This window comes from Ketogulonicigenium robustum (assembly GCF_002117445.1).
In the GTDB taxonomy this organism is placed as follows: Bacteria; Pseudomonadota; Alphaproteobacteria; order Rhodobacterales; family Rhodobacteraceae; genus Ketogulonicigenium; species Ketogulonicigenium robustum.
Window position 1 is genome coordinate 335620 of sequence record NZ_CP019937.1, and the last position, 111073, is coordinate 446692.

The 111073-nt window shown below is 63.4% G+C and carries 111 protein-coding genes, 1 tRNA gene, 1 other RNA gene and 2 pseudogenes (2 of these 115 running past the window's edge); 58 read left to right on the plus strand and 57 right to left on the minus strand.

Annotated elements, in window-relative coordinates; translation table 11 throughout:
- The 4 genes in view from BVG79_RS01740 to BVG79_RS01755 are tightly spaced (at most 40 nt apart) and all read left to right on the plus strand, a layout consistent with a single transcriptional unit that may run on beyond the window.
- On the plus strand, nt 1-3041 hold the 3' portion of the coding sequence (locus BVG79_RS01740) for a transglutaminase family protein (protein ID WP_085785374.1). 259 nt of this gene lie to the left of the window's left edge; 3041 of the gene's 3300 nt are visible here — the last part of the coding sequence; the start codon falls outside the window, past its left edge; it ends in the stop codon at nt 3039-3041.
- Between the two features lie 3 nt (nt 3042-3044).
- Nucleotides 3045-5438: a circularly permuted type 2 ATP-grasp protein gene (locus tag BVG79_RS01745; RefSeq protein ID WP_236951390.1), complete on the plus strand. Its 2394-nt coding sequence runs from the start codon at nt 3045-3047 to the stop codon at nt 5436-5438.
- Nucleotides 5439-5446: 8 nt separating this feature from the next.
- Nucleotides 5447-6325 (plus strand): transglutaminase family protein, encoded by an 879-nt coding sequence (locus tag BVG79_RS01750; protein WP_085785375.1) that lies wholly within the window; start codon nt 5447-5449, stop codon nt 6323-6325.
- Between the two features lie 40 nt (nt 6326-6365).
- On the plus strand, nt 6366-7382 hold the full coding sequence (locus BVG79_RS01755; protein WP_085785376.1) for a zinc-binding metallopeptidase family protein: 1017 nt from the start codon (nt 6366-6368) through the stop codon (nt 7380-7382).
- On the opposite strand, the gene BVG79_RS01760 is transcribed toward BVG79_RS01755, so the two are convergent.
- The 3 genes from BVG79_RS01760 to BVG79_RS01770 are packed head-to-tail and all read right to left on the minus strand — an operon-like array spanning nt 7379 to nt 12638.
- Nucleotides 7379-10441, minus strand: a complete 3063-nt coding sequence (locus BVG79_RS01760; protein ID WP_085785377.1) for an efflux RND transporter permease subunit — start codon at nt 10439-10441, stop codon at nt 7379-7381. The two genes, BVG79_RS01755 and BVG79_RS01760, sit on opposite strands and share 4 nt — an antisense overlap.
- On the minus strand, nt 10438-11538 hold the full coding sequence (locus BVG79_RS01765; protein WP_085785378.1) for an efflux RND transporter periplasmic adaptor subunit: 1101 nt from the start codon (nt 11536-11538) through the stop codon (nt 10438-10440). The genes BVG79_RS01760 and BVG79_RS01765 overlap by 4 nt, the downstream gene beginning before the upstream one ends.
- On the minus strand, nt 11535-12638 hold the full coding sequence (locus BVG79_RS01770) for an efflux RND transporter periplasmic adaptor subunit (protein WP_198167869.1): 1104 nt from the start codon (nt 12636-12638) through the stop codon (nt 11535-11537). Before BVG79_RS01770 ends, BVG79_RS01765 begins: the two co-directional genes overlap by 4 nt.
- Nucleotides 12639-12810: 172 nt before the next feature.
- On the opposite strand from BVG79_RS01770, the gene BVG79_RS01775 reads away from it, so the two are divergent.
- From BVG79_RS01775 to BVG79_RS01795, 5 genes are all read left to right on the plus strand, one after another.
- Nucleotides 12811-13782 (plus strand): aldo/keto reductase, encoded by a 972-nt coding sequence (locus tag BVG79_RS01775; RefSeq protein WP_085787185.1) that lies wholly within the window; start codon nt 12811-12813, stop codon nt 13780-13782.
- 108 nt (nt 13783-13890) lie between these two features.
- Entirely contained in the window at nt 13891-15180 is a 1290-nt protein-coding gene (locus tag BVG79_RS01780) for a PQQ-dependent sugar dehydrogenase (RefSeq protein ID WP_085785380.1), read from the plus strand.
- Nucleotides 15181-15337: 157 nt separating this feature from the next.
- Nucleotides 15338-16357, plus strand: coding sequence for an ABC transporter substrate-binding protein (locus BVG79_RS01785; protein WP_085785381.1), 1020 nt, complete (start codon nt 15338-15340; stop codon nt 16355-16357).
- A 43-nt stretch (nt 16358-16400) separates the two neighbouring features.
- The gene (locus BVG79_RS01790) at nt 16401-17189 is read left to right on the plus strand and encodes an ABC transporter ATP-binding protein (RefSeq protein WP_085787186.1); all 789 of its coding nucleotides are present in this window, start codon (nt 16401-16403) and stop codon (nt 17187-17189) included.
- Entirely contained in the window at nt 17189-17953 is a 765-nt protein-coding gene (locus BVG79_RS01795; RefSeq protein ID WP_085785382.1) for an ABC transporter permease, read from the plus strand. The genes BVG79_RS01790 and BVG79_RS01795 overlap by 1 nt, the downstream gene beginning before the upstream one ends.
- Here the strand turns inward: BVG79_RS01795 and BVG79_RS01800 are convergent.
- Both BVG79_RS01800 and hemG read right to left on the minus strand, forming a co-directional pair.
- Complete coding sequence (locus BVG79_RS01800) at nt 17950-18804, minus strand: methylenetetrahydrofolate reductase (RefSeq protein WP_085785383.1); 855 nt, start codon at nt 18802-18804, stop codon at nt 17950-17952. The two genes, BVG79_RS01795 and BVG79_RS01800, sit on opposite strands and share 4 nt — an antisense overlap.
- 11 nt (nt 18805-18815) lie before the next feature.
- Entirely contained in the window at nt 18816-20195 is a 1380-nt protein-coding gene (hemG, locus tag BVG79_RS01805) for a protoporphyrinogen oxidase (protein ID WP_085785384.1), read from the minus strand.
- 124 nt (nt 20196-20319) lie between these two features.
- Between hemG and ssrS the strand changes: the two genes are divergently transcribed.
- A non-coding RNA gene (gene ssrS / locus BVG79_RS13930) (6S RNA) lies at nt 20320-20475 on the plus strand.
- An 8-nt stretch (nt 20476-20483) separates the two neighbouring features.
- Here ssrS and BVG79_RS01810 read toward each other — a convergent pair.
- Nucleotides 20484-21461 (minus strand): bile acid:sodium symporter family protein, encoded by a 978-nt coding sequence (locus tag BVG79_RS01810; protein ID WP_085785385.1) that lies wholly within the window; start codon nt 21459-21461, stop codon nt 20484-20486.
- Between the two features lie 263 nt (nt 21462-21724).
- Between BVG79_RS01810 and BVG79_RS01815 the strand changes: the two genes are divergently transcribed.
- Nucleotides 21725-22537: an asparaginase domain-containing protein gene (locus BVG79_RS01815; RefSeq protein ID WP_085785386.1), complete on the plus strand. Its 813-nt coding sequence runs from the start codon at nt 21725-21727 to the stop codon at nt 22535-22537.
- Between the two features lie 45 nt (nt 22538-22582).
- Nucleotides 22583-23857: a 3-phosphoshikimate 1-carboxyvinyltransferase gene (locus BVG79_RS01820; RefSeq protein ID WP_085785387.1), complete on the plus strand. Its 1275-nt coding sequence runs from the start codon at nt 22583-22585 to the stop codon at nt 23855-23857.
- Here BVG79_RS01820 and BVG79_RS01825 read toward each other — a convergent pair whose 3' ends face one another.
- From BVG79_RS01825 to BVG79_RS01840, 4 genes are read right to left on the minus strand one after another with little or no spacing between them, the layout of a single operon-like run.
- A complete protein-coding gene (locus BVG79_RS01825; RefSeq protein ID WP_085785388.1) occupies nt 23858-24574 on the minus strand; it encodes a sulfate/molybdate ABC transporter ATP-binding protein in 717 nt (238 codons plus the stop codon).
- A gap of 13 nt (nt 24575-24587) precedes the next feature.
- Nucleotides 24588-25436: a sulfate ABC transporter permease subunit CysW gene (cysW, locus tag BVG79_RS01830; RefSeq protein WP_085785389.1), complete on the minus strand. Its 849-nt coding sequence runs from the start codon at nt 25434-25436 to the stop codon at nt 24588-24590.
- Nucleotides 25429-26268, minus strand: coding sequence for a sulfate ABC transporter permease subunit CysT (cysT, locus tag BVG79_RS01835; RefSeq protein ID WP_085785390.1), 840 nt, complete (start codon nt 26266-26268; stop codon nt 25429-25431). The genes cysW and cysT overlap by 8 nt, the downstream gene beginning before the upstream one ends.
- A 1-nt stretch (nt 26269) precedes the next feature.
- Complete coding sequence (locus BVG79_RS01840; RefSeq protein WP_085785391.1) at nt 26270-27457, minus strand: sulfate ABC transporter substrate-binding protein; 1188 nt, start codon at nt 27455-27457, stop codon at nt 26270-26272.
- Nucleotides 27458-27646: 189 nt separating this feature from the next.
- Here BVG79_RS01840 and BVG79_RS01845 point away from each other — a divergent pair, with 189 nt between their 5' ends.
- Complete coding sequence (locus tag BVG79_RS01845; protein ID WP_085785392.1) at nt 27647-29068, plus strand: 1-acyl-sn-glycerol-3-phosphate acyltransferase; 1422 nt, start codon at nt 27647-27649, stop codon at nt 29066-29068.
- Here BVG79_RS01845 and BVG79_RS01850 read toward each other — a convergent pair.
- A complete protein-coding gene (locus BVG79_RS01850; RefSeq protein WP_085785393.1) occupies nt 29061-30587 on the minus strand; it encodes an ATP-dependent DNA helicase in 1527 nt (508 codons plus the stop codon). The two genes, BVG79_RS01845 and BVG79_RS01850, sit on opposite strands and share 8 nt — an antisense overlap.
- An 85-nt stretch (nt 30588-30672) precedes the next feature.
- Between BVG79_RS01850 and aroQ the strand changes: the two genes are divergently transcribed.
- From aroQ to yddG, 11 genes are all read left to right on the plus strand, one after another.
- Nucleotides 30673-31107, plus strand: a complete 435-nt coding sequence (gene aroQ, locus BVG79_RS01855) for a type II 3-dehydroquinate dehydratase (RefSeq protein WP_085785394.1) — start codon at nt 30673-30675, stop codon at nt 31105-31107.
- Between the two features lie 16 nt (nt 31108-31123).
- Complete coding sequence (locus BVG79_RS01860; RefSeq protein ID WP_085785395.1) at nt 31124-32065, plus strand: ABC transporter ATP-binding protein; 942 nt, start codon at nt 31124-31126, stop codon at nt 32063-32065.
- A complete protein-coding gene (locus BVG79_RS01865) occupies nt 32062-32823 on the plus strand; it encodes an ABC transporter permease (RefSeq protein WP_085785396.1) in 762 nt (253 codons plus the stop codon). The genes BVG79_RS01860 and BVG79_RS01865 overlap by 4 nt, the downstream gene beginning before the upstream one ends.
- Nucleotides 32824-32833: 10 nt before the next feature.
- Nucleotides 32834-33001 (plus strand): hypothetical protein, encoded by a 168-nt coding sequence (locus BVG79_RS13610; RefSeq protein ID WP_198167871.1) that lies wholly within the window; start codon nt 32834-32836, stop codon nt 32999-33001.
- A complete protein-coding gene (locus tag BVG79_RS01870) occupies nt 33001-33777 on the plus strand; it encodes an SDR family oxidoreductase (RefSeq protein ID WP_085785397.1) in 777 nt (258 codons plus the stop codon). Before BVG79_RS13610 ends, BVG79_RS01870 begins: the two co-directional genes overlap by 1 nt.
- Before the next feature lie 120 nt (nt 33778-33897).
- Complete coding sequence (uvrC, locus tag BVG79_RS01875; protein WP_085785398.1) at nt 33898-35754, plus strand: excinuclease ABC subunit UvrC; 1857 nt, start codon at nt 33898-33900, stop codon at nt 35752-35754.
- A 54-nt stretch (nt 35755-35808) separates the two neighbouring features.
- Nucleotides 35809-36369, plus strand: a complete 561-nt coding sequence (gene pgsA / locus BVG79_RS01880; RefSeq protein ID WP_085785399.1) for a CDP-diacylglycerol--glycerol-3-phosphate 3-phosphatidyltransferase — start codon at nt 35809-35811, stop codon at nt 36367-36369.
- Entirely contained in the window at nt 36366-36611 is a 246-nt protein-coding gene (moaD, locus tag BVG79_RS01885) for a molybdopterin converting factor subunit 1 (RefSeq protein ID WP_085785400.1), read from the plus strand. The genes pgsA and moaD overlap by 4 nt, the downstream gene beginning before the upstream one ends.
- Before the next feature lie 10 nt (nt 36612-36621).
- Nucleotides 36622-37071: a molybdenum cofactor biosynthesis protein MoaE gene (locus BVG79_RS01890; RefSeq protein ID WP_085787187.1), complete on the plus strand. Its 450-nt coding sequence runs from the start codon at nt 36622-36624 to the stop codon at nt 37069-37071.
- An 84-nt stretch (nt 37072-37155) separates the two neighbouring features.
- A complete protein-coding gene (locus BVG79_RS01895; protein ID WP_085785401.1) occupies nt 37156-37977 on the plus strand; it encodes an EAL domain-containing protein in 822 nt (273 codons plus the stop codon).
- Nucleotides 37978-38023: 46 nt separating this feature from the next.
- Entirely contained in the window at nt 38024-38890 is an 867-nt protein-coding gene (gene yddG, locus BVG79_RS01900; protein ID WP_085785402.1) for an aromatic amino acid exporter YddG, read from the plus strand.
- Nucleotide 38891: 1 nt separating this feature from the next.
- Here yddG and BVG79_RS01905 read toward each other — a convergent pair whose 3' ends face one another.
- Complete coding sequence (locus BVG79_RS01905) at nt 38892-39059, minus strand: YdcH family protein (RefSeq protein WP_085785403.1); 168 nt, start codon at nt 39057-39059, stop codon at nt 38892-38894.
- Nucleotides 39060-39170: 111 nt separating this feature from the next.
- Nucleotides 39171-39956, minus strand: coding sequence for a tRNA1(Val) (adenine(37)-N6)-methyltransferase (locus BVG79_RS01910; RefSeq protein WP_085785404.1), 786 nt, complete (start codon nt 39954-39956; stop codon nt 39171-39173).
- Nucleotides 39957-39991: 35 nt separating this feature from the next.
- On the opposite strand from BVG79_RS01910, the gene BVG79_RS01915 reads away from it, so the two are divergent.
- Nucleotides 39992-40987 (plus strand): polyprenyl synthetase family protein, encoded by a 996-nt coding sequence (locus BVG79_RS01915; RefSeq protein ID WP_198167872.1) that lies wholly within the window; start codon nt 39992-39994, stop codon nt 40985-40987.
- Here the strand turns inward: BVG79_RS01915 and BVG79_RS01920 are convergent.
- The 3 genes from BVG79_RS01920 to BVG79_RS01930 form a co-directional block, all read right to left on the minus strand.
- Nucleotides 40980-41933: a 4-(cytidine 5'-diphospho)-2-C-methyl-D-erythritol kinase gene (locus tag BVG79_RS01920; protein ID WP_085785405.1), complete on the minus strand. Its 954-nt coding sequence runs from the start codon at nt 41931-41933 to the stop codon at nt 40980-40982. The genes BVG79_RS01915 and BVG79_RS01920 overlap by 8 nt on opposite strands.
- A 4-nt stretch (nt 41934-41937) precedes the next feature.
- Nucleotides 41938-43632, minus strand: a complete 1695-nt coding sequence (locus BVG79_RS01925) for a tetratricopeptide repeat protein (RefSeq protein WP_085785406.1) — start codon at nt 43630-43632, stop codon at nt 41938-41940.
- Between the two features lie 138 nt (nt 43633-43770).
- Nucleotides 43771-45444 (minus strand): electron transfer flavoprotein-ubiquinone oxidoreductase, encoded by a 1674-nt coding sequence (locus BVG79_RS01930; RefSeq protein WP_085785407.1) that lies wholly within the window; start codon nt 45442-45444, stop codon nt 43771-43773.
- Nucleotides 45445-45653: 209 nt separating this feature from the next.
- Here BVG79_RS01930 and greA point away from each other — a divergent pair, with 209 nt between their 5' ends.
- Both greA and BVG79_RS01940 read left to right on the plus strand, forming a co-directional pair.
- Complete coding sequence (greA, locus tag BVG79_RS01935; protein ID WP_085785408.1) at nt 45654-46124, plus strand: transcription elongation factor GreA; 471 nt, start codon at nt 45654-45656, stop codon at nt 46122-46124.
- A 79-nt stretch (nt 46125-46203) separates the two neighbouring features.
- Nucleotides 46204-47175, plus strand: coding sequence for a hypothetical protein (locus BVG79_RS01940; RefSeq protein ID WP_085785409.1), 972 nt, complete (start codon nt 46204-46206; stop codon nt 47173-47175).
- Here BVG79_RS01940 and BVG79_RS01945 read toward each other — a convergent pair.
- The 3 genes from BVG79_RS01945 to BVG79_RS01955 are packed head-to-tail and all read right to left on the minus strand — an operon-like array spanning nt 47172 to nt 48530.
- The gene (locus BVG79_RS01945) at nt 47172-47711 is read right to left on the minus strand and encodes a GNAT family N-acetyltransferase (protein WP_236951391.1); all 540 of its coding nucleotides are present in this window, start codon (nt 47709-47711) and stop codon (nt 47172-47174) included. The two genes, BVG79_RS01940 and BVG79_RS01945, sit on opposite strands and share 4 nt — an antisense overlap.
- A 59-nt stretch (nt 47712-47770) precedes the next feature.
- Nucleotides 47771-48382 carry a hypothetical protein gene (locus BVG79_RS01950; RefSeq protein ID WP_085785411.1) on the minus strand — a complete coding sequence of 204 codons (612 nt, stop codon included), beginning with the start codon at nt 48380-48382 and terminating at the stop codon, nt 47771-47773.
- A 16-nt stretch (nt 48383-48398) separates the two neighbouring features.
- Nucleotides 48399-48530 carry an aa3-type cytochrome c oxidase subunit IV gene (locus tag BVG79_RS01955; protein WP_085785412.1) on the minus strand — a complete coding sequence of 44 codons (132 nt, stop codon included), beginning with the start codon at nt 48528-48530 and terminating at the stop codon, nt 48399-48401.
- A 162-nt stretch (nt 48531-48692) separates the two neighbouring features.
- Here BVG79_RS01955 and BVG79_RS01960 point away from each other — a divergent pair, with 162 nt between their 5' ends.
- Complete coding sequence (locus BVG79_RS01960; RefSeq protein WP_085785413.1) at nt 48693-49661, plus strand: L-threonylcarbamoyladenylate synthase; 969 nt, start codon at nt 48693-48695, stop codon at nt 49659-49661.
- A gap of 3 nt (nt 49662-49664) precedes the next feature.
- Here the strand turns inward: BVG79_RS01960 and BVG79_RS01965 are convergent, their stop codons facing one another.
- From BVG79_RS01965 to ubiA, 3 genes are read right to left on the minus strand one after another with little or no spacing between them, the layout of a single operon-like run.
- Entirely contained in the window at nt 49665-49988 is a 324-nt protein-coding gene (locus BVG79_RS01965; RefSeq protein ID WP_085785414.1) for a hypothetical protein, read from the minus strand.
- Nucleotides 49989-50018: 30 nt separating this feature from the next.
- Entirely contained in the window at nt 50019-52058 is a 2040-nt protein-coding gene (locus BVG79_RS01970) for an OmpA family protein (protein ID WP_085785415.1), read from the minus strand.
- Nucleotides 52059-52101: 43 nt separating this feature from the next.
- Entirely contained in the window at nt 52102-53085 is a 984-nt protein-coding gene (ubiA, locus tag BVG79_RS01975) for a 4-hydroxybenzoate octaprenyltransferase (RefSeq protein ID WP_085785416.1), read from the minus strand.
- A gap of 11 nt (nt 53086-53096) precedes the next feature.
- Between ubiA and BVG79_RS01980 the strand changes: the two genes are divergently transcribed.
- The 3 genes from BVG79_RS01980 (at nt 53097) to BVG79_RS01990 (ending at nt 55730) form a co-directional block, all read left to right on the plus strand.
- A complete protein-coding gene (locus BVG79_RS01980; RefSeq protein ID WP_085785417.1) occupies nt 53097-53831 on the plus strand; it encodes a 16S rRNA (uracil(1498)-N(3))-methyltransferase in 735 nt (244 codons plus the stop codon).
- On the plus strand, nt 53824-54306 hold the full coding sequence (locus BVG79_RS01985) for a hypothetical protein (protein ID WP_085785418.1): 483 nt from the start codon (nt 53824-53826) through the stop codon (nt 54304-54306). Before BVG79_RS01980 ends, BVG79_RS01985 begins: the two co-directional genes overlap by 8 nt.
- Before the next feature lie 86 nt (nt 54307-54392).
- Nucleotides 54393-55730 (plus strand): glutamate--cysteine ligase, encoded by a 1338-nt coding sequence (locus tag BVG79_RS01990; RefSeq protein WP_085785419.1) that lies wholly within the window; start codon nt 54393-54395, stop codon nt 55728-55730.
- Here the strand turns inward: BVG79_RS01990 and plsY are convergent, their stop codons facing one another.
- From plsY to BVG79_RS02010, 4 genes are all read right to left on the minus strand, one after another.
- Nucleotides 55731-56336, minus strand: a complete 606-nt coding sequence (gene plsY, locus BVG79_RS01995) for a glycerol-3-phosphate 1-O-acyltransferase PlsY (protein WP_085785420.1) — start codon at nt 56334-56336, stop codon at nt 55731-55733. It lies immediately after the preceding gene.
- The gene (gene pyrC / locus BVG79_RS02000; RefSeq protein ID WP_085785421.1) at nt 56329-57606 is read right to left on the minus strand and encodes a dihydroorotase; all 1278 of its coding nucleotides are present in this window, start codon (nt 57604-57606) and stop codon (nt 56329-56331) included. The genes plsY and pyrC overlap by 8 nt, the downstream gene beginning before the upstream one ends.
- Nucleotides 57607-57616: 10 nt before the next feature.
- Complete coding sequence (locus BVG79_RS02005; protein WP_085785422.1) at nt 57617-58582, minus strand: aspartate carbamoyltransferase catalytic subunit; 966 nt, start codon at nt 58580-58582, stop codon at nt 57617-57619.
- A gap of 65 nt (nt 58583-58647) precedes the next feature.
- The gene (locus BVG79_RS02010; protein WP_085787189.1) at nt 58648-59334 is read right to left on the minus strand and encodes a hypothetical protein; all 687 of its coding nucleotides are present in this window, start codon (nt 59332-59334) and stop codon (nt 58648-58650) included.
- 203 nt (nt 59335-59537) lie between these two features.
- Between BVG79_RS02010 and BVG79_RS02015 the strand changes: the two genes are divergently transcribed.
- From BVG79_RS02015 to BVG79_RS02020, 3 genes are all read left to right on the plus strand, one after another.
- Nucleotides 59538-60497, plus strand: a complete 960-nt coding sequence (locus tag BVG79_RS02015; RefSeq protein ID WP_085785423.1) for an acetyl-CoA carboxylase carboxyltransferase subunit alpha — start codon at nt 59538-59540, stop codon at nt 60495-60497.
- Nucleotides 60498-60612: 115 nt separating this feature from the next.
- Nucleotides 60613-61062, plus strand: coding sequence for a hypothetical protein (locus BVG79_RS13770; protein ID WP_198167873.1), 450 nt, complete (start codon nt 60613-60615; stop codon nt 61060-61062).
- Nucleotides 60989-61924, plus strand: a complete 936-nt coding sequence (locus BVG79_RS02020; protein WP_198167874.1) for a UDP-N-acetylglucosamine 1-carboxyvinyltransferase — start codon at nt 60989-60991, stop codon at nt 61922-61924. Before BVG79_RS13770 ends, BVG79_RS02020 begins: the two co-directional genes overlap by 74 nt.
- Here the strand turns inward: BVG79_RS02020 and BVG79_RS02025 are convergent.
- Genes BVG79_RS02025 through BVG79_RS02035 form a run of 3 tightly spaced genes read right to left on the minus strand, consistent with a single transcriptional unit; the run spans nt 61921 to nt 64222 of the window.
- A complete protein-coding gene (locus tag BVG79_RS02025) occupies nt 61921-62649 on the minus strand; it encodes a lysophospholipid acyltransferase family protein (RefSeq protein WP_085785424.1) in 729 nt (242 codons plus the stop codon). The genes BVG79_RS02020 and BVG79_RS02025 overlap by 4 nt on opposite strands.
- Nucleotides 62646-63551 carry a cell division protein FtsX gene (locus BVG79_RS02030; protein WP_085785425.1) on the minus strand — a complete coding sequence of 302 codons (906 nt, stop codon included), beginning with the start codon at nt 63549-63551 and terminating at the stop codon, nt 62646-62648. Before BVG79_RS02030 ends, BVG79_RS02025 begins: the two co-directional genes overlap by 4 nt.
- A complete protein-coding gene (locus BVG79_RS02035) occupies nt 63548-64222 on the minus strand; it encodes a cell division ATP-binding protein FtsE (RefSeq protein WP_085785426.1) in 675 nt (224 codons plus the stop codon). The genes BVG79_RS02030 and BVG79_RS02035 overlap by 4 nt, the downstream gene beginning before the upstream one ends.
- 158 nt (nt 64223-64380) lie before the next feature.
- Here BVG79_RS02035 and BVG79_RS02040 point away from each other — a divergent pair, with 158 nt between their 5' ends.
- On the plus strand, nt 64381-65136 hold the full coding sequence (locus tag BVG79_RS02040) for a zinc-ribbon domain-containing protein (protein WP_085787190.1): 756 nt from the start codon (nt 64381-64383) through the stop codon (nt 65134-65136).
- 28 nt (nt 65137-65164) lie between these two features.
- Here BVG79_RS02040 and BVG79_RS02045 read toward each other — a convergent pair whose 3' ends face one another.
- The 3 genes from BVG79_RS02045 to argH form a co-directional block, all read right to left on the minus strand.
- Complete coding sequence (locus tag BVG79_RS02045; protein WP_236951392.1) at nt 65165-67723, minus strand: DUF4175 domain-containing protein; 2559 nt, start codon at nt 67721-67723, stop codon at nt 65165-65167.
- 85 nt (nt 67724-67808) lie between these two features.
- Nucleotides 67809-69068, minus strand: coding sequence for a diaminopimelate decarboxylase (lysA, locus tag BVG79_RS02050; protein ID WP_085785427.1), 1260 nt, complete (start codon nt 69066-69068; stop codon nt 67809-67811).
- 119 nt (nt 69069-69187) lie between these two features.
- Entirely contained in the window at nt 69188-70573 is a 1386-nt protein-coding gene (argH, locus tag BVG79_RS02055) for an argininosuccinate lyase (protein ID WP_085785428.1), read from the minus strand.
- A gap of 22 nt (nt 70574-70595) precedes the next feature.
- Between argH and BVG79_RS02060 the strand changes: the two genes are divergently transcribed.
- Nucleotides 70596-71147, plus strand: a complete 552-nt coding sequence (locus tag BVG79_RS02060) for a TlpA disulfide reductase family protein (RefSeq protein ID WP_085787192.1) — start codon at nt 70596-70598, stop codon at nt 71145-71147.
- A 16-nt stretch (nt 71148-71163) separates the two neighbouring features.
- Here BVG79_RS02060 and BVG79_RS02065 read toward each other — a convergent pair whose 3' ends face one another.
- Nucleotides 71164-71994, minus strand: coding sequence for a protein-disulfide reductase DsbD domain-containing protein (locus BVG79_RS02065; RefSeq protein WP_085785429.1), 831 nt, complete (start codon nt 71992-71994; stop codon nt 71164-71166).
- Between the two features lie 105 nt (nt 71995-72099).
- Here BVG79_RS02065 and BVG79_RS02070 point away from each other — a divergent pair.
- Nucleotides 72100-72682 (plus strand): annotated as a pseudogene (locus tag BVG79_RS02070) (YqgE/AlgH family protein).
- On the opposite strand, the gene recO reads toward BVG79_RS02070, so the two are convergent.
- The gene (gene recO, locus BVG79_RS02075; RefSeq protein WP_198167909.1) at nt 72679-73407 is read right to left on the minus strand and encodes a DNA repair protein RecO; all 729 of its coding nucleotides are present in this window, start codon (nt 73405-73407) and stop codon (nt 72679-72681) included. The pseudogene BVG79_RS02070 and the gene recO overlap by 4 nt on opposite strands.
- Before the next feature lie 129 nt (nt 73408-73536).
- On the opposite strand from recO, the gene BVG79_RS02080 reads away from it, so the two are divergent.
- Nucleotides 73537-74628 (plus strand): M24 family metallopeptidase, encoded by a 1092-nt coding sequence (locus tag BVG79_RS02080; RefSeq protein WP_085785431.1) that lies wholly within the window; start codon nt 73537-73539, stop codon nt 74626-74628.
- A 13-nt stretch (nt 74629-74641) separates the two neighbouring features.
- Here BVG79_RS02080 and BVG79_RS02085 read toward each other — a convergent pair whose 3' ends face one another.
- From BVG79_RS02085 to rpoZ, 9 genes are all read right to left on the minus strand, one after another.
- On the minus strand, nt 74642-74980 hold the full coding sequence (locus BVG79_RS02085) for a DUF1491 family protein (protein WP_085785432.1): 339 nt from the start codon (nt 74978-74980) through the stop codon (nt 74642-74644).
- The gene (gene era / locus BVG79_RS02090; RefSeq protein WP_085785433.1) at nt 74973-75896 is read right to left on the minus strand and encodes a GTPase Era; all 924 of its coding nucleotides are present in this window, start codon (nt 75894-75896) and stop codon (nt 74973-74975) included. Before era ends, BVG79_RS02085 begins: the two co-directional genes overlap by 8 nt.
- The gene (rnc, locus tag BVG79_RS02095) at nt 75889-76554 is read right to left on the minus strand and encodes a ribonuclease III (RefSeq protein ID WP_157115599.1); all 666 of its coding nucleotides are present in this window, start codon (nt 76552-76554) and stop codon (nt 75889-75891) included. The genes era and rnc overlap by 8 nt, the downstream gene beginning before the upstream one ends.
- 22 nt (nt 76555-76576) lie before the next feature.
- Nucleotides 76577-77419, minus strand: a complete 843-nt coding sequence (lepB, locus tag BVG79_RS02100; protein ID WP_085785435.1) for a signal peptidase I — start codon at nt 77417-77419, stop codon at nt 76577-76579.
- Between the two features lie 87 nt (nt 77420-77506).
- The gene (acpS, locus tag BVG79_RS02105; RefSeq protein ID WP_085785436.1) at nt 77507-77917 is read right to left on the minus strand and encodes a holo-ACP synthase; all 411 of its coding nucleotides are present in this window, start codon (nt 77915-77917) and stop codon (nt 77507-77509) included.
- A complete protein-coding gene (locus BVG79_RS02110) occupies nt 77914-78657 on the minus strand; it encodes a pyridoxine 5'-phosphate synthase (protein ID WP_085785437.1) in 744 nt (247 codons plus the stop codon). Before BVG79_RS02110 ends, acpS begins: the two co-directional genes overlap by 4 nt.
- Nucleotides 78650-79297 carry a DUF2062 domain-containing protein gene (locus BVG79_RS02115; protein ID WP_085785438.1) on the minus strand — a complete coding sequence of 216 codons (648 nt, stop codon included), beginning with the start codon at nt 79295-79297 and terminating at the stop codon, nt 78650-78652. Before BVG79_RS02115 ends, BVG79_RS02110 begins: the two co-directional genes overlap by 8 nt.
- A gap of 1 nt (nt 79298) precedes the next feature.
- Complete coding sequence (locus BVG79_RS02120) at nt 79299-81575, minus strand: RelA/SpoT family protein (protein ID WP_085785439.1); 2277 nt, start codon at nt 81573-81575, stop codon at nt 79299-79301.
- Between the two features lie 7 nt (nt 81576-81582).
- Nucleotides 81583-81936 carry a DNA-directed RNA polymerase subunit omega gene (rpoZ, locus tag BVG79_RS02125; protein ID WP_085785440.1) on the minus strand — a complete coding sequence of 118 codons (354 nt, stop codon included), beginning with the start codon at nt 81934-81936 and terminating at the stop codon, nt 81583-81585.
- Nucleotides 81937-82350: 414 nt separating this feature from the next.
- On the opposite strand from rpoZ, the gene BVG79_RS02130 reads away from it, so the two are divergent.
- From BVG79_RS02130 to BVG79_RS02150, 5 genes are all read left to right on the plus strand, one after another.
- On the plus strand, nt 82351-82950 hold the full coding sequence (locus BVG79_RS02130) for a LabA-like NYN domain-containing protein (protein WP_085785441.1): 600 nt from the start codon (nt 82351-82353) through the stop codon (nt 82948-82950).
- A gap of 81 nt (nt 82951-83031) precedes the next feature.
- Entirely contained in the window at nt 83032-83982 is a 951-nt protein-coding gene (ispH, locus tag BVG79_RS02135; RefSeq protein ID WP_085785442.1) for a 4-hydroxy-3-methylbut-2-enyl diphosphate reductase, read from the plus strand.
- A gap of 1 nt (nt 83983) precedes the next feature.
- A complete protein-coding gene (gene rnhA / locus BVG79_RS02140; protein WP_085785443.1) occupies nt 83984-84460 on the plus strand; it encodes a ribonuclease HI in 477 nt (158 codons plus the stop codon).
- 60 nt (nt 84461-84520) lie between these two features.
- Entirely contained in the window at nt 84521-85405 is an 885-nt protein-coding gene (gene purU / locus BVG79_RS02145; protein WP_085785444.1) for a formyltetrahydrofolate deformylase, read from the plus strand.
- The gene (locus BVG79_RS02150; RefSeq protein WP_085785445.1) at nt 85402-85773 is read left to right on the plus strand and encodes a lysozyme inhibitor LprI family protein; all 372 of its coding nucleotides are present in this window, start codon (nt 85402-85404) and stop codon (nt 85771-85773) included. The genes purU and BVG79_RS02150 overlap by 4 nt, the downstream gene beginning before the upstream one ends.
- On the opposite strand, the gene fmt is transcribed toward BVG79_RS02150, so the two are convergent.
- Genes fmt through def (BVG79_RS02165) form a run of 3 tightly spaced genes read right to left on the minus strand, consistent with a single transcriptional unit; the run spans nt 85770 to nt 87678 of the window.
- Nucleotides 85770-86669 (minus strand): methionyl-tRNA formyltransferase, encoded by a 900-nt coding sequence (gene fmt / locus BVG79_RS02155; RefSeq protein WP_085785446.1) that lies wholly within the window; start codon nt 86667-86669, stop codon nt 85770-85772. The two genes, BVG79_RS02150 and fmt, sit on opposite strands and share 4 nt — an antisense overlap.
- Complete coding sequence (gene def / locus BVG79_RS02160; RefSeq protein ID WP_085787193.1) at nt 86669-87160, minus strand: peptide deformylase; 492 nt, start codon at nt 87158-87160, stop codon at nt 86669-86671. Before def (BVG79_RS02160) ends, fmt begins: the two co-directional genes overlap by 1 nt.
- Nucleotides 87160-87678, minus strand: coding sequence for a peptide deformylase (def, locus tag BVG79_RS02165; RefSeq protein WP_085785447.1), 519 nt, complete (start codon nt 87676-87678; stop codon nt 87160-87162). Before def (BVG79_RS02165) ends, def (BVG79_RS02160) begins: the two co-directional genes overlap by 1 nt.
- 113 nt (nt 87679-87791) lie before the next feature.
- Here def (BVG79_RS02165) and BVG79_RS02170 point away from each other — a divergent pair, with 113 nt between their 5' ends.
- On the plus strand, nt 87792-88961 hold the full coding sequence (locus BVG79_RS02170; protein ID WP_085785448.1) for a MalY/PatB family protein: 1170 nt from the start codon (nt 87792-87794) through the stop codon (nt 88959-88961).
- On the opposite strand, the gene BVG79_RS02175 is transcribed toward BVG79_RS02170, so the two are convergent.
- The gene (locus BVG79_RS02175; RefSeq protein ID WP_236951393.1) at nt 88962-89312 is read right to left on the minus strand and encodes a hypothetical protein; all 351 of its coding nucleotides are present in this window, start codon (nt 89310-89312) and stop codon (nt 88962-88964) included. It abuts the gene before it with no gap.
- A 215-nt stretch (nt 89313-89527) separates the two neighbouring features.
- Here BVG79_RS02175 and BVG79_RS02180 point away from each other — a divergent pair, with 215 nt between their 5' ends.
- Nucleotides 89528-90517 carry a glutathione S-transferase family protein gene (locus BVG79_RS02180; RefSeq protein ID WP_085785449.1) on the plus strand — a complete coding sequence of 330 codons (990 nt, stop codon included), beginning with the start codon at nt 89528-89530 and terminating at the stop codon, nt 90515-90517.
- Between the two features lie 59 nt (nt 90518-90576).
- Nucleotides 90577-91683 (plus strand): N-acetylglucosamine-6-phosphate deacetylase, encoded by a 1107-nt coding sequence (gene nagA / locus BVG79_RS02185; RefSeq protein WP_085787195.1) that lies wholly within the window; start codon nt 90577-90579, stop codon nt 91681-91683.
- Here nagA and smc read toward each other — a convergent pair.
- Nucleotides 91680-95132, minus strand: coding sequence for a chromosome segregation protein SMC (smc, locus tag BVG79_RS02190; protein ID WP_085785450.1), 3453 nt, complete (start codon nt 95130-95132; stop codon nt 91680-91682). The two genes, nagA and smc, sit on opposite strands and share 4 nt — an antisense overlap.
- Nucleotides 95133-95221: 89 nt before the next feature.
- Between smc and BVG79_RS02195 the strand changes: the two genes are divergently transcribed.
- Complete coding sequence (locus tag BVG79_RS02195) at nt 95222-95680, plus strand: GNAT family N-acetyltransferase (protein WP_085787196.1); 459 nt, start codon at nt 95222-95224, stop codon at nt 95678-95680.
- Here the strand turns inward: BVG79_RS02195 and BVG79_RS13400 are convergent.
- The 3 genes from BVG79_RS13400 to rsfS are packed head-to-tail and all read right to left on the minus strand — an operon-like array spanning nt 95677 to nt 96708.
- Nucleotides 95677-95847 carry a hypothetical protein gene (locus BVG79_RS13400; protein WP_157115601.1) on the minus strand — a complete coding sequence of 57 codons (171 nt, stop codon included), beginning with the start codon at nt 95845-95847 and terminating at the stop codon, nt 95677-95679. The two genes, BVG79_RS02195 and BVG79_RS13400, sit on opposite strands and share 4 nt — an antisense overlap.
- Before the next feature lie 2 nt (nt 95848-95849).
- Nucleotides 95850-96317: a 23S rRNA (pseudouridine(1915)-N(3))-methyltransferase RlmH gene (rlmH, locus tag BVG79_RS02200; protein ID WP_085785451.1), complete on the minus strand. Its 468-nt coding sequence runs from the start codon at nt 96315-96317 to the stop codon at nt 95850-95852.
- A gap of 1 nt (nt 96318) precedes the next feature.
- Nucleotides 96319-96708 carry a ribosome silencing factor gene (gene rsfS / locus BVG79_RS13620; protein WP_198167875.1) on the minus strand — a complete coding sequence of 130 codons (390 nt, stop codon included), beginning with the start codon at nt 96706-96708 and terminating at the stop codon, nt 96319-96321.
- Between the two features lie 443 nt (nt 96709-97151).
- Here rsfS and leuC point away from each other — a divergent pair, with 443 nt between their 5' ends.
- The 7 genes and pseudogenes from leuC to BVG79_RS13410 all read left to right on the plus strand — a co-directional run.
- Nucleotides 97152-98561 (plus strand): 3-isopropylmalate dehydratase large subunit, encoded by a 1410-nt coding sequence (gene leuC, locus BVG79_RS02215; protein ID WP_085785453.1) that lies wholly within the window; start codon nt 97152-97154, stop codon nt 98559-98561.
- An 11-nt stretch (nt 98562-98572) separates the two neighbouring features.
- Nucleotides 98573-99178 (plus strand): 3-isopropylmalate dehydratase small subunit, encoded by a 606-nt coding sequence (leuD, locus tag BVG79_RS02220; protein ID WP_085785454.1) that lies wholly within the window; start codon nt 98573-98575, stop codon nt 99176-99178.
- A gap of 4 nt (nt 99179-99182) precedes the next feature.
- Nucleotides 99183-100139, plus strand: a complete 957-nt coding sequence (locus tag BVG79_RS02225) for an endonuclease/exonuclease/phosphatase family protein (RefSeq protein ID WP_085785455.1) — start codon at nt 99183-99185, stop codon at nt 100137-100139.
- A gap of 22 nt (nt 100140-100161) precedes the next feature.
- Nucleotides 100162-101265, plus strand: a complete 1104-nt coding sequence (gene leuB / locus BVG79_RS02230; RefSeq protein WP_085785456.1) for a 3-isopropylmalate dehydrogenase — start codon at nt 100162-100164, stop codon at nt 101263-101265.
- Between the two features lie 95 nt (nt 101266-101360).
- Nucleotides 101361-102323 carry a DMT family transporter gene (locus tag BVG79_RS02235; RefSeq protein WP_085785457.1) on the plus strand — a complete coding sequence of 321 codons (963 nt, stop codon included), beginning with the start codon at nt 101361-101363 and terminating at the stop codon, nt 102321-102323.
- Nucleotides 102324-102368: 45 nt separating this feature from the next.
- Nucleotides 102369-102445 (plus strand) — tRNA-Pro (locus tag BVG79_RS02240).
- Between the two features lie 252 nt (nt 102446-102697).
- Nucleotides 102698-102868, plus strand: a pseudogene (locus BVG79_RS13410) (transposase); the annotation flags it as partial.
- 37 nt (nt 102869-102905) lie between these two features.
- Here the strand turns inward: BVG79_RS13410 and BVG79_RS02245 are convergent.
- Complete coding sequence (locus BVG79_RS02245; RefSeq protein WP_085787198.1) at nt 102906-103370, minus strand: Lrp/AsnC family transcriptional regulator; 465 nt, start codon at nt 103368-103370, stop codon at nt 102906-102908.
- 145 nt (nt 103371-103515) lie between these two features.
- On the opposite strand from BVG79_RS02245, the gene BVG79_RS02250 reads away from it, so the two are divergent.
- Nucleotides 103516-104424 carry an NAD(P)-dependent oxidoreductase gene (locus BVG79_RS02250; RefSeq protein ID WP_085785458.1) on the plus strand — a complete coding sequence of 303 codons (909 nt, stop codon included), beginning with the start codon at nt 103516-103518 and terminating at the stop codon, nt 104422-104424.
- Nucleotides 104421-104636, plus strand: coding sequence for a hypothetical protein (locus BVG79_RS13415; RefSeq protein ID WP_157115603.1), 216 nt, complete (start codon nt 104421-104423; stop codon nt 104634-104636). Before BVG79_RS02250 ends, BVG79_RS13415 begins: the two co-directional genes overlap by 4 nt.
- A 4-nt stretch (nt 104637-104640) precedes the next feature.
- On the opposite strand, the gene BVG79_RS13805 is transcribed toward BVG79_RS13415, so the two are convergent.
- Both BVG79_RS13805 and BVG79_RS13810 read right to left on the minus strand, forming a co-directional pair.
- Nucleotides 104641-104775, minus strand: coding sequence for a hypothetical protein (locus BVG79_RS13805; protein ID WP_257789407.1), 135 nt, complete (start codon nt 104773-104775; stop codon nt 104641-104643).
- Between the two features lie 82 nt (nt 104776-104857).
- The gene (locus tag BVG79_RS13810; protein ID WP_157115604.1) at nt 104858-105310 is read right to left on the minus strand and encodes an FAD-binding protein; all 453 of its coding nucleotides are present in this window, start codon (nt 105308-105310) and stop codon (nt 104858-104860) included.
- Between BVG79_RS13810 and BVG79_RS02255 the strand changes: the two genes are divergently transcribed.
- Both BVG79_RS02255 and BVG79_RS02260 read left to right on the plus strand, forming a co-directional pair.
- Nucleotides 105254-106380, plus strand: a protein-coding gene (locus tag BVG79_RS02255; RefSeq protein WP_418268927.1) for an IS3 family transposase whose coding sequence is annotated in 2 segments (ribosomal slippage) — nt 105254-105515 and nt 105515-106380 — 1128 coding nt in all. Because the reading frame shifts where the segments join, the coding sequence is not laid out codon by codon here. The two genes, BVG79_RS13810 and BVG79_RS02255, sit on opposite strands and share 57 nt — an antisense overlap.
- 630 nt (nt 106381-107010) lie before the next feature.
- Nucleotides 107011-107913 carry a LysR family transcriptional regulator gene (locus BVG79_RS02260; RefSeq protein ID WP_085785459.1) on the plus strand — a complete coding sequence of 301 codons (903 nt, stop codon included), beginning with the start codon at nt 107011-107013 and terminating at the stop codon, nt 107911-107913.
- On the opposite strand, the gene BVG79_RS02265 is transcribed toward BVG79_RS02260, so the two are convergent.
- The 3 genes in view from BVG79_RS02265 to BVG79_RS02275 are tightly spaced (at most 13 nt apart) and all read right to left on the minus strand, a layout consistent with a single transcriptional unit that may run on beyond the window.
- On the minus strand, nt 107914-109530 hold the full coding sequence (locus tag BVG79_RS02265) for a dipeptide ABC transporter ATP-binding protein (protein ID WP_085785460.1): 1617 nt from the start codon (nt 109528-109530) through the stop codon (nt 107914-107916).
- Complete coding sequence (locus tag BVG79_RS02270) at nt 109527-110333, minus strand: ABC transporter permease (RefSeq protein ID WP_085785461.1); 807 nt, start codon at nt 110331-110333, stop codon at nt 109527-109529. Before BVG79_RS02270 ends, BVG79_RS02265 begins: the two co-directional genes overlap by 4 nt.
- Nucleotides 110334-110346: 13 nt before the next feature.
- Nucleotides 110347-111073 carry the 3' portion of an ABC transporter permease gene (locus BVG79_RS02275; protein ID WP_335617555.1) on the minus strand. 215 nt of this gene lie beyond the right edge of the window, so only the last 727 of its 942 coding nucleotides appear in the window; its start codon lies beyond the right edge, outside the window; its stop codon occupies nt 110347-110349.

Below are 111073 nucleotides of genomic sequence, written 5' to 3' on the forward strand. Positions count from 1 at the left end.
TCTACAACCCGTTCGATTTCTTTGTCGAAGACACGGCCGAGGTGTGGCCGTTCGACTACCCAGCCGACATCAGGGACGACTTGAAAATCTACACCACCCCGGAACCTGCGGGCCCGCATTTGCAGGCGTTTCTGGATACGATCGACCGCACCCCAACCCGCACGACCGACTTTATTGTCGGGCTGAACCAGCGCGTCGCCAATGCGGTCGGCTACATCATCCGTATGGAGCCGGGCGTGCAAACGCCCGAGGAAACCTTCGCGCGCGCCACGGGATCGTGCCGCGATTCATCGTGGTTGCTGGTGCAGGTGCTGCGTCATTTGGGCATCGCCGCGCGGTTCGTGTCGGGCTATCTGATCCAACTAAAGCCCGATCTGGTGGCACTCGATGGTCCTGCGGGCACTGATCACGACTTTACCGATCTGCATGCTTGGGTCGAAGCCTATGTGCCCGGGGCAGGGTGGATCGGGTTTGACCCCACATCGGGCTTGCTGACGGGTGAAAGCCACATTCCGCTGGCGGCGACACCCCATTACCGCAATGCCGCGCCAATCTCGGGCGGGTATATGGCGGCGGGCGCGCCGCAGGTCGACTTTGCGTTCGATATGCAGGTGCGCCGCGTCGCCGAAACGCCGCGTATCACCAATCCGTTTTCAGATGAATCATGGCACGCGCTGGATGCGTTGGGCCGCAAGGTCGATGAATCGCTGGCGGCGGGCGACGTGCGCCTGACCATGGGCGGCGAGCCGACATTCGTCTCGGTAGACGATTTCGAGGCGCCCGAATGGAATACGGGCGCCGTCGGATCGACCAAGCGTGTGTTGGCCGACGAACTGATCCGCCGCCTGCAAACCCGCTTCGCGCCCGGTGGTTTCCTGCACTACGGGCAAGGCAAATGGTACCCCGGCGAGACGCTGCCGCGCTGGACGTTCTCGCTGTATTGGCGGCGCGATGGCCAGCCGATTTGGCAAGACCCAGCCCTTGTCGCGTCCGAGGGGGCGCCATCGGACAAAGCCACGCCTGACGCTGCAGCGGCGCTGCTGGGCGCGCTGGCGGAGGAGCTTTCCATCGACCGCGACTTCGTCATGCCCGCCTACGAAGACCCTGCCGAATGGTTGTTGCGCGAAGGGCGGCTGCCCGAAAACGTCACGCCCGAAAACTCCAAACTCGAGGACCCCGAGGAGCGCTTGCGCATGGCCAAGGTGTTCGAGCGCGGCCTGACGCAACCGGCGGGCTATGTGCTGCCGGTGCAAGCGTGGCAAAGCAAGGCGGGCGGGCGGCGCTGGCGGTCGGAACAGTGGTCGACGCGGCGGGGGCGCATGTTCTTGGTGCCGGGCGACAGCGCGATCGGGTACCGGCTGCCGTTGAACACCCTGCCTTACGTCCCGCCCGCGCAATACCCCTATGTGAACCCGCTGGACCCGACCGAGCCGCGCGGCGACCTGCCGCCGCCGCGCGTGGCGCAGTTTACCCCGTCCTCCCCCGCGCAACCGGTTGTCGCCCAGCGGCCCGATGTCGACGGGGCCGTCCGCACCGCCCTCTCGGTCGAGGCGCGCGAGGGGCGGCTGTGCGTCTTCATGCCGCCCGTCACCCAGTTGGAAGACTATCTTGATCTGGTCGGCGCGGCCGAGGTCGCCGCAGCCCGCATCGGCCTGCCCGTGCATATCGAAGGCTACGCGCCGCCCAACGACCCCCGCCTGAACGTGATCCGCGTGGCACCCGACCCGGGCGTGATCGAGGTGAACATTCACCCCGCCGCCAATTGGGCCGAATGCGTCGCCACCACCGAGGCCGTGTACGAGGAAGCCCGCCAGTCGCGGCTGGGTGCCGATAAATTCATGATCGACGGGCGCCATACCGGCACCGGCGGCGGCAACCACGTGGTGGTTGGCGGCGCGACGACGCTGGACAGTCCGTTTTTGCGCCGGCCCGACCTGCTGCGCAGCCTCATCCTGTATTGGCAGCGCCACCCCAGCCTGTCGTATCTGTTTTCGGGCCTGTTTATCGGGCCGACCAGCCAAGCGCCGCGTATTGACGAGGCGCGCCATGATGCCCTCTACGAATTGGAAATGGCCATGGCGCAGGTGCCCGACCCCGCGCAGGGCGAGCCGCCCCTGCCGTGGTTGACTGACCGCCTGTTCCGCAACCTCTTGGTGGATGTGACCGGCAACACGCACCGGTCCGAAATTTGCATCGACAAACTGTACTCGCCCGACGGCCCCACGGGGCGGCTTGGGCTGGTCGAATTTCGCGGCTTCGAAATGCCCCCTAATCCGCGCATGAGCCTTGCGCAGCAGCTGCTGATCCGCGCCATTATCGCGCGACTTTGGCATAAGCCGCTATCGGGCAGCCTGACCCGCTGGGGCACCAGCCTGCACGACCGTTTTATGCTGCCGCACTTCCTGTGGCAGGATTTTCAGGATGTGCTGGCTGATTTGACGTCTGCAGGCTTCCCCATGCAGCCCGAATGGTTCGAGGCGCAAGCCGAGTTCCGCTTCCCGTTCTACGGTGCCGTCGAATACGAAGGGGCACATCTGGAAATCCGCCAAGCGCTGGAGCCTTGGCACGTGCTGGGCGAGGTCGGGGCGATCGGCGGCACCGTGCGCTATACCGACAGCTCGGTCGAGCGGTTGCAGGCCAAGCTGACCACAGCCGACCCGGGCCGCTACATCGTCACCTGCAACCAGCGCAAGTTGCCCCTGCAGCGGGTGGCAAATGACGCGGCCGTGGCGGGGGTGCGGTTCAAGGCGTGGCAACCCGCCATGGCGCTGCACCCCGTTTTGCCGGTTGATGCGCCGCTGACATTCGACATCTTCGATACGTGGTCTGGCCGCGCGCTGGGCGGGTGCACCTATCACGTCGCCCACCCCGGCGGACGCAATTACGACACTTTCCCCGTGAATGGTTACGAGGCCGAAGCCCGCCGCCTCGCGCGTTTCGAACCCTCTGGTCATACCCCCGGTTCCTATTGGCCGGTGCCCGAGGTGCCGCACCCCGAATTTCCCATGACGCTGGACCTGCGGCGTCGGCCGGGGCTGTAAAGCGTGGCGGACTTCGACGGTCAAACAGCCGCAGGGCTGCTGCAGGGGTACCGCCCCCATGCCGGGGTGCCGGATGAACTGATGGATACGCAGGGCCGCATCAGGCCTGTATGGGACGGGTTCTTGCAGCATATGCAGGCGCTGGGGCCCGCAGCTATGACGCAGCGGTTCGCCCGCAGCGACGAATATTTGCGCGATGCTGGGGTGTTCTTTCGCCAATATGGCAAAGGCGGCAGCGCTGATCGGGATTGGCCGCTCAGCCATATTCCCGTGCTGGTATCCGCGCGCGAATGGGACGACATCACGGCGGGTTTGACCCAGCGCGCCGATCTGCTGGAACACGTGCTGGCCGACCTTTACGGCCCTGCGCAACTGGTTTCCGACGGGCATTTGCCAGCGAATTTGATCGCGCAAAGCCCCGAATTCCTGCGCCCGCTGGTGGGGGTTACCCCGCCGTCGGGGCATTATCTGAATGCTGTAGCCTTTGAAATCGGGCGCGGGCCGGATGGGCGCTGGTGGGTGCTGTCCGACCGCACGCAGGCGCCCTCGGGGGCGGGGTTCGCACTGGAAAACCGCGCTGCGACAACGCGGGTGTTTGCCGAATTCTTTGCGCAGCGCCGTGTGCGCTACCTGAACGCCTATTTTCTGGCGTTCCGCGACATGCTTGCAGATCTTGCCGGGGGGGACATCGGGCGCGCCGCGATTCTGACGCCGGGGCCGCTGAACGATACCTATTACGAACACGCCTATATCGCGCGGTTCTTGGGGCTGATGCTGCTGCAGGGCGAAGACCTGGTCGTGCAAGACGGCAAGCTGATGGTGCGCACCGTGGCGGGGCCGCAGCCCCTCAGCGTGCTGTGGCGGCGTGTCGATGCCGCGTGGATGGACCCGCTGGAATTGAACGACACCTCGCAGCTGGGGGTGGCCGGTTTGGTGGCGGCGCAGCGCCAAGGCACGGTTAGCGTGCTGAACGCGCTGGGGGCCGGTCTGGTCGAAATGCGTGCGCTGATGGCGTTCATGCCGCGGCTGTCACAGGTGCTGCTGGGCGCACCCTTGCAGATGCCGAATGTGGCCACATGGTGGTGCGGCGACCCCGATGCGCAGGCGCACGTGGCAGCTCAGGCTGGGCGATTGACGATCAGCCCCGCGCTTTATACCCGCGCCGCCTTTGATGATTACGCCCATGACGAGGATGTAGGCTGGCTGCGCGCGCCGCCCGATGCGCCCCTGCACACCCGCCTTACGATGGATGGCCCGCTGTTGGTCGGGCAAGAGGCCGTGACACTTTCGACAACGCCCGCCTTTGTCGATGGTCGCTTGAAACCCCGACCTGCGGCGCTGCGGGTGTTTTTGGCGCGGACAGGGCAGGGGTGGCAGGTCATGCCGGGTGGTTACGCGCGCATCGGCTTGGGGGGCGAGCGGTCGGCCCTTGCCATGCAGCGCGGCGGCGCGGTGGCGGATGTGTGGGTGGTCTCGGACGCGGCGGTGCCGCAGGTTCCGATGCCCCCCGTCGCCCGCGCCAGCAGCCTGCGCCCCGAGGAACGCGCCTTGCCCGCCCGCGCGGCGGATAATCTGTATTGGCTGGGCCGTTATATCGAACGGGCCGAGGGCACCATGCGGTTGCTACGCGCGTGGCACCTGCGCTTGGCCGATGACCCCGACAGGCAAAGCCCGCTGCTGGCGCAACTGACGCAGATGCTGCATGATCTGGGTGTTGAACCCGCCCAGCACGTTCCAGACGGCCTGCACCAGGTTTTGGAATCTGCAATCACCAGCGCCGGAAAGATCCGCGATCGTTTTGCCGTCGATGCGTGGATGGCCTTGAACGATATGGCCCGCACTGCGCGGCGTATGACGCAGACCGTCGTGCCGGGGCTGGACGCGGCGCAGGCGATGGGCGTGTTGCTGCGCAAGACCAGCGGCATTGCGGGGTTGGTACATGAAAACATGTACCGCTCGGACGGGTGGCGGTTTTTGACGATCGGGCGGTCACTGGAACGCGGCGCGGCGATGGCGGGGTTGTTGGCAGAACTGGCCGCCCCCGATGCGCCCGCAGGCGCGCTGGATTTGGTGGTCGAGGTCGGCGACAGCGTCATGACCCACCGCCGCCGCTTTGCGATCGAGACGACCCGCACGACGGTTGTCGATTTGCTGGCTCTCGATTCCCTGAACCCCCGCGCGATCTTGTATCAGGTAAACGCGCTGCATACCCATTTCGGCCAGCTGCCGGGGGTCGATGCGCGCAGCCAGCACGCGGCGCTATGGCGGGCGGTCACGCAGGCGCAGGGCAGCTTGTCAGTGCTGACGCCCGATGCGCTGGATCGCGCGACGCTGCTGGAATACCGTCGCCATATCTGGCACCTTTCCGATTTGCTGACACGGTCGTTTTTCCGGTAGGGTCGGGCATGATCTACGATGTCCGCCTGCGCATGCGCTATGATTATGGCAGCCCCGTATTTGGGGGGCGGCAGTTGCTGCGGTTGACGCCCATGCATGTGCCGGGGGTGCAGCATGTGCACGAGGCGCGCCTAGATTCTGCGCCGCCCGCGCAAGAACGGGCGGACAGGCGCGATTTCTTTCACAACACGACCACCGGCCTTGTTCTGGCGCAGCAGCACACGGCGGTCACCTTCACCATGACCGCCCGGGTCGAGCGGATGGAGCAAGAAGCGCGGCTGGATACCGCGCCCGCGCTGGCTGATCTGCCCGCCGAGATTGCGGCTTACCACGGGATTGGCGCAGGCGCGCCGCAGCACTACCTGTCGGCCTCGCCACGGGTGTATCGCGATGGGGCGGTGGGCGAATGGGCGCGCGACGTCACATCTGGCGCGCCCAGCGTGCTGGCGGCTGTCGCCCGCCTGAATACGGCGCTGCACCACGATATGCGCTACGACCCCGATGCGACGACCGTCGAGACGCCGCTGTCGGTCGCCTTTGCCGCGCGGCACGGGGTTTGTCAGGACTTTTCGCACATCATGATCGCCGCGCTGCGCGATTTGGGTATTCCGGCGGGCTATGTCAGCGGCCTGCTGCGCACCCAGCCCCCGCCCGGCCAACCCCGGCTAGAGGGGGCCGACGCCATGCACGCGTGGGTCGGCGTGTGGTGCGGGCAGGATATGGGCTGGATGGAATTCGACCCCACGAATGCCGTGCAGGTGGGGACGGATCACATCTCGGTCGCGTGGGGGCGCGATTATTCCGACGTGGCGCCGGTCAAAGGTGTGCTACGCTTGTCGGGCGCGCAATCGGCGGCGCAATCGGTTGATGTGGTGCCACTGGGCTAGCGGGCCGCGCCCCCGCTTGCTGGATATTTTGGGGGTGTGAATGCAGATTTTCAGCTGCAGCCAGTGCGGCAATCCGGTCTACTTCGAAAACGCGGTCTGCCTTGAATGCGGGTCAGGGCTGGGGTTTGACCCGAACGCGTTCCAAATGGTGGCGCTAGTCGATGGCGGCCCGCCCCTTTGCGCGAACGCGGGTTACGATGCATGCAACTGGCTGGCCGACGGGGATAGCCCCTTTTGCCGCGCCTGCCGCCACAACCGCACCGTCCCCGACCTGTCGCGCCCCGATGATCTGGCCAACTGGCAGCGGATCGAGGCAGCCAAGCGCCACTTATTCTACGCCCTGCTGCGGCTGAACCTGCCCACCCCCGACCGCACGTCCGAACCCGTGCACGGGCTGGCGTTCGACTTTCTGGCCGATACGCAGAACCCCGATGGCAGCGTGACGCCCGTGCTGACCGGCCACGCCAACGGGATCATCACCCTGAACATCGCCGAGGGTGACGACGCCGAGCGCGAGCGCCGCCGCACCGCGCTGGGCGAGCCCTACCGCACGCTATTGGGCCATTTCCGCCATGAAATCGGCCATTTTTACTGGGACCAACTGGTCGCCGGCCAACCGCCCGAGGCGCGGTTTCGCGCGGTCTTCGGGGACGAACGGGCTGATTATGCCGCCGCGTTGCAAGCGCACTATGCCAACGGCCCGCAACCGGGCTGGCAAAGCCAATTCATTAGCAGCTACGCCGCCGTCCACCCGTGGGAGGATTTTGCCGAGACTTGGGCGCATTTCCTGCACATCGTTGATACGCTGGAAACCGCCGCAGCCTTCGGCATGCGCGTGCGCCACCCCGACGGGATGGCCGCAGATCAGGTGTTCCAACCCTATGCGGTGCGCGATGTCGATGACATCCTGTCGGCCTTCGTGCCGCTGACGGTTGCGATCAATGCGGTCAATCGCTCGATGGGGCAGCCGGATCTTTACCCGTTCGTTCTGTCGGCGCCGGTGCAGGACAAGCTGCAGTTCGTCTGCGACCTGATAAGAGGGCGCGCCGCCGATTAGGCTTGCGGCGCGCCGACTTTTTCAGGCGGTTGCACGCGGAAGACGATGCAATACAGCGCGGGCACGAACAGCAGTGTGATCAGCGTGCCCGCGATAATGCCGCCCATCATCGCATAAGCCATCGGGCCCCAGAAAATCTCGCGCGAGATTGGGATTAGCGCAAGGCTGGCCGCTGCCGCCGTCAGCAAAATCGGGCGCGCGCGCGAATCGGCAGCTTTGAATACCGCGTCCCATCGGCTGAGGCCGCTGGCGCGGTCGGATTCGATTTCGTGCACCAGAATGATCGCGTTGCGCAGCAAAATCCCGATCAGTGCCAGAATGCCCAAAATGGCGACGAACCCCAGCGGCGAATGGCTGGGCAACATCATCGCCACCACGCCGATAATAGCCAGCGGGGCGGTTGCCATGACGATGAACATCAGCCGGAAGCTTTGCAGTTGCACCATAATCAGCAGCAGCATCGCCAGCAGCATGATGGGTACAACCGCGATGATAGGCGCTTGGCTGTCTGCGCTGGTTTCTACACTGCCGCCAACGGTCAGGGTGTAGCCGGCGGGCAGGTTGTCAATCACGCCCTGCATCTGCGGGGCCAGACTGTCGACCAGCGTGCTGGCCTGCGCCCCTTCGACCAACCCCGCTTTGACGGTGATGGTCGGCAACGTGTCGCGGCGCAAGATAACCGGTTCTTCCTGCGCCCATTCCAGCGTGGCGAAGGTGGCCAGCGGCACGGCGATGCCTGCGCTGGTGCCAAATTGCAGCGCTTGCAACCGCTCGATGCTGCCACGGTCGTCGTCGGCGCCGCGGGCGACAACGTCGATCAGGTAGATGTCGTCGCGCATCTGCGTCACGGTTTTGCCGGTAAAGATGGTTTGCAGAGAATCCGCGATGTCGGATTGGGTCATCCCGAACTGGCGCAGCTTTTCCTGATCCAGCAGTAAACGCACGCTGCGGGCAGGCTCGCCCCAATCCAACCCGATATGGGTGAGGCGCTGGTCTGCCGCCATGATACCCGAAATCTCGCGCGCGATTTCGCGCAGTTTGCCGGTGTCTGGCCCTTGCAGGCGATACTGCACGGGTTTGCCCACCGGCGGCCCCAGCGCGATCAGGCTTGAGAATACCTCGGCTTGTGGCAGGGCTTTGCGCGCGAAATCATCCAGCGCGGTGCGCAGTGTGTCGCGGGCGGTCAGGTCTTTGGTCTGGATGACGATTTGCGCCAGATAGGGGGCTTGGGTCGGCAGATCCAACGTCAGGACAAAGCGCGGCGCGGGGCCGCCGACGTAGCTTGACCAGAACTGCACCTCGTCGCGGTCGGCCAAAAATGCCTCGATCTCGTTGACGGCTGATTGTGTCGCGGCGATCGATGCGTTTTGCGGCAGCGTGACATCGACGATCAGCTCGGTCCGGTCCGAGGCGGGGAAGAACTGTTGCTCGATATGGCGCATCCCCCACGCCGAGACTGCGAACAGCGCGACCGTCATCGCGATGATCAACCAGCGCGCGCGCATCGCAAAGCGCAGCGCCACGTGGTAGGTGCGGCGGACGACACCAGCGGGCTTGTGCGCATTCTTCAGCTTTTTGGGCAGCAGGGCGACCCCCAGCAGCGGCGCAAATAGCACGGCGACCATCCACGACAGCGTCAGCGACACCGCGATCACCACAAATAGCGAGAACGTGTATTCCCCCGCCATTGACGTGTTCAGTCCGATCGGAACGAAGCCTGCAACGGTCACCAGCGTGCCGGTCAACATCGGGGCCGCGATGGATGTCCACGCGTAGGACGCGGCTTTGGTCAGCGTCTCGCCTTGCTCCAGCCGCGAAATCATCGTTTCAATCGCGATCATGGCATCATCGACCAGTAGCCCCAGCGCGATGATCAGCGCCCCCAACGACACGCGTTGCAAGGTGATGCCGAAATATTCCATCAGCACAAAAGTCAGCGCTAGCACCAGTGGTATCGACAGGCTGACCACCAACCCCGCGCGCACCCCGAGGCTGATGAAGCTGACCGCCAGCACGATGGCGACAGCCTCGGCCAAGGCGCGGACGAAGTGGTTGATCGCATCCTCGACCACGTGTGGTTGGTCGGCAATGCGGGTCATTTCGATCCCGACGGGCAGATCTGCCGCGACGCGGGCCATCAGGGTGTCCAGTTCGGCCCCGAAGGCCTGAATATTCGCCCCGTCGCGCATCCCAATCGCAAGCCCGACCGCGGGCGTGCCGTTCAGGCGGAATATGAACGAGGCCGGTGTTTCATACCCCGCGCGCACATCGGCGACATCCGATAGGCGGAAGTATTTGTCGTCGACCCGCAGGCTGACATTGGCCACATCGGCTGCGCTGGTGAACTGCCCGCCAAGGCGCAGAAACACCCGTTCATCCCCCGCCGTGATCGTGCCCGAGGGGGTGATCGCGTTTTGCTTGTTCAGGGTTTCTAGAACAGCGTTCTGATCCAGCCCCAGCGCGGCCAAGCGCTGGCTGGAAAATTCGATATAAACGCGTTCGTCTTGCGCACCGATTACATCGACCTTGCCGGTGTCGTCCAACGTCAGGACAGCGCTGCGGACGCGGTCGACGGTATCGTGCAATTCGCGTGGGGTGTAGCCATCGCCGGTGAAGGCATAGACACTGCCGAACACATCACCGAAATTGTCGTTGAATGAAAAGCCCTGAAATTCCCACGGCATTTCGGCTGTTAGGTCGCGCATCATATTGCGCATATCGCGCCATGCGTTGCGCACATCCTCGCCCCTGACCTCGGGGCGCAGTTCGACGAAGACCACCGACAGGCCGGGGTAGGTGGTGGATCTTGTGTAATCCAACCCATTCAGGTCTTGCAGTTTACGCTCGATCCTGTCGGTGACCTGATCGACGGTCTGTTCCATCGACGCGCCGGGCATGGCGGCGCTGATGACGGCTGTTTTTATGGTGAACGACGGGTCTTCCTCGCGCCCGAGGCTCAGGAACGACAGCACCCCCGCCAGCAAGCTGACCATCATCAAGAACCAGATTAGCGACCGGTGCGCCAGCGCCCATTCGGACAGATTGAAGCCGCGGTTCATGGCCGTTCTCCTGCGCTGCTGACGATTGTGGTGCTGGGCCCGACGGTCTGTCCATCGGTCAGGCTGTTCACGCCGCGGACGACGATTTCGTCCCCTGCGTTCAGCCCGCCTGCGATCACCACACGGTCTTCGGCGGCTGTCGATTGCAAGGTCTCGCCCAAGCTCACGTCTGTCCGCGTGACGGTGCGTGTCCCCGCGCCGTTGGTGCTGACGCGCCAGACGGCGGGCGTCGGGCCTGCAATCACGGCGCTGGTCGGCAGGGTCAGCAGGGCGCTGCCCGCGCCTTCCAGTGCGACATTGGCGATCATGCCGACGCGGTAGGCGGTAGGTGCGTCCTCTGGCAGGGCCAGATGGGCGCGGCGAAACCGCAAGCTGGCGTCGCTGACCGGTTCGATCAGGCGCAAACTGCCGGTGACGGGGGCCACGCCCTCGGTCCGGATCGAGATGCGGAACTGCTGTCCCGTCTGCAGCGCCGCCGCATAGCTTTCGGGCAGGTCGACCAGAACCTCGCGGCGGGTGGTGTCGACCATGCGCATGACGGGCGTGCCGGCGGATACCACATCGCCCGCCTCGGCCATGGTGGCGATGATGACACCATCGGACGGGGCTCGCAGAACCGAGAAGCTGAGTGCGTCGTTCGCCGCGGCCAGCGTGGCCTGCGCCTGCGCCACCGATGATGCAGCGCTGGCGCGGCTTTGCTCGGCCGCATCCAGCTGCGCCTGCGGCAGCGATCCGCGCTGTTGCAGGGCGCTGGCGCGGTCATAGGCTGTGTCGGCGGTGGATTTTTGCACTTGCGCGCTAGCTAGTGCGGCGGTTGCGGCATCGACATCCTGTTGCAGGCTGACCTGATCCAGTTGGGCCAATTCCTCGCCGGTGGTCACGCTGTCGCCGGTGCCGACCAGTCGCGTCCGCAGACGCCCAAGGGTTTGGAACGACAAGGCGGTTTCGACCTGCGATGCAATGGTGCCTGCAATCTCGCGGTCGGGGGCGCTGTCGCCCGCGACGATCTCGGTGACAACGGGGCGCGGGGGATCATCGGCAAGTGCCGCAAGGGGCAGGATTAGCACGGCAAGGGTGGCCCAGACAAACGGCTTCATGGCGCATCCCCCAAATCGTCAACCTGTTGGCCCGCATACAGAAACTGGATCCCCTCGGTCACAATACGGCTTGTCGCGGGCAGGGTGGGCTGCAGCAAAACCTGATCCGATGTGTAAGAGATGATCTCGACCGGTTGCAGCGTTACGCGGTTGTCTGCGGGGTCGATTGTCCACACGGCGGGGCCGTTCACATCTGCGGACAGGCTGCTCCAGGGGACGACGATGCCTTGGTGGGGGTAGATGTTCAGCGCGCCAGCATCGATGGTGCCGATGACCGCATCGCCGATGGGCAGTTGCTGGCCCGCCGGATTGACGAGCCGCGCCTTGACGCGGATGCTGCCGACCTGCGCATCGACATAGGGCGATATTTCGGTGATTTCAGCCTGATACCTGCTGTCCGGCACGCCGATGGGGGTGATCATAACACCCAAACCTTGCAGGCCTGTCAGGTCGATCACGTCTGGGGCATAGAAGATCGCCTCGCGCCCGCTGACATTGGCCAGCTCGAGCACGTTTTGCGCGGCGGCGACGACTTGGCCGACCTCGGCGTCGCGGGCGGTGACGATGGCGTCTTCGCTGGCCAGCAATGTGGTGTCGTTTAGGGCTTGCTGGGCCTTGGCCAGCTGCGCGCTGGCATTGTCGCGTGCCGATGTGGCCGAGACGAGCGATTGGTACGCTTCCTCGTAGGCGGCGCGGGTGGTGTTGCCATTTTCCAGCAGGGCTTGCTGGCGCTGGTAGCTGGCGGTAACGGTTTCCAGCGTCGCGTTGGCTGCGGCTAGGCTAGCCTCGGCAATGCGTAGCTGTTCGGTCTGCTGGGTCGGGTCCAGTTTGGCCAACACTTGGCCTGCCGCAACCACATCGCCAATGCCGACGTCGATCTGGATGATGCGGCCCCCTGTGCCAAAGGCGGCGGTCACCGCATTTGTCGCCCCGATGGTGCCTGTCATGCTTATCAGCGCGGGCAATGGGCGTGTCTGCGCCGATACCGAATAGACGCTGCGCAGGATGGCTTCGTCCATCGCGGCAAGGGGGGCTGGGGGCAAGCTTGCGCAAATAACGGTGAAAATCAGCGCACTGGCGGGCAAGTAGGCAGTATTCATCTGTCGTCCTTTTGGTCGCAGCTGGCCTTGTCTGTATATTGCCGACATTTGGGGCATAATCAATTTTGTTTTGGGTGGGTCTGGCAGTTAGTCTGGCCCCATCGCCCCTGTGGCGGATGAACAGCGCTGGCAGGCTGCCGCCTGCACTGGCGCGCGAACAAAGGATATGAAGATGCAACAGCGTAAACTGGGAAGCTCGGGGTTGACGACGGCGCCATTGGTGCTGGGGGGTAACGTCTTCGGTTGGACGATTGATGCGCCGACCAGCTTCGATGTGTTGGACGCCTTCGTCGATCATGGGTTCAATGCGATCGACACCGCCGACGTCTATTCCGCTTGGGTTCCCGGCAACAAGGGTGGCGAGTCCGAAACGATCATCGGTAAGTGGCTGAAAGCCCGCCCCGGCATGCGCGAAAAGGTGACGCTGTTCACCAAGGTCGGCTCGCAAATGGGGCCTGCCGATGCGGTGCCGCCGCACAAGGGCCTGTCGGCCCGCTGGATCACCACCGCTGTCGAGGATTCGCTGAAGCGTCTGGGGATCGAGACCATCGACCTTTACTTCTCGCACTGGCCCGACCCAGACACCCCGTATGAGGAAACCCTGCGCGCCTATGAAGGCCTGCTGCAGGCGGGCAAGGTGCGCGCGATCGGCGCGTCGAACCTCGACGCTGACCAACTGGGCGAATCGCTGCGCGTCGCCAAAGCGCACGGCCTGCCCAGCTACCAGGTGCTGCAACCGGGGTATAACCTGTACGACCGCACCCCGTTCGAAGGTGCGCTGGCCGACCTGTGCCAATCCGAGGGGATCGGCGTTGTGGTTTACTACGCGCTGGCATCGGGCTTCCTGTCGGGCAAGTACCGTTCGGAGGCTGATCTGGATAAATCCAAGCGCGGCGGCGGTGTGAAAAAATACCTGACCCCGCGCGGTTTGCGGATTCTGGATGCCTTGGACGCGGTCGCATCGGCGCATGGCGCGTCCAGCGCGGAAATCGCGCTCGCGTGGTTGATGGCCCAACCTGCCGTCACTGCGCCCATCGCCAGTGCAACCAGCACCGCGCAGATCGCCAGCTTTGCCCGCGCCGCAGCGCTGACGCTGACGGCCGACCAGCTGGCCGCCCTGGGCGATGCAAGCCGTCCCGAATAAATGCGTTTGCAGGGGGTGCTATTGCTGTACCCCCTGCACCGAAAAGGGTTTTCCGTCGCTGCGGCCTGTAATAGCAACAGCCAAGAATGACCCAAAGGGGGTGTAGATATGAGCATTTTGGCGAAAATCACGTCGATCGTCGGGGGCGCTATGGTGCTGATGCGCCGCGCCCAGACGCCTGCGCAACAGGCTTATGGCGCAACGCCCGCCATTCCCGCCGCGCGCCAGCAAGGCATTATGACGCTGAAGATGCCCTCGGCCCATGGGTGGGTGGGCGATCACGCCCCCACACCCGCTGCGGGTTTGAAGGTGCAGGCCTTTGCCACCGGCCTTGATCACCCGCGGTGGCTGCATGTGCTGGATAACGGCGATGTGCTGGTGGCCGAAGCCTCGCAGACGCCGCGCAAGCCGCGTGGGCTGATGGACCATGCGCAGGTCGCAACCATGCGCCGCGCCCATGCAATCGGCGAAAGCGCGAATCGCATTACCCGCCTGCGCGACACAACCGGCAGCGGCCAAGCCGACCTGCGCGAGGTTTTCCTGCAGGATCTGAACCAGCCCTTTGGTATGGCGCATGTGGGCAGCCAGTTCTACGTCGGCAACACCGACGGGATCGTGGCTTTTCCGTTCGACGCGGCCAGCCAACAAGTCACCGGCGGCGGCCAAAAATTGGTCGATTTCAAACCCGGTGGACACTGGACGCGCAGCCTGCTGGCCTCGCATGACGGGCGCAAGCTGTACGCGGGTGTCGGTTCGCTGACGAATATCGGCAACGAGGGGATGCAGGCCGAGGAAGGCCGCGCCGCCGTGTGGGAATTGGATATTGCCAGCGGCGCCGCGCGTATTTTTGCAGGCGGTTTGCGCAACCCCGTCGGCCTTGCGTGGGAACCCACGACAGGCGCGCTGTGGACAGTCGTGAACGAGCGCGACGGCTTGGGCGATGAAACCCCGCCCGACTACCTGACATCGGCGCAAGAAGGGGGCTTCTACGGCTGGCCCTATTCGTATTGGGATCGCATCGTCGATGACCGTGTGCCGCAAGATGCCGCGCTGGTGGCCCAATCGATCACGCCCGATTTCGCGCTGGGCGGGCACACCGCATCGCTGGGCCTGTGCTGGATGCCTGCGGGCACGTTGGCCCGTCTGCCCGAGGGGATGGTGATCGGCCAGCACGGGTCGTGGAATCGCGCCACGCTCAGCGGCTATCGCGTCGTGTTCGTGCCCTTTACAGCGGGGCGGCCATCGGGGCCCGCGCAGGTTCTGCTGTCGGGTTTCCTGTCGGACGACGAGAAACTGTCTTACGGTCGGCCCGTTGGCGTTTGTGTGGGCGGCGACGGAAAATCGTTGCTGGTCGCCGACGATGTTGGCAATGCGGTCTGGCGCATCACCGACGCTTGATCGGCGCGCTGACTAATTGATCAAAAAATAATCCTTGGGTGCGCAAAGCGCCCAAGGATTAATCATTTTATTTGCCGATGCTGCCGCTTTGCGCGGCAGACTAGACTCGAATGCACAAGTATCGATCCTTGCTAAAGAACCTAGCAGGGAGATACCTATGTTCCGACCCGGAAAAGCAAGCTGGACACTGGGCGTTGTTGGCGCTGCGCTGATCGGCTCGTCGGCAGCCGCTGATATTGCCATGCCGTTCACACTGGACTGGCGCTTTGAAGGGCCGGCCGCGCCCTATTTCGTCGCATTGGACAACGGCCATTTCGCCGCCGAAGGGCTCGATGTCGAGATCGCCGAAGGGGTCAGCTCGCTTGATGCGATCCCGAAAGTGGCGACTGGCGCGTTTCCGGTCGGCTTTGCCGATATCAATAGCTTGGTCAAATTCCTCGACCAGAACCCCGGCGCGCCTGTCACCGCCGTTATGATGATCTATGACAAGCCGTCGTTCGCGATGGTGGGCCGCAAGTCGCTGGGCATCGAGGCGCCGACCGATATCCAGAACCACACCCTTGGCGCGCCGCCCCCCGATGGTGGCTGGGCGCAATTCCCGATTTTTGCTGCTGCAAACGGGATCGACATGTCGACCGTCACCGTCGACCCCATCGGCTTTCCCGTGCGCGAGCCGATGTTGGCCGAGGGCAATGTGGATGCCGTCACCGGTTTCAGCTTCTCGGTCAAGCTGAACTTGATGCGTCTGGGCGTGCCCGAGGACGACATCTCGGTGCTGCTGATGGCGGATTATGGTGTTGATCTGTACGGTAACGTCATCATCGTTAACACCGATTTCGCGGCTGCGAACCCCGACGCCGTCACCGGCTTCCTGCGCGCTGTTGCGACGGGTTGGAAAGAAGCCAACGCCGATCCGGCTGCCGCCATCGATGCGCTGATCAAACGCAACCCCGCTGCCGATGCCGAGCTGGAAACCGCCCGTCTGGAAATGGCGCTGCGCGATAACGTGATGACGCCTTGGGTGATGGAACACGGCTTCGGCGGGATTGATACGGCCCGTCTGGATAGCGCGATCGAGCAGACTAAAGCTGTCTATGATTTTACCAACGCCCCCGACGCCGCCCTGTATTTCAATTCGTCCTACCTGCCGACCGATGGCAGCCTGACCATGCAATAAAGGGGGAAGGGCCCGGCCCATCATGGGCCGGGCCGCACGGCTGATGAAGGATCTTATAGAAATCAAAGGCGTCAGGCACGCCTACACGACCAAAGCCGGACCTTTGCCGGTGCTGGACGGATTGGATATCTCGGTGCCCGAAGGGGGCTTTGCGGCTGTCGTCGGCCCTTCGGGGTGCGGCAAGTCGACCCTGACGAAGCTGATTTCGGGCCTGATGAAGCCGCGCGAGGGCGAGGTTTGGCTGGGCGGCGAAAAAGTGACCGGCCCGCGCAAAACGGTGGGCATGGCCTTTCAGAACCCTGTCATGCTGGAATGGCGCACGATCATGCAGAACGTGATCCTGCCGCTGGAAATCGTCGCGCCCCGTATGCCTCAGGCCGAACGCGAGGCCCGCGCGATGGAATTGCTAGAGATGGTCGGCCTGAAAGGGTTCGAGGGTAAGCGCCCCAGCGAATTGTCGGGTGGTATGCGCCAACGCGCCAGCCTGTGCCGCGCGCTGGTACACAAACCGCAAGTGTTGATCATGGACGAGCCCTTCGGCGCGCTGGATGCCTTCACGCGCGAGGATTTGTGGCAGACCATGCGCGAGCTGCGCCGTCAAAAGCCCTTTACATGCGTATTGATCACGCATGATTTGCGCGAGAGCGTCTTCCTTGGCGATCAGGTGGTTGTCTTGTCAGGCCGTCCGGCGCGCACGCAGTTCGTGCTGGATGTCGACTTGCCCGAGGATCGCACTCTGGACGTTTTGTTCGAACCCAAGGCCCAAGACATGCTGCACACGTTGCGCAATCAGATCAGCATTGCGCAAGGGCGCGACGGGGCGGTGCATTGATGGACAACATTCAGAAAATCGCCATCCCGCTGCTGTCGATTATCGTCTTCCTGTGCCTGTGGGAATTGATCGTCTGGTGGAACCAGTGGCCGAATTACAAGATGGCCTCGCCGTCAGACTTGCCGCCAGCCTTCTGGAAGTTCCGGCACCTGTTCCTTGAAATGTCGTGGCAGACGCTGTGGCGCACGGTGGCCGGTTTGGTGCTGGCGGTGGTTGTGGGCACGTTGCTAGGCATGGTGATGGGGTTCTCGCGCATCGCGCGCGAGGCGCTTTACCCGCTGCTGGTCGGGTTCAACGCGATCCCCAAGGCGACACTGGTGCCGATCATCGCGCTGCTGTTCATCGGCAAGCACGATTTCAACACGATCCTGATGGCCTTCATGATTAGCTTCTTCCCGATCGCGGTGTCTGTCAGCATTGGCCTCTCGACGCTCGAGCCGGAGTATCGTGATATTCTGCGTTCGCTGGGGGCAAGCCGCCTGACGATTTTCTGGAAGATCGCGCTGCCCAAAACGCTGCCCGAGTTTTTCGGTGCGCTGAAGGTTGCTGTGACGCTGGCCTTTATCGGCACTAATCTGGTCGAGATCGTCAGCCCCCACAACCGCGGCCTTGGCGCGCTGTTCAAATCGGGCGAAACCAACGGGGACTACCCGTTGATGTTCGCGGTTCTGATCGCCTTGGCGGCGCTGGGGATCGTGCTGTACTACGCGGTCGTCATTTTGGAAAAAATCTTCGCCGGTTGGGCAGAACGCAGCCAGGGCTAACCCTGCGCAATATGACCCGCCGCCCATTTGGCGGCGGGTTTTATCCCGCCGAGCGGGAAAAGATGCAGCTGCGCAATTTGGCTGGCCGGATGCGCTGCCACGTGCCGCGCAAGGTCGGCGACGATCGCATCGGGTTTCATTGGCCAGATAAAGCGGCGGATATCGCGGGCGCGCTTACGCAGAACCTGCAGCGACGGGCCGATACCGCAGGCAAGGCCGTAGCGCAGCAATATGGCGGCATGCGCGGGGCCTGCAACGCCGACATGGATGGGCACATCAATACCCATCGCCGCAATGCGCTGCGACCAATTAATCACCGGCTGCGCGTCGAACACGAACTGCGTCACCAGCGCGACCCGCGCATCGGTGCGCTGGGCGAATGCGTGCTTTGTAAGCAGCGCGCTATCGGCGGTGGCCGTGCCGCCGTTCGGGTCCAGATCGGGGCTGCCTTCGGGGTGGCCGGCAAAATGCAGGTGGGTGAACCCGAGGCGGTCGAACACCCCGCCATCAAGAAGCTGGTTGGCACTATCGAAAGGCCCCGCGGGCGCTGCGGGCCCGCCGCCCAGCAGCAGTGCGCGGCGCACGCCAGCCTCGCCCGTATAGCGCTGCAGCAGCGTGTCGAACACTGCACGGCTGGGTATGACGCGGGCGGGCAGGTGCGGCTGCGGTTCAAACCCAAGGTCACGCAGCCTGCGGGCGGCGTGCACCATGTCATCAATCGGTGTGCCCGCGATATGGGCGATGTAGACCGTCGTGCCGCGTGGCAGCCATTTTGCAATATCGGGCGTCTCGCGTAGCGACCGCGGCGTCACCTCGATCGAGAAGTCGCGCAGAAGGGGCGCCGTTGTCATGCCTGTCGCCTTCACGCAGGGGTGTCGAGGATCGCTTGGGCGGCGGCTTGTCCGCTGGCCAGACAATCGCCGACGCTGATTCCGCCGCGCCAGCTGCCCGCCAGTGACAAGCGGGCAAGCCCCGCCATATGGCTGTCGATCCGCTGCAACAGGGCAAGATGCCCAACTTCGTACTGCGGGATGGCGTGCGGCATGCGCTGGATTTTCACCCATTGGGGTGCGCCGCGCAGGTCCAGCATGTCACGCAAGTCTTGCAGGGCTGTCGCAACCAGCGTGTCATCGTCCAGTGCCATGATCGCATCGTCCTGGCGGCCGCCGAGGAAGATGCTCAGCAGATGGTGGCCCTCGGGTGCGCGGCCGGGGAACTGGCTGGACGCGAACAGCACGCCCAGCGTCCTGCGCCCTTCGCTGCGGGGGATCAGCCCGCCGAACCCGTCCAGCGTATGCCCCACGTCCTTGGCGGCAAACCCCAGCGACAGGGCGACCATCGGCGCGCTGGGAATGGCGCGCAGGTCGTCGGCAAGCGCCAGCGAGTGTGGCTCGATCAGGTTCGCGGTGATATGTGCGGGGGTGGCCAGCAAAACGTGCTTGGCGCTGTGGTGTTGGCCGCTTTGGTCCACCACTTGCCACGTGCCGCCGTTATGGGTCAGGTGGGCCACCGCGCAGTTGGTCAGCATACGACCCCCTGCGGCCTGAAACTTCTCGGCCAAGCGGCGCGGCAGTTGCTGCATGCCTTGGGGAAAGCTGACAAGCGCCCGCTTCCATGTGTCCGGCATGGTGGCTGCGGGTGGGGCGCGCCGCGCGGCCATCATTCCGCGCACGACAGACCCGCTGCCAGCGGTTTCGGCGGCAACAAGGCGGGGCATGACAGCACGCACAGACAGGCGCGCCGGATCACCGCCCGATGTGCCCGATACGAACGGATCGACGAAATGCCGCAGCACATAGGCCCCGAAATGTCGGCAGGCAAAGCCGGCGATGCTCTCGTCCGCCTCGGTGCTGGGCTTTGCGCGCAGGTCGCGCAGCAATGCGGGCAGGGCGGGGCGCGCCAAAGGGCTGGCCAACGCGCCCAGCGGCCCGCGCGGAAGGGCATGCAGGCGCCCCCCCTTGGCTATATAGCGCTTGGCTTGCGCGCCATTGGCCAGAATGACGCTGTCCGACAGGCCCAGCTTTTGGAAGGTTTCATATAGGGCGGGGCGCGCCAACAGGGTGTTTGGCCCGATCTCGGCCTGCCAATCCCCCTCGCGCAGGGTCTGCATCATGCCGCCGATACGGTCCGATGCCTCGAGCAGCGTGACGGTTTTGCCTGCCTCGGCCAGTGTCCACGCGGCGGCAAGTCCGGTAATTCCGCCGCCAATGATCAGAACATCGGTTTCAGGTTGGTCTGACATACTGGCTCTCCTGCCCAAAAATATGGCCATGCGGGGCTTGTGATGATGGCTTACGCGTGACGCAGGGAAAGTTCCAGCACCTCCCTTGTCGCAGGGGGCTACGGGGACTATCTTGGTCGGTGGCGGGTTTCTGCTCTACGCGTGTAAGGACTCAATTCCAGTGGCCTTAAGCAATTCCGAGGGAGCTGGCTCTGTTCTGGTTCTGGCCTGATTATCTGGCGCCCACCTGTAAAAACAGGTCCTCGGGAATGAAGATCCCCACGGTTGCTGCGGTTCCCGCCACCGCATTCACACCCTGACGCGCTGCGACAGCACCGCGCAGACGACCAGCTGGGTCATGTGGAACAGCATCAGCGGCAAGATCAGCAGCGACACATCCTGACCTGCGAACAAAATGCCCGCCATGGGCAGGCCCGTGGCCAGGCTTTTGGTCGATCCCACATAAAACAGCGACAAAAGATCGGCCTTTGGCATGCCAGCCAAACGGCCCGCGCCGATCACCAGCCCCATTGCCACGGCAAGCAGCGCAATCAGCAGCAGTTCCAGCGCGACGAAGGCGGCAAAGGGCATTTTATGCCAGATGCCGTTCACTACACCCGCCGAAAACGCCGAATAGACGATGAGCAGGATCGACCCGCGGTCGACGATCATCGTCGGCAGCTTGTACTTATTCAGCGGCTTGGCCAGAAACGGGCGGCAAAGCTGGCCCAGAACAAAGGGCAGCAGGATTTGCTGGGCGATTTTCCAAAATGCCGACGGCTCGATCGTGATGACCGCCGCTGAGGGGATCAGCGCCATCAACAGCAGCGGCGAGAGGATCACCCCCAGCAGGTTCGATACCGACGCCGCCGTGACCGCCCCCGCCACATTGCCGTTCGATACCGACGTAAACGCGATCGAGCTTTGCACCGTGGACGGCATACACCCGATATAGATCAGCCCCACCGCCACTGCAGCCGGTAGAAACGCTGCCGCCAGCGGGGCCACAAGCAGCGACAGCAGCGGGAACAGAACGAATGTCGCAACCAGGCAGCCCAGTTGCAGCCGCCAGTTGGCAAAGCCCGCGATAATCGTTTGGGTGGCTAGCTTGGCCCCATACAGAAAAAACAGCAGCGAGACCGCCCAGTATGTTGCCCCGCGCACGATGTCGGCAAAGCCGCCACGGGCTGGGAACACGCTGGCCAACAGCACCGTCAGGGCCAAAAGCATCATGTAGCGGTCGATGCCGATGCGTTTCAGGGCTGTTTCGATCTGCGATAAGGACATTCATCACCTACGGGTTTGGTTGCCACTGGGTTAGCGTCGGCACGGGGGGCGTGCAAGGGCTGCGGGGAATTTCGCGGCTGCCACAGGGGCGCGCAAAGCGCTGGCCGCTTAGGCAAAGCCTGTCGCATCCGCGTGCTTGCGCGCGAGCGCCGTAACAGCGGGTTGCCCAAATATGGGAAACCCGTTAGCCCAAACACGACAAAGCTGCCATGCCTACCCTTCGGCTGCTTTCCATGTATGCGCCACGCGACGAGGGCTGAAAGATGTTGCTGATTCACACCGGTGGAACGATTGGTATGGTGCCCAGCCTAGAAGGGCTGATGCCCGGCGCTGGTATCGTCGAGGCTGCGGTGGGCAAGCGCGCGCGCGTTGTCAGCTTCGAACCGCTACTGGATAGCGCCGATGTCGGCCCCGTGCACTGGAACCAGTTGTTGGATTTGATCGAGGCCGAGAACGGCCCCGTCATCATCACCCACGGCACGGATACGATGGCCTTTACCGGCGCGGCGCTGGCGCAGGCGCTTGCGGGCTGGCCTCATGCTGTGGTGCTGACAGGCGCGATGCACCCGCTGGGGCTGCAACTGGATGCCGAAGTAAACCTTGAATTGGCGCTGGCGGCCGAGCCCGGCCCGGGGGTGTGGCTGGCCTTTGCCGGGCAGGTGATGCCTGCCGATCGGCTGATCAAAACCGACAGCCAAAGCGACGCCGCCTTCCGCGCCGGTGCGCCCAGCGATGACGTGGTGCCTGCGTGGGAAAAGCGCCGCTTTGCCGAAAAGCGGCTGGCGGTGTTGACGCTGTCGCCCGGTTTGCCACCCGATATGGTGGCGGCTGCGCTGGGGCAGCTGGATGCGGCGGTTCTGCGCGTTTTCGGGGCGGGGACGATTCCGACGAACCCCGCGCTCGAGGCCGTTCTGCAGGCGGCGGGGATTCCCATGCGGGCGGTGTCTAGCTGTGAAAACGGCGGCCTGACCAAAGGGGCCTATGCTGCTGGCGCGGCCCTGTGGCGCGTCGGCGTGCAAAATGGCGGGCAAGAGACTGTCGAGGCCGCGCTGGTGAACCTCTGGCTGCAATTGTGAATTCTCGCGCGCCCGCTATAAAGTGCGGCGCCGCAGGAGGATCAGATGCAAGACAACCAGCTTTCAGCCATGGATATCACCCCGCCGCCGCAGCCGCTGCGCGGCAAGGTCGTGCCCCCGGGGTCGAAGTCGATCACCAATCGCGCGCTGCTGGTCGCGGCGCTGTCCAAAGGCACAAGCCGTATGACAGGCGCGTTAACCAGTGACGACACGCGCCACATGGCCAACGCCCTGCGCGCGATGGGGGTGGATGTTGTCGCTGAAGGCACGACGCTAACGGTCACATCGAGCGGCGTTCTGCGCGCACCATCCGAGCCACTGTTTTTGGGCAATGCCGGCACCGCGATGCGGTTCCTGACGGCGGCTTGCGCGTTTGTGGATGGCACGGTGGTGTTGAACGGTGACGAACATATGCAGCGCCGCCCCATCGCACCGCTGGTCAAGGCGCTGACGGCGCTGGGCGTCGATGTCAGCGCGCCGACGGGGTGTCCGCCCGTGACGATTAACGGCGGCCTGTCTGCGCCCGCTGGCGGCGTGGCCGAGGTGAAAATCGACGGCTCGCTTTCCAGCCAATACGTGTCGGCGCTGCTGATGGCTGCGCCCGCGGCCCCGTGGCCCGTGCGCGTGCAGGTGGGCGGCGATGCCATCGGATCGCAGGGCTACGTCGATATCACACTGGCGGTTATGCGCGCCTTTGGTGCCGAGGTGCAGCAAGAGGAAGGGCTGAGCTGGCTGATCCAGCCGACCGGATACCGCGCGACGGATTACGCGATCGAGCCTGATGCCTCGGCCGCGACCTACCTGTGGGCAGCCGAAAAGATGACCGGCGGCGCGATTGATATTGGCGTCGCGCCCGCCGCAATGAACCAGCCTGACGCGCGCGCCTATGATATGATCGCGCAGTTCCCGCATTTTCCGGCTGAAATCGACGGCGCGCAGATGCAGGACGCGATTCCGACGCTGGCCGTGATGGCGATGTTCAACGCCGGGCCCGTGCGCTTCACGGGCCTTGCCAACCTGCGCGTCAAGGAAACCGACCGCGTTCGTGCGCTTTCGACCGAACTGAACCGGATATTGCCGGGGCTTGCGGTCGAGGAGAGGGATGATTTGATAGTGCACGGTGACCCAGCACTGGCCGGTCGCCATTTGCCCGCCGCAATTTTCACCTATTCCGACCACCGCATCGCCATGAGCTTTGCGCTGGCAGGGTTGAAGGTGACGGGCATCCGTATTCTGGACCCGGGCTGTGTGTCGAAAACCTATCCCGAATACTGGCGCGATATGGGGGCCTTGGGCCTGCCGCTTACCCCCATCACCTGATTACATGATGAAGCTGCGCACGAAGTCCGAGGCCGGTTTGGCGCGGATTTCTGCGGGCTTGCCAACTTGCTCGATGCGGCCCATCGACATGACGACGACAAAATCGGCCAGTTCCATGGCCTCCTCTTGGTCGTGCGTGACGAAGATGGTGGTTAGGCCGGTTTCGTCGTGAATGTCGCGCAAGCCCTGACGCAGTTCCTTGCGGACTTTCGCATCCAGTGCCCCGAAGGGCTCATCCAGCAGCAAAACGCGCGGTTCAATCGCCAGCGCGCGCGCCAGCGCCACACGTTGGCGTTGGCCGCCCGACAACTGGCTAGGGTAGCGCGTGCCGATATCGGGTAGCTGGATCAGATCCAGTAAGCGGTTCACGCGGCGCCCGATTTCGGCGTCGGTCGGGCGTTCGGCGCGCTTGCGTGCGCGCAGGCCGTAAGCGATGTTTTCAAACACCGTCATGTGCTTGAACAGCGCATATTGCTGGAACACGAACCCCGCGCGGCGGTCTTGCACCGACATATTCGTTGCATCCTGCCCGTCAAAGCGGACGCGCCCCGAACTAGGCATTTCCAGCCCGCCCAAGATGCGCAGCAGCGTCGTTTTGCCCGAACCTGACGGCCCCAGCAGCGCTATCAGCGCACCCGAGGGGGCCGCTAGAGACACTGGGTGAAGTGCCCGCGATGTGCCGAATTCTTTGGCCAGTTCTTCGATTTCGATATGCATGGCAGATCCTTTGTCAGTGCTGGCGCGTGGCTTTGAGGACGTCGGCGTAACGCCATTCCATCAGCGATTTCAGGGCAAGGGTGACCAGCGCAAGCAGCGCCAGAACCGCAGCCATCGAAAAGGCGGCGACGGACATGTATTCGTTATAAAGCATTTCGATCATGATCGGCATGGTCGTCGTCTCGCCGCGGATCTTGCCGGAAATTACCGCGACCGCGCCGAATTCGCCCATCGCGCGGGCGTTGCACAGCAATACGCCATACAGCAGCGCCCAACGGATGTTTGGCAGTGTCACGGTAAAGAACATCCGCCAGCCAGACGCGCCCAGCGTCAGCGCGGCTTCTTCCTCGGATCGGCCCTGTTCGATCATCACGGGGATCAATTCCCGCGCGACGAACGGGAAGGTGACGAACAGCGTCGCCAGCACGATGCCGGGGAAGGCGAAGACGATTTTCATGTCATTGGCGATGAACCATGCCCCCAGCGCCGAATTCGCGCCGAACAGCAGCACCAGCGCCAGCCCCGCGACAACAGGCGAGACTGAAAACGGTACGTCGATCAGGGTGATCAGCAGCGTTTTGCCGGGGAAATCGAATTTGGTTATCGCCCACGCGGCCGCGATGCCGAAAATGGCGTTCAACGGCACGGTGATCGCGGTGACGATCAGCGTCAGCTTGATCGCCGCACGCGCATCTTCCGACCCCAGCGAGGCGACGGCCGCGCCGACCCCGCGCGAGAGGGCCTCGATGAACACGGCGATCAGCGGGGCGAACAGCAAGATAGCCGTCAGCACCAGCACCACCGCCAGAATGGCCCAGCGGACGGCGCGCGGTTCGGTTGTCACATGAGATTGCTCAGACAAGACCGATCCTCCTTCTGCTCCAGATCTGGATGCCGTTGATCACCAGCAGCATGGCAAAGGAAATCACCAGCATGGCGATGCCGATGGCGGCCGCTGCATCGTAATTGAACTCCTCTAGCCGGATGACGATGAGGAGGGGGGCGATTTCGGTTTGGAAGGGCAGGTTACCCGCGATGAAGATGACCGATCCATATTCCCCGACCGAGCGCGCTAGCGCCAAGGCAAAGCCCGTCAGCAGGGCGGGCGCCAATGTGGGGAGGATGACGCGGCGCAGGGTGTAGAAGCGGCTGGCACCCAGCGTGGCGCTGACCTCCTCGACGTCGCGCTCCAGCTCCTCGATCACGGGTTGCACGGTGCGCACGACGAAAGGCAGCCCGATAAACACCAGTGCGATCCAGATGCCGATTTCAGTATAGGCGATGCGAATGCCGAACTGCCCCAGGAACTGCCCGAAAAAGCCGTTCGGTGCATAAAGCGCCGTTAGCGCGATACCGGCAACGGCGGTCGGCAGCGCGAAGGGCAGGTCGACTGCGGCGTCAATCAGCTTGCGACCGAAAAAGCGGTAGCGCACCAAAACCCATGCCAGCAGCAGGCCGAAAACCAGATTGATCAGGGCCGCAATAAAGGCCACACGAAATGAAAGTGTCAAAGCGGCCCAAATGCGCCGCGAATTTACCATGGTCCAAAGCTCACCCAAGCCTACAGTAAAGCCGCGCCCTAAAAGCGCGGCCAGAGGCAAGAGGACAACGATGGATAACATCGTCAGGGTCACACCGAATGTCAGGCCGAAGCCTGGCATCGGTGAGGGGGTGCGCCTGAGGCTTACCTTCATCTTATTCCTCGTAAATTTGGTCGAAAATTCCGCCGTTTCCAAAGAAGTCTGGTTGAACTTTGGCCCATCCGCCCAGTTCGTCAATAGTGACTAGATCAAGTGCGGGGAAGCGGGCCAGATCTTCGGCTGTCGCGGCCGAGGTATCCCATGCGCGATAGTAATGTTTCAGCGCCAGTGCCTGCGCTTCGGGCGAATAAAGATGCTCGAGGTAAGCGGTCGCCAGCGCGCGGTCGGCGTCGGTTTTCAGGTTGCCATCGACGATCGACACCGGCGGTTCCGCAAGGATCGAGACCGAGGGGACGATAATGTCGAACGCGCCTTCGCCTTGTTCGGCCAGCGCAAGGAACGCCTCGTTTTCCCAAGCCAGCAGCACATCGCCCAAGCCGCGTTGCACGAAGGTGTTGGTCGCGCCGCGTGCGCCGGTATCCAGCACCGGCACGTTGCGCAGCATCTGGCCCATGTAGTCGCGCACCTGCGTTTCGTCGCCGTCGAATTCTTTCAGCGCCCACGCCCAGCCAGCCATGAAGTTCCAGCGCGCCCCGCCCGATGTCTTGGGGTTGGGGGTGATCACTTCGACATCATCGCGCACCAGATCGTCCCAGTCGGTGATATCTTTGGGGTTACCCTCGCGGACAAGGAACACGATGGTCGAAGTGTAGGGCGACGAATTGTGCGGCAGGCGGGTCTGCCAGTCGGCGGGAATTTTTCCGGTCATGCTGCTGATCGTGTCGATGTCAGCCGCCAGTGCCAGTGTGACGACACCCGCTTCCAGCCCGTCGACAACTGCGCGGGCTTGGCCGCCCGATCCGCCATGCGATTGGCGCAGGGTCGGTGCAGGGTTGCCCTGCGCGGTCCACCATTCGGCGAACAACTCGTTGTATTCACGGTAAAGTTCGCGGGTGGGGTCATAGCTGACGTTCAGCAGTTCTTGCGCGTGCAGGGGGGCTGCGGGCGCAGTTGCGGCCATCGACAGGCCGACGGCAGCCGCCATCCATGCAAACCCGCGCGACAGGCTGAGCGAGGACAGCGCGCGCACGAAAGCCGAGGGTTGTTCAGCCTCGTTTGCGTCAAGGGCGGTGCCGATAATGCGGCGATTGCCTGCGTCAATCTCAATCCGGCCGTCGCGCAATGTGCGGACGAAGCGGCCCTGAGCGAGCGCGTGGGTTCCGGTGCGAACAGTGCGATACATCTTCAAACTCCACGTGAACCGAAGGCTGGCGTTGCTGCGTGCCTTGCTTGATACTTAAATTACGACATAGCCTGTCGTGTTTATCAAGAAAAATATAACGACCCTATCTTTCGCTGAGGCTTTGCCCGAGCGGCGCGCCTTGCGCTGTTACCGGTTTACCTTGTGCGGCGGGGGTGGCACGGTCCGGCCATGACCCAGACTGTTTCCGTTCCGCTTTGGCTGCTGATTCTGATTGTGCTATTTGCAGCGGTCACGTTTGCATCGCATTTTCTGTTTCCGTCCGTGCGCTGGTTTTTTCGTAAACGAATGGAACGGGTTGTCGCGCAGGTGAATGCGCGCCTGCCGCGCCCGATCGAGCCGTTCAAGCTGGCCGAGCGTCATGACATGATCCAGCGCCTGATCTACGACCCCGAGGTCGTCGCGCAGGTGGTTGAACATGCACGCACAAATAATATGCCCGAAGCCGTCGCGTTTGCGCGTGCACGTGATTATGCGCGCGAAATAGTGCCTGCTTTTTCAGCACGGGTCTATTTCTCGCTGGGGCTGCGAATCGCGCGCTGGCTGTCGCGCACGCTTTATCGGGTGCGGGTGGGGGGCGATGCGGCAGCGCAGTTCGAAAGCCTCGATCCTGATGCGACAGTCATCTACGTGGTCAATCACCGCTCGAACATGGACTATATTCTGGTGACGTGGCTGGTATCGGGGTCGACCACGGTATCCTATGCGGTGGGGGAATGGGCCCGCGTTTGGCCACTATCGTGGCTGATCCGCGCAATGGGGGCTTATTTCATCCGCCGCCGCGCGCGCGGGGCGCTTTATCGCCGCGTTTTGGAACGCTATGTCCAGATGGCGACGGCAGGCGGGGTTACACAGGCCTTCTTCCCCGAAGGCGGCCTGTCGTTGGACGGGCATCAGGCCAAAGCGAAGCTGGGTCTGTTTTCCTATCAGGTCGAGAGTTACTGCCCGGGGATGCGCAATGTCGTTTTCGTGCCGGTGGCGATCAACTACGATCGCATATTGGAAGATCGCTTTCTGATTGCGGCCGATCATTCGGGTATACGCAAATTCCGCCCGCCGATTTTGCGCGGCCTTTGGGCGATGGCCAGCCATCTGGCGCAGCGGATGACGCTGCGGTTTCGGGGCTTCGGCTCGGCCACAGTCGCCTTTGGCGCGCCGCTGTCGCTGGCGGCTGCCGCGCCGCAGGGCGGGGCCGGCATGACGCAGCACATTGCGGATATTCTGATGGCCCGCATTCGCGATGTGATGCCGGTGACGCCTGTGCCGCTGGTGGCGCGTGCCCTGCTGCGAATCGATGCACCGACGCGGGCAAAGCTGGTGGCTGCCGTCAGCGCCGATCTGGCCCGCCTGCAAGATACCGGTGCGTTCCTGATGCGGCGCGGCCCGACGGTGATCGTCGACGACGCGTTGGCCATTTTGTTCGAACGCCACATCATCCGCGAAAGCGGTGCCGATCTGGTGGTGCGCGGCGCCGACACCGATGTGCTGCGATTCTACGCCGCGTCGATCGAACACCACTTTGGCGAGGGGCCCGCTCAGCCGGTCGAGGGGGTGGTGCCCGAAAACGAACAGCAAAAGCTGTTGGTCAGTTAGATTCCTCGGCGGTCAGGGCGAAGGGGGCGGGCGCGATGTCCAGATCTGTGACCGATAGCGGGGCCGCGGGACGCGATAGGGCATAGCGGGTCACCCAGCGCAGCTCGCGCTCGGCCCGCGTGATGGCGACATAGGCCAAGCGCTTCCACAGGGGTTGGCCAGCCTCGTTCCGGCCCGCGCGGGCGGCGGCCAGAATGTCGGGGGCAAAGACCTGCACCGTATCCCATTGCGACCCTTGCGATTTATGGATCGTCACGGCTGCCCCGTGCAGAAAGGTCGCCCCCATTTTGGCGGCGTAGGGAATGAAAGGTTCTTCCTCGCCCACCTGTTCGATTTTCACGATGCTGGATGCGCCAAGGCGCGGGTCTTCGGCCCCCATCACATGCAGGCGCGAGAAGCCGGGGCGTTTGCCCGGCCCAAGGTAGATGACCTGCGCCCCCTTGATCAGCCCGCGCGCCTCCAGGTCGAGGCGCTTTTTGCGATGTTGTTGGGGCAGTTCGATCCCGTCGCAGATCAGCGGCTCGCCGGGCAGCAGGCTGTCGGCGGGGGCGTTATAGACGTTGCGAAAGGCGTGGATCAGCCGGATCCGCGTGGCGTTGCGCCAGACCAACACAGGGCTGCGGGCCATCAGTTCGGATTCGACGCGGCTGGCATAAACGACACGGCTGTCCTTGCGGGCGGCGTCTTCGATCATGCGGTCGAACGCGTCGAATTCCAGCGCGGGGTCGGCCAGCGCGTGGGCAAGGTCGAGGATGGGGTTGTCGGCCTCTTGCCGGTGGATGCGGTTCAGCACGAAGCGCCGCTGGGGCGGCAGCTTTTCAAAGGCCATGCCACCCACGCCCTGCACGGGGGGCAGTTGTGCGGGGTCGCCGAACAGGATGAGTGTCGGGAAAATCTCTTGCAGGTCTTTCAACTGCCGCTCGTCCAGCATCGAGCTTTCGTCGATGAAGCCGATATCCAGCGGGTCTTCGCGCCGCTTCCAGCCGCTGATGAAATCCGACCCGCGCAAGCCTGCGGCAGCCAGTGCGGCGGGGATACTGGCGTTCTGTCCATAACTGGCCTTGGCGCGATCCAGCTGGATGTCGGTGACGGCTTCGGTCTGTTCGGGGCGGTCGCCTTGGCCGATCAGCCATTCGGCGATCTTTTCGTATTCGGGATCGTAGACGGGGGTGTACAAAATACGGTGGATGGTGGTCGCAGGCACGCCGCGATTGCGCAGCACCGATGCTGCCTTGTTGGTCGGGGCCAGCACAGCCAGCGTTCGCCTGTCTTTGCGGGGCTTACCTTCCCAATCGGCGGAAATGATCTCGGCGCCAGCCTCTTTCAGGCCGCGGGTCAGTTGGGCCAGCAGCAGGGTTTTCCCCGATCCGGCCTTGCCGATCACGGCCAAGGTGCGCTGCACCTCGGACGGGGGGCCGATAATGTCGTGGCTGTCGATGTCGATGCCGGTATCGTGCAGGGCCGCTGCAACGGCATCCCACGCTTCGGCCTGATCTGGGGAAAGGGCGACGGAACTCATGCGCAGACCCTAACCGCCGCAGCCGCCTTGCACCAGTGGGCGCGATGCGTCATGCAAGGGGGGAACAAAACGGGGGGTGATCCACATGAAACACGTGCTGCTGCTGAACGGCCCGAACCTGAACATGCTGGGGCGCCGCCAGCCCGAGATTTACGGCGCCGAGACGCTGGACGACATCATCGCAGCCAGCACCGCCCATGCGCAGACGCTGGGTCTGCAGCTAGAGGCGCGCCAGTCGAATATCGAGGGGGAACTGGTGACCTGGATCCAGCAAGCGCGCGAGACCGCCGCCGCGATCATCATCAACCCCGGTGCCTACAGCCACACATCCGTTGCGATTCTGGATGCGCTGAACATGTTCGAGGGGCCGGTGATGGAGGTGCACATCACCAACATCCACAAGCGCGAGGCGTTCCGTCATCACTCGTTCGTGTCGGCGCGGGCGGATGGGGTTATTGCGGGTTGCGGCACGCAGGGGTATGAACTGGCCCTCTCGCGTTTGGCCCGCCTTTTGGGCTGACGCCGCAAGGACACACATGACACATTCCAAGACGCCCATCTTGCAGGTCGAAAACCTGCAAAAGCGCTATCCGTCGGGGTTTACGGCCCTCAATGGCGTGAACCTGACCGTCGGCGAAGGCGAAATTCTGGCCCTGCTCGGGCCGAACGGCGCAGGCAAGACCACGCTGATTTCATCGATTTGCGGGATCAGCCGCCCCACGGGCGGGCGCGTTCTGGTCGGCGGGCACGACATCCAGTCCGACTATCGGGCCGCGCGCAGCCTGATCGGCCTTGTGCCGCAGGAACTGACCATCGACGGGTGGGAACCCGTCATGCAGACCATCCGCTATTCGCGCGGCCTGTTCGGTCGCCCCGCGAACGAGGCGTATCTGCGCGGCCTGCTGGACCGGCTGTCGCTGGCCGACAAGGCGGATTCGCGCGTCAACCAGCTGTCGGGCGGGATGAAGCGGCGTGTGCTGATCGGCAAGGCGCTGGCGCACGAGCCGCGCATTCTGTTTCTGGACGAGCCGACAGCGGGCGTCGACGTGGAACTGCGCCGTGACATGTGGGATCTGGTCGCCGACCTGAAGGCGCAGGGCGTTACCATCATCCTTACCACCCACTATCTGGAAGAGGCCGAGGCGATCGCCGACCGCGTCGCCGTCATCGACAAGGGCCAGATTCTGCTGGTCGAGGATAAAGACGTGCTGATGCGTCAGATGGGCCGCAAGTTCCTGCGTGTGATGCTGGACGCGCCCCTCTCCACCATCCCCGAGGCGTTGGCCCGCGAGGGTCTGACGCTGGAGGATGGCGGCCGCACGCTGCTTTACACCTATGACACGCACGCCGAGCGCACTGGCATTCGCGCGCTGCTGAACGATTTGAATGCGGTTGGCCTGCGCATGGTCGATCTGAAAACGCATGAAAGCTCGCTCGAGGAGATTTTCATCAATCTGGTGAAAGGGGCAGAGCAATGAACTGGCGTGCTGTCTGGGCAATCTATCAAAGCGAGATGCAACGCTTTTTCCGCACGATGTACCAAAGCATCGTCTCGCCCGTTATCTCGACTGCGCTGTATTTCGTGGTGTTCGGCACCGCCATTGGCAGCCGTATCCAAACGGTCGAGGGGATCAGCTATGGCGCGTTCATCGTGCCGGGGCTGGTGATGCTGGCGCTGATCATGCAGGGCACATCGAACGCGTCTTTCGGGATTTACCGCCCGCGCTTTGTCGGCGCGATTTACGAAATCCTGTCCGCCCCGATCAGCTTTTTCGAGGTGGTGCTGGGCTTTGTCGGCGCGGCGGCTAGCAAGGCGATGTTCATCGGCGTAATCATCCTGCTGACCTCGACCTTCTTTGTCGATCTGCACTTTGCTCATCCGCTGGCGATGGTGCTGTTCTTTGTGCTGACGGCGGTCAGCTTTGCCCTGTTCGGCTTTGTTTTAGGGATTTGGGCCGATAGTTTCGAACAAGTGAGCCTGATTCCCAGCCTTGTGCTGACGCCATTGGTGTTTCTCGGGGGCACATTCTATTCGATCTCGATGTTGCCGCCCGCGTGGCAGGTGGTCAGCATGTTCAACCCGGTGGTTTACCTGATTTCAGGCTTCCGCTGGGCGTTCTTTGGCCATGCCGATGTGCCGATAGTGGCCAGCCTTGTGGCGATCAGCCTGTTTTTGGCGTTCTGCCTGTGTATTGTATGGCTGATCTTCCGCACCGGATGGCGGCTGCGCAAATAAGGACGGGCTGATGCTGTTGAAAATCATGATCGTGTTTCTGGCGGGGATGGTCTTGCTGGCCATGGTGACCGCTCAGGTCATGAAATGGATGGGCAAACAGCCGAAACTGACGAAAACCTGCACCGCCTGCGGCAAGCCGCTGCTGGCGCGCAGGTGTGATTGCAAGCGGGGGAACTGATGCGGGCTTTGGTCACCGGCGCTGGGGCGCGGTTGGGGCAGGCGATGGCCATTTATCTGGGTCAGCGCGGGTTTGATGTGGCGGTGCATTATGCATCCTCGCGCGCGGGGGCGGATGAAACCGTCGCCGCCATCACCGCGCTGGGCCGCAAGGCGGTGGCGCTGCAAGCCGACCTGCTGGTCGAGGCCGAGGTCGAGGCATTGGTCGCCCGCGCCGCCGAAGCGCTGGGCGGGCCGCTGACGTGCCTTGTGAACAACGCCTCGATCTTTGAATACGACAATATCACCACCGCCACGCGTAGCAGCTGGGATCGGCATATCGAATCCAACCTGCGCGCGCCGTTTGTGCTGACCCAGCACTTTGCCGCCCAGGCCCCCAAAGCCGTAGCCGACATGCGCGGCGAGCCTGTGGCGCAGGCCGTCGTCGTCAATATGATTGACCAGCGCGTTCACAAGTTGACGCCCGAATTCATGTCCTACACCATCGCCAAGATGGGCCTATGGGCGTTCACGCGTACCGCCGCGCAAGCACTGGCCCCCGATGTGCGTGTGAATGCCATCGGCCCCGGCCCGACGCTGCGCGGGGGGCGGCAATCCGAAGACCATTTTGCCCGCCAACGCGCCGCAACCGTGCTGCAGCGTGGCTCGAACCCCGAGGATATCTGTGCCGCGCTGGGCTATTTTCTGGATGCGCCGGGTGTGACCGGCCAGATGCTGGCGACCGACGGCGGGCAGCACTTGGCATGGCAAACCCCAGATATTCTGGGTGTCGAGTAGTTCCCTTTTCGTTCGGAATGACTAGATAGTGCAGCAGTCGACGTTCAGGCAGGCCATGCACAGCTTATCCCATAGTTATCCACAGGCTTTCGGGCCGCAGATCCACAGGGTTTTACAGTCATGAGTGACGAACCCCTGATCGGGCGTCTGTTGATTGCCGATTACGTCAAGCGGCTGGATGGCTCGCCCGGTGTCTATCGGATGCTGGATGGCGAATCGCGCGTGCTGTATGTGGGTAAGGCCAAGAACCTGAAGGCGCGCGTGTCGAACTATGCGCGCGAGGGCGGCCATTCCGCGCGCATTGACCGCATGATCCGCGAAACCCGCGCGATGATGTTCCTGACGACCAAGACCGAGGTCGAGGCCCTGCTGCTGGAACAGAATCTGATCAAGCAGCTCAAGCCGCATTACAACGTGCTGCTGCGCGACGACAAAAGCTTTCCCAATATCCGCATTAGCCGCGATCACCCCTTTGCGCAGATCGCCAAGCATCGCGGTGCCCGCAACGATAAGGCCGATTATTTCGGGCCCTTCGCCAGTGCCACTGCGGTGAACCGCACGTTGAACCAGTTGCAAAAGGCGTTCCAGCTGCGCGTGTGCGAAGATGCTACCTTCAACAACCGCACGCGGCCGTGCCTGCTGCACCAGATCAAGCGCTGCTCTGCCCCGTGTGTCGGTAAAATCAGCCAAGAGGATTACGCCGCCGAAGTTGCCGAGGCGAAGATGTTCCTGCAAGGGCGCAGCGCCGCCATTCAGGAACGGCTTGGCGCAGAAATGGCGGCCGCGTCCGAGGCGATGGAATTTGAACGCGCCGCTGCGCTGCGCGACCGTATCCGTGCGCTGACCGCCGTGCAGACATCGCAGGGCATCAACCCCCGCACCGTCCCCGAGGCTGACGTCATCGCCTTGCACATGGAGCACGGGCAGGCCTGCGTGCAGGTGTTTTTCATCCGCGCGAACCAGAACTGGGGCAACCACGATTTCTACCCCAAACTGAACGATGAAACCGATGCGGGCGAGGTGATGGAATCGTTCGTCGGCCAGTTCTACACCAACCGCGACCCCGCGCGGGTCGTGCTGCTGTCGCAGGGCTTGGATGACCCCGACCTGATGGCCGCCGCGCTATCGGAAAAGGTCGGGCGCAAGGTGGAGATCGCAGTCCCCCAGCGGGGCGAGCGTGCTGAATTGGTCGAAGGCGCGCTGCGCAACGCGCGCGAAAGCCTGGCGCGGCGCATGTCCGAAACCGCGACTCAGCGCCGTCTGCTGGAAGGGATCGCGACCGCATTCGATCTGGATGCGCCCCCGCGCCGGATTGAGCTTTACGACAACTCGCACATCCAAGGGGCGCATGCGATTGGCGCGATGGTCGTGGCCGGCCCCGATGGGTTTGAAAAGAACCAGTACCGCAAGTTCAATATCAAAGACCCGAACACGACGCCCGGCGACGACTTTGGCATGATGCGCGAAGTGCTGACCCGCCGCTTCCAGCGCCTGCTGCGCGAGGATCCCGACCGCGAAAGCCCCGAATGGCCCGACCTGCTGTTTATCGATGGCGGCGCGGGGCAGGTCTCGGCTGTGCACGAGGTGCTGAACGAATTGGGGGTCGAGGATATCGCCATGATCGGCATTGCCAAGGGCGAGGATCGCGATCTAGGGAAAGAGGAATTCTACCGCAAAGGTCGCCCCGTGATGGCGCTGCGCCACAACGATCCTGTGCTCTATTTCATCCAGCGTCTGCGCGACGAGGTGCACCGCTTTGCCATCGGCACCCACCGCGCCAAGCGGGCCAAAGCCTTCACCAGCAATGCGCTGGACGACATCGGCGGCGTCGGCCCCACGCGCAAACGCGCGCTGCTGCAGCATTTTGGCAGCGCCAAGGACGTTGCGAACGCCCACCTCGAAGATTTGAAGGCCGCCCCCGGAATCTCGGATGCGCTGGCCGAGAAGATCTATAACTATTTCCATGCCAAGGGCTGATCGCTTGACACGCCTGTGGCCGCGCCGCATGCAGGGGCAACTTTGGGGGACAAGATGACCTGGACCATTCCGAATATCCTGACCGTTCTGCGTATGCTGGCCGCGCCGCTGGTGCCGCTGGTCTATCTGGTCTGCGATGGCCGCCCGGCGGCGATTGTCGCCTTTTTGCTGTTCGTCGCGGCTGCCGTGACAGACTGGTTCGATGGCTATCTGGCGCGCAAGTGGAACCAGCAAAGCAAGTTCGGCACCATGTTGGACCCCATCGCCGACAAGGCTATGGTCGTTCTGGCGCTGCTGGTCATTGTGGGCGCATCGGGGATGAACGGCTGGCTGCTGTTCCCCGCGACGATTATCTTGTTCCGCGAGACGTTCGTGTCCGGCCTGCGTGAGTTTCTGGGGGCCGATGCCAAGCTGCTGCAGGTGACCCAATTGGCCAAGTGGAAAACCACCGCGCAGATGGTTTCGATCGCGCTGCTGCTGTTGGGGATGGCCGTTGGTGGCGGGTTCTTCTGGGGCCTTGGCGTGCTGCTGATATGGGTGGCGGCCGTGCTGACGCTGCTGACCGGCGCCGATTACCTGCAAAAGGCGATGCCGTTCCTGCGGGGGCCGAAATGAACATCCTCTATTTTGCGTGGCTGCGCGAGCGGATCGGCCTGCGACAAGAGGAACTGGCCCCGCAAGCGACCACAGTGGGCGCGCTGATGGACGAGCTGGCCGCGCGCAGCGCAGGCCACGCCAGCGCTTTTGCCGATCGCAGCGCTATTCGCGCCGCCGCCGACCAGGAACTGGTCGAGCTTGATGCGCCTATCGCGGGCGCGCGCGAAATTGCGTTTTTTCCGCCAATGACGGGCGGCTAAGGGGGCTATGATGGACATCCGCGTGCAAGAAGCGCCCTTCGATGCGGGGGCCGAGCTGAACGCTTTTACCGCTGCTGCGGGTGGCGCGGGGGCCGTCGTCAGCTTTAGCGGCCTTGTGCGCGACGTGGCGGGCGGGCTGCAGATGCTGGAAGTCGAGCATTACCCCGGCATGACCGAACTGGCCCTGCGCGAGGCTGCTGAAAAAGCAGCGGAACGTTGGAACTTGGTTAACGTGCTGGTGATCCACCGCTATGGCGTCTTGCAGGCTGGCGCGCAGATTATGATGGTTGCGACCGCCTCCCGCCACCGTGCCGCTGCCTTCGAAGCTGCTGAATTTCTGATGGATTATCTGAAATCGCGTGCGCCGTTCTGGAAGAAGGAAGTCACGGGGCAGGGCGCCGATTGGGTGCAAGCCCGCTGCGAAGATGAGGCCGCGCTGAAGCGTTGGAACGATTCCTAAAGTTTTAAGCAAAGTCGCTGATTTACGATTTATTCTGATTCACCGCGCAGGCTGCACCCCGACACAGGAATATCGGAGTGACCTATGCCCGCCTTTGATACCTCGGCCGAGGCGCTGGCCCGCATCCATCCCGCCAATCCTCTGCAACACGCCTTGGCCATCCGCGACGCGGATATTCCCCGCATGGTCACCGAGGCGCTGGCCTTGGATCGCGCGCGTTTGGTTTTCATGCCCGTTGTTGCGGCTGCGGGCAGTCGCAGAACCGCCTTTCACGAGGGGCTGATCCGTCTGTTGGACGAAGAGGGACGAATGATCCCCGCAGGCAGCTTTATGGGCGCGGTCGAGGAGACCGGCATGGCGCGGGATATTGACGCGATCGCGCTGCGGCTGGGGCTGCATATGCTGCGCAGCAACCCGCATATGCGGCTGGCGATCAACATGTCGGCGCGCTCCATCGGCGATGGCACCTTTCGCCGCACGCTCGAGGAGGGGATGCGCCAGACCCCCCGCATCGGCGAGCGGTTGATACTGGAGATCAGCGAGAATTCCGCCATGCTGATGCCCGAAGTGGTGATCCGCTTTATGGCCGAGTTCCGCCCGCACGGGATCACCTTTGCGCTGGACGATTTTGGGGCGGGGCTGACCGCTTTCAAATACCTGCGCGACTTCCTGTTCGACATGGTCAAGATCGACACGATTTTTATTCGCGGTATTCACACCTCGCCCGACAATCAGGTCGTCACCGAGGCGCTGCTATCTGTCGCCCACCAGTTCGGGATGTTCGCCGTCGCCGAAGGTGTTGAAACGATTGAAGAAGCAGCGTTCTTGCAGGATTTGGGCGTTGATTGCTTGCAGGGCTACCTTTTCGGTGTTCCGACCGCTACCCCATCCGATCGCAACGGTTGACAAACCCCCGCCCGCGCCCCCTTGTGGGGCGAACGCAGGGGGCAGCATGACGCGCAATTTGGCAACGATTATCGGGTTCGGCGCGGTTTTGCTGTGGTCGACATTGGCTGTGCTGACCGTCGCTTCGGGCAGCGTGCCGCCTCTGCTGCTGAATGCGATCTGCTTTGCCATAGGGGGTGCGGTGGGAGTTGTCTGGCTGTGCGCAACGGGCGAGTTCAAAGCGCTGCGGGCGGTGCCGTTGCGTGCCTATGTCTTTGGCACCGTGGGATTGTTCGGATACCACTTTCTGTACTTTTCTGCCCTGCGCATGGCGCCCCCCGCACAGGCCGGGCTGTTGAACTACCTTTGGCCGCTGCTGATTGTGCTGCTGTCCGGCCTACTACCCGGCGAGCGGCTGGGCACGCCCCATATCGTCGGGGCGCTGCTGGCGTTTTGCGGGGCGGCGTTGGTGATCGGCGGCGGGATCGGCGCGGGCCTGTCGACGCAGGCCGCGCTGGGATATTTGCTGGCGATCGCCGCGGCTGTCGTTTGGGCCATTTACTCCGTCGGGGCACGCGCGTTTTCCGGCGTGCCGACGGGGGCGGTTGCAGTATTCTGTCTGGCCACGTCGGTGCTGTCGGCCCTGGCCCACATCGGGCTAGAGCCGACAATCTGGCCGCAAGACGCAGGCCAATGGTGCGCGGTCATCGCGCTAGGGCTGGGCCCCGTGGGTCTTGCGTTCTTCGTGTGGGACATCGGCATGAAGCGCGGCGATATCCAGCTGCTTGGCGTCGCAGCTTATGCAGCGCCGTTGCTGTCCACGGCGCTACTTGTAGTTTCGGGGGCAAGCAGGCCGGGTTGGAGCCTGCTTGCAGCGGCTGTTCTGATCACGCTGGGCGCTGCAATCGCATCCAGCGCGCGACGGAAGCCCTAGGTCACTGCAGTTGCAGCCGGCCTATTTCTTCCTTCAAGAATAGCTTCTGTTTCTTCAGGCGGGCGATGGCCATTCCATCGGGCGCAGGTTTTTTCTGTTCCGCTTCGACGGTCTCGGATAGTACCTTGTGCTTACGTCGCAGCTCTTCGATATGTGCGGACACTGCCATGGTCGGATACTCCCTTTTAATGCAGTTGCGGTTGAGGGGCCCCGTCCGAATTGCAGCACGGTTTTACAATTCTGTCATGGAAAATATTCGCGATATGGCGTGAGCGGCCCGTCATCGCCAGTCCAGCGCGTCACCGCGCCGTAGTACCCCTTCGATTTCATCCGTATAATCAGCACCTTGGGTGTGATGCGCGCCACTGTGCATAATGCGGGCAGCCAGCAGGCGAAAATCTGCACGCCCGCCTTTGGTTGCGCGCATCAAAAACAGCTCGGGGGTGCGCCCTGTGCGCGCGGCCAGCGGTAGGATGGAAATAGAGCCCAGCTTTCCTTGTGTTGCGGCCAGAACTTCAGGCAAGCTGGTGATTCGCTGAATCAGCGTCAACTGGCCGCGCGGGGCCAAGCGGCGGGCAGCGGTGGCGATCCAATCCTCCATCCGTGCGCCGGCAAGGGCGCGGTCGCGGCCCGCGTCATCCGCAGCGGTAGACCGCGCGCGATCGTAATAGGGCGGATTCATTAGCACGCAGTCGAATTGCATCTGCCGCAGGTCTGCGGGCAGTGCGGCCAAATCGGCGGTGACGATGGTGGCCGGCAGTCCGTTTGCGGCGGCGTTCTGGCGGGCAAGGTCGGCATATTCGGGCTGCACCTCTACCCCTGTCAGGTGCAGCGCTGGCACGCGTGTGCCGACGCACAGCAGCGCTGTGCCGACACCGCAGCCCAGTTCCAGCACGCGTGCGCCGCTGGTCGCGGGGCACGCCGCCGCCAGCAAGACGGCATCGACCCCCGCCCTGAAGCCCATGGCAGGCTGCGTGATCCGCAGCCGACCGCCCAAAAAGTCATCTTCGGTCACAGTCACGACAGACCTGCATTTACCGTGGTTTACGCCCTGATCTGCCCGCATTATACCCATGAACGCAACAGTCTTAAGGACGCCAGATGACCCTTGATGCAGCGTTGAAACCGCATGACCGCCTTGCCGCCGCGCTTTCGGATGATCTGGCGCAGGTGACGCAGACGCTGCACGACTACATGCAGTCGGATTATGCCCCGCGCATTCCGCAGGTTTCGGCCCACCTGATCGACGCTGGCGGCAAGCGCTTGCGCCCGATGCTGACCGTCGCTGCGGCGCGGCTGTGCGGGTATACGGGGCCGCACCATATCCATCTGGCCGCGACAGTGGAATTCATCCACACCGCCACGTTGCTGCATGATGATGTGGTGGATGAAAGCAAGCAGCGGCGCGGGCGCCCCACGGCGAACCTGCTGTGGGACAATATGTCGTCGGTTCTGGTGGGCGACTATTTGTTCTCGCGCGCGTTTCAGTTGATGACGGTTACGGGGTCGATGCCGATTTTGGCGGCGCTGGCCGATGCCTCGGCCACGATTGCCGAGGGCGAGGTGCTGCAACTGACCACCGCCCGCGATCTGGGCGCGACCGCCGACACCTATATCCGCGTGGCGCGCGGCAAAACGGCTGCGTTGTTTTCGGCGGCCACCAAGGTCGGCGCGATGCTGGCCGATGTCAGCGCGGCGCAGGTGCAGGCGATGCACGATTACGGTGACGCGCTGGGGATTGCCTTCCAGATCGCCGACGACCTGCTGGATTATACGGGAACCGATGCCATCGGCAAAAACCGCGGCGACGACCTGCGCGAAGGCAAGCTGACCCTGCCGGTGATCTACGCGCTGGCCCAAGCCGACGCCGACGAACGCATTTTTTGGGAGCGGACCATCGGCAAAGGTGACGTTGGCGACGATGATCTGGCCGAGGCGCTGCGCATTATGACGCGCCACGGCGCATTGGCCGAAACCGCCGCCGAGGCGCGCCGTTGGTCGGCCCGCGCCAAGGCGGCCCTGCAGGCGTTGCCGGACCAACCCTTGCGCGACATGCTGGCCGATCTGGCCGATTTCGTGGTCGAACGCCTTAGCTGAGGAGCTGCGCAGGCGAGACCCACCAGTTTTGTTTGGTGATCTGGATTGACCGCGCCGCGTTGCGTGCAACCCCCATATCGCGTGCGAATCCGATGCACGTCGCGCCCGACCCGGACATGGCCACATGAGCGATACCGGGGGTGCGGCGTAGGGTCTCCAACGCGTCGGTCACCTCGGGCGCGAGGGATTCGGCGGACGACTGCAGATCGTTGCGCAACCCTGCCAGCCACGCGACCTGCGATTCGAAATCGCCCGCTGCGGGTGCAATCTGAGAAATTGGCGCGTTATCTTTTTGCGTCAGCGCGGCAAACACATCGGGCGTCGCCAGCTCGACCATGGGGTTCACCAGCACCAGCCCGCATCGCATGATGCCTTGCAGCGGGGCGATATCTTCGCCAATGCCTTGCATGCGTTGGGGTGTTGGCGCACCAAGACAGACCGGCACATCAGCGCCTAAGGCTAACACTTCGGGGTGATCGGCGGGCAGCGGCTCGACCTGCCAGTACCGCGCCAACAACCGTAGAGCCGCCGCAGCATCTGCCGACCCGCCGCCAAGGCCCGCCGCCGTCGGCAGCAGCTTGTTCAGTTTTATCGCGCCGCCTTTATCGACATTGCGCACGCGCCGCAGCGTTTCGGCGGCGCGCAGCACCAGATTATCGGCGCCCGCTGGCACCCGATGGGCAAAGGGGCCGATGATGGTCAGCGACAGCGTTTGCGCGGGAATAACGGTGATCTCGTCCCCGATACTGGCAAAGGCGACGATGCTATCCAGCAGGTGGTAGCCGTCAGGCCGCTGGCCCGTCACATGCAGGGCCAAGTTCAGCTTTGCGGGGGCGAATTCCTGCAGCGGCACGGGGGCAGCGACGGGGCGGGCGGCGTTCGGCACCACCAGCGGTTCGGCGGGAGCACCACGGCGGCGCAGGAACGAGAAGAAACGCTTCAACATCCGGTCAACCGTCGCTTTCCGCTACGCTTTCGGGCGCTTGCAGGCCATTGTGCAGCTTGTCCCGAATCGCCTCTATTGTCTCGGGCTCCATATCTTGGGGGGCGTTGGGGCCGGTGGCGAACGACAGGGCGCGCTGCCATTGAAAACGCGCCTCGCGCTTGCGCCCGACCTGCCAATAGGCGTCGCCAAGGTGGTCGTTGATCTCGTATTCCACAGGCTCCAGCGTGACGGCGCGTTCCAACTGGACAACGGCCTCGTCGTAGCGGCCCAGCCGGAAATACGCCCAGCCGAGGCTGTCGACGATCGCACCGTTGTTCGGGTCAGCGGCAATTGCGCGTTGGATCAGCCCCAGACCTTCGTCCAGCTGTTCGTTGCGGTCGATCAGCAGATATCCCAGATAGTTCGAGATCAGCGGCTGGTCAGGCGCCTCGGTCAGTGCGGCGCGCAGGTCGGCCTCGGTCTGCGGCCAGTCGCGCAGTTGGTGGTGGCTGACGGCGCGGTTGAAGAACAGCGGCCAGCGATTGCCGCCCTCGGGTGTTGCGTCGATTGCTGCGCTATAGGCGGCGACCGCCTCGGCATTGCGGCCAAGGCTGCGCTGCAAGCCGCCCAGAACCGCGTTGTAACTGGGGTTTTGCGGGTTGGCGGCGGCCAGATCGGTCACAATCGGAATGGCGTCTTCGACCTGATCGTGGTCGGCCAGCAAAAGCGCGCGACCCATCGCGGCCGCATTCGCGTTGGGTGAATCGGCGGGGACTGCGGCATAGGCGGCCTCGGCCAGTTCCAGATTGCCAAGGTCGGCCAGGATGCGCGCGACGCCCAGTTGCGCGCCATCATGTGTCGGGTCGATCCATGTCGTCAGGCGCGAGTAAAGCAGCGTGACGAACCGGTCGTCACTTTGCGCGGCCACCTGGGCCAGCGCATAAAGCGCCTCGGCAACGCCCTGCGCGGGGGTGCGCAGACGGGTGAACGGCACCGCCTCGTCCGCGACCAGACGGGCGCGAAGCTCTTGCGCCTCGGGCAGGGGGTAGTCGTGGAAAAAGTCGTCCAGAACCGCGATGGCGCCCGCATTGTCATCCAGCTGGCTGCGGATCTCGGCCAAAGCCAGAACGGCGGGGCCGGTCATGCTGATCCCATCGGCCATGGGTTGCGACAAGGCGGCGTTCGCGCCTTCGAAATCGCCCATCATGGCCAGCGCCAAGCCCTTGTGAAACTGGGCAACAACTCGCGCGGGCGGGTTTTCTATCATCTCGTCAAAGGCCGACAGGGCATCGGCTGTCTCGCCCAGCCCCAGATGACCCCATGCGCGGGCAAGGCCGTCGATCATCGGGCCGGCGGAATAGCCTGCTTCCAGCTGCTGGTACATGCGGCGCCAATCGCTATCGATCACGGCTTGTGCCAGCAGCACGGTGTTGGCCAACTGGTTGCTGTGGCCCGCTGCAGTAATGGTCTGCGCCAGTGCAACGCTGCTCTCGCGGTCGCCCGCGCCCAGCGTGGTGGCCAAGGCATCGCTGGCGATCGACATGTTCGTCGGATCAGCCTGCAGCGCCTGTTTCAGCCATGGGGCGGCTTCGATGAAATCGTCGTGTATCGCTGCGACGCGACCAGCCAGATAGGCCCCGCGATCAATGGGCGCATCCTGCGCCAAAGCCCAGAGGCCCGGCGCCAAAGCCATCACCGCCGACAAGATCGCCGTCGACATTGCCGAGGGTCGTGCCCGTAAAGAACGAATCGCAAATGGCACGCTGTGCTCCTGCCCTTTTTTCATAAGGTTAGGCGTCAACGCGCGCGGTCGCAATGCACAGCCGCGTTGACGGCGCGATCGGGGCGGATTGCCGCGCTACATTCCGGGGTAATTCGGCCCCTCACCCCCCTGCGGCGTGACCCATGTGATGTTTTGCGACGGGTCTTTTATGTCGCAGGTTTTGCAATGCACACAGTTTTGCGCGTTCACCTGAAAACGCGGGCCATCGGCATCGGTAATCACCTCGTAAACGCCGGCGGGGCAATAGCGTTGGGCGGGTTCGGCAAAGCGCGGCAGGTTCACGGCGATCGGTACGGAGGGATCGGCCAGATGCAGGTGGCTGGGCTCGTCCTCGGCGTGGTTGGTGCCGGAATAGGCCAGATTCGTGGCGCGATCGAACGACAAGATGCCGTCGGGCTTGGGGTAGGCGATGGGCTGGTGGCGGGCGGCAGGCTCGGTCGCGGCGGCGTCGGTTTTGCCGTGGCGCAACGTGCCGAAGGGCGACCATTTCAGCAGGGTTTGACACCACATCTCGGCCCCGCCCAGCAGCAGCCCGCCCAGCAGGCCAAAGCGTCCATTCAATGGCGCAATATTGCGCACGGGGCGCAGGTCTTGTCCCACGGGGCCGTTGCGCAGCGCATCGTCATAGGCGGCGACGGCATCGCCCGACCGCCCCTGTTCCAGCGCGGCAAAGGCGGCTTCGGCAGCCTCGATCCCCGATTGCATCGCGTTGTGGTTGCCCTTGATGCGGGGCAGGTTCACCAGCCCCGCCGCGCAGCCCAGCAACATCCCCCCCGGGAAGGCCGACTGCGGGATCGACTGGAAGCCCCCCTTGGTCACCACGCGGGCACCATAGCCGATGCGCTTGCCACCCTTCAGCACTGCCGCAATCGCGGGGTGATGCTTGAAGCGTTGGAATTCTTGATACGGGTCCAGATAGGGGTTCGCGTAGTTCAGATCGACGATCATGCCAACCGACACCTGCCCGCCTGCGGCATGATAAAGAAACCCGCCCCCCGTATTGCGCAGGCCCAGCGGCCAGCCCAACGTGTGCACAACGCGGCCCGGCACGTGGTGGGCAGGGTCGATTTCCCACAGCTCTTTCAACCCGAGGCCGAATTTCGGCACGTCCGCCGCGCCATCCAGCTGGTAGCGGGCGATGACCTGTTTGGAGAGCGACCCGCGCGCGCCTTCGGCCAGCAGGGTATATTTGCCGTGCAGGGCGACACCGGGTTCGTATTGCGGGCCCGGGATACCGTCGGGGATGCCGTCAGCCTTGATCCGCCCGAATTCGCCGGCGACGACGCCTTGCACCGCGCCCGCCTCGTCATAGATCAGCGCGCTGGCCGCCATGCCGGCGAAAACCTCGACACCCATGGCCTCGGCCTCGGCCGCCATCCAGCGCGTGACCTCGCCCATCGAGACGATGAAATTACCGTCGTTGTGCATCAGCGGGGGCAGTAGGGCTTGTGGCAGGGCGATCTGGCCAGATTTGCCCAGCAGCAGCATGTGATCTTCGGTGACGGGCTGTGTGATGGGGGCGCTACGTTCGCGCCAATTGGGCAGCAGGCGCGTCAGCGCGGCCGTGTCCAAGATCGCACCAGAGAGAATATGGGCGCCAACCTCGGACCCTTTTTCCAGCACGACCACCGACAAATCCGGCGAAAGCTGCTTGAACCGGATCGCCGCCGCCAGCCCCGCTGGGCCTGCACCCACGATGATGATGTCGTATTCCATCACGTCGCGTTCGATTTGCTGGTCGTTCGGCATCTGGCGGCCCTATGGTTTTCTGGCATGCAGCTATGGTATGTCGTCGTTACCCGAGGGGGCCGGCACGCACAACCTGCGCGCCCCCAGCGCACCCCGCCGATCCGCCCAAACCCCTTGAAAAACAGCCTCTGCCCTTGACTTCCCCGTGATTGGGCGCGTTATGAACATAACGCATGCCGGAAAAATCCGGCCCAACGAGCATGAGGACCATGGAAAAGATTCCGCTGACCCGCGCCGGTTTCGACAAACTGGATGTTGAGCTGAAACAACTGAAGTCGGTCGAGCGGCCCGCCATCATTGCGGCCATCGCCGAAGCACGCGCCCACGGCGACCTGTCCGAGAATGCAGAGTACCATTCGGCCAAAGAAAAGCAGTCCTTCATCGAAGGCCGTATCAAAGAGCTGGAGAGCGTGATTTCGCTGGCCGAGGTTATTGACCCGTCGCGGATGTCGGGTTCGATCAAATTCGGTGCTACAGTGACGTTGGTCGACGAAGAGACCGACGAAGAAAAGGCCTATCAAATCGTTGGCGAATACGAAGCCGACATCGAAAGCGGTCGGCTGAACATCAAATCCCCCCTCGCACGGGCGCTGATTGGCAAAGATGTCGGCGACAGTGTCGAGGTTCGCACCCCCGGTGGGGACCGGAACTACGAAGTCCTCAATATCGCCTATACCTAGGGGGTTTGGGGGTGGCGGGTAGCCGCCGCAGGCCGCGCAAGGCATTGTAAGTGCCGCATAAAAATACGGGAAGAGCAGTATGAAACCGTTTCGCAGCCCCTCGCAAGACAAGTCGTCCCAACCCGCCCCATCCAACGGGGGCGCAGGGCCGCTGGCAGGATTACCCCTTCCCGCGATTGCCGCCGCCGTTTGGGTGGTTGCGTCGTTGGTGATGATCATCGCCTTTCCCGGTGCCGAATCGACCGCGTTTGACGGGTTGCGGTTCATGCTGGGGGCGCTGGTTGTGATGGTCCCCCCCAGCCTGATCGGGCTGGCCGTTCTGGTTTTGCGGCTGGCCGAGGTTGTGGCCCAGCCCGCCGCCCCCTTGGTTCCGGCAGCGCCGCCCCGCCAAACGCCGCCCCAAACATTGCAACAAACCGCGCGGCCGGTAGCTGCCAGGGCCGAGGACGATGTGCCCCCCATGCCTGCCGTCAGCATGCCGCCGATGGGGCAATCGGCCGCCGCGCCCGCCGCCGGTGCCGCACGGCCCCGCGTGGCCCCGCGCCCGCCGCAACCCGAGGCCGCGCAAAACGACGTCCAATCGCTGTCGCGGGCGCAAATGGTCCGCGCCCTGAACTTCCCCGATAGCGCCGAGGATTACGAAGGTTTCGACGCACTTTCCCAAGCGCTGAGCCACCCTGACGCGCGCGCGGTTGTGCAGTCGGCGCAAGACATTCTGACGCTGCTGTCGCAAGACGGGCTGTATATGGATGACCTGCGTCCCGCGCAGACCGACCCGCAGCTGTGGCGCGCCTTCTCGCGCGGGCAGCGTGGGCCGAATCTGGATGCAATCGGGCAGTTTCCCGATGACAACGCGGTTGCACGCGCTGCTGCGCGCCTGAAGGCCGATGCGATTTTCCGCGATACCGCCCAGCATTTCCTGCGCAACTTCGACCGCATGTTCGAGGATTTCGAGGCCGATGCCTCGGACGATGACATCTTGCTGATGGCCGAAACCCGTAGCGCGCGCGCCTTTATGTTGATCGGTCGCGCCGCAGGCACTTTTGGCTAAAGGCTAACGACCATCGTTGTCGTGCTGCGATAGCCGAATAAAACCCGCTGCCAGCCCAAGTGATCGGTGCTGGTGGCCTGGTAGCCGTTACGCTCATACAGGGCGCGGGCGCGGGCGTTGGTGTTCGCCACCTCTAGCCGGGCGCGGGTGAAGCCACGGCTGCGGCCCTCGGCAGCGAAGGCTGCCAGTAGTCGCGTCCCAATGCCGTTGCCACGCGCCTCGGGGGCGACAAACAACCCGTCCATTTGAAAGTCGGTATCGAGGGGTGAATCGCGGAACAACGCGTTCATCAGGCGCACGCGCCATGCTGCACTGCGCTGGCCATAGGTCTGCAAAATGGCGAATCCGTGATCGTAAACAAGCCCGCCGTTTTCCGAACAAAACCCAACGACGCCTACTACAGCGCCAAGCTGGTCAATGGCGCAGATCGCATGGTCTTGGCGCAGGGCGAGTTGCAAAAAGCGCTGCGCTTGTTTGCGCGGGGCAAGAATAGGCCCCAGCTTGCGCCCGAACGCCTGCCAATAAAGGGCTGCCACGCGTGCGCGCTGCTGTTCTGGAAAACCCGATATGATGCTGATGGCGGCCGCAGCCGCCATTACAGCGTAACGCGCGGCGCGGTAGTGTCGCGCAGGCTGCGGTTGTCGTCGGGGTCGTCTTCATAGATCATCTCGGTCTCGATCCCGGGCAGCGCGCCGAAACGACGCTCCAGTGCCTCGGGGAAGAACGATGTGCGGATGCCTTCAAACCCCGGCAACTGCTTCAGCAGACGGCTGATCGAATTCGTGCACATGGATTTGCTGACAGGGCCAGCATCGCGCGCAAGGGCAAAGGCCTGTTCCGCGACGGGCGCGGGTACGGCGATGCGTTGGGCGACGATGTAATAGGTTTTGCGCGCGTGATACGATAGGTAACGCGCCTCCTCGATCGGTGAAAAACCGTAGAGGAGGTCGTTGCGTTCTGCCAAAGCGCTGCTGATCCAGCTGCCTGCAGGGTCAAACAGCACGCGCTGGCTGGCATTGATCAGCAGGGCGCTGTGGGCGCCGTTGCCGCTGCCGACATTGCGCACCGTGAACAGCCGCAGGTAGGGCGCCTCATCGCTGCGATAGGCCACGCGCTGCACGGCATCATCGGTTGCCCAGATGCCCTGTGCAGCGCAGCCTGCCACCGCAAGCGGCAGGCCCAGCAGAAATGCGCGGCGCGCGATCATGACGCGGTGCCGCAGATCAGAGGAAAATCGCCCCGAGGATCACCAGAACGGCCGAGCAAACGTAACCGATCACCATCAGGCGCACGAAGCTTTTGTAGGTCGCTTCTTGCTCGGTGACGTCCATCGAACCATGCTTGTATTCGGCCATAATTGCCTCCTGTCAAAATGCTTGCCGACTGCGTAAACTATTCCGGCGGCACTGTCATCAGCCCTAGTGCGCGAAACAGCGAATTCCTGACGGGCCTGAACCCTTGGCAGCTTTGGCCAAGCGGCGTATGGCAGGGTTCAGTTCACGACGACGAGGTTTCAGGTGCAAGCCAGCCCCCATAACCAGCCTACATTGCGCCTTTGTGCTGACGACGCCGCGCTGGCGCAGGCCGCACAGTTGCTGCGCGCGGGCCAACAGGTCGCCTTCCCGACCGAGACTGTCTACGGCTTGGGTGGCAACGCGATGGATGATGCCGCCGTCGCCGGCATTTATGCCGCCAAAGCGCGCCCCAGTTTCAACCCGCTGATCGTGCATATCGCCGATTTGGACGATGTGAATGCCTTCGCCGTCCTTGATGGCGATTCGCGCGCGCTGGCCGCCGCGTTCTGGCCGGGCCCGCTGACGTTGGTTCTACCGCTGCGGGGCGGGGCGAGGGTGTCCAAATTGGTGACGGCAGGGCTGGAAACCGTCGCCGTGCGCCTTCCGGCGCATCCGGTGGCGCGGGCGCTGATCCGCGCGGCGGGCGTGCCGCTGGCGGCGCCGTCGGCAAACCCGTCGGGCCGCGTCAGCCCGACGACCGCGCAGCATGTTTTGCAGGGGTTGGATGGCCGCATCGCCGCTGTTGTCGACGGCGGGCCCAGCGGCGTCGGGGTCGAATCGACGATTATCATGGCAACGCCCGAGGGGCCGGTGCTGCTGCGGGCGGGGGGGGTCACCCCCCAAGATGTCGCGTCGGTTGTGGGGCTATTGCCGCACGCGCCCGTGGTGGCGGATAGCGCGCGTCCCGCTGCGCCCGGGCAGTTGCTGTCGCACTATGCGCCCAAGGGTACAGTGCGTTTGAACGCGCTGGCCCCCAAAGCGGGCGAGACGATGCTGGGGTTTGGGGAAATTTCCGGAGACCTGACCCTGTCGGCTGCAGGCGACCTGCGCGAGGCGGCTGCCAATCTGTTCGCCTGCCTGCATCAGTTGGATGCGACCGGGGCCACAGCCATCGCTGTCGCCCCCATCCCCGACGAGGGGCTGGGCCTTGCCATCAACGACCGTTTGCGCCGCGCCGCCGCGCCGCGCTAGACGCTATTTACGGGTTTTTTCGATGTAATCGCGCAGCTCGTCCGCCTCGTGGCGGGCATCGCGCAGCCCGTCCATTGCGGCCTTCAATTCGGCTTGGGCTTGGGTCAGTTGGGCGTTGAGGGTTGATTCGCGCTGCTGAATATAGACAATCGCTTGGTCGCGCGTTTCTTCGGCATCGTGCAGCGCTTGTGCCATGCGGTCGAGTTCACTGATTTCGCCGCGTGTGACGCGCGTGAAACGATAGATCAGCCAGTTCGCAAACCAACCCAAGGCGAAGGCGACGAACAGCACGATCGCGATGAAAACTGTCAGCTCGGTCTTGTTCATGCCGGTTTACTCGTCTGGTTGCGGGCGGGGTCAGTTGGCTTGTTCGGGGCGCTGGCGGGCAAGTGGAACCTCGGGGCCGGGTTCGACTGCGGGCGCGTCTTCGGTTGCATCTTCGGTGGGTGCGTCTTCGGCTTGGTCATCCGCAGCGGCTTCTGTGTCCGTCGCTGCCGTGCTTTCGGTGTCTGCGCCGTCTTCTACGGCCTCGTCTTCGGTGTCAGCCGCCGTCACCTCACCCTCGGGCACGATCAGCGAAAACGCGATACGGCGGTTGGCCTCGCGGCCTTCCTCGGTGTCGTTCGAGGCGATCGGGTCGGCTTCGCCGAAGCCCGTGGCGGTAAAGCTGGACACCGGCACGCGGCGCATGCGCAGGGCCGATAGAACCGCATCGGCGCGATCTTGGCTGAGGCGCAGGTTCATTTCGTCGCGCCCTTGGCTGTCGGTGTAGCCCGCGACCAAAATCGGCAGGTCGGCAGGGCAGCCGCGCAGCACATCTGCGATATCGTCGATCACTTTCAGGGCGCTACCGGCGATCTGGGCCGAGCCCGGGTCGAAGGCGATCTTGTTAGTCGCGTTCAGATCGATGATCCGCTGCACACATTCGGCGGGTTCGGGCAGGCCAGCGGTGGGGTCGAGCGCTTCGATATATTCGACGTTCACGTTGAAGTTCGCGCCTTGGCCCAGTTTGTCGATCAGGAACTGGCTGATGATGTTCGAGGCCTCGGCCTCGCCGGTCATGCCGCGCACATTGATGGTGTCGGGGGTGATCAACACGTTGCCGTTGTGCAGGTGCGACAGCGCCTCGATACCGGCCAGCACGCGCAGCGACCACCCTTGGGGCAGACCATCGGGCAGTACGCGTGTCGCCATGATCACGTTGTTCGCCCCGAAATGCGCACGCGCAAAATTCCCCGCGCTGGCATTGAGGAGTTCATCCGCCGTGCGCCCAGTCAGAATTACCTGACCGTCGGTGTTCAGCGAAACATAGAACTGCGGCGGCGGCGGCGCGCTGGCATCGGTGTCGACGGGCGGGGGCATATCCGCCGCGAACGAGAATGTGGCAGGAAGGCTGTTTTCGACGCGCCCGATAATGCGGTCGAACACGGCCTGATCCATCGGCTCGGCCGCAGCCAAACGCACGTCGGTGTCCAGCATGGTCAGCGTGCCCGAGCCACCTTCGTGCGCGATCTCAGCCAGCGCCGAGATGCCCAGGTTCGCCATCCGCGCCCATTCGCTGGACGGGCTGCCAAGGCCGATAGTGCAGGCCACATTGCCAGCAAGCCCCGCAGCGCGCGCGGTGGCGATGATGCTGGCGCGGGCCTCGTCGCTGTCGGCCGAGCACGCCTCCATCGTGGCGATGCCGCCGTCGTCGATGCGGAACCGCAAGGTGAAGGGGGTCAGCACGGGGCGGGGGGCGGTGATATTCAGATCAACGACGACCCCGTTCGGAATCCAGCGCGACAGCGTCGTCTCATACTCGGCCTGCTGCTCCGTGCTTTCGGAAATGCCGCTGACAGACACGCGGCCCGCCCCGACCGAGACTTTGGACCGTGGGAGCAGTTGTAGCGCTCGAAATGCATAGGTGACCGCCGCGTTCCAGTTTTCCGGCACGGGGTAATCTGCGGTGTTCAGCAGATCGGTGACCGTTTCCGTCGGAGCGAAGCCGGAAATGCGCCGAACGATTGCCGCGCGATCTGTGGCACTGGGGATCAACCCGATCAAGGATACAGCGTCTTCGTTGCGAAGCATCTCGATAGAAAAGACGGGCGCGGCGATGTCGCTGGGGGGGCGGACCGACATGTTGTCGACTACACGCGCGCCATCGACCATGGTTGCAGCCGCTGACATGGCGTGCAGGCGGGCAACCTCGTTCGGAGCCTCGCCCTCGATCACCACTTGCAGGCCGTCGGCCAAAACCGTCGCCCACTCCATGCCTTGCTGTTGCAAGGCGCCGGTCACAGCCTCGGCCGAGCTACGTTCGACCAGCACGACGGCACCGCCAGCCCCGACGGCGCAAATGCCAGCTGCGGCGACAAACGCCAGCGCCTGATAGGTGATACGGGGTAGGGCCATAAGCTACGCGGATCTGTTCATACTGTTGCCGCGTGATAGGCCCTTATCCCCCGGTGATCAATTGCAGCGCGATGGCGGTGGCGGAAAACAGCACAAACAGCAACCCGCCATCGCGGTTTGACCGGAAAAGGCGCAGCAAAAGCGGGCTGTCGGCCGGATCAAATCGCCGCAACTGCCACGCAATTTGCAACCCCAACGCCAGTGGGGCCATCAGCGCAACGAGTACGACGGTCACATGTGCGCCCCAAACCGCGATTAAAACCGCTGCGGCGCTGAGGATGACGGCAATCAGCCCGAACCGCACCAGCCAGCGTGGGCTATCGTCGCCAAACAGGCGTGCGGTCGACTTTACGCCGATCAGTGCGTCGTCCTCGTAGTCCTGATGGGCGTAGATGGTGTCGTAAAACAGCGTCCAAGCGATGCCGGCCAGATACAAAACGACCGCCGGCCACCCGAGGCTGCCGGTATGTGCCGTCCACCCCAGCAGCGCGCCCCAATTGAAGGCGATGCCCAAAAACGCCTGCGGCCACCATGTAAAGCGCTTCGCGAACGGGTAGACCAGCACCGGCACCAGCGCCAGCACCCCCAACACAATGGCGCCGGTGTTGAACGTTAGCAAAATCAACGCGGACAGGCCAGTCTGAATCGCCATCCAAGCCAGTGCGCCGCGCACCGTGACCTGCCCCGACGGGATGGGCCGCTGGCGCGTCCGCTCGACCCGCCCGTCGATGTCGCGGTCGGTGATGTCGTTCCAGGTGCAGCCTGCGCCGCGCATCAAAAACGCGCCCAAGGCACAGCCGGCGGCGATCCACAGGTCGTACCAGCCCAACCGTCCGTCATGCAAAATCGCCAGCAGCAGCGACCACCAGCAGGGCAGCAGCAACAGCCACGTGCCAATGGGGCGGTCGGCGCGCGACAGGCGCAGCCACGGGCGCCAGCGGGCGGGGGCGCGCTCGGCCCAGTTGTCGGCGCTGTCGGCCACACGTTCTTGGGGCGGGGGGGCTGGCGTGTGCGGGGCGCTGCGCATATCTTCGTTCCATGACAAGCAAGATCCGCCTCTTTGTAGACCAACCACTGTCCCTTGGGCAAACCGTTCCCCTGACCAGCGATCAGGCGAATTACCTGTTCAATGTCATGCGCTTGCAGGTGGGGGCAGTACTGTCGCTGATCAACGGCCGCGATGGCGAATGGGATGGCACGGTCGTCCACGCTGCCAAACGCGCTGGCGCGTTGCAGGTTGGCGCGCAAACCCGTCCGCTACAGCCGCCGCCCGACCTGTGGCTGGCCTTTGCGCCGATCAAAAAGGCGCGTACAGATTTCATCGTCGAAAAAGCGACCGAGCTGGGCGCCGCGCGAATCATTCCCGTCCTGACCGACCACACCAATTCCGAGCGGGTGCGCCGCGACCGCCTGCAAGCCCACGCGCTGGAGGCGGTCGAGCAATGCGGCGGCACCTTCCTGCCCGAGGTTGCAGACCCCACCGCTTTGGGCGCGTTTCTGGACAGCTTCCCCGCTGAACGTCACCTGTGGTTTTGCGACGAGGCACTGGTCGGCCAAAGCGCTGGCTTTCCGCCCGACGCGCCCGCGGGTCCGTCTTGCATCCTGATCGGGCCGGAGGGTGGTTTTTCTGCGCGTGAACGCGACCGCTTGCGGGCCTTACCCTTTGCACGGTCAATCGCGCTGGGCCCGCGGATTTTGCGGGCTGATACTGCAGCCGTTGCTGCCCTCACACTGTGGCAGGCACGTATGGGTGACTGGGGCCATCATGGTTGAAAAACGTCTTGAATGGGCGCGCTGGGCCGAGGTAATCGCAGGCGTAGCTGTGCTGGGCATGGCCGCGTGGTGGTTGCGCAGCAGCTATGGCTTGTCGCGCATCCCCGGTTGGGCAGGCCTTGCGCTAGGCGCGGTGCTGATCTGGATTGGCATCCAGCGCCTGCGATTTGGCGCGCAGCGGGGCGGCTTGGGTGTTGTCCAACTGGATGAACGGCGCCTGACCTATATGGGCCCGTTGACAGGCGGCATGATTGATTTGGACGATCTGGCGCGGCTGGACTTCGACGGAACCGGTCGCCCACCGCATTGGGTGCTAACCGGACGCAACGGCACTTTGCTGGCCATCCCCATCAATGCCGAAGGCGGCGAGCGTCTTTTCGATGCGTTTTCCGCACTTCCCGGCCTCAGTTCCGCCCGCCTGTCGGGCATTGTCATGAAAAAGGAACGTCAGCGTGTGCTGATTTGGAAAGAGTGACCTGCCATTGACTTGTCGTGCAGTTTTCTCCACCTCTTGCCAACCCACGGTTTGACCCGTTTCTACTGTCCTAACAGGAGCGCAGCATGTCCATCCCGCAATCCGGCGGCGGCCCCATCGAGCGGCCCGAGCAACTGGCGGAATTCCTGGCAAAGGGCTGTAAACCGAAAACCGAATGGCGCATTGGGACCGAACATGAAAAGTTCGGCTTCCTGACCGCAACCCAGCAGCCGCTGCCCTATGACGGTATCAAAGCGCTGATGGAAGGGTTGCAGGCCCGCTATGGCTGGGCCCCTGTGACCGAGGGCGAAAACCTGATCGGGCTGAAGCGTAACGGCGCGAACATCAGCCTTGAACCCGGCGGGCAATTCGAATTGTCGGGGGCACCGCTGGAAAGCATCCACCAAACGCGAGACGAATTGCAGAACCATCTGGACGAGGTCGCCGCGATTGCCGGCCCGATGGGCGTCGGGTTCTACAGCGTCGGCGCCGCGCCAATTTGGCGCGCGGCCGATATGCCGGTGATGCCCAAGGGCCGTTACCGCCTGATGACGGATTACATGGGCCGTGTTGGCACCCATGGCACGCAGATGATGTATCGCACCTCGACCGTGCAAGTGAACCTCGACTTCGGATCCGAGGCAGACATGGTGCAGAAAATGCGCGTGGCACTCGCTCTGCAGCCGGTTGCGACAGCGCTGTTCGCCAGCTCGCCGTTCTTTGACGGGGCGCTGAATGGCCACCGCAGCTGGCGATCGCGTATCTGGCGCGGGCTGGATGACAGCCGCACGGGCATGTTGCCTTTCGTGTTCGACGACGGTTTTGGCTTCCAGCGCTATGTCGATTGGGTGCTGGATGTGCCGATGTACTTCGTCTACCGCGACGGCCAGTATATCAACGCACTGGGCCAGTCGTTCCGCGCCTTCCTGCGGGGCGAGTTGCCCGCGCTGCCCGGTGAAGTGCCGACCCTGTCCGACTGGGCCGACCACCTGACGACCGTGTTCCCCGAAGCGCGGCTGAAACAGTTCATCGAAATGCGCGGGGCCGATGCGGGCAGCCAAGCTCATCTGGTGGCGCTGCCTGCGTTCTGGGTTGGGTTGACTTATGACCAGACCGCGCTGGATGCCGCCTATGACCTTATCAAGATGTTAAATGCCTCGACCCGCGAGGGGTTGCGCGTGGCTGCTTCGGAGCAGGCGTTAGCCGGTGTCGTTGACGGCGTCGCATTGCGTGATTTGGCGCGGGAAGCTGTGAAGATTTCCGAAGCGGGCTTGAAAGCGCGTGGCTTGGGCGAGGAAATCTATCTGGCCCCGTTGATCGAAGATGCGGCCAGCGGTGCGGTTCAAGCCGACCGTCTGATTGCAGCTTACGAAGGTGAATGGGGTCGCGACCTGACCAAGATCTACGCCGCGACCCGACTGTAATTACTTCTGACCGATCTTCGATTCGGTTCCGGCCAGCAGCCGCGCAACGTTGGCGCTATGACGCCACCAGATCAGCACGGCGAGCACCGCGAGCAGAACGAACGTATGCCCGTTGCCCGTGAACAGGGCGAAAAACGGGGCCAGTGTGGCGGCGGCCAAAGCCGCCGCGCTGGAATACCGCAGCGCAAAGGCCAAAATTAGCCACGTTGCCGCCGCCAGCAGGCCTGCAGGCCAGCACAATGCCAAAATCACGCCAAAGAACGTGGCGACGCCTTTGCCGCCTTTGAACCCCAGCCAAACGGGGAAGCAATGGCCGATAAAGGCGGCCAAAGCGGCGATCTGTGCGGCATCTTCGCCCGCAAAGGCGCGGGCCAGCAGCACGGCAACCGCGCCCTTCAGCCCGTCCAGCAACAGCGTCAGCGCCGCTGCCTTTTTGTTGCCGGTGCGCAGCACGTTGGTCGCGCCGATATTGCCCGACCCGATTTGGCGCAAATCGCCCAAGTTCATTGCCCGCGCCAGCAGCAGCCCGAACGGAACCGAGCCGAGGCCGTAGCCGATAATCGCCCACAGCAGCAGCACGGGCAGGGGGGAAGTGAAATCAGGCATCAGGGTTTCCTCCGAAAATGCGGGTGCCGCCAACCCATGTCCCGATCACGCGGCCTTGCAGGCGGGCACCATCGAACGGGGTGTTTTTGGATTTGGATTCGAGGCTAAAGCGATCCAGCACGAAAGGCGCGTCGGGATCGAACATCACCAGATCGGCGGGGGCACCAATGCGCAGGCGACCGCTGTCCAGCCCAAGGCGTTTGGCGGGGTTCAGTGCCAGCGCACGGAACAGTTGCACCAGCGACAGATGCCCCGCATGGAACAGGCGCAAGCTGGCGGGCAGCAGTGTTTCCAGCCCCACAGCGCCGCTGGCCGCGACTTCAAACGGCAGGCGCTTGGATTCCTCGTCCTGTGGGGTGTGCATCGAACAGATGATGTCGATCAGCCCTTCAGCCACCGCAGCGATGGCGGCCAAGCGGTCTTCCTCGGCGCGCAGGGGCGGCGTCATTTTGAAGAAGGTGCGATAGTCGGCCACGTCCAGATCGTTCAGCGTCAGGTGGTGGACCGAGATCCCCGCCGTGATGTCCAGCCCGTTTTCCTTGGCGCGGCGCAGGGCGGGCAGGGCGCGGGCGGTGGTGATCTGGTCAATGTGCAGCCGCGCGCCGGTCATTTCCAGCAGCGCGATGTCACGGTCGAGGCCCATACGCTCGGCCATGGGCGACACGGCAGGAATACCGCGCAGGCTGGCGAACGCGCTGGATGTGGCCGCAGCCCCAACCGACAGGCCGGGGTCTTGCACATGGGCGATCACCAGCGCGCCCAGTGATTTCGCATAGGTTAGCGCGCGGGAATAGACGCGAGTGTTGGTGATGACGTGGTCGGCATCGGTGAAGGCGACGGCACCTGCGTCTTGCAAAAAGCCGATCTCGGTCATCTCGCGGCCTTCGCGGCCTTTGGTTAGGGTCGCCATCGGCAGCACGCGCACTTGCGCGACGGCGCTGGCGCGGCGGGCGACGAATTCCAAAATCTCGGGCGTGTCGATGACGGGGTCGGTATCGGGGCGGGTGACGATGGTGGTCACGCCCCCCGCTGCCGCCGCACGCCCGGCCGAGGTGAAGCTTTCCTTGTGCCGCTCGCCCGGCTCGCCCACCTTTACGCCGATGTCGATGATGCCGGGGGCAAGGCAAAGGCCGCCCGCGTCGATCACCTGCGTATTTTCATCGGCGTCGAAGGCGTCACTGATTAGGCCGTTGCGGATGAACAGCGAACCTGTGCTTTCGCCCAGTTCCGGATCGATCAGGCGGGCGTTGGTGATGATGATGTCTTGCATGCGTGCCCCCTTAGATCAATTCGCCGTTCACAGCGGCATTCCCGCGCCGCGCGCGCAAGTTACGCGCCAGCAGGTCCATCGCGGCCATGCGCACGGCTACGCCCATCTCGACCTGCGTCTGGATGGCGGATCGGTGGATGTCGTCGGCGATCAGACCATCAATTTCCACGCCGCGATTCATCGGGCCAGGGTGCATGACGATGGCGTCGGGCGCGGCAACCGACAGTTTGGCCGCATCCAGGCCGTAGCGGTGGTAGTATTCGCGTTCGGACGGGATGAAGCCGCCGTCCATCCGTTCTTTTTGCAAGCGCAGCATCATGACCACGTCGGCACCTTGCAGGCCCGCGCGCATGTCGTCGTACACCTCGACCCCGAACTGCGCGAAGGCGGCGGGGATCAGGGTCGGTGGGCCGACCAGGCGCACGCGGTTGCCCATCTTGCCCAACAGCAAAATGTTCGACCGTGCCACGCGGCTGTGCGTGACATCCCCGCAAATAGCGATGGTCAGTCCGGTAATGCGGCCTTTGGCGCGGCGTATAGTCAGCGCATCCAGCAGGGCTTGGGTCGGGTGTTCGTGCTTGCCGTCGCCCGCGTTCAGCACGGCGCAGTTCACCTTTTGCGCCAGCAGGTCGACCGCGCCCGAATGGGGGTGGCGCACGACCAGTAGGTCGGGGCGCATCGCGTTCAGCGTCAGGGCGGTGTCGATCAGCGTCTCGCCCTTTTTCACGCTGGATGTCTGCATCGACATGTTCATCACATCTGCCCCGAGGCGCTTGCCCGCCAGTTCGAAACTGGACTGCGTGCGGGTGGAGTTTTCGAAGAACATGTTGATCTGCGTCATACCCACCAGCGCGTCGCGGCGGGTGTTGCCGCGGCGGTTGCTGGCGGCGTAGCTATCCGCCAGATCGATGATGGTCGTGATCTCGTCCCGCTCCAGGGGCTCGATCCCCAGCAAGTGGTTGGCCCGAAAGCTCATGCGCATCTCCTACTGCCGGAAGTTCCGCAGGCGCTTATAAGTGCCTGCGTCACCGGCAGCAAGATTCAGTAGTCGCGCAAAAAGACGCGGCCCGCGTTGCAGGCGGCGCGGCAATCGGTGGCGTCGTTCATAATGTCGTCCATCAGCATGATGCTGGATGTGCCAGGCCCTTCAAATCGCCAGTCGTCGCATTCGCCGTCGTTCGACCACTGGCCGCTGTCATCGCCAAAGTTGATGGCGGTGCATTGGGTCGCGGCGCGGGCGACGTTCGGGTCCCACAGCTGCACTTGGCCGCGGGCGAATTGCGCGCCGCAGTCGGTTGCGTCTTTGCCAATGTTTGCGGTGTCTACCGAGCGGGCCATTCCGGGCCCGAAGAAGCGGCGGTCGTCGCATTCGCCGTCGCCGGGCCACCCGCCGCTGTCGTCGCCAAAGACCACGCCTGCAGGGGCCTGCACGGCGTTGCCTGCGGGCGGCGGCGCTTTGACTGGGGCGGGCGCTTCGGCGATCAGCCAGATCTCGCCCGCCTCATACAGGGTTTGGCAATCGGTTGCGTCTTTCATTAGGTCGACGATCACGTTCAGGCTGGACGCACCGGGCCCCGCAAAGCGCGGGTCGTCGCATTCTCCGTCGTTCGCCCATGCGCTGGTATCGTTGCCAAAGTCCAATGCGCTGGCGGGCGTGCGGGTCTGGGCGGATGCGGCGCTGCAAAGGGCGACCAGCGCGGCAGCGGTAAGAATGCGGTGATGGGGCACGTGGGGCACGCCTTGTAGTTTCAACTTGGCGCTAACTTATTCGTGATTGGGCTCGCCCTGCAATCCATCCGCTGCGAGGTGTCGGTGGCTTTCCGCTGATCGCACGCGCCCGATGGTGGGGGCGTAAATCCGCGTGAAAGGTTGCAATAGCCGCTTCGCGCCTGCATATAGTGGCAAAAGGCCCGCAGACAGCTTGGTGACAGATGAACTACCTCGATTTTGAAAAACCTTTGGCCGAAATTGAAGGCAAAGCCGAGGAATTGCGCGCCGTCGCGCGCGAAAATCCCGAGATGGATGTCGAGAAGGAAGCTGCCGCGCTGGATAAAAAAGCGGGTGAGCTGCTGGCGCAACTTTACGCCGGTCTGACGCCGTGGCGCAAAACGCAAGTCGCCCGCCACCCCGACCGCCCGCATTGCAGCGATTACATCAAGGCGCTGTTCACCGATTACATGCCGCTGGCAGGTGATCGCAACTTTGCCGACGACCTGTCGGTGATGGGCGGAATGGCGCGCTTCAACGGCAAGGCCGTCATGGTCATCGGCCACGAAAAGGGCAACGATACCAAGTCGCGCATCGCGCATAACTTCGGCATGGCCCGCCCCGAAGGGTACCGCAAAGCCATCCGTCTGATGGATATGGCCGACCGCTTCGGTCTGCCGGTCATCACGTTCATCGACACACCCGGTGCCTACCCCGGTAAAGGCGCCGAGGAACGCGGTCAATCCGAGGCAATCGCCCGCTCGACCGAGAAATGCCTGGCGCTGAAGGTGCCGCTGGTGTCGATCGTCATCGGCGAAGGTGGCTCGGGCGGGGCAGTGGCCTTTGCGACGGCTAACCGTGTCGCCATGCTGGAACATTCGATCTATTCGGTCATCTCGCCCGAGGGCTGCGCATCCATCCTGTGGAAGGATTCGAACAAGATGCGCGAAGCCGCCGAGGCCCTGCGCCTGACCGCCCAAGACCTGCAAGAGCTGGGCGTGTGCGATTGGGTCATCCGCGAGCCTGTTGGGGGCGCGCATCGCCTGCCGCAAGATGCGATCAAATCGGTCGGCCTTGCGATCGAGACGATGCTGTCGGAACTGGTCGACCGTCCGGGCGATGACCTGCGCAAGGGCCGCCGGCAGAAATTCCTCGGGATGGGTGCCAAGGGTCTGGCCGCCTAATCACGGCATTTTCGCACGGCATGGCTGAAAATCGCCATGCTGCAAGGCGCGGCGCTGGCAGCGGCCGCGCCTTGTGCTATTGCAGGGCAAAATCCCTTCAAGCACGAGACAGAACATGACCCCAGCCAAGCGCCCCGACCGGATCGAATATGTGGTGGAGGGCGGTTTCAAACTGTCTGGTGCAATCGAGCCGTCGGGGAATAAAAACGCCGCGCTGCCGATTATCGCCGCAGCACTGATGACCGACCAGCCGGTCGAGCTGACCAACGTGCCGCGCATCCGCGATGTCGAGGCGCTGATCGACCTGATCATCACCCTTGGCGTCGATGCGGCGTGGACAGGCCCGAACGCGCTGCGCATTCACGCGCAAAAGGTGCAGCCGACGACGCTGGATCCGGTGCTGTGCGCGCAGATCCGTGCCTCGATCCTGCTTGCGGGGCCGGTGCTGGCGCGCTGCGGCCATATCACGCTGCCGCCGCCCGGGGGGGTATGTGATTGGCCGCCGTCGCTTGGACAGCCATTTCCTTGCGCTGCGCTTGCTGGGCGCGACGATCACGCTGGATAACGACTTCCACTTCACCGCCGACGGCCTGACCGGCGCGGATGTGTTCTTGGACGAGCCCTCGGTCACCGCGACCGAAAACGCGATCTGTGCCGCCGTCGCCGCCAAGGGTACCACCGTCTTGCGCAACTGCGCATCGGAACCGCATGTGCAGGATCTGGCCAACTTCCTGAACGGGATGGGCGCGAAGATCACCGGCATCGGGTCGAACTGCATGACGATCGAGGGCGGGCAGCCGCTGACCGGCACCAGCTTCCGCATCGGGCCGGACCATATCGAGGTCGGCTCGCTGATTGGTCTGGCAGCTGCGACGGATTCGGCGCTGCGCATCTCCAATGCCGGCGTGCAGCACCTGCATTCCACGCTGATGGGGTTCGAGAAACTGGGCATCCATTGCCAGATCGACGGCGATGATCTGGTCATCGCTGCAGGGCAGGCCAAGCAGATCCAGCCCGATTTCGGGGGCCACGTTCCGAAGATCGAGGATCAGCCCTGGCCCGCATTCCCCGCCGACACCATGTCGATCGCCATCGTCACCGCCACGCAATGCGAAGGCATGGTACTGATGTTCGAAAAGATGTTCGAATCGCGCATGTTCTTTGTCGATAAGCTGATCGGGATGGGCGCGCGTATTGTGCTGTGCGATCCGCACCGCGCGGTCATTTCCGGCCCGACCCAACTGCGCGCCGCGCGGCTGGAAAGCCCCGACATTCGCGCAGGGATGGCCATGCTGATCGCCGCCATGGCTGCCGAGGGCACCTCGGTCATCAATAACGCGCAGCAGATCGAGCGGGGATACGAGCGGATCGACGAGCGTCTAAACGCCATCGGGGCCCGCATCACCCGTATTCCCGCGCGCGACTAGCGCGCGGCGCGGGCCTCGGCCACCAGCGCGGTGGAGGCGGTTTCGACCGCCTCTTCCAGCCGCTGCATCAGGTCGGGGCCTTCAAGACCTGCGGGAATGGCGGGAAGGAATTCCATCACCGCCGTCCCCGGATAGCGCAAAAAGCTGCGCTTGGGCCAAAACAGGCCGTGGTTGACAGCCACGGGAATGCATTCGGTGCCCATTTCCTGATACAGTGTCACGATGCCGCCCTTGTAGGGGCGCTTTTCATCGGGGGCCACGCGCGTGCCCTGCGGGTAAATGACAAGCTGCCCCGGGTCGGCTGCACCTGCCGCAACTTCGGCCTTCATCTTGCGGATCGCTTGGCGTCCTTTGCCGCGCTCGACCGGTATGCATCCAATCCGCAGTGCGTATTGTCCCACGATGGGCGCATAGACCAATTCCTGCTTCATGATGAACTTCGGGCGGGGCAGCACCGATAGCTGCATGATAATGTCCATGAAGGATTCATGCTTGGACCCCAGCAGAACCTCGCCCTGCGGAACAGGGCCGCGCACTTCGGTTTTAACACCCGCCGCAAAGGCCAGCGCCCAGCGGATGTAATTGGCAAAACTCCGCGCGCCAATGATGGCCCCACGATTTGAAAACAGCGCCCAAGGGGCGAACACCACCCCGAACACCAGCATCCCGCCATACATAAGCACCTGAAACAGCGCCGAGCGGACCCATAAAATAAGTGTCTTCATGATTGTTCCCGCAGGTGACGCCGCGTGGCGGCGCGCGTTGCAAAATAACCGGCGGTGGCCGCCAAAATCGGAATAAGCAGCGACCACATCCAATCAGCCCCCGCAAAACTAAGGCCCGTCAGAAAGCCGCCATCGGCCCCGCCATCGGGCAGCATCATAATCGCGCCGACGCCGATCAGCGTGCCGCCCGCCGCGCCAATCAGGGCGCGCAGTGTGAAGCGGCGTACGAAAGCGCCCGCGATGTAGCTGTCTTGCGCGCCGACAAGTCGCAGCACGCGAATGATCTGCGCATTGGCCGCCAGCGCCGATTGGGCGGCCAGCATGACCATTGCGGCAGTGGCCGCGCCGATCAGACCTAGCGCCGCAAACCCCAGCAGCCGCAGGCGCTGCGCCGATTTCAGCAGCGGAATGCGCCAGCGGGAATGGTCGTCCAGCACCGCGCCGGGCACCTCGGCCTGCAGGCGCGCGCGCAGGCCCGCAGCATCAAAGCCGTCGTTATCGGCGCTGATGTCGATAATTTGCGGCAGGGGCAGGTTTTCAATGGGCGCGCCGGGGCCGAGCCAAGGCTCCAGCAGCAGGGCTTGTTCTTCGTCGGTCAGGCGGCGGTAATCTGAAATGCCGGGCGTTTGGCCCAGCACCCGCAAGGCGGTGGCAACTTGGGTTTCGACCTCGTCCGCAGGGGCCGAGATGCGCAGTGTCGCGCTGCGGGCGAGTTCGTTCGACCAGCGGTCGGCCAGACGGTCGGTCGCCAGCATAAAGGCTAGCGAAAACACCGCCAGAAACGCCATGGCAAAGGCGGTGAAGGTCGTCAGCCGCGCGGTGTAACCGGTGGGGGGGACGGCGCGGTCAGCCTCGGGATTGCCGGTCAGCAGGGCTAGAATGCGGCGTAGCAGGTCGTTCATAGGTCGGCCCCCGCCGATTGCAGGCGGCGTTCGCGCAGACGCAGGATGCGGACGGGTACGTGGGCTTTGGCGGCGCGAATCAGGTTCAAGTCGTGGGTGGCGACCAGCACGGCCTTGCCCATCCGGTTCAACTCGACCAACAGCATCAGCAGGCGCTGAGACATTTCCCAGTCGATGTTGCCGGTTGGCTCGTCGGCCAGCACAACGTCGGGCGATGCGATGACCGCGCGGGCAAGGGCGGCACGCTGACGCTCGCCCCCTGATAGCTGCGGCGGCAATTGTTCGGCCTGCGCCGTCAGTCCCACCCATCCCAACAGATCGGGCAGATATTCGCTGCCTTCGGCTTGCCTCCCCGACACGGTCAGCGGCAGCATGATGTTTTCGGCCAGTGGCAGGTGGTCAAGGAATTGGCAGTCTTGGTGCACCACCCCGATGGCACGGCGCGCCATGGCAATACCGTCGCGGCCAATGCTGCGGGCGTCTTGTCCGAACAAGCTCACCGACCCTTCGGTTGCCAGCAATTCGCCATAGCATAATTTCAGCAGTGTCGTTTTGCCCGCGCCCGACGGCCCCGTCAGAAAGTGGAACGACCCGGGCTGTAACGACAGCGAAACGCTGTTGAAAAGCTCGGCCCCGCCGTAAGAATAGGCGACGTTGCGCAACTCGATCACGGTGATCCCCTTTTGCCTGTAGTCCCCTTGTGCCTTGATCTGGCGCCGGTTTCAATCTGCGCCGGATGCGCAAGCGGCGGGGTTGGCGGGCGGTCGCGCAGTTGTTAGTGTGGGGCGATCGCGCGGGTGCCAGCCGCCTGCGCAGCAAGGAGTGGAACATGCGGCTTGTCTGCCCCAATTGCGGCGCCACCTATCAGGTGTCCGGCGACCTTATCCCGGACAGCGGGCGTGATGTTGAATGTTCCGCCTGCGGGCAAAGCTGGTTCGTTATCTACCCGCATGCGGCTGGCCCCAGCGTAGAATCTGCGCCCAACGCTGCTTCGCACATTGTGCCACCCGCACACCTTGGCCCCAAAAGCACCGTTAGCCCTGCCGTGGCCGAGATTTTGCGCGCCGAGGCCGCGTTCGAGGCGAAGGCCCGCATAGACGAGCGTAGCGCAGGCGATACGCCCCCTGAGGATGTGGCCGATGCGCCGCCCGCTAGCGATAGCGATTTGGATTATGCGGCCCCCGACGTCGCCCCAGCGGTGAATGCCGATCACGCCCCAAAATACCGCAGCGATTCGACGCCGCTGCCGCCGCCACTTTTCCGCCCCGCCAGCGCAGCCGAGGCCGAGGCCGCCCGCGCCGCCGCCGCTGCAGCGCGTGCGGCCGCAGCGACCCCCTCGGCCGCATTGGTGCCCCATGTCGCGCCCCCGCAGCCGCCCGAGGCGAGCGGGGCGGGCGGCGGTTTCTTGGCGGGTTTGCTGTTCGCAGGTGCTATCGCGCTGACGCTGGTTCTGCTCTATCACGGCGCGCCCGCGATTGTGCAGGGCTGGCCGTCGGCTGCAGATTACCTGCAGCCTTATGTCGCGTGGGTCGATGGCGCGCGCCTGTGGGTGCAAGACCAAGCTGCGGCGATCTTTCCCCGTTAACACTTCGAAACTTGAAGGGTAGCGCTGCCTACTGCTCTAGCAGGCGGCGCAGGTAGTCCAGTTCTTGCTGGGCGCGTTCGCGTTCGCCCGCGCGGCGGCGCAGCTCGTTCAGGATGTCCTCGGCGCGGCGGGGGCCGTTTTCGTCGGGCAGCACGTTTTCCTGATTTCCCTGCGGGCCACCCGCGCCGCCGCCGCGCCCCAGCGGGTCGTTGCGTTCGGGGCTGCTGGCCGAGGGATTCTCGTCCGTCTGCGACAGCGGGCCTTCGCCTTGCGCGTCATTCATGGCGTCACGCAGGGCTTGCATCCCCTCGCGCAATGCGTCGAGGGCGGCGCCTTGCTGGTCAATCGCGCCGGGCAGGTCGCCATTCTGCAGTGCCGTTTCGGCGTTGTCCATCGCCTCGCCTGCGCGCCCCAATGCATCCTCGGCAGCCTCGGCCGAGGGGCCGGATAGCTGGGGCAACCCGTCTTGCAGGGCATCCAGTTGCGCGCGCAGGGCGCGCTGCGCTTGGCGCAGGGTGTCGGTGTTTTGGTCGCCAGACTCGGAACCCGCGCCAGCACCCTCGTCTTCGCCCGGTTGCGGGCTAGCGCCATCGCCCTGTTGGTCTTGCTGTTCGTCCGCACTTTCGTCGCCCTCACCTTGCGGGTCGGGGGCGTTCCCACGGCTGTCGCCTTGCGTCGGACCGCCGGGCGGGGTATTGCGGTTACGGCCGAATTCTTCCTGCATCTGACGGAAGGTCTCGTCGGCCAAGCCTTGCTGGTTGCGCAGCGTGTCTTGCAAGTCTTGCATCGCGCCGCCTTGGCCGTTTCCGTCCCGACTTTCGCCGCCTTCGCCTTCCTGCATTTGCAGGTTTTCCAGCAGCTCGTTCAACTGGCGCATCAGGTCGGCGGCTTCGGCCATGCGGCCTTCGTTCATCAATTCCTGGATACGGTCCATCAGGGCCTGAATCTGGTCCTGTGTGACGGTCTGGGTCTCGCCTTCCTCGCGCGGGGGGCGGTCGAGGGTGGATTCGCCGGGCGTCATGTTCTGGGCCAGCATGTCCAGATAGTCCTCGGTCGCGGCGCGCAGTTCGTCCATCAACTCTTGGATCTCGGCCTCGGATGCGCCGCTGCGCATCGCCTCGTCCAGCCGCTCTTGCGCGCGGCGCAGGCGGGCGCGGGCGTCGGCAAGGGCGCCTTCCTCAAACTGCATGGCGATTTCCCATAGCAGTTGGGTCACTTCGGGGCGGTCTACATCGGGGCGGTCAAGCAGGCGGATGGCGTATGCCAAACGCAGGCGAGTGTTGCGGTTGGTGATCAGCGTCTCGGGGCGATAGGCGGTGGCGCGCAGCAGCCCCAGCACGCGGCCCGCGTTCTGCGGTGACCACAGCAGGTCGCGCCGCTGCTCGGCAATGGCGCGCGCCACCGGCTGGAAGAAACGCTTGCCCGGCAGAATCATTTCGATCGCCTCGGACCGGCCGATCTGGCCTGCGGCGTCCGTCACCTCGGCTTGCACGATGACGGGCAGGCCGGCGAGGGCGGTTTGCGACAATGTGTCGGTGATCGTGCCCGATACCTCGCGCCGCGCCCCCGAAAACGGCAGCGGCAAATCCAGCACGATCGGCTCTACCCCCTCGGGCGCGGTGGCAAGGCCGTGGCGGCGGTCGATCTTGTTCAGATCGAGCGTGATCGTCACATGCCCGCCGGTGATTGCGTAGTCGTCCAGCGCGGTGAAGGGCCATTCGAACTGGCCATCGGCGGTCGCTTTGCGGTCTGGCAGCAGTGTGATTTCGGGGGGCTGGTCGGGCAGCATGCCGACATCCCATTCGGCGCCGGGGGCCCCGTTGATGATCAGCGTGCCATCTTGCGCGACGGTGAACACTTGCTCGGGCGCCTGCGCATCGGCCTGCGGCGCGGCGACCGTTTGTTCGACGGATAGCACATGCTGAGTGTCATACAGGTTCAACTGGATACGCGTGCCCTCGGGCAGATCCAGCGAGCCTTCGGGTTGGTCACCCAGATAAAGCGTCGGCAGGCCGGTGAACCCGGGCGGAATCGCCCAACCTTCCCAGCTGGCGATATCGGCCGGAAGGCCGGTGAAATCGGGGGCGGGGGGCGGCGCCAGCGCGCTGCGTTGGCCGAAAACGGCGGCAACAACCAGCGCGATCAGCGCCATGTAGCGCAGGCCGAAGGAATCGGATTTGGCGACATCGAAATGCGGGGCAACCGCGCGCGCGCCGCCTGCGGTGCGGATCATGCGCCGAATATGCGCGTGCCACAGCGCGGTAGCCTGCGGGTCGTCCGTGCCCGTCGCTTGACTGTCGAGCAGCGTCGCCAGCGGCTGCCCCGCCATCGTCGCATCCAACCGGTCGATGACTTGGCGCGGCGTCGGGTGGCGGTAGTGCCGCGCGCCCCATGCCGCCAAGCCTGCAGTTACCGCTGCGCCTGCGCCCAGAACCCCCCATAATCCGCCGCCCGACACCCAGCCCGACAGGGTCAGCGCGGTGGTGCTGGCCAGTGCCACCCATGCCGGCCAGAACGCGCGTGCGCCGCGTTCCAGCACCATGGCTGCTTTGGTCAGGCGAAAGGGGCGGTCCAGCCCAGCGTCCAATGCCAGCAGCGCCCTGATGGGTTCAGGGCGGCGTGCGTGGCGGTCGGCTTTGCTGGTGCGCTTGGCGAACAGGGCGTCGTCTCCTTCAAAGCCACGCGGGAATGGTATCGCGGGCGATCATCTCCTCATAGCTGGGACGGGCGCGGATAACTGCGAATTGATCGCCGTTGACCAGCACCTCGGGCACCAGCGGGCGCGAGTTATATTCCGACGCCATAACCGCACCATAGGCCCCCGCTGATCGGAATGCCACAAGATCACCCGCCTGTTGGGGCGCCATGGCACGTCCCCGCGCAAAGGTGTCGCCGGTTTCGCAAACAGGGCCTACCACGTCATAAATCGCGCTAGGGTCTTTGGACTCGACCAGCGGTATGATGTCGTGGTGCGCCTCGTACATCGCGGGGCGGATCAGGTCGTTCATCGCGGCGTCGACGATCAGGAAGCGGCGATCCTCGCCCTCTTTCAGGTAGATCACGCGGCTGACCAGTACGCCCGCGTTGCCCGAAATCAGACGACCCGGTTCGATCTCGATCTCGACATCCAGATGGCCCAGCGTTTCCTTGACCATCGCGCCATATTCCGACGGCAGCGGCGGGGCGTTGTTGTCGCGCGAATAGGGGATGCCAAGGCCGCCGCCCAGATCCAGACGGCGGATGGCGTGGCCGTCGGCGCGCAGTACCTCGGTCAATTCGGCGACTTTGGTATAGGCGGCGCGGAAGGGTGCAAGTTCGGTCAGTTGCGAGCCGATGTGCACGTCGATCCCGACGACATCGATACCGGGCAGGCCCGCCGCATAGGCATACACCGCCCGCGCGCGCGAGATAGGGATGCCAAACTTGTTTTCCGACTTGCCTGTCGCAATCTTGGCGTGGGTGTGTGCGTCGACATCGGGGTTCACGCGCACGGCGATGGGGGCGGTCAGGCCCAGCTCGGTCGCGATGGCGGAAATCGCGTCCAGCTCGGGCTCGCTTTCCACGTTGAACTGGCGGATGCCGCCTTGCAAGGTAGTGCGGATTTCCTCGGCTGTCTTGCCGACGCCGGAAAACACGATGCGGTCACCGGGTACGCCCGCCGCCTTGGCGCGCAGGTATTCCCCCAGACTGACGACATCCATCCCCGCGCCCAGATCGCCCAGCGTCTTCAGCACAGCAATGTTCGAGTTTGATTTGACGGCAAAGCAGACCAGATGGGGCAGGCCCGCCAGTGCGTCGTCGAACAGCTTGAAATGGCGCTGCAGCGTCGCTGTCGAATAGACGTAAACAGGCGTGCCAACGGCTTGCGCGATATCTGACAAGCGCACGTTTTCGGCGCAAAGCGGGCCGTCGCGATAGGTGAAATGGTCCATGATGGTCCCTTATCGGCCAATGCCGACGGTTGCGGATTGGCTTGGGGGCGGGGCGATGGGGTCGCCCGCGCGTCCGCAAGCCGCGGTGGCCAGCAGCAGCCCGATCAGCAGGGCGGCCCTCACAGCAGGCCCTTCCAGCGGGCGATCTGCGCGCGGACATTCGACGGTGCCGTGCCGCCGTACGACGTGCGGCTGGCGACCGAATTCTGCACCCCCAGCACGTCGAACACATCGGCGCGAATGCCGGCGTGGACACTTTGCATATCGGCCAACGTCAAATCGGGCAGGTCACAGCCCTTGCTTTCGGCCAGCGCGACCAGCGTGCCCGTCACGTGGTGGGCATCACGGAAGGGCAGGTTCAATTCGCGCACCAGCCAGTCGGCCAGATCGGTCGCGGTCGAAAAGCCGGTCGCTGCGGCTTTTTCCATAACGTCGCGGTTGGCAGTCATGTCGGTAATCATGCCGGTCATTGCGGCCAGTGCCAGCAACAGGTTGTCGGATGCGTCGAAGACCTGTTCTTTGTCCTCTTGCATGTCCTTGGAATAAGTCAGCGGCAGGCCCTTCATCACGGTCATCAGGGCAACGTTCGCGCCCATGATACGGCCGATTTTCGCGCGGATCAGTTCCGCCGCGTCGGGGTTGCGCTTTTGCGGCATGATCGACGAGCCCGTCGACCAGCGGTCCGACATGCGGACGAAGCGGAATTGTGCGGTCGACCAGATCACCAGCTCCTCGGCCAGACGCGAAAGGTGCATCGCGCAGATCGAGGCTGCGGCCAGATATTCCAGCGCGAAATCGCGGTCAGATGTCGAATCAAGCGAGTTTGCGGTCGGGCGGTCAAAGCCCAAGGCCTCAGCCGTCATGTGGCGGTTGATCGGGAACGAGGTGCCCGCCAGCGCGGCAGCGCCAAGGGGCGATTCGTTCATCCGCTTGCGCGCATCGGCAAAGCGCGAGCGGTCGCGGGCGAACATTTCCACATAGGCCATCAGGTGGTGGCCCAGCGTCACGGGCTGCGCGACCTGCAGGTGGGTAAAGCCGGGCATGACCCAGTCGGCGGCAGCCTCGGCCTGCGCCAGCAGCGCCTGAATGATCGCCAGCAGCGCGCCATCGACTGCGTCGCACTGATCGCGCACCCACAGGCGGAAATCGACGGCCACTTGGTCATTGCGCGAACGGGCGGTGTGCAGGCGGCCAGCGGGTTCGCCGATGATTTCCTTCAGCCGCGATTCCACGTTCATGTGGATGTCTTCCAGCGCGGTCGAGAAAGCGAACTTTCCGCCCTCGATTTCTGACAATACGGTGAGGAGGCCTTCCCTGATCGCCTCGGCATCCTTATCGGTGATGATGCCCGTGGCGGCCAGCATGGCGGCATGGGCGCGCGAGCCTTCGATGTCTTGTCGGGCAAGCCGCTTGTCGAACCCGATCGAGGCGTTGATCGCCTCCATGATCGCGTCCGGGCCGGTGGCGAAACGCCCGCCCCACATGGCATTCGAGGTCTTGGTCATGATAATTGTCCTGGGGGATCAGATGCAGAAACTGGTATGGGCGTCTGTTTATACGGCGCTGGCGCTGATGGCAAACACGGCAATGGCCGCCGGTATCGCGGATTTGCGCGAAGGCGATATGCGCAAGCTGGCGGTGCACGATGCGCCCGTTACCGCGTCCAGCGTGACCTTCACATCCGAGGACGGCGATACGATGTCGCTGGCCGATTTGCAGGGCAAAGTGACGGTGCTGAATTTCTGGGCGACATGGTGCGCCCCCTGCCGCGTCGAGATGCCGACCCTGTCCGCGCTGCAGACGCAGCTGGGCGGCGACGATTTTCAGGTGGTGACCATTGCCACCGGCCGCAACGACCGCGACGGGATGGAGCGGTTCTTCGACGAGATCGGTGTCGATAATCTGGATTTGCACACCGATCCACGTCAGGCGCTGGCGCGCGATATGGGCGTGATGGGCTTGCCGGTCACTGTCATTCTGGATCGCGAGGGCCGCGAAGTCGCGCGTCTGATGGGCGATGCCGATTGGTCGAGTGATAGCGCCAAATCCATCATCGGCGCCCTGATCGCGCAAAACTGATGGTACTGCGGGTGCGTCAGCCCCCGACGCACCCGTGCAAATCTACGGCCCCATCGGGTGACAGCACCGTAAAGCGCAGCCGCGACCTGTCGATGCTGCCTTGGCGGTCGCGGGGCATGAAAATCTCGGCCTGCGTATAGATCACATCGCCTTGGCGGCTCGTCTGCGCCTCGCTGACATGGGCGCCGGGGATCCCCGATTCGATGACAGTCACCTCGGGCCCGCCATGGCGGGCGCGCAGGGGAATCGCCGCGCTGATGCTGAAGCCGCGCCGACCGGGGCGAATGTCGCAGCGCACCGGCCCTGCACCGGCCTCGGTTGCGGTTTGGGGGCGGTCGACCAATGCGGCGGCGATCAGCGGGTCGCGCGGGCCATCCTTGGGCAGCGCCGCGTCAAAATCCAGTCGCACGGGGATGCAGATGTCTTTGCAGACGCCGATTTCGATATCGCCGGCGATATGGGCGGGGGCGTCGGGGTCGCTCAGGCTAATTTCGATGGGCAGCGTGACCGAGCCGACATAGCCGATCGTGCGCATTCCAGCGGTCTCGAAAGCCTGCGGAACGGGCCACTGGAACTGCGCGTTGGTAATGTTTTGGCTGGACGTCAGCGCGATTTGCGGCGGAATGCCAGCTTCGCCCGGCGATCGCCAATAAGTCTTCCAGCCCGGGGCCAGTGTAATCTGGACGCCTGCAATCTGCGTGCCGCGGTCTGTCCGCCATCCGGGTAGGATGCGCATATCCACGACATCTGCCAGATCATCGGCATGCGCGGGCGGGGCCATGGCAAAGCTGGCGGCCATGGGCAAAAGGCTGAATGCGGCAAGGGCGATAAGTTTTTTCGGCGTCATGGCGCTTGTGTGCGGCAATTGCGCGCGCAAGAAAAGTCACTTTGACGCGAAACGACTGAAATCTGGCTATTGCGCCCCAGCGTCTGCGATCACATCTTCAAGGGTATGGAAAAGATCGAAAGAAGCCTGACCGGAAAGTTCCTGATCGCCATGCCCGACATGGCTGACGAGCGTTTTCGCCAGAGCTTGGTCTATATTTGCGCCCATGGTGATGATGGCGCGCTCGGCCTGATCATCAACAAACCCGCCGATGGGCTGCAGCTGAATGCGGTGATGACCCATATGGGCATTGATGTGCATACCGATGTGGCCGCCAGCAATGGCCGCGCGCTAATGCGTTTTGGCGGGCCGGTCGAGCCTGGCCGCGGTTTCGTGCTGCACGGCCCCGATTACGAGGCCCCCGAGGGCACCGTCACCGTCAGCGAAGTGATCCGCATGACATCCTCGCGGGATATTCTGGAACAGGTGGCTGTCGGGAACGGCCCGCGCCGCGCGGCCTATTTTCTGGGGTATTCCGGCTGGGATACGGGCCAGTTGGAGGCTGAAATTGCCGATAACGGCTGGCTTGTTGCGCAATCGCCGACGGATCTCATCTTTTCCGACGATTACGACGCCAAATGGGCGCGCGCCCCTGCGTGCCTTGGGGGTCGAGCCTGCGTTGCTATCGGGCAGCGGCGGGTCGGCTTAGCCGTTCTGCCGCCCGAATGCGTCCAGCAGGCGGCCCCGCGCGGCAGGCAGCGGCTTGCCGTCGTGCAGGCGGTTTTGCAAGAACCATCCCGTTGTGGTCAGCGCCGTGATGATTTCATCACGCGGCGCGTCGCCTTCACCGCGCATGACGGCGGGCAGCGGCAATAGGCGGTCGGCCCAATCGCCCGCGCCCGTCCCGCTAACGGCGCGGCCCGATTTGGGCGAGACATAGCACAAATCCGCCGTCGCCCCCGTGACGGCGCAGCGCGACAGGTCAAGGCCAAACCCGGTCTCGCGTAGCAACGACATTTCCCACTGCAGATAGGCGAGGGGCCAGAAATGCGCCCAATCGGGTTGGCCGATCAAGTCCAGCAGCGCGACGCTTTGGGTGAAAAGGGCCGGGTAGGGCAGCCGTTCGGGCAGCGTATCGGCAAGCAGGGCGGTGACAGCCGCACCGGCGGCCAGCGACAGGCGACTTTCCATGATGGCGGCTGCGCGGCTGCGCAGCGGTTCGACCTGTAATGTGCCAAGCTGGTTTTGCAATCTGGCCCGCCAGCGCAGCGAAAGCTGGTTTCCCACGCTCAGCATCGGCTTTTTACGCGTGCTAGCCCCGCCGCGCACAACCCCGCCGACGACGCCATGCACCTGCGTGAACGCGTGAATGATCATCGACGATTCGCCGTGATGGCGTGCGTCCAGCAGCAGCCCCTCGTCTTCCCAATCGATCATGCGCACCCCGTTTTACGTAATGTGCCACGCCAGCACGCGCGCGCCAAGCGGTGCCGGTTGCGGCAAGCGTGGGCGCGGTCTATCACCAAGGAGCCCCATAGGCAGGCCGATAAAAGGAGAGAGACGATGTCCGATGAAACCCGCTTGGCCGCATTACGCGCCAGCATGGCGCAGGCCCAGATTGATCTGCTGGTGCTGGGGCCGGGGTCGAATATGCACTGGGTTTTGGGCTTTCACACCCACCCGGACGAACGCCCCTGCCTGCTGATGGTCACCGCTACGGGGATCGGCATGGTGATGCCCGCCCTGAACGCCGAGGAGGCCCGCAAGCACGACGCCGCCCTGACCCTGTGGACATGGAGCGACGCCGAAGGCCCGCAGGCCGCACTGGATCAGGCCATCGCGGCGCTGGGCGCTGGCACAGCGCGCAAGGTTGCGGTGGATGATGCCATGCGGACCGATTTTTCGCTGCTGGTCTTGGATGCAATCCCGCAAGCAGGCCATGCCTTCGCCTCGGTCGTGATGACCCCGCTGCGGATGCGCAAAGATGCAGCCGAGTTCGAATTGCTACGCGAAAACGCCGCCATCGCCGACCGCGCGATGCAGGCGGCCTATGCCGCCGTCAAGCCTGGCATGACCGAGGCCGATCTAGCCGCCGTCATCCGCAACAGCTTTATCAGCGAAGGCGCACAGCCGATGTTCTCGATCGTTGGCGCGAATGAAAACGGGGCCTTCCCGCACCATTCGACATCGGGCCGCGTTTTGCAGGCGGGCGATGCCATCGTGGTTGATATTGGCGCCGCCAAAGATGCGTTCTCGTCGGATATGACGCGAATGGTCGTCATCGGCACACCAGACGCCGAATATGATGCCGTGCATGCCGTGGTTGAGGCCGCCGTACAAGCCGCTGTTGCCGCAGCGCAGCCCGGTGTGCCTGCCAAGGTTGTCGATCTGGCCGCGCGCGGCGTGATCGAGGCGGCGGGTTACGGTGAATACTTCGTCCACCGGACCGGCCACGGTCTTGGCCTTGATGGTCACGAGGGGCCCTACATCACATCGACATCTGAAACGGTGCTGGATGTCGGCATGGTGTTTTCGATCGAACCCGGAATCTACCTGCCCGGCCGTTTCGGCATCCGGCTGGAGGAGCTGGTCATCCTTCACGCAGACGGGGTCGAGATCCTGTCCAAGCTGCCGCGTGATGCGGTCCGTGTCTGAGGCGCGCGTCTGATTAATCGGCCAGACCATCTTCGGCCAGCAGATGCCGGCCAAGGCGGTCTTCGACCTCGATCACCCATAGATCGGGGTCGAATGAGCGCTGGCGGGCGATGGCAGCGTCGACGCCGCTTTCATCCCCTTCGGCCAACGTCACCCACGCCCGTTGGCCGGTCATCAAATCGTAGCTGCGTTGGAACAGGCGGGCCTGCCCATCAAGCGTGCTGGATTTCACCAGCACCGCCCCTGCGGTCGCATCACCCTTTTTCACGATGAAGGCCGGAATATCGGCCAGGCGCAGGCGCTGCAGATAAGCGCCTACCCAAAAATCGGTCGTCAGGCGGGCCTCAGGCATTCCCGTCTTTGAAGTCGAGGCCCATTTCGGAATAACGCTCGGCTTCTTCCAGCCAGTTCGGGCGGACTTTGACTTGCAGGAACAGGTGGCACTTGCGGCCCATGAATTCCTCTAGCTCAAGCCGCGCAGCTTGGCCGATGGCTTTCGCGGTCTCGCCCTTGCGGCCCAGCACGATGCCCTTGTGGCCGTCGCGCGCGACGTAGATGACCTGATCGATGCGGGCCGATCCGTCGGGGCGTTCTTCCCAGCGCTCGGTCTCGACCGTCAGTTCATAGGGCAGTTCTTGGTGCAGGCGCAGCGTCAGTTTTTCGCGGGTGATTTCTGCGGCGATCATGCGCATCGGCAGATCGGCGATCTGGTCTTCGGGGTAAAGCCACGGGCTGGGCGGCATTTCGCCCGCCAGCCATTCTTTCAAATGGTCGCAACCATAGCCCTTTTCGGCCGAGATCATGAACGTCTGCACGAAGGGGAAGGCCGCGTTAGCTGCTTCGGTCAGAGCCAGCAATTCTTCGGCTTTGACGCGGTCGATTTTGTTGATGACCAGCGCGACAGGCGTTTTGCCGACGCGGTCTTTCAGGCTGTCGATAATCGCCTTGGCGCCGTCGGTCAGGCCACGGTGGGCTTCGATCAGCATCAGGACGACATCGGCATCACCCGCGCCACCCCAAGCCGCGGCGACCATCGCACGGTCAAGCCGGCGGCGGGGGCGGAACAGGCCAGGGGTGTCGACGAACACGATCTGCGCATCGCTCGCAATGGCAACGCCGCGAATACGCGCGCGCGTCGTTTGCACCTTATGCGTCACGATCGAGACCTTGGCCCCGACCATGCGGTTCAGCAACGTGGATTTTCCGGCGTTCGGCTCGCCGATCAGGGCGACAAAACCGGCGCGGGTGTTTTCAGTCGGTTCAGTCATTCTGTGTAACTTTCGTCAGCAAAGCTGCGGCTGCAGCATGTTCGGCAAGGCGTTTCGATCCGGCCTCGCCCGTGGCCGAGGGGCCGGATTGCAATGTCACGCGCACGGTAAAAACAGGGGCATGGTCGGGGCCCGAACGGGCTTCTTCGGCGTAGGAGGGTGGGGTCTGGCCACGCCCTTGGGCCCATTCCTGCAAAGCGGTTTTGGCGTCGCGGGCATCATCGTCGACGCTGTGAATCGACGCCGTCCAGTGCAGCAGCACCACCTTCTTCGCGGCCTCGAAGCCCGCATCCAGATAGACGGCGGCCAGAACAGCCTCCATAGCGTCAGCCAGCACCGCCTCTTTCTTGCGGCCACCGGTCTTCATCTCTGACCGGCCGATACGAAGCGCACTGCCCAAATCGATCATGCGGGCAATTTCGGCGCAGGTTTCGCGGCGGACAAGGCGGTTGAAACGCGGCGCAATCTGCCCCTCGGTTGCCTCGGGGTCGGCCGCCAGCAGCGCCTCGGCGATCACCAGACCCAAAACGCGGTCACCCAGAAACTCCAGCCGCTGGTTGTCCGACCGGTCGGGCGATGACGCCGAGCCGTGCGTCAGGGCGCGCATCAGAATTTCGGTTCTGTGGAATTTGTGACCCAAGCGGTCGGCAAATTCCATGAGGGTCGCTGCGTGTTTCACCTTAGTCCAATGCCTTGAAGAAGCGGTCGGGGCGCCATGTCCAGAATTGCAGCAACGACCGCCCAGCCGAGGAGAAGATCACGCGATCGGCACGGCCGATCAGGTTCTCCAGCGGGACAAAGCCGACGCCGTTGCCGGTCAGCCAGCGGCTGTCGGCAGAATTGTCGCGGTTGTCGCCCATGAAGAAGTAGTGCCCTTCGGGCACGGTATAGACGGGCGTGTTGTCTTGCGGCTGATCGCCGATGTTCAGAATGTCATGCGACACGCCGTTCGGCAGCGTCTCGCGCAGGCGCTGCGACTGACAGTCTGCGCCCATGCCCACCGGGCCGTTCGCGCAGCTTGGCAACAGGCCTTGCGGGCCTTGGCGTTCCATCACTTCGTGGAAAGTGCCTGCATCTTCCTGCGGGGCAGCCACATCGTTGATGTAAACGACGCCGTCTTTCACTTGCACGCGGTCGCCCGGCAGCCCGATCAGGCGTTTGATGTAATCTTCGCCGGTTTTGGGGTGGCGGAAGACGATGATGTCGCCGCGTTCGGGGGCGCTGCCGAACAGGCGGTTATCTTCGCCGCCGACCCAGCCGCAAATGTCTTTCGCGTCGATATTCACCGGTCCGATGTTGATCGACGGGCAGGACGCGAACGAATAGCCGTAGGCCATTTTGTTCACAAACAGGAAGTCACCGATCAGCAGCGTATCCTTCATCGACCCCGAGGGGATGTAGAAGGGCTGGAACAAAATAGTGCGGAACGCGCCCGCGATCAGCAGCGCGAAGACGATGGTCTTCAGCGTCTCGATGATCGAGGCGGCCGCGCCTGATTTTGCTGCGCCTGATTTTGCTGCCATAACTGTGCTCACTTCCAAAAGCGTTAGGGGGCTTCTTGCGCGCCGAGGGCTATCAAGTCAAGCAGCCGCGGGCCGGGGTGCGATCAATCACGCGGGATCGGTCAGGGGCTGGGCGTCGATGACGACAAACGCCTGCGCCCAAGGGTGATCGTCGGTCAGTGTCACGTGAATCACTGCGCGGTGGCCGGGCGGGGTCAGTGCAGCCAACCGCTCGGCGGCCCAGCCGGTGACTTCCATCACCGGTTGCCCCGTGCGCAGGTTGCGCACCGACATGTCTTTCCATGCAATGCCCATGGCCAGACCGGTGCCGAGGGCTTTGGAGCAAGCCTCTTTCGCGGCCCAGCGTTTGGCGTAGATGGCGGCGGGCTTGGCATTGCGTTCGGCACGGGCCTGTTCCAGCTGGGTGAAGACGCGATTGCGGAAACGGTCGCCAAACCGCGCCAGCGTGCCTTCGACCCGCTCGATATTGCACAGATCGGTGCCGATGCCGATGATCATGCGCGGGCGCTGTTCATCTGGCGGCGCATCTCGGCCATCGCGGCGGGCAGGCCGACGAACATCGCCTCGCCCATCAGGAAGTGGCCGATGTTCAGTTCTTTGATCTGGGGAATCGCGGCGATGGGGCCGACGCTGTCGTAATTCAGGCCGTGGCCCGCGTGCACTTCCAGCCCCAAAGCATCGGCAAAGCCCGCCATCGCGCAGATCCGCGCCAGCTCCGCATCGCGGTGGGCGGTCTCGCCCGCATCGTGGGCCTCGCAATAGGCGCCGGTGTGCAGTTCGACGACAGCGGCACCGATGCGGGCCGCCGATTCAATCTGCGCGCTGTCGGCTGCGATAAACAGCGAGACGCGAATACCCGCCATCCGCAGCGGTTCGATATAGGCGCGTAGGTAGTCTTCCTGCCCCAGCACATCCAGGCCGCCTTCGGTCGTCCGTTCTTCGCGCCGTTCGGGCACAAGGCAAACAGCGTGCGGGTGGGTTTGCAGCGCGATGCGCTGCATCTCGGCGGTGGCGGCCATTTCAAAATTCAGCGGAATGGTGATCGCTTGCCGGATCGCGGCCATGTCGGCATCGCGGATATGGCGGCGATCTTCGCGCAGATGCGCGGTGATGCCATCTGCGCCCGCGTTTTGCGCCAGAATTGCCGCACGGACGGGGTCTGGTGTGGCGCCGCCGCGCGCGTTGCGCACGGTCGCGACGTGGTCAATGTTCACCCCAAGGCGCAACGTATCAGCCATTCAATGTGTCCTGCTGCTTGTCCGTGTCCAGCGCCAGCGTGGCCTGACGGGCCTGCAGGCGTTTGTGGCGCATGTTCTGATAGGCCCGCACCAATGGCAAGGTCAGCACATAGGTCAGAACCCCGAAAATCGGCCCCAGCACCACACCGCCGATCAGGAACGGGAAAAAGACCATGTGCCAGAATTCGATCAACTCGTCCCAGTGGGCGGTGGCGGGGCTGAAAAGCGCCATAAAGTTCTGCCACAGCTGCTGGGCGGCCAGCATGAACAAGTCCGGCACGGCGGCGATCACACCCTCTTTGGGGCGGCTGCCCAAAATCGCGTAGCCCAAATTCAGCGCACCCGCGATGATAGGCAGGGCCGTGAACGGGTTGCCGAAGCTTTGCCCGATGGCGGCGGCCAGCAGGTTTGCACGCATCAGCTTGGCCAAACCGAGTGCGACGAACAGGTGCAGCCCGATGACCGGCGAAAAGCTGGCGGCAACCCCGATGGCAATCCCGCGGGCGATACGTTCGGGCGAATCGGGCAGGCGCTGGATGCGTCGGCCGATATAGCCGATCCCGCGCAAGAACCCTTTGCGCGGCCATAACGTCTCGCGCAGGGTCTGGCCGAAACTGCGCTTCTCGCGCCGCTTGAACATGCTAGTGCCCTGCCGAGCCCGAGGCGGGCAGCGCCGCCGACCAATTCATGGCACGCTGCGCATCGCGCAAACGCACCAGCGACGAGATGTGGCTGTCGGCATCGAGCGCGGTCATCACGCGGTGCAGGTGTTCAGCATCGCGCACGTCGACATCAACGCGAATGCGGTAATAATCCGTCTTGCGATCCAGAAAATCGACGTCGGATATGTTCGCATTCTGCTCGCCGATCAGGGTGCAGATCCGGCCCAAAACACCCGCGTCATTGGCCATCGACAATTCCAACGACACCGCGCTGACGGCCTTGTGCTGCCCTTCGTGCCAGCGCAGGTCGACCCAACGGTCAGGCTGGTCTTCGTAATCGGACAGGTTGGGGCAGTCGATTGCGTGGATAATTACGCCTTGCCCGCGGAAGGTGATGCCGACGATCCGCTCGCCCGGGACGGGCTGGCAGCAGGGCGCGCGGCGGAAGCTTTGGTCGGCGCTGAGGCCGACAATTGCTTTTTCCGCGTCGATCTCGTTCGCGTTTTGCAGCTTCAGATCAGGGTAAATCGCCCGCACAACTTCGCGCGCGGTGATTTCCGCGGCGCCGACGCGCAGCAGCAACTGTTCGGCATTTTCCAGCGCCAGCGCGCGCGCCGCCGTGGCCAAGGCCTTGTCAGTCGCTTTTTTACCGGCGTTTTCAAAGGCAACGCGTGTCAGCTCGGTTCCCAGCTTGATGAACCGGTCGCGGTCTTTTTCGCGCAGCCACCGACGGATGGCCGATTTCGCGCGGCCCGTAACGGCAATGTCGATCCACGTCGCCTGCGGGGTCTGGCCGTCGGCAATGATGATCTCGACCGACTGGCCATTCTTCAGCCGCGTCCACAGGGGCACGCGCAGCCCGTCAACCTTAGCGCCAACGCAGGCGTGGCCGATGCGGGTGTGGATCGCATAGGCAAAGTCGATCGGCGTCGCGCCTTGCGGCAGCTTGATCACCTCGCCCTTGGGCGTAAAGCAGAAGACCTGATCCTGATACATCTCGAGCTTGAAGGTCTCGAGAAATTCATCGTGGTCTTTGTCTTCCTCGAACCGCTCGGAGAGCTGCGATATCCAACGAACGGGATCGACGACAAAGCGGTTTTTGACCGGCTCGCCATCACGGTATGACCAGTGCGCGGCAACGCCGGCCTCGGCCACTTCATGCATCTCGCGGGTGCGGATTTGCACTTCGACCCGCTTGCCACCCAGCGCCGATACGGCTGTATGGATCGAGCGGTAACCGTTTGATTTCGGCTGGCTTATGTAGTCTTTGAAGCGCCCCGGCACCGAACGCCAGCGCTGGTGGATTGCCCCCAGCGCGCGGTAGCAATCGGCGTCGGTTTTCGTGATCACGCGGAAACCGTAGATGTCGGACAGCTGCGAAAAGCTTTGATCTTTCTGCTGCATCTTGCGCCAGATCGAATAGGGCTTTTTCGCGCGGCCATACACCTCGGCGGGGATGCCGGTTTTGCCCAGCTCCTCCAGCAAATCCTCGGTGATGCGTTGCACCAGATCGCCCGCTTCTTGTTGCAGCAGGCTGAAGCGCTGGATGATGGAATCGCGCGCCTCGGGGTTGAGGACGCGGAAGGCCATGTCCTCCAGCTCCTCGCGCATCCACTGCATCCCCATGCGACCGGCCAGCGGGGCATAGATGTCCATGGTCTCGCGGGCTTTTTTCGCCTGCTTGTCGGGGCGCATCGAGGCGATGGTGCGCATGTTGTGCAAGCGGTCGGCCAGCTTGACCAGCGTCACCCGCAAATCGCGCGAGGTCGCCATGATCAGCTTGCGGAAATTCTCGGCCTGCTTGGTCTCGGCCGAATGCAGCTGCAGGTTCGTCAGTTTGGTCACGCCATCGACCAGATCGGCGATGACGTGGCCGAACTGGGCCTCGACCTCGGCATAGGTGGCGCGGGTGTCTTCCACGGTGTCGTGCAGCAGGGCGGTGACGATGGTGGCATCGTCCATCTGCTGCTGCGCCAAAATCATGGCGACGGCGACGGGGTGGGTGAAATAGGGCTCGCCCGAATGGCGGAACTGGCCTTCGTGCATCTGGCGACCAAAGTCCCAGGCATCGCGCAACAGTTTTTCATTGGTGGCGGGGTTGTAGGTGCGCACGCAGGTGATCAAATCATCCAGCGTTACAACGGGTTCGGGGACGACCTGCGCAACCCCGGCAGCAGCCAGTGGGGCGCCGGTGCGCCCCGCTGCAGGCAGGCCTTGATCAACTGCCACGGCCTTGCCTTTGTCAGTGCCTTGCATGGCGGCCTCAGCGGCCCTCTTGGGCTTGCAGCAATTCGCGCAGCAGGCGCTCTTCGCTCATGTCGTCTTGGGCCGGACGATCCATTTCGGCGCTCATCAGCAGAGCCATCGAATCGTCTTCGGGCTCGTCGACTTCGATCTCGTGCTGGTTGGCCTCGATCATGCGCTCGCGCAGGTCGTCAGCCAGCTGGGTTTCCTCGGCGATTTCGCGCAGCGAGACGACAGGGTTTTTGTCGTTGTCGCGCGGCACGGTCAGGGCGGACCCTGCGGCGATTTCGCGTGCGCGATGAGCGGCCAGCATGACCAATTCGAAACGGTTCGGAATCTTGTCCACGCAGTCTTCGACGGTAACACGTGCCATTCAACAACTCCCCTTTAAGACGGGTTTGACGGGTTCGGACAGCCCGGGCAAAGTCCACGATTCTGCATGGATCGCGCGCGACGGGCTAGGAAAGCAACCATTTAAAGCCGCGCGGGCCAGAACGCAAGGGCCAGTCGGATCGGGCCCGCGCAGTGCGGTTTCCCTTTGGAGAAATGGTTAACAATATATCGCAAATGGCAATCACAGTGGTCCTACACAGGATTGCTATTTATTCATGCGAAATAACGTATGTTATCGCAAACAAGTCGCGATTTGTCGCCATATTGCACATCTTTTCGTGAATTACTTGCAAGATGACATATCTTGGATAACTAATCCGATAGACCGCTGCTTGTTCATATTTGCAGGTTTATTTCCAAACGCAGCGGCCGAGCATGATTGGAAGGATAACACATGTTTTATCGGGACGAGCGAATTGCGCTCTTTATCGATGGCGCCAATCTTTATGCGGCATCGAAGGCCCTCGGGTTTGATATAGATTATAAATTGTTACGCAGCGAATTCATGCGGCGCGGGCGCTTGGTGCGGGCTTTTTACTACACCGCGCTGCTGGAGAATGACGAATATTCGCCCATCCGGCCACTGGTCGACTGGCTGCACTACAACGGCTTCGCCATGCGCACCAAAGCCGCGAAAGAGTTTATGGACGCCCAAGGTCGCCGCAAGATCAAGGGCAACATGGACATCGAACTGACGGTCGATGCGATGGAACTGGCCCCTCATGTCGATCATATCGTGTTGTTTTCAGGCGACGGCGATTTCCGCCCGCTGATCGAGTCGCTGCAGCGGCGCGGTGTGCGGGTCTCGGTCGTCTCAACCGTGCGCAGCCAGCCGCCGATGATTTCGGATGAACTGCGCCGCCAAGCCGACAACTTCATCGAGCTGGACGAGCTGCGCGATGTTTTGGGCCGCCCGCCGCGCGACCCGCGCCCCGAGGGGCGTACCCATCCCGCCCCGCGCGAGGATGCCGAAACCCACAGCTTGCTGGACTAACACCGACGGGCGCCCTTTACGGGGGCGCCCGCTGCGCATATCTCGGGTGGGAACGCCACAAGCACCGTCGGAGCCTGCGCCATGACATCTGCCCCCCTGACCGTTTATCTGGCAGCGCCGCGCGGGTTTTGCGCAGGGGTCGACCGCGCTATCCGCATTGTCGAAATGGCGCTGGATAAATGGGGCGCGCCCGTTTTTGTCCGCCACGAGATCGTGCACAATAAATACGTTGTCGATGCGCTGCGCGCCAAGGGGGCTGTGTTCGTCGAGGAACTGGACGAGTGCCCCGATGACCGACCCGTCATTTTTTCGGCCCACGGTGTCCCGAAGGCGATCCCGGCCGAGGCGCTGCGCCGCAATATGATTCACGTGGATGCAACCTGCCCGTTGGTCACCAAAGTCCATAACGAGGCCGCCCGTCACCACGCCAACGGCCTGCAGATGATCATGGTGGGCCACGCGGGTCACCCCGAAGTGATCGGCACCATGGGCCAGCTTCCGGCGGGCGAGGTGATGCTGGTGGAAACCGTCGCCGATGTTGCAACCGTGCAGGTGCGCGATGAGACCCGTTTGGCGATGATTACACAGACGACCCTGTCGGTCGATGACACCGCCGAAATCGCTGCCGCGCTGCGCGCGCGCTTTCCCGCGATCCTCGTGCCCGCCAAGGAAGATATTTGCTACGCCACCACCAACCGGCAAGAGGCTGTGAAGGTGATGGCGCCCAAATGCGACGCCATTCTGGTGGTGGGCGCGCCCAATTCATCGAATTCCAAACGCTTGGTCGAGGTGGGCACCCGCGCGGGCTGTGCCTATTCCCAGTTGGTGCAGCGCGCCGCCGATATTGATTGGCGCGCGCTGGAGGGCATCCGCACCATCGGCATCACCGCCGGTGCCTCGGCCCCCGAGGTGCTGATCGAGGAGGTGATCGACGCCTTCCGCGACCGTTACGACGTCACCGTCGAATTGGTCGTCACCGCCGAAGAGCGGGTCGAGTTCAAAGTTCCCAAAGTCCTACGCGAGCCTGCCTGATATGCCTGAATTCATTTGCTTTACCGACGGTGCCTGTTCGGGAAACCCAGGGCCCGGGGGGTGGGGCGTGTTGATGCAGGCGCGCGAGGGGGCCACTGTCGTCAAAGAACGCCCCCTGTCGGGCGGCGAGGCGATGACCACCAACAACCGGATGGAGTTGATGGCCGCTATATCGGCGTTGGAAAACTTCACCCGCGCGGCGCAGGTCACCATCGTGACCGACAGCGTGTATGTGAAAGACGGTATCACCAGCTGGCTTCACAATTGGAAGCGTAACGGCTGGCGCACATCGCAGGGCAAGCCGGTGAAGAATGACGACCTGTGGCGCCGGCTGGACGCCGAGGTCGCCCGCCACAGTGTGGTGTGGAAATGGGTCAAAGGCCACGCGGGGCACCCCGAAAACGAACGCGCGGACGAGCTAGCCCGCGCAGGCATGGCCCCCTTCAAGGTTGCCCGAAATGCGGGCAGCGGCGTTTAAACACTGGCAAGCGCCTGCGCGGCCTGTTAGCCAACTGCCGATGATTGCAGAAGGCTGACAATGTCCCGTTATATTCTGACTGTTACCTGCCCCATGACGCGCGGTATTGTGGCGGCCGTTTCCGGCTTTTTGGCCGAGGCCGGCTGCAATATTACCGACTCGGCCCAGTTTGACGATGTAGTCACCGGCCGCTTTTTCATGCGCGTCAGCGTCACTAGCCAAGAAGGCGCTTTGCTGGCGGATTTGCAGGCCGGATTTTCGCCCGTCGCCGCGCGCTTCGGCATGGATTTCGCGTTTTTTGATGCAGGCCAGCGCGTCAAGGCGGTGATCATGGTCAGCCGTTTCGGCCATTGTCTGAATGACTTGCTATACCGCTGGCGCATCGGCGCGCTGCCGATCGACATCGTGGGCGTCATCTCGAACCACCTCGATTACCAAAAGCTGGTAGTGAATCACGACATCCCGTTCCACCACATTCGCGTAACGCCCGAAAACAAGCCCGAGGCCGAGGATGCGCAGATGCGCGTCGTGCGCGAGACGGGGGCCGAGCTGGTCGTGCTGGCGCGGTATATGCAGATCTTGTCCGACCAGATGTGCCACGAAATGTCGGGCCGCATCATCAATATCCACCACTCGTTCTTGCCCAGCTTCAAGGGGGCGAACCCCTACAAGCAGGCCTATGAGCGTGGCGTGAAATTGATCGGCGCGACATCGCATTATGTGACCGCCGACCTTGATGAAGGGCCGATTATCGAACAAGATACGGTACGTGTTACCCACGCGCAAAGCCCCGAAGACTACGTCAGCCTGGGCCGCGATGTGGAAAGCCAGGTTCTTGCGCGGGCCATCCACGCGCATATTCACCGCCGTGTGTTTATCAACGGCAATAAAACCGTCGTCTTTCCGGCCAGCCCGGGATCCTATGCATCGGAGCGGATGGGATGAAGAAATTCTTGTGTGTATTGGCCCTGTTGCCGCCGTTTTTGCCGCTGCCTGTGTTCGCGGAAGAAGGGCCCGAATGCCCCGACGCGACATCGACGGCCGACATTATCACCTGCCTGAACGACAAGCAGACCGAAGCGCAGCAGGAACTGGACAGCCAGTTGCAAATGCTGCGCGGCGCCCTAGAGGGTGAGCGTCTGGGCGTTTTGAACGCCGCGCAGGGGATCTGGGAAGATTACCGCAGCGTCGAGTGCCGCTCGCAAGCCCTGACGGTTGAGGGCGGTAGCCTCGAGGGCGTCTACGCGCTGGGGTGCCAGTTGGATTTGACGCGCGACCGCGTCAAAGTCCTGAACAGTTACGAGCTGCTTTAAAGCAGGCTTTCGGGCAGGGTCAGCCCCAAAAGCGCGTCTGCCACAGGCATGGCGCGCTTGCCCTCGCGCTGAATGTCCAGCACGCGCACGCTGCCGGTGCCACAGGCAATCTCGAACCCTTGCAATACGCGACCGGCGGGGCCGTTGCCGTCGCCTGCGGCGGCGCGCAGCAGTTTGACCCGCTCGTCCCCGATCATGCACCACGCCCCGGGGAAGGGCGACAAGCCGTTGATTTGGCGCGCAACGGCGAGGGCGGGTTGCGTCCAGTCGACTGCGGCTTCGGCCTTGTCGATCTTGGCTGCATAGGTCACCCCGTCTTCGGGTTGCACCTGCGGGATCAGCCCGTGCAGGCGGTCAAGCGTGTCGATGATCATCCGCGCGCCCATGTGCGACAGGCGCTGGTGCAGATCGCCGCTGGTGTCGGTCGGGCCGATGGGGGTAGCCGCGCGCAGTAGCACGGGGCCAGTATCAAGACCGGCTTCCATCTGCATAATGCATACGCCGGTTTCGGCATCACCCGCCATGATCGCGCGCTGAATGGGCGCGGCACCGCGCCAACGCGGCAGCAGGCTGGCGTGGATATTCAGGCAGCCGTGCGTGGGCGCATCCAGCACGGCTTGCGGCAAGATCAGGCCATAGGCGACAACAACGGCGATATCTGCGTTCAGCGCGGCAAAGTCGGCCTGCGCCTCGGGCGTGCGCAGAGTTTTGGGGTGGCGCACATCCAGTCCCAATTCCAGTGCGCGCGCATGGACGGGAGTGGGCCGGTCTTTTTTACCGCGGCCCGCAGGGCGGGGTGGTTGGCAGTAAACACAGGCAACCTCGTGCCCCGCCTGCACCAGCGCATCCAGAACCGAGACGGAAAAGTCGGGTGTACCCATGAAGACGACGCGCATCAGGCGAATTTCCTTGCCTTGCGCAGCAGCATGTCGCGCTTCAGTTTGCTCAGGCGGTCGAAATACATCTTCCCCGCCAAATGGTCGATTTGATGCTGCACCGATGTGGCCCACAGGCCAACCAGATCACGTTCCTCAACCTCGCCGGCCGCGTTCAGGAAGCGGACGGTGACAGCGCGGGGGCGGCTGACGACAGCACTGACGCCCGGCAGGTTCGGCGAGGCTTCCTCGTGCTCGCGCAGCTGCACGCTGGCGTGCAAAATCTCGGGGTTGGCCATGCGTATCGCTTGGCCGCGCGCGTCCGATGCATCCACAACCGCCAGCGCCAACGGCACCCCCAGCTGCACGGCGGCCAAGCCGACACCCGGCATCGCGTCCATCGCCTCGATCATCTCGTCCCACAGGGCGGTGATTTCGGGCGTGATGGCAGTCACGGGGGCGGCGGGCGTGCGCAGGGCAGGCGCGGGCCACTGAACGAAGGGGCGGGGCATCATTCGCCCCGCGCGCGTTCGCGCTTCAGTTTTTCCATTTTGCGGGTGATCAGCTGGCGCTTCATCGGGCCCAGATAATCAATGAACAACTTGCCGTCCAAGTGGTCGATTTCGTGCTGCACGCAAGTCGCCCACAGCCCCTCCATCTCGCGCTCTTGTTCGGATCCGTTCAGGTCCAGCCAGCGGACTTTTACGGCGGCGGGGCGTTCGACTTCGGCATACTGGTCGGGGATCGACAGGCAGCCTTCCTCGTAGACAGACCGCTCGGGCGAGGTCCAGATGACCTGCGGATTTACCATGACCATCGGCTGCGGATCTTCGTCCTTGGCGCAATCCATCACGATGATGCGCTGCAACTGCCCGATCTGCGGGCCAGCAAGGCCGATGCCGGGGGCGTCATACATGGTTTCCAGCATGTCTTTCGCCAGCGCCCTGATCTCGTCCGAGATGTCGGGCAGCGGTTTGGCGATAGTGCGCAGGCGCGGGTCGGGGTGAATGATGATGGGACGGGTGCTCATGCCTCGCATTTATGCGACTGCGCGGGTGCTTTCAACAGCTCAAACACTCGCGGCCCGTCAGCCCTTGGCCTTGCCCGATCCGCGCGCTAGCGTGACCCCAAAGGAGAAGACCGATGGATTTTGACAAGCTGATCGACCGCCGTGGCACGCACTGTTCAAAGTGGGACGAGATGGAGCGTCTTTACGGCGTCAGCGCCGATGACGGCATCGCGATGTGGGTGGCCGACATGGACTTCCGCCCGCCGCAGGCCGTGCAGGATGCGTTGCAAAAGATGCTCGATCACGGGGTTTACGGCTATTTTGGTGGCGACGGTGCCTATCGGGAATCGATTGCGTGGTGGATGCGCGAACGCCATGGCTGGTCGCTGGACAAGGCCGATATTTTCACGACCCACGGGCTGGTGAACGGCACGGGCCTGTCTGTCGCGGCGTTTACACAGCCGGGCGATGGCGTTGTTCTGTTCACGCCCGTCTATCACGCCTTCGCCCGCACCATCCGCGCCGCTGGGCGCGAGGTTGTGGAATGCCCGCTGGTGAACAACGCGGGGCGGTACGAATTCGACTTTGCCGCCTATGATGCGCAGATGACCGGCACCGAAAAGATGGTCATCTTGTGTTCGCCCCATAACCCCGGTGGCCGTGTCTGGACGCGCGAAGAACTGCAGGGCGTCGCCGATTTCGCCAAGCGGCACGACCTGATTCTGGTGTCGGACGAAATCCACCACGACTTGGTCATGCCCGGCCACACGCATACCCCGATGACGCTGATCGAAGGGGTGGAGGATCGCTTGGTCATGATGACCGCCGCGACCAAGACCTTCAACATCGCAGGTTCGCACACCGGTAACGTGATCATCGCGAACCCGGAACTGAAGGCCAAATTCGCGCAGCTGATGGGCGGGCTGGGCATTTCGCCCAATTCCTTCGGTCTGCACATGGTGACTGCGGCCTATTCGCCCGCAGGGGCCGAATGGGTCGATGCGCTGAACCTGTATCTGGACGGCAACCGGAGACTGCTCGAGGAGGGTCTGTCGGCCATTCCGGGCGTCAAGGCCATGCCGCTAGAGGCGACCTATCTGTCGTGGGTCGATTTTGCCGGCACGGGAATGAGCGAGGACGAAATCAAGCGTCGCGTCCTGACCGAAGCGGGCGTCGCCGCCAATTACGGCCCGACCTTCGGCAAGGGCGGCGAGACATTCCTGCGCTTCAACTTCGCCACGCCGCGCGCGCGTGTGGCCGATGCGGTCGCGCGGATCACCGCTGCGTTCGAAGATCTGCAGTAATCAGTGACGGGGTAGCAGCAGGGGGGTATCTTCCTGCTGCTCGAAATCGACGGGGTGGGTTTCGCTGACGCGGGCGATCCATTTGAAGTCGTAGATCCGGCGGCCCTCTTCCTCGCGCGATGTGATCAGCAGGCACTGATACAGGTGGCGCGGCCCGTCAAAAATATCGACCAGCCCGCGCAGCGGGGCGCGATCGCTGGCATCCAGCGCAAGCCCGTCATCCCACAGCGATAGAATCCGGTGCACCTGCTCTTGCGCGTGGATGCTCAGGCGGTTGCTGCGGCGCTCGTCTGCGCGGCGGGCTTCGTCCATGCCGCGGCGGACGGCTTCGGGAAAGAAGTTGAACATCATGGCCCCCTTCTGGTCACGTCGGATGAATCACTCCCGACAGTCTTCACTCCATTGTAACGCCGCGGTGACGATTCGCCCTAGTTGAAAGCGCGGTTCCCGCGCGAATTTTCGCCGCCTGTGCATTTGCGCAGGGGCATTGCGCGGTGGCGGCGGTGTGCAGATCGCCGCGCAGCCCCTATCCTATAACGCAACGCAACCCCCGAGGAGCCTGCATCATGGGACAACTGGTCGACGGCCAATGGCAAGACGTCTGGTACGATACCAAAAGTACGGGCGGCGCGTTCGTGCGCACCACCACCAAATTCCGCAACTGGATCACCCCCGACGGCGCCCCCGGCCGGACGGGCGAGGGCGGCTATGCAGCCGAAGCCGGCCGATACCACTTGTATGTCAGCCTTGCCTGCCCATGGGCGCACCGCACGCTGATCTACCGCGCGCTGAAGGGGTTGGACGACCTCATCACCGTATCTGTCGTGCATCCGCATATGTTGTCGGATGGTTGGACATTTGACAGCAGCTTCCCCGGTGCCACTGGCGACACGTTGTTCGGCCTGCCTTTTATGCGCGACATCTACACCAAGGCCGACCCGCATATCTCGGGGCGGGTCACGGTGCCGGTGCTGTGGGACAAAAAAACGGATACCATCGTCTCGAATGAATCGGCAGAGATCATCCGTATGCTGAACACCGCCTTCAACGGGCTGACCGGCAATACCGACGATTACGCCCCCGCCGATCTGCTGCCCCAGATCGACGCGCTGAACGCCCGTATTTATGACGAGGTGAACAACGGGGTCTACAAAGCGGGTTTCGCCACCAGCCAAGCTGCTTACGACAAGGCGGTCTATCCGCTGTTCGACGCGCTGGACTGGATCGAGGGTATTCTGGCCGAAAACCGCTATCTGACAGGCCCCCGCCTGACCGAGGCCGATTGGCGTCTGTTCACCACAATCATCCGGTTCGATGCGGTCTACCACACGCACTTCAAGTGCAACCGTGCGCGTATCGTCGACTACCCCAATCTGAACGGCTGGCTGCGCGAGCTGTATCAGGTGCCGGGGGTGGCGGGGACGGTGAACCTCGATCACATCACCCAGCACTACTACTATAGCCACGACACGATTAACCCCAGCCGTGTGGTGCCGCTGGGCCCGATCCCCGATTTCGACCAACACCACGGGCGCGACCATCTGCCCAAGGCCTAAGGCCCTACCACCTTCCGATGAACGGTGCCAAAGTGGCGCAGAAATCGGAAGGTGGAATCATGAACGACATTTCGGGCCGCATCCTGACGGCGGATGGCTGGGTTGACGGGCGCGTGACGTGGCAAGACGACCGTGTCGCCGCGATCATCCCCGAAGATGTGCCCGCCGACGCCCCCTACATCCTGCCCGGCTTTGTAGATCTGCACTGCCACGGCGGCGGCGGTGCCGATCTGATGGAAGGCGGCGATGCAGCTGCCAAAATCGCAGCGCTGCACGCCCGTTTCGGTACGACCGCGATGTTGGCCACCACCATGACAGACACCGTTCCCGCAATCACCCGCGCGATGCGCGATGCGGGCGCTGTGATGGCCGCTCAAGCGCCCGATCAGGCCGCGATTCTGGGCGTTCACCTTGAGGGGCCGTTTATTGACCGCACCCGTCTTGGGGCGCAGCCGGATGCCGCAATCCCCGCCTCAATCCCGCTGGTCGACGACTTCAACGCGCTGGCCCCGATCCGCGTCGTGACCATGGCCCCCGAGGCTGACCCCGAGGGCGAGGTGACCCGTTATTTGGATGGCAAGGGTATCCGCGTGCAGATCGGCCATTCGTCTTGCGATTATGAAACCGCGGCGCTGGCCTTTGAATCGGGCCGCCACGGTGTCACGCATATGTTCAACGCCATGACACCGCTGCACCACCGCGCCCCCGGTATCGTTGGGGCCGCGCTGGCCCATGCCGAACACGCCGAGGTCATCCCCGATTTGCTGCACGTCCACCCCGGTGCAATCCGCGTGGCGCTGCGGGCGATTCCGAATGTCTATGCGGTGACAGATTCTTGCGCGGCCACAGGCATGCCCGATGGCGACTATCGCCTTGGCACCCAGCCTGTCCGCCGCTGCGGCAATGGCGTGCGCTTGGCCGACGGCACTTTGGCGGGCTCGTGCCTGACGCTGCTCGAGGCATTCCAGAACTTCGTGAAGATCGGCCTGTCGATCGAGGAGGCCTCGGCCCGCACATCAACCATCGCGGCGGATTACATCGGCGTTTGGGATCGCGGCCGGATCGCGGTCGGGTCGATTGCCGACATGGTGGTGCTGTCGCAGGCCGATTTCAGCCTGCAGCAGGTGGTCTTACGTGGGCGGGTGCGCGAAGGGGCGAACCCCTAAGCCACCATCGCCTCGGCTTTCGACAGATCGACGCTGACCAACTGGCTGACACCTTGTTCAGCCATGGTCACGCCGAACAGGCGGTGCATGCGCGCCATGGTTACAGCGTGGTGCGTGATGACCAAGAACCGCGTGTTGGTGCGGCGTGTCATCTCGTCCATCAGGTCGCAAAAACGGTTGACGTTGTGGTCGTCCAGTGGGGCGTCCACTTCGTCCAGCACGCAGATCGGGGCGGGGTTGGCCAAGAACACCGCAAAGATCAGCGCCAGCGCGGTCAGCGTTTGCTCGCCCCCCGACAGCAGCGACAGGGTCGACAGCTTTTTGCCGGGCGGCTGGCACATGATCTCCAAACCAGCCTCTAGCGGGTCGTCGCTTTCGACCATGACCAGGCGGGCCTCGCCGCCGCCGAACAGATGCGTGAACAGCATGGCGAAGTTTTCGTTCACTTGGTCGTAGGCGGCCAGCAAACGCTCGCGTCCCTCGCGGTTGAGGTTGCCGATCGCGCCGCGCAGCGCGCGGATGGCGCTCTCCAGATCGGTCTTTTCATTCAGCAGCGTCGTCTGTTCGTCCGAAAGCTGCTTGGCGTCTTCCTCGGCGCGCAGGTTCACCGCGCCCATTTGTTCGCGGGCCCGTTTCAGGTTGCCGACCTCTTCCTCCAGCGCGGGGATGGTCGGCAGCTCCTCGGGGTCGCCGACGGCCTCGCGCAGGGCATCGGGGGATAGGTTCAGGATCTCGCCGATCCGTTCTTCGACCTGCGCTTGGGTAGCCTTGGTGCCGTCCAAATGGGCCTCGGCGCGGGCGCGGGCCTCGCGCGCTTCGGATGCGATGCGCTCGACCTCGCGCTCGGCCAGCATGGCCTCGCGCAGGCGGGTTTCGGCAGCGGCGACAGCCTCGGCGGCGGCGGCGCGGCGCAGGTCGGCGCTGGCGATGGCGGTCAGCGTATCCTCGCGCTTGGCCGTAATGGCGGCGGGGCGGCTTTCGGCACGGGTCAGATCGCTGGTCAGGCCCGCCTCGCGGCTTTCCAACTCGCGCATGCGCTGGGCGGCGCTGGCAAGGCGGGTTTCCCACGATGTCATTTCGCGCAGAATGTCTTGCGCGCGACGGGTGCGGGTTTCGGCGGCGCGGCGCAGGTCATCGGCAGCGGTGCGGCGGGTCATCATGGTGATGCGCGCGGCATCGACGGCGGCTTTCACCTCGGCCACCTCGGTGCGGGCAGCGGACAAGTCGGGCAGGGCGGCCATTTCAGCCTCGGCCACTTGCAACGCGGCGCGTGCGGTTTGCAGATCGGCGGCTAGGCGGCGCTGACTATTGGCCGACCCGTCACGTTTCGATGCGGCGATATTGCGGTCGGCCTCGGTGCGGGAATGGGTGCGGTTCGCGTCGGCCAGCGCGCGGTCGGCGGCGCGGCCTGCGTCGCGTGCGGCGGTTTCTTGCGTTGCAGCGGCCTTCAACGCGGCGGCAGCGATGTCATGGGCGCTGATCGCGGCGGCGGCCTCGGCTTCGGCCTCGGCCAGCTCGGCTTTCAGCTGCGCCAGTCGGTTCATCTGTTCCAGCCGCATCGCGGCAGCCGAGGGCGCATCGCCCGCCGCCACGCGGTACCCATCCCAGCGCCACAAATCCCCCTCGCGCGAGACGAGGCGTTGCCCCGGGCGCAGCAGCGCTTGCAGGCGGGCGCCGTCGGCGGCATCGACAAGGCCGACCTGCGGCAACAGGCGGTCCAACACATCGGGCGCGCCGATCGCGTCGCCTAGCGGGGTCGCCCCATCCGGCAAGGCGGGGGCATCGCTGTAGGCGGGCAAGGCGACCCAGCCGGTCGCATCCGCAGCTGTGACAACAGGTGCGCTTAGGTCATCGGCCAGCGCTGCGCCGATGGCCTTTTCCAGCCCCGCCGCGACCGACAGCTGATCGAGGAGTTGTGCACCCTTGGTCTGGCTTTTGGCCAGCAGGCCGGTCAGCCCGCGCACTTCGGACGCCAGGGCATTGCGGCGGCCCTCGGCGTCGGCGCGGGTCGCGCGGGCGGTGGTGGCAGCCGCCTCGGCGGTGGCGCGCGCGGTTGTTGCGGCTTCCAGCGCGGCGTCGGTTGTGGCGATTGCGGCGCTCGCCTCGCTTAGGCGGGCCTCGGCGGCGGCGAAGGCGGCGACGGCGGCGGTGTGGGCGGTTTCGGCGCTGGCCAATGCAGCGGCGATGCGCTGCGCCTCGGCCTCGGCCTTGTCGACCGCGCGGCGGGCGTCTTGCAACTGCCGTTCGACCGACTGGTGGCGCGCGGCCAAGCTTGCGGTGCTTTCCGTCCGTTCGGCCAAGGCCGATTCGCGGGCTTCCAATATGGTGCTGGCTTCGGACAGGGCGGCGCTGGCGGCAGCGATGGCCTCGTCTTGGTCGCCCTGCGCCTCCATCAGTGTGTCGCGTTCGGTTTCCAGCGCGGCCAAGGTCTGCAGGGCATCGCCGTTCAGCGCATTCTCGCGAGCGCGGTCGTCTTGTACTTGTTGCAGCGCCTCGCGCGTGTGGGCAATGGTGGTCTGGGCGCGCATCAGCTCGGCGGCGAGGCCGTCTCGCTCGGCCTCCAGCTTGGCCATGATGGCCTTGGCGATCGATTCTTCTTCGCGCAGGGGCGGCAGGGCGGCGTCGAAACCCGCGCGCACGGCGGCGCTTTTCTCGGCCTCGGCACCGGCCAGATTGGCGGCTTGGTTGGCAGCGTTCAGCGCGGCCTCGGCCTCGCGGTGGGCGGTATCGGCCGCGCTCCAACGCAGCCACAGCAGCAGGCTTTCGGCGGCGCGCAGGGCAAGGCCGACCTCGCGGTAGCGCTGTGCCGCCTTTGCCTGCCGGCTAAGCGTTGCCAATTGTTGGCCCAAGCCGTCGATCACATCATCGACGCGCGTCAGGTTTTGCTCGGCACCCTTCAGCTTCAGCTCGGCTTCGTGGCGGCGCTGATAGAGGCCCGAGATACCGGCGGCCTCCTCCAGAATGCGGCGGCGGGCGGTGGGCTTGGCATTGATCAGTTCGGAAATCTGGCCCTGCCGCACCAGCGCGGGCGAATGTGCGCCGGTTGATGCATCGGCGAACAGCATCTGCACATCGCGCGCGCGCACGTCTTTGCCGTTGATGCGATAGGCGCTGCCAGCGTCGCGGGTAATGCGGCGGATCACTTCCAACTGGTCGGTGTCGTTGAAACTGGCGGGGGCTAGGCGATCCTCATTCTCGATCAGCAGGGCGACTTCGGCATGCGCGCGGGCGGGCCGGCTAGAGGCACCGGCGAAGATCACATCCTCCATCCCGCCGCCGCGCATGGCCGAGGGGCGCGTCTCGCCCATGACCCAGCGCAATGCTTCCAGCAGATTCGACTTGCCGCAGCCGTTTGGCCCCACCACCCCCGTCAGACCGGGTTGGATGACAAGCTCGGTCTGATCGACAAAGCTTTTAAAGCCATTGAGGCGCAGGCGGCTGAACTGCATTGACGCTTCCTTTATGACCGGAGAAAAGAACGTGTCCGGAACCCATGCTTTGGCTGTCCGCGGCATCGAAAGTCAAGGGAGAGCCCCAAATGATTGCCATTTCCATCCGTAAGGGCGACCCGCTATCGGCCGATGGCCGCCGGTTGCTAGAGGCCAGCCAGGCCTATTTGCGCAGCCTCTACCCGCCCGAGGACAACTATTTCCTGTCAATCGAGGCGCTGGCCGACCCGTCGATCACATTCCTGATCGCCTATGACGACACCGCCGCGCTGGGCTGCGTCGCACTGGCCGACAAGGGCGAATACGGCGAGGTCAAATCGCTGTGGGTCGACCCCAATACGCGCGGCAAAAGCGTCGGCGCCGCCTTGATGGAGACGCTCGAAGGCCGCGCCCGCGCGCGCAAGCTGAAGATGCTGAAGCTGGAAACCGGCGATACGCTGCACGCGGCGCACCGGCTGTACAAGCGCGTGGGCTATACCATTTGCGGGCCGTTCGGGGATTACCGCGAAGGCCCGCATTCGGTGTTCATGGAAAAAGCGCTGGCTTAATCGGCCTGCTTGTTCTTCTCGGCCGCAGCTTTCATGCGGGCGAGAAGTTCGGCCTTGGTTTCCTTGGCGCCGAAGGGTTTGGCTTTGCCGCCAAACTGGTTGTGTTCTTGGTGGCGGGGCTGCCCTTTGGGGGTATTGCCGCTGTATTGTTTCGAATAATCGGGCATGGTTACACTCGGTGATAGGGGGTGCCGGCCAGAATGGCGGCAGCCCGGTAAAGCTGTTCGGTCAGCATGACACGCACCAACATATGCGGCCACACCATCTTGCCAAACGACACAGACATCTGCGCCTGTGCCCGAAGGCTGGGGTCGATCCCGTCGGCCCCGCCGATGACAAAGCAGACATCGCGGGCCGCGTCGCGGTAGGTGGCCAGACGGGTCGCAAAATCGGGCGATGACATCACCTCGCCGCGTTCGTCCAGCGTGATTAGAACCGAACCGGCGGGGATGGCGCGCAACAGCAAAGCTGCCTCGGCTGCCATGCCACCGCTTTTTTTGTCTTCAACTTCGACCAGATTTGCGGGGCCTAGGCCAAGCGCGCGACCAGTGCGGTCGAATCGGGTCATGTAGTCGTCGATCAGCGCCTTTTCAGGGCCGCTCCGCAGGCGGCCCACGGCGGCGATGGTTACCCGCATCTTAGCGGAACTTTTCGGGCCCCGGGGCTGCGGGCATCCACATTTTCTCCAGCTGGTAGAACTCGCGGACTTCGGGGCGGAAGATATGAACGATGATATCGCCCGTATCGATCAGCACCCAGTCAGCAGCCTCGCGGCCTTCCATTTTGCACAGTACCGCAAAGTCTTGCTTTAGACGATCTGCCATTTTCTCTGCGATAGCAGCGACTTGGCGGGTCGATCGGCCCGATGCGATCACCATGTAATCACCCATCGAAGACCGACCGCGCAGGTCGATCTGCACGATTTCTTCGGCTTTGTCGTCTTCCAGCGATTCCAGCACAGCGGCCAGAAGCTGGTCGGATGTGTAGGTCTTGTCGGCGGCGTTCTCGGTCATTTCGGGCGCGCTCATTGCTGCACCATCCGTGCGGTGCAGTGCGTGTATGTCGTCGTCGGGCGCGCAGGGCGGGAAATCAGGGTCATTGTCCTCTCGGGCGGCACGCTGGAATGGCCCCAGCGCGGGCGTTTCAAACCATATAGCAGCAGGTGGGCGGAATCTCAATGGATGCTGACCGACTGGATTCGTCTGCGCAATTATCGAAAAGAAGAATGCCCCTTGAAGGAAGATTTGAAAAGGGGTAGCCATGACCCCATGCAAGGGTTCGTTTACTTCGATATTCATGACCGGGCGCGCCTTCCAGGGCGTTTCTTCGGTGTGACCCAATCGGTCCTCGCGCGACTTTGATCGCGCGGGTGGGCTGTTGCTGCACAGCCCGCCCCATGCGCCTTTCCATCTTTTGAAAGCCCATTCGCGCCAGATCGCTCTGGCGTAGCCTAGCAATGCAAGAGATACCTATGCCCAAGACACTGTATGATAAAATCTGGGATGCCCACGTCGCGCACGAAGCGGAAGATGGCACCTGCCTGCTGTATATCGACCGCCATCTGGTGCACGAAGTCACCAGCCCGCAGGCGTTCGAGGGGCTGCGCATGGCGGGCCGCCCCGTGCATTCGCCCGAAAAGACCATCGCCGTACCCGACCACAACGTGCCCACCACATGGGACCGTTCCAAAGGCATCGAGAACGAAGAATCGCGGATTCAGGTCGACGCGCTGGACAAGAACGCGCGTGAATTCGGCGTGGTTTACTACCCCGTGAACGACATTCGCCAGGGCATCGTGCATATCATCGGGCCGGAGCAGGGCTGGACGCTGCCGGGCATGACCATTGTGTGTGGCGACAGCCATACTGCGACCCACGGCGCATTTGGGGCGTTGGCCCACGGCATCGGCACATCCGAGGTCGAGCACGTGCTGGCGACGCAGACGCTGATCCAGAAAAAATCGAAGAATATGAAGGTTGAGATCACCGGCAAGCTGCGCCCCGGTGTGACGGCCAAAGACATTACGCTGGCGGTGATCGGGCACACGGGCACGGCAGGCGGCACCGGCTATGTCATCGAATACTGCGGCGAGGCGATCCGCGCTCTGTCGATGGAAGGCCGCATGACCGTCTGCAACATGGCGATCGAGGGGGGCGCCCGCGCAGGCCTGATCGCGCCGGACGAGACGACCTTTGCCTATGTGAAGGGTCGTCCCCATGCGCCCTCGGGCGAGAATTGGGACAAGGCCGTCGCGTGGTGGAAGACGCTGTTCACTGACGAAGACGCTCATTTCGACAAGGTCGTGACCATTCGCGGCGAGGATATAGCCCCCGTTGTCACATGGGGCACAAGCCCCGAAGACGTCCTGCCGATCACCAGCAGCGTCCCCGCGCCCGAGGATTTCGAAGGTGGCAAGGTGGATGCCGCGCGCCGCAGCTTGGACTATATGGGTCTGCAGCCGGGGCAACGTCTGGAAGACATCAAGATCGACGCCGTGTTCATCGGCAGCTGCACCAACGGCCGGATCGAGGATCTGCGCGCTGCTGCATCTGTCCTGAAGGGCCGCAAGCTGGCGGATGGCGTGCGGGGCATGGTGGTGCCGGGCTCGGGTCTGGTGCGGTTGCAGGCCGAGGAAGAGGGGCTGGCCGATATTTTCAAAGCGGCTGGCTTTGAATGGCGTTTGGCGGGCTGTTCGATGTGTTTGGGCATGAACCCTGACCAGATGGGCCCGGGCGAGCGCTGCGCCGCCACATCGAACCGCAATTTTGAAGGGCGGATGGGGCGCGGATCACGCACGCACCTGATGTCGCCTGTTATGGCTGCCGCCGCTGCAATCACCGGTCGTCTGACCGATGTGCGTGACTTTTTGCCTGCCGAATAAGGGGAAGCCAGATGGACAAGTTTACCACCCTGACAGGTATCGCCGCGCCTATGCCGCTGGTGAATATCGATACCGACATGATCATTCCGAAGCAGTTCCTGAAAACGATCAAACGCTCGGGCTTGGGCGTGCATGCTTTTGACGAGATGCGTTTTGACGCGCAAGGCAACGAAAACCCCGATTTCGTGCTGAACAAGCCCGCCTATCGCGCATCGCAGATTATTGTGGCGGGCGATAACTTCGGCTGCGGGTCGTCGCGCGAACACGCGCCGTGGGCGCTGCTGGATTTCGGCATTCGCTGTGTGATCTCGACGAGCTTTGCCGACATCTTCTACAACAACTGCTTCAAGAACGGCATCCTGCCGATCACCCTGCCGCAAGAGCAGGTCGATATTCTGATGGCCGATGCCGAAAAAGGGGCGAATGCCCGCATGACCGTCGACCTTGAGGGGCAGGTCATCACGACGTCGGATGGGCAGGTGATTGCGTTCGAAATGGACGCTTTCCGCAAGCACTGCTTGGCCAACGGGCTGGATGACATCGGGCTGACCTTGGAAAAAGCCGACGCGATCGCCGATTACGAGGCGCGTCTGGCTGCGGATCGTCCTTGGGTCTGATGTGATGCGGCTGGCCCTGTCCCTTGCGGTGATCACTGCGGCTGGGCTGGCCCCAGCCGACACGCGCATTGCCACGTGGGATGCGGGCCTATCGCGAAACGGGCCGGGGCTGTTGCTGCGCGATATTCTGCGTGCAGATGCAGGTGTTGTGGCGGCGGCGGATCTGATTGCGACGGCGCAGCCCGATGTGCTGCTGCTGACGGGCTTTGACTATGACGCCGATGGTGCGGCGCTGGGTGCCTTTGCAGCGCTGTTGAGGGCGCGGGGGCTGGATTACCCCTTACGCTTGGCCCTGCCGACCAATGCAGGCCTGCCAACCGGTCTTGATCTGAACGGAAACGGCCGTTTGGGCGAGGCCGCTGATGCGCAGGGATGGGGTCGGTTCTATGGCGAAGGGGCGATGGCGCTGCTGTCGCGCCTGCCGTTGGCGGGGAATGTGCAGGATTACACGCCGCTGCTGTGGGCCGATGTGGCCCCGCTGCCCGATGGCTTGCCAGCAGGGGCGGCGGATGTGCTGCGCCTGTCGTCGAACGGGCATTGGGTTGTGCCGGTCGAAACCACGCGGGGGCCTGTCGATCTGTTGGTTTTCGCCGCGACGACCCCGGCTTTTAGCACCTTCAACGCGCAGCGTAACGCGGCCGAGCTGGCGCTGTGGGGCCGCTATCTGAATGACACCCCGCGCGATTTTATCGTGTTGGGAAAACCGAACCTCGACCCTGATGCGGGCGCGGGCGATCATGCGGCAATGGCGGCCTTTTTGGCCGATCCTTTGGTGCATGACCTGCGACCGGCGGGGGATAAAGGCACGGCAACTGCAGACTGGCCCGATGGGCCCGGCGCGTTGCGTGTCGATTACGTGCTACCCTCGGCCGCGCTGGCCGTGCAGGGCGCGGGCATTCTTTGGCCAGCTGAAGCCGCGCTAACCGCCCACGCCCTTGTTTACATTGATCTTGCTGAATGATTCCCGTGAAAGGAGCCTATCCGTGCCCAATCCCAGTCTGTTGATCCTTGCCGGTGACGGTATTGGCCCCGAAGTCATGGCCGAAGTGCGCAAGGTGATCGCATGGTATGCCGATCACGGTACCGCATTTGATGTGTCCGAAGATTTTGTCGGCGGCGCGGCCTATGATGGCTATGGCACGCCGCTGGCGGATGAAACGCTGGCCAAGGCGATGGCGGCTGATGCGGTGCTGCTGGGCGCTGTCGGTGGCCCGAAATACGACACGCTCGATTTCGCGCTGAAACCCGAGCGCGGCTTGCTGAAGTTGCGCAAGGAACTAGACCTTTACGCCAATCTGCGCCCCGCGCAGTGCTTTGACGCGCTGGCCGATTTCTCGTCGCTTAAGCGCGAGGTGGTCGCGGGCCTCGACATCATGATCCTGCGCGAGCTGACATCGGGGATGTATTTCGGCGAGCCGCGCGGCATCTTCACCGAGGGGAACGAGCGGGTCGGCATCAACACCCATCGCTACACCGAATCGGAAATCGCCCGTGCGGCGCGGTCGGCGTTCCAGCTGGCGCGCCAGCGCGGCAACAAGGTCTGCTCGATGGAGAAGGCCAACGTGATGGAGGCCGGCATCCTCTGGCGCGAGGTCGTGCAGAAAATCCACGACACCGAATTCCCCGATGTGCAGCTGTCGCACATGTATGCCGATAACGGCGCGATGCAGCTGGTGCGCGCGCCCAAGCAGTTCGACGTGATTCTGACCGATAACCTGTTCGGTGACATCTTGTCGGATGCCGCGGCGATGCTGACGGGCAGTTTGGGTATGTTGCCATCGGCCAGCCTTGGTGCCGCTGGCCCCAATGGCTACCCCCGCGCGATGTACGAGCCAGTCCACGGCTCGGCCCCCGATATCGCGGGGCAGGGCAAGGCGAACCCGATTGCCTGCATCCTCAGCTTCGGCATGGCACTGCGCTATTCGTTCGCACTGGGCGCGCAGGCAGATCTGCTAGAGGCGGCGGTGAACAAAGTGCTGGCCGATGGGCTGCGCACTGCCGATCTTTTGGGCCCCGAGGGTGGCACACCGATTTCGACATCGCAAATGGGTGATGCCATTATTGCGGCGCTTGACACGTTGGTTTAACACGTTCGTGAACCGGCCGGCAATTTGCTTGCCCAAGCATGCTTGGCCGGAGTGGTTTGGTGCCGCTCCGGCCTTTTAACTGACCCGAGGGTGCAATGGGTTCGAACGCAAAAGGCGCGGTATTCGCGCTGATCGCATTTGCGATTTTCTCGTTGCACGATGTTATCGTCAAAACGATGGGTGGGGTCTATCCGACGTTCCAGCTGATCTTTTTCTCGGTCATGTTCAGCTTTCCTTTGGCGCTGCTGATGCTGGTGCAAGACCCGCGCCCGGGCACGCTGAAGCCCGTACATCCGGGATGGGTTGCGCTGCGGACAGGGGCGGCATTGGTGTCGGGTGTTTCGGTATTCTATGCCTTTAAAGCCCTGCCGCTTACACAGGTGTACGCGATCATCTTTGCCACGCCCTTGTTGATTACCATTCTGTCCATTCCGTTTTTGGGTGAGCGGGTGCGTTTGCGGCGATGGCTGGCGGTTTGCGCAGGGTTGGTCGGGGTGATCGTGGTTGTGCGTCCGGGAACGGCCGAGCTGGGCTTGGGCCATGCCGCGGCACTGGTAGGGGCGTGCGCCGGTGCATTGTCTGCTATCGCGCTGCGCAAGGTCGGCGGGAAAGAGCGGCCTGTTGTGTTGCTGCTTTACCCCCTGTTCGGTAACTTTCTGGTCATGGGGGCTGCGCTGCCGTTCGTTTACCAGCCGATGCTGATCGAGCATTTAGGTCTATTTGCCGCGATGGCCTTGCTGAGCCTGTTGGGGGGCCTATTCAGCATTCAGGCCTACAAATCGGGCGAAGCCGTTGTCGTGGCCCCGATGCAGTATTCGCAGATCATCTGGGCCTCGATTTTCGGGCATTTCATCTTCCGCGAGGATATGGATCTGTGGACGACAGTGGGCACCGCGATCATTATTGGCTCCGGTATCTACATTGTCGTCCGTGAGGGGCGTAGCGATGCATCGGACAATCACCCTGTTTTGCGGACCAAGATGCGCGCGGATACCGGAACACTGTTGCGCCCTAGCGTCGCGCGGCAGTCAGTTAACCTTACGAAAAACACTGAATAGGCCCTTGCGTTTCACGCAGCACGGCGCTACCTCTCGCGCCACGGTCGGAGCGTAGCGCAGCCTGGTAGCGCACCTGCTTCGGGAGCAGGGGGTCGGAGGTTCGAATCCTCTCGCTCCGACCAGTAAATGTTTGATAAGTGGCAGATAGTTCTGCCTTTTCGGTCATAGTCCCCTAATTAAATAAAGCGCCCATGGGCGTTTTTATACTTATTTTCATGTACTTAGGGTCTAAAACTTCGCTTCCTCATAATTGCCTATGCTGTACAGGCTAATGGACGGCTATGGACGTTGACCTGTCATTCGGCAGCGTTGCACTGCATCCCCCAGCAATTTGAGATGGTAATCTTCCTTGGGCTTCGCGGTAAAAATAGGACCGTCTCTGGCGCAAGATCCACCTCGGGATAGACAAGCAAACGCTGGAGGTCCGGGCCGTCGGGATCACGGCAAGCCATATCGGCGAGGTACCAGACTTGCCCGACCTGCTCGGTCAGATCCCGCTGGACGAGGAGATTGGCCGCGCCACCACTGATGGTGCCTATGATAGTTGAGATTCGATTGCCGAATGCGTCCCGACCGGTTGATTTATATGGGCAGCTCAGTGGACCATTTGACCAGCTGCATCGGTATGTCCGTCTTGAAGTTCATCACCCCCGGCAGTTTGGACATGATCTCCATCTGGAAGCGCCGGTAGTCAGTCATGTCTCGACTTACAACGCGCAGGATGTAGTCGCAATCTCCGGCCATCAGATGACACTCAACGATTGACGATGACCTTTCAACTGCGGCGATGAAGGCGCTTACCGTCTTTGCATCCTGACCGGTCAGCCAGACGCGGACGAAGACCGACAGTCCCAAATCGACCGCTTCGGGGTTCAAGAGCGCGACGTAGCGGCTGATCACACCGCGTTCCTCAAGGATGCGGATGCGTCGCAGGCAGGGTGTGGGCGAAAGTCCAACCTCGGCCGCGATCTCGACATTGGTTTTGCGCCCGTCGCGCTGGAGCGCACGCAGGATTCGCCGGTCTGTTTCGTCGATAGTCGTGCTCATCGGGAGTTCCTCGTGGCGCATTATTCCATGTCTATCGCAAAATATGGAATATTATGCCATAATACTTGTTATGATTGGCTGTATTTGGCCGCCAATAGCGTGGCTTTGGCCATAAGATGCCTCAAAATAACCATTGAGACACGATATGGCTACGCTGGCATTTCTGGGACTTGGAATAATGGGGCTGCCTATGGCGGGCAATCTCGCACGATCGGGAGATCCGCTGTGTGTGTGGAACCGCAGTGTCGGCCGCGAGGCTGATCTGACAGCCTCGAACATCCAGTTTGCTCGTACGGCTCAGGAAGCCATGCGTTTTGGCGACATCGTCTTCCTGATGCTCGTGAACCAGCAGGCGCTCGATGCGGTAATAGAGCGCGACTCGCCGAACTTTGTCAGTAATGTTAGGGGGAGGATCATCGTGAACATGGCCTCGGTGGCGCCGGACTACTCCGAGGCGCTGGCCCGGGACATCAGCGCTGCCGGTGGGCGCTTCGTAGAGGCACCGGTTTCAGGGTCGCGGATTCCGGCAGAGTCCGCGCGGCTCGTCGGGCTTGTCGCTGGGGATCCCGACGACCTCGCGATTGTTGAACCCTATCTGCGCCAGATGTGTTCATCGCTCGTCAAGTGTGGGGCGGTAGGCGCGGGTCTTCGCATGAAGCTGGCCGTTAACCTGCACCTCAACGCCATGATTGCAGGTTTGGCCGAAGCTGCCCATTTCGCGGCAAGTGCGGGACTGCCGATGGAAAGTCTTGCCGAGGCACTTGCTGCTGGCCCACTCGACTGCGATCTGACCCGGATCAAGATGGGCAAGGTGATCGTTGAAGACTTCTCTCCTCAAGCCGCGTTGAGCGATGCCCGGGCTAGCACTAGCCTGATCCGCGACGAGGCGCTGCGCCTTGGTGCGGCGGTGCCGATGTTGGAGGCGGCGCATGAGCTTTACGGCGAAGCTCTGGGGCTCAACAGTGAACGCACCGACATGATTGCCGTCCTTCATGCCATCGAGGCGCGTAGCACTCGATTGTTCCGACCCTCCAGATCCGAGGCTTCCTTATGAACATTCAAGCTCTTACCGCTTCGCATCTCGCGCCATGGCCTGCGCAGACGAATGAACTGATCAGCCGCAACATCGAAGCGGCCCGCATTCCGGGATTGATCAACCTCGCGATTGGTCTGGCCCAACAACCAATGCTGCAAGGGCAATCGACAGAATGCCAAGGCCAGTCTGGAGCGGAAAAAGCCTCTACACAAGCTGGAACCTCTGGCTGATCGCCTATTCAAGGCCGATCACTGCGGCAAAGGCGACCATCGCTGCGGTCATAGGCGGTTTCCCGCGGTGGTCGGGGTCTTTGCCTTCCCATGCGTTGCCGTCGAACCGCGCGATGGTTGCCGCCAGCGCCGCGGGCATCTTGCTGACGAGGTCGGCGGGGTTTGATGCCTTGAAGCCGATACCCGTGCCATACCACGATTTTGGCAGATCCTGCCCCGGCTTAATCGATCAGGCAAGCAGATAGCTGTCGAGGTTTTTCTGGTCGACGATGATGCCGCCAGGGGGGCAAAAGTTTGGCCAGTAACATGGCAGGGTAGTCGCCATCGTTCGACTTGATCTCAGGGGACCACCAGTTTTCCGCCATCAGGCGCAGATCCGCATCGAAGGCTCGACCTGGTGTTATCGCGTCGCCGGTGTTTCCCTCGGCTCCGGAGCTGAGGTCATGGGTCGGGCCGGAGGACTGGTACTGCTGGGGCATCGGCATGTTGTGGTCATAGCCGCCCGCAGCCAGCACCACCCCGCGCCGGGCAGTCAAGCGGTAATGTTGGCTGACTGGACTTGTCTCACTTCCGTTCCGGTTTTCTACGAGCAATGCTCGCCATAAAGGAGACCAGATATGGCACCCAAGCACAGTGAAGATTTCAAGCGCGATGCGGTTGGGATCGCGACGCATAGCGGCCTGACACGGCGACAGGTGGCGTCGGACCTTGGTGTCGGGTTTTCGACCTTGGGCAAGTGGATGCGGGATTATTCGACCGATCCGACAGCGGCCGAGGACGCGGAACTACGCCGCGAGAATGAGCGCTTGCGCAAAGAGAACCGTATCCTGCGGGAGGAGAGGGAAGTACTAAAAAAGGCCGCGATCCTCTTCGCGAGCCAAAAGCAGTGAGATTTCAGTTCATTGCGGAGTATCGCGGAGATCTTTCACGCGCCCGCCTTTGCTGTCTGATGCAAGTTTCGGACCGTGGTTTACGAGCGTGGCGTCACAGGCCGCCCTCGCTGCGTCAGCGGCGCGACATGGTCCTTCTGGCCCATATTCGCGAACAGCACCGGCTCAGTCTGGGTAGCTATGGCCGCCCGCGCATGACGCAGGAATTGACCGAATTGGGCATCAGGGTGGGGCAACGCAGGGTTGCCCGGATCATGCGCGACAATGGCATCCAGGTCTTGCGAAGCCGCAAATTCAAGCGCACGACCGACAGCGACCACAGTTTCAACATCGCCCCGAACCGTCTGAACCAGGATTTCACGGCGCGGGCCCCGAACCAGAAATGGGCGGGAGATATCACCTATATTTGGACCTGCGAAGGATGGGCCTATCTCTCTGTGATCATTGATCTATATTCGAGGCGCGTAATCGGTTGGGCAATCAGCAACCGTATGAAGCAGGACTTGGCCTTGCGGGCTTTGGACATGGCAATCGCGTTACGCCGACCGCCACCGGGCTGCATTCACCGCACCGATCGCGGCGCGCAATATTGTGCGCACGCGTATCAGAAGCGCCTTCGCCGTCACGAGTTGCTGCCTTCCATGAGTGGCAAAGGAAATTGTTACGATAATTCCGCAGTCGAGAGTTTCTTCAAGTCGCTCAAGGCCGAACTCATCTGGCGAAACACGTGGCAAACACGCCGGGACGTCGAGGTCGCGGTGTTCGAATACATCAACGGATTCTACAATCCGCGCAGGCGGCATTCTTCGTTGAATGGAAAATCACCCGTGGCCTTCGAAAAGATCGCCGCATAACATCAGCAACACACCGGAACGAAAACGGTGCAAGTCCAGTCCTGCTAGACGATGGCGTCTTTCACGCGGTCGCTCTCGCGCAACAGCTCGGCCACAGCGGCGCGGCTCCAGACGGGGATGCCGGCGCTGTTCACACCGTCGAGCATACCCGCAGCAATCGCTTGGCCGCCCCCACATGACGCCGCCCAGACCTTGGAACGCGCGCTTCATCAGGTTCAGCCAGCGGTAATCGGCCCCCGTGAAGGGCGTCGGGAAGGGCGCTGAGACATCACCCGCGCGGAAGCGGTCTTTGTCGGCGGCCAACGTATTAATGTTGGAAGGTTTACTCTCGTAGGTGCGTCCCAGTGCTGCGCCGCCGGGCGTTTCGGCGTGGTAACCCGAATCGTGGCGCGCTCAAAAAAATTTCAGATGGGTCATGCGTCCCTGCACGGCGATGGCAGCGGGGCCGCGGTCCAAGAATACGTAATGGGCTGGTGGCGATGCGTTGCCGACCAGTGCGTCCAGATAGGTGCTCCGTGGCCTCGGGCTGCCTGACTGTACGCTGGGTATTCATTGGCGATTTTGGGCCATAGCTTGCCGTAATTGATTAAATATCTTTAATGCATATTAGTGTAATGCTATGGGTGCTTTATGAAGCAACTCACTCTACAACGCATCCAAGTTTTCTGTGCCGTCTACCAATATGGCTTGCTGAGTGTCGCGGCGCGGCAGCTGGGTATCTCGCAGCCCACGGCCAGCCGCCATCTGCGCGATTTCGAGGCCTCGCTGAAGGTGCCGCTGTTTGAACTGCGCCGTGGTAAGCTGCACCCCACACGCGAGGCGGACAAGCTTTTCGATGAAAGCAAGACCCTGTCCGACAGTCTGACACGGCTGGAGAGACACGTCAGCCGGATGAGCGACGGCAGCGAGACGCGTCTGTCTGTTGCCACGATCAGCTTGGTTGCCCACACGCACATGGCCTACGCGATGGAGGAGGTGCTCCAGCACGTGCCCGCGCTGAAGGTCTCGGTCACGATCAGCTTGGCAGAACAGCAGATCGCCCTGATCCGCGAGGAGCGGATTGATCTGGGCATTGTCGCGGGTCTACCCGAGGCGCATGGATTGGCCGCCCACCGCATCGGCTGGTTCGATCTTGTCGCCCTTGTTCCCGATGAACACCCCGCCTCCAACACCACCACACTGGCGCTGGAAACATTGGGCCCCGATTTGCCCTTCATGGCGATGGCGCCGCGCGGGCCGATCGGCGCGAAGATTCTGGATGCAATCAGCCGCCATGGCATCGTCCCCGATGATCGGGTGTCCAGCTATTCGCTGGATGCGCTGCCGCATTTGGCTCGCATGCGCGGGGCGGCGACGATTGTCGATCCATTCACCGCCAAGAACATGCCGGTGCCCGGTATGCGCGTGCTGCCGCTGCGCGAGCCGCTGTCGATTGACCTGAATGTCCTCAGCTTGGCCCCGCTGAAAGAGGCCAGTCCCCAGATGCACTTCGTCCACGCGATGGAGCGCGCGCTGGAGTTGTTCAAACCCTGATCACCCCTTGGGCATTGGGGCACCGGCCACAAAATCCCATGCGCGCCCGGGGGCTGCATCCAGCAGCTCGCGCGTTAGCGGGGCTTTCGGGGCTGTCAGTACCGTATGGGCGGGCCCGTCTTCGACAACGCGCCCGTCCTGCATGACCATGATCCGGTCGCAGATTTGCGCGGCAACGCGCAGGTCGTGCGTGATGAAAACAATAGATAGGACCGTTTCGCGGCGGATCTGGTCGAGCAGGTGCAGAATCTGCGCCTGAACGGAGACATCCAAGGCCGAGACCGCTTCGTCGGCCACCAGCACCTTTGGGCGCAGCATCAGCGCGCGCGCGATAGCGATGCGCTGGCGTTGCCCGCCCGAAAACTGGTGGGGGTAGCGCTGCAGCGCGGCGGGCGACAGGCCAACCCGCGTGATCATCGCCTCGGCCGCGGCCCGTGCGGTCGCAAGAGGGGTGCCGAAGTTCGTCGGGCCTTCGGTAAGGGCGTCGCGTATGTTCAGGCGCGGGTTCAGGGACCGGTAGGGATCTTGGAAAACCATTTGCAGATCGCGCCGCGCGTCGCGCAGGGGGCTGATGTCGCGCCCCGCGATGCGGACTTGGCCTTGGTCGGGGCGTTCCAGCCCCATAATGCAGCGGGCCAGTGTCGATTTACCCGATCCAGATGGCCCGACGATGCCCAGAACCTCGCCGCTGCGGACGTGCAGGCTGATGTTCGCGACGGCCTCGGTTCGGGACACGGAGCGCAGCAAGCGGCGGGCTGTGAAGCTTTTGGAAAGCGCATTTACTTCCAGCGCCGTTGCGCTTGCGATGGGCGCACGCACGGGTGGGCGCAGGCTGGGCACGGCGGCGATCAGGTCGCGGGTATAAGGCTGCGAGGGTGCCCGCAATATGCTGTCGCGCGGCCCTGTTTCGACCACCGCGCCCGCGCGCATGACGACGACGCGGTCGGCAATATCGGCGACGACGCCAAAATCATGCGTGATGAACAGCACGGCTGTACCCTGTTGCGCCTGCAAGGCAGCAATCAGCGACAGGATTTGCCGCTGCGTGCCGACATCCAGCGCGGTGGTCGGCTCGTCTGCAATCAGCAGGCGCGGGCGCAAAATCAGCGCCATGCAGATCATCACGCGCTGCAACTGTCCGCCCGACAGTTGGTGGGGATAGGCGGCGTAAATGCGCGGCGGGTCGGGCAGTTGCGCGGCGGCCAGCATGTCCATGACGCGCGCCTTGCGGGTGCGGGGCGGCAGGGGGGTATGCAGGCGCAGAACTTCGTCTATCTGGGCGCCGATGCGCGCGGCGGGGTTCAGGGCGCTCATCGGTTCTTGGAAGATCATCGACATGCGCGCAGCGCGCAGGGCGCGCATCCGCGCGGGGCTGACGCGCAGCACATCCTCGCCCTCCAGCAGGATCTGGCCTGCCGTGGGGCGTAGGGCAGCCGGGTCCAGCAGCCCCATGATGGACAGCGCGGTCAGCGACTTGCCCGAACCACTTTCGCCCACAACGCAGACTGTTTCGCCCGCGCGCACGGTAAGGCTGACATCCCGCACCAATTCCGTGCGGGCCTGCGCCTGCTGCCCTATCGACAGCCCCTTGATCTGCAACACGGGCGTCTTGGTCATGCTTGCCTTATTACGGGATCGAGGCGCGCGTGCAGCGCGTTTCCCAAGCAGTTCACGCACAGCAGTGTAACGGCCAGCGCCAGCCCCGGGAACAGCACCATCCCCGGGTGCAGTTGGAAATACATGCGCCCCTGCGCCATGATATTGCCCCACGACGGGGTTTCACTTGGCAGTCCCGCGCCCAGAAAGCCGAGGGTCGCCTCGGTCAGGATGGATGCGCCGAAGATGAACGTGGCTTGCACGATCAGCGGGCCAAACGTGCTGGGCAGGATGTGGCGCAGCAAAATCCGCGGCATCGGGGTGCCGAGGGTGACGGCGGCCTCGACATAGGGTTCGGTGCTGGCTTGCAGCACGCCGCCGCGCACGAGGCGGGCGACGCGGGGCACTTCGGGGATGATAATGGCGGCGAGGACTGCCCCCAGCGTGGCCCCCGACAGCGCGGCCAGCGCAATCGCCAGCAAAACGCCGGGGATGGCCATAATGCCGTCCATCACGCGCATGAGGGTGGCGTCGATCACCCGCGCGCAGCCTGCAAGCAGCGCCACTGCCATCCCCAATACGACGCTGGCTATGGTGGCGCCTGCGCCCACGATCAACGAAACGCGGCTGCCATAAATCATGCGCGAGGCGATGTCGCGGCCGAACGCGTCGGTGCCCAGCCAGTATGTGGCGCTGGGCGGCTGCAGCCGGATTGCAGGGGCGATAGCCATGGGGTCATGCGGCGCGAGCCACGGGGCCGCCAGTGCCATCGCCACGACGGCCAACAGCGGCACCAGCGCAAACATCAGCGTGCGACCGGTCATGACTGCGTGCCCGTCATAGTGTTTGCCGCGTGCGCAGGCGCGGGGTCAGCGCCACATATAGCAGGTCAACGATCAGGTTGATGGCAATGTAGATCAGCGCAAACAGCAAGATCAGCCCTTGAATCACGGGGTAGTCGCGCGCCAGCAGGGCCTCGACCATCAATCGGCCAAGGCCGGGCAGGTTGAAGACGGATTCGGTGACCACAACGCCGGTGATCAGCGACGCGACGCCCGCGCCGACCACCGTGACGATGGGCACGGCTGCATTGCGCAGCCCGTGGCGCAGCAGCACGGTATGTTCGGGGGCGCCTTTGGCCCGTGCGGTGCGGATGTAGTCGGCGTGCAAAATGGCGATCAGGCTGCTGCGCGTCATGCGGGCGACCAGCGCGATATACGCGCCGCTGAGGGCGAGTGTCGGCAAGATCAGCCGCTGCAGGTGTGGCCAGAGGCCATCGGATAGCGGTCGGTAGCCTTGCACCGGCAGCCACCCCATGCGCAGGGCGACTAGGTAAATCAGAATATAGCCAATCACAAAGGCGGGCACCGATACCCCGATCGCGGCAATGCAGCTTACCAGCCGGTCGACAGCGCCGCCCGGTTTGTGCGCGGCGGCCACCCCCAGTGGAATGGCGACGATCAGAGTGAACAGGACCGAGGTGACCGATACCGCCAAGGTCGGGCCCATCCGGCCCGCGATCAGCGCCGTCACAGGCTGGCCCGAAATCAACGACAGCCCCAGA

What these genes read in the sequence shown, in the direction of transcription:
- BVG79_RS01750 (WP_085785375.1), top strand. Translation starts at nt 5,447, where the DNA reads ATGATCTACGATGTCCGCCTGCGCATGCGCTATGATTATGGCAGCCCC.
- BVG79_RS01755 (WP_085785376.1), top strand. Translation starts at nt 6,366, where the DNA reads ATGCAGATTTTCAGCTGCAGCCAGTGCGGCAATCCGGTCTACTTCGAA.
- BVG79_RS01760 (WP_085785377.1), bottom strand. Translation starts at nt 10,441, where the DNA reads ATGAACCGCGGCTTCAATCTGTCCGAATGGGCGCTGGCGCACCGGTCG.
- BVG79_RS01765 (WP_085785378.1), bottom strand. Translation starts at nt 11,538, where the DNA reads ATGAAGCCGTTTGTCTGGGCCACCCTTGCCGTGCTAATCCTGCCCCTT.
- BVG79_RS01770 (WP_198167869.1), bottom strand. Translation starts at nt 12,638, where the DNA reads ATGAATACTGCCTACTTGCCCGCCAGTGCGCTGATTTTCACCGTTATT.
- BVG79_RS01775 (WP_085787185.1), top strand. Translation starts at nt 12,811, where the DNA reads ATGCAACAGCGTAAACTGGGAAGCTCGGGGTTGACGACGGCGCCATTG.
- BVG79_RS01780 (WP_085785380.1), top strand. Translation starts at nt 13,891, where the DNA reads ATGAGCATTTTGGCGAAAATCACGTCGATCGTCGGGGGCGCTATGGTG.
- BVG79_RS01785 (WP_085785381.1), top strand. Translation starts at nt 15,338, where the DNA reads ATGTTCCGACCCGGAAAAGCAAGCTGGACACTGGGCGTTGTTGGCGCT.
- BVG79_RS01790 (WP_085787186.1), top strand. Translation starts at nt 16,401, where the DNA reads ATGAAGGATCTTATAGAAATCAAAGGCGTCAGGCACGCCTACACGACC.
- BVG79_RS01795 (WP_085785382.1), top strand. Translation starts at nt 17,189, where the DNA reads ATGGACAACATTCAGAAAATCGCCATCCCGCTGCTGTCGATTATCGTC.
- BVG79_RS01800 (WP_085785383.1), bottom strand. Translation starts at nt 18,804, where the DNA reads ATGACAACGGCGCCCCTTCTGCGCGACTTCTCGATCGAGGTGACGCCG.
- hemG (WP_085785384.1), bottom strand. Translation starts at nt 20,195, where the DNA reads ATGTCAGACCAACCTGAAACCGATGTTCTGATCATTGGCGGCGGAATT.
- BVG79_RS01810 (WP_085785385.1), bottom strand. Translation starts at nt 21,461, where the DNA reads ATGTCCTTATCGCAGATCGAAACAGCCCTGAAACGCATCGGCATCGAC.
- BVG79_RS01815 (WP_085785386.1), top strand. Translation starts at nt 21,725, where the DNA reads ATGTTGCTGATTCACACCGGTGGAACGATTGGTATGGTGCCCAGCCTA.
- BVG79_RS01820 (WP_085785387.1), top strand. Translation starts at nt 22,583, where the DNA reads ATGCAAGACAACCAGCTTTCAGCCATGGATATCACCCCGCCGCCGCAG.
- BVG79_RS01825 (WP_085785388.1), bottom strand. Translation starts at nt 24,574, where the DNA reads ATGCATATCGAAATCGAAGAACTGGCCAAAGAATTCGGCACATCGCGG.
- cysT (WP_085785390.1), bottom strand. Translation starts at nt 26,268, where the DNA reads ATGAAGGTAAGCCTCAGGCGCACCCCCTCACCGATGCCAGGCTTCGGC.
- BVG79_RS01840 (WP_085785391.1), bottom strand. Translation starts at nt 27,457, where the DNA reads ATGTATCGCACTGTTCGCACCGGAACCCACGCGCTCGCTCAGGGCCGC.
- BVG79_RS01845 (WP_085785392.1), top strand. Translation starts at nt 27,647, where the DNA reads ATGACCCAGACTGTTTCCGTTCCGCTTTGGCTGCTGATTCTGATTGTG.
- BVG79_RS01850 (WP_085785393.1), bottom strand. Translation starts at nt 30,587, where the DNA reads ATGAGTTCCGTCGCCCTTTCCCCAGATCAGGCCGAAGCGTGGGATGCC.
- aroQ (WP_085785394.1), top strand. Translation starts at nt 30,673, where the DNA reads ATGAAACACGTGCTGCTGCTGAACGGCCCGAACCTGAACATGCTGGGG.
- BVG79_RS01860 (WP_085785395.1), top strand. Translation starts at nt 31,124, where the DNA reads ATGACACATTCCAAGACGCCCATCTTGCAGGTCGAAAACCTGCAAAAG.
- BVG79_RS01865 (WP_085785396.1), top strand. Translation starts at nt 32,062, where the DNA reads ATGAACTGGCGTGCTGTCTGGGCAATCTATCAAAGCGAGATGCAACGC.
- BVG79_RS13610 (WP_198167871.1), top strand. Translation starts at nt 32,834, where the DNA reads ATGCTGTTGAAAATCATGATCGTGTTTCTGGCGGGGATGGTCTTGCTG.
- BVG79_RS01870 (WP_085785397.1), top strand. Translation starts at nt 33,001, where the DNA reads ATGCGGGCTTTGGTCACCGGCGCTGGGGCGCGGTTGGGGCAGGCGATG.
- uvrC (WP_085785398.1), top strand. Translation starts at nt 33,898, where the DNA reads ATGAGTGACGAACCCCTGATCGGGCGTCTGTTGATTGCCGATTACGTC.
- pgsA (WP_085785399.1), top strand. Translation starts at nt 35,809, where the DNA reads ATGACCTGGACCATTCCGAATATCCTGACCGTTCTGCGTATGCTGGCC.
- moaD (WP_085785400.1), top strand. Translation starts at nt 36,366, where the DNA reads ATGAACATCCTCTATTTTGCGTGGCTGCGCGAGCGGATCGGCCTGCGA.
- BVG79_RS01890 (WP_085787187.1), top strand. Translation starts at nt 36,622, where the DNA reads ATGGACATCCGCGTGCAAGAAGCGCCCTTCGATGCGGGGGCCGAGCTG.
- BVG79_RS01895 (WP_085785401.1), top strand. Translation starts at nt 37,156, where the DNA reads ATGCCCGCCTTTGATACCTCGGCCGAGGCGCTGGCCCGCATCCATCCC.
- yddG (WP_085785402.1), top strand. Translation starts at nt 38,024, where the DNA reads ATGACGCGCAATTTGGCAACGATTATCGGGTTCGGCGCGGTTTTGCTG.
- BVG79_RS01905 (WP_085785403.1), bottom strand. Translation starts at nt 39,059, where the DNA reads ATGGCAGTGTCCGCACATATCGAAGAGCTGCGACGTAAGCACAAGGTA.
- BVG79_RS01910 (WP_085785404.1), bottom strand. Translation starts at nt 39,956, where the DNA reads ATGCGGGCAGATCAGGGCGTAAACCACGGTAAATGCAGGTCTGTCGTG.
- BVG79_RS01915 (WP_198167872.1), top strand. Translation starts at nt 39,992, where the DNA reads ATGACCCTTGATGCAGCGTTGAAACCGCATGACCGCCTTGCCGCCGCG.
- BVG79_RS01920 (WP_085785405.1), bottom strand. Translation starts at nt 41,933, where the DNA reads ATGTTGAAGCGTTTCTTCTCGTTCCTGCGCCGCCGTGGTGCTCCCGCC.
- BVG79_RS01925 (WP_085785406.1), bottom strand. Translation starts at nt 43,632, where the DNA reads ATGTCGACGGCGATCTTGTCGGCGGTGATGGCTTTGGCGCCGGGCCTC.
- BVG79_RS01930 (WP_085785407.1), bottom strand. Translation starts at nt 45,444, where the DNA reads ATGCCGAACGACCAGCAAATCGAACGCGACGTGATGGAATACGACATC.
- greA (WP_085785408.1), top strand. Translation starts at nt 45,654, where the DNA reads ATGGAAAAGATTCCGCTGACCCGCGCCGGTTTCGACAAACTGGATGTT.
- BVG79_RS01940 (WP_085785409.1), top strand. Translation starts at nt 46,204, where the DNA reads ATGAAACCGTTTCGCAGCCCCTCGCAAGACAAGTCGTCCCAACCCGCC.
- BVG79_RS01950 (WP_085785411.1), bottom strand. Translation starts at nt 48,382, where the DNA reads ATGATCGCGCGCCGCGCATTTCTGCTGGGCCTGCCGCTTGCGGTGGCA.
- BVG79_RS01955 (WP_085785412.1), bottom strand. Translation starts at nt 48,530, where the DNA reads ATGGCCGAATACAAGCATGGTTCGATGGACGTCACCGAGCAAGAAGCG.
- BVG79_RS01965 (WP_085785414.1), bottom strand. Translation starts at nt 49,988, where the DNA reads ATGAACAAGACCGAGCTGACAGTTTTCATCGCGATCGTGCTGTTCGTC.
- BVG79_RS01970 (WP_085785415.1), bottom strand. Translation starts at nt 52,058, where the DNA reads ATGGCCCTACCCCGTATCACCTATCAGGCGCTGGCGTTTGTCGCCGCA.
- ubiA (WP_085785416.1), bottom strand. Translation starts at nt 53,085, where the DNA reads ATGCGCAGCGCCCCGCACACGCCAGCCCCCCCGCCCCAAGAACGTGTG.
- BVG79_RS01980 (WP_085785417.1), top strand. Translation starts at nt 53,097, where the DNA reads ATGACAAGCAAGATCCGCCTCTTTGTAGACCAACCACTGTCCCTTGGG.
- BVG79_RS01985 (WP_085785418.1), top strand. Translation starts at nt 53,824, where the DNA reads ATGGTTGAAAAACGTCTTGAATGGGCGCGCTGGGCCGAGGTAATCGCA.
- BVG79_RS01990 (WP_085785419.1), top strand. Translation starts at nt 54,393, where the DNA reads ATGTCCATCCCGCAATCCGGCGGCGGCCCCATCGAGCGGCCCGAGCAA.
- plsY (WP_085785420.1), bottom strand. Translation starts at nt 56,336, where the DNA reads ATGCCTGATTTCACTTCCCCCCTGCCCGTGCTGCTGCTGTGGGCGATT.
- pyrC (WP_085785421.1), bottom strand. Translation starts at nt 57,606, where the DNA reads ATGCAAGACATCATCATCACCAACGCCCGCCTGATCGATCCGGAACTG.
- BVG79_RS02005 (WP_085785422.1), bottom strand. Translation starts at nt 58,582, where the DNA reads ATGAGCTTTCGGGCCAACCACTTGCTGGGGATCGAGCCCCTGGAGCGG.
- BVG79_RS02015 (WP_085785423.1), top strand. Translation starts at nt 59,538, where the DNA reads ATGAACTACCTCGATTTTGAAAAACCTTTGGCCGAAATTGAAGGCAAA.
- BVG79_RS13770 (WP_198167873.1), top strand. Translation starts at nt 60,613, where the DNA reads ATGACCCCAGCCAAGCGCCCCGACCGGATCGAATATGTGGTGGAGGGC.
- BVG79_RS02025 (WP_085785424.1), bottom strand. Translation starts at nt 62,649, where the DNA reads ATGAAGACACTTATTTTATGGGTCCGCTCGGCGCTGTTTCAGGTGCTT.
- BVG79_RS02030 (WP_085785425.1), bottom strand. Translation starts at nt 63,551, where the DNA reads ATGAACGACCTGCTACGCCGCATTCTAGCCCTGCTGACCGGCAATCCC.
- BVG79_RS02040 (WP_085787190.1), top strand. Translation starts at nt 64,381, where the DNA reads ATGCGGCTTGTCTGCCCCAATTGCGGCGCCACCTATCAGGTGTCCGGC.
- lysA (WP_085785427.1), bottom strand. Translation starts at nt 69,068, where the DNA reads ATGGACCATTTCACCTATCGCGACGGCCCGCTTTGCGCCGAAAACGTG.
- argH (WP_085785428.1), bottom strand. Translation starts at nt 70,573, where the DNA reads ATGACCAAGACCTCGAATGCCATGTGGGGCGGGCGTTTCGCCACCGGC.
- BVG79_RS02060 (WP_085787192.1), top strand. Translation starts at nt 70,596, where the DNA reads ATGCAGAAACTGGTATGGGCGTCTGTTTATACGGCGCTGGCGCTGATG.
- BVG79_RS02065 (WP_085785429.1), bottom strand. Translation starts at nt 71,994, where the DNA reads ATGACGCCGAAAAAACTTATCGCCCTTGCCGCATTCAGCCTTTTGCCC.
- BVG79_RS02080 (WP_085785431.1), top strand. Translation starts at nt 73,537, where the DNA reads ATGTCCGATGAAACCCGCTTGGCCGCATTACGCGCCAGCATGGCGCAG.
- BVG79_RS02085 (WP_085785432.1), bottom strand. Translation starts at nt 74,980, where the DNA reads ATGCCTGAGGCCCGCCTGACGACCGATTTTTGGGTAGGCGCTTATCTG.
- era (WP_085785433.1), bottom strand. Translation starts at nt 75,896, where the DNA reads ATGACTGAACCGACTGAAAACACCCGCGCCGGTTTTGTCGCCCTGATC.
- rnc (WP_157115599.1), bottom strand. Translation starts at nt 76,554, where the DNA reads ATGGAATTTGCCGACCGCTTGGGTCACAAATTCCACAGAACCGAAATT.
- lepB (WP_085785435.1), bottom strand. Translation starts at nt 77,419, where the DNA reads ATGGCAGCAAAATCAGGCGCAGCAAAATCAGGCGCGGCCGCCTCGATC.
- acpS (WP_085785436.1), bottom strand. Translation starts at nt 77,917, where the DNA reads ATGATCATCGGCATCGGCACCGATCTGTGCAATATCGAGCGGGTCGAA.
- BVG79_RS02110 (WP_085785437.1), bottom strand. Translation starts at nt 78,657, where the DNA reads ATGGCTGATACGTTGCGCCTTGGGGTGAACATTGACCACGTCGCGACC.
- BVG79_RS02115 (WP_085785438.1), bottom strand. Translation starts at nt 79,297, where the DNA reads ATGTTCAAGCGGCGCGAGAAGCGCAGTTTCGGCCAGACCCTGCGCGAG.
- BVG79_RS02120 (WP_085785439.1), bottom strand. Translation starts at nt 81,575, where the DNA reads ATGCAAGGCACTGACAAAGGCAAGGCCGTGGCAGTTGATCAAGGCCTG.
- rpoZ (WP_085785440.1), bottom strand. Translation starts at nt 81,936, where the DNA reads ATGGCACGTGTTACCGTCGAAGACTGCGTGGACAAGATTCCGAACCGT.
- BVG79_RS02130 (WP_085785441.1), top strand. Translation starts at nt 82,351, where the DNA reads ATGTTTTATCGGGACGAGCGAATTGCGCTCTTTATCGATGGCGCCAAT.
- ispH (WP_085785442.1), top strand. Translation starts at nt 83,032, where the DNA reads ATGACATCTGCCCCCCTGACCGTTTATCTGGCAGCGCCGCGCGGGTTT.
- rnhA (WP_085785443.1), top strand. Translation starts at nt 83,984, where the DNA reads ATGCCTGAATTCATTTGCTTTACCGACGGTGCCTGTTCGGGAAACCCA.
- purU (WP_085785444.1), top strand. Translation starts at nt 84,521, where the DNA reads ATGTCCCGTTATATTCTGACTGTTACCTGCCCCATGACGCGCGGTATT.
- BVG79_RS02150 (WP_085785445.1), top strand. Translation starts at nt 85,402, where the DNA reads ATGAAGAAATTCTTGTGTGTATTGGCCCTGTTGCCGCCGTTTTTGCCG.
- fmt (WP_085785446.1), bottom strand. Translation starts at nt 86,669, where the DNA reads ATGCGCGTCGTCTTCATGGGTACACCCGACTTTTCCGTCTCGGTTCTG.
- def (WP_085787193.1), bottom strand. Translation starts at nt 87,160, where the DNA reads ATGCCCCGCCCCTTCGTTCAGTGGCCCGCGCCTGCCCTGCGCACGCCC.
- def (WP_085785447.1), bottom strand. Translation starts at nt 87,678, where the DNA reads ATGAGCACCCGTCCCATCATCATTCACCCCGACCCGCGCCTGCGCACT.
- BVG79_RS02170 (WP_085785448.1), top strand. Translation starts at nt 87,792, where the DNA reads ATGGATTTTGACAAGCTGATCGACCGCCGTGGCACGCACTGTTCAAAG.
- BVG79_RS02175 (WP_236951393.1), bottom strand. Translation starts at nt 89,312, where the DNA reads ATGATGTTCAACTTCTTTCCCGAAGCCGTCCGCCGCGGCATGGACGAA.
- BVG79_RS02180 (WP_085785449.1), top strand. Translation starts at nt 89,528, where the DNA reads ATGGGACAACTGGTCGACGGCCAATGGCAAGACGTCTGGTACGATACC.
- nagA (WP_085787195.1), top strand. Translation starts at nt 90,577, where the DNA reads ATGAACGACATTTCGGGCCGCATCCTGACGGCGGATGGCTGGGTTGAC.
- smc (WP_085785450.1), bottom strand. Translation starts at nt 95,132, where the DNA reads ATGCAGTTCAGCCGCCTGCGCCTCAATGGCTTTAAAAGCTTTGTCGAT.
- BVG79_RS02195 (WP_085787196.1), top strand. Translation starts at nt 95,222, where the DNA reads ATGATTGCCATTTCCATCCGTAAGGGCGACCCGCTATCGGCCGATGGC.
- BVG79_RS13400 (WP_157115601.1), bottom strand. Translation starts at nt 95,847, where the DNA reads ATGCCCGATTATTCGAAACAATACAGCGGCAATACCCCCAAAGGGCAG.
- rlmH (WP_085785451.1), bottom strand. Translation starts at nt 96,317, where the DNA reads ATGCGGGTAACCATCGCCGCCGTGGGCCGCCTGCGGAGCGGCCCTGAA.
- rsfS (WP_198167875.1), bottom strand. Translation starts at nt 96,708, where the DNA reads ATGAGCGCGCCCGAAATGACCGAGAACGCCGCCGACAAGACCTACACA.
- leuC (WP_085785453.1), top strand. Translation starts at nt 97,152, where the DNA reads ATGCCCAAGACACTGTATGATAAAATCTGGGATGCCCACGTCGCGCAC.
- leuD (WP_085785454.1), top strand. Translation starts at nt 98,573, where the DNA reads ATGGACAAGTTTACCACCCTGACAGGTATCGCCGCGCCTATGCCGCTG.
- BVG79_RS02225 (WP_085785455.1), top strand. Translation starts at nt 99,183, where the DNA reads ATGCGGCTGGCCCTGTCCCTTGCGGTGATCACTGCGGCTGGGCTGGCC.
- BVG79_RS02235 (WP_085785457.1), top strand. Translation starts at nt 101,361, where the DNA reads ATGGGTTCGAACGCAAAAGGCGCGGTATTCGCGCTGATCGCATTTGCG.
- BVG79_RS02245 (WP_085787198.1), bottom strand. Translation starts at nt 103,370, where the DNA reads ATGAGCACGACTATCGACGAAACAGACCGGCGAATCCTGCGTGCGCTC.
- BVG79_RS02250 (WP_085785458.1), top strand. Translation starts at nt 103,516, where the DNA reads ATGGCTACGCTGGCATTTCTGGGACTTGGAATAATGGGGCTGCCTATG.
- BVG79_RS13415 (WP_157115603.1), top strand. Translation starts at nt 104,421, where the DNA reads ATGAACATTCAAGCTCTTACCGCTTCGCATCTCGCGCCATGGCCTGCG.
- BVG79_RS13805 (WP_257789407.1), bottom strand. Translation starts at nt 104,775, where the DNA reads ATGCCCGCGGCGCTGGCGGCAACCATCGCGCGGTTCGACGGCAACGCA.
- BVG79_RS13810 (WP_157115604.1), bottom strand. Translation starts at nt 105,310, where the DNA reads ATGCGTCGCGATCCCAACCGCATCGCGCTTGAAATCTTCACTGTGCTT.
- BVG79_RS02260 (WP_085785459.1), top strand. Translation starts at nt 107,011, where the DNA reads ATGAAGCAACTCACTCTACAACGCATCCAAGTTTTCTGTGCCGTCTAC.
- BVG79_RS02265 (WP_085785460.1), bottom strand. Translation starts at nt 109,530, where the DNA reads ATGACCAAGACGCCCGTGTTGCAGATCAAGGGGCTGTCGATAGGGCAG.
- BVG79_RS02270 (WP_085785461.1), bottom strand. Translation starts at nt 110,333, where the DNA reads ATGACCGGTCGCACGCTGATGTTTGCGCTGGTGCCGCTGTTGGCCGTC.